The sequence below is a fragment of the Colwellia sp. MB02u-14 genome, from assembly GCF_014076915.1.
Lineage (GTDB): Bacteria > Pseudomonadota > Gammaproteobacteria > Enterobacterales > Alteromonadaceae > Colwellia_A.
The window spans coordinates 1-102,150 of record NZ_JACGUX010000071.1 but is presented as its reverse complement, the minus strand read 5'-3'; the positions used below and the strand labels follow the sequence as shown (position 1 = coordinate 102,150).

81 protein-coding genes, 7 tRNA genes and 2 pseudogenes are annotated in these 102,150 nt (G+C 37.7%); 44 read left to right on the top strand and 46 right to left on the bottom strand.

Going from position 1 to position 102,150, the window contains the following annotated elements; genetic code table 11:
- Positions 1 to 77: 77 nt before the first annotated feature.
- The 8 genes from H4J52_RS09575 to H4J52_RS09540 form a co-directional block, all read right to left on the bottom strand.
- Positions 78 to 154, bottom strand: a tRNA-Asp gene (locus tag H4J52_RS09575).
- 129 nt (positions 155 to 283) lie between these two features.
- A tRNA-Asp gene (locus H4J52_RS09570) sits at positions 284 to 360 on the bottom strand.
- A 147-nt stretch (positions 361 to 507) separates the two neighbouring features.
- A tRNA-Asp gene (locus H4J52_RS09565) sits at positions 508 to 584 on the bottom strand.
- A 52-nt stretch (positions 585 to 636) separates the two neighbouring features.
- Positions 637 to 713 (bottom strand) — tRNA-Asp (locus H4J52_RS09560).
- A gap of 170 nt (positions 714 to 883) precedes the next feature.
- Entirely contained in the window at positions 884 to 2,152 is a 1,269-nt protein-coding gene (locus H4J52_RS09555; protein ID WP_182181588.1) for a TIGR03503 family protein, read from the bottom strand.
- A 44-nt stretch (positions 2,153 to 2,196) separates the two neighbouring features.
- Positions 2,197 to 2,925, bottom strand: coding sequence for a DNA polymerase III subunit epsilon (gene dnaQ / locus H4J52_RS09550; RefSeq protein WP_182181587.1), 729 nt, complete (start codon positions 2,923 to 2,925; stop codon positions 2,197 to 2,199).
- The gene (locus H4J52_RS09545) at positions 2,922 to 3,437 is read right to left on the bottom strand and encodes a DUF2919 family protein (protein ID WP_182181586.1); all 516 of its coding nucleotides are present in this window, start codon (positions 3,435 to 3,437) and stop codon (positions 2,922 to 2,924) included. Before H4J52_RS09545 ends, dnaQ begins: the two co-directional genes overlap by 4 nt.
- Complete coding sequence (locus H4J52_RS09540) at positions 3,437 to 4,165, bottom strand: DUF599 domain-containing protein (protein WP_182181585.1); 729 nt, start codon at positions 4,163 to 4,165, stop codon at positions 3,437 to 3,439. The genes H4J52_RS09545 and H4J52_RS09540 overlap by 1 nt, the downstream gene beginning before the upstream one ends.
- Positions 4,166 to 4,418: 253 nt before the next feature.
- Between H4J52_RS09540 and H4J52_RS09535 the strand changes: the two genes are divergently transcribed.
- Positions 4,419 to 6,794: a carbohydrate binding family 9 domain-containing protein gene (locus tag H4J52_RS09535; RefSeq protein WP_182181584.1), complete on the top strand. Its 2,376-nt coding sequence runs from the start codon at positions 4,419 to 4,421 to the stop codon at positions 6,792 to 6,794.
- A gap of 111 nt (positions 6,795 to 6,905) precedes the next feature.
- Positions 6,906 to 9,254 carry a carbohydrate binding family 9 domain-containing protein gene (locus H4J52_RS09530; protein ID WP_182224571.1) on the top strand — a complete coding sequence of 783 codons (2,349 nt, stop codon included), beginning with the start codon at positions 6,906 to 6,908 and terminating at the stop codon, positions 9,252 to 9,254.
- A 173-nt stretch (positions 9,255 to 9,427) separates the two neighbouring features.
- Here the strand turns inward: H4J52_RS09530 and H4J52_RS09525 are convergent, their stop codons facing one another.
- Positions 9,428 to 10,483, bottom strand: a complete 1,056-nt coding sequence (locus H4J52_RS09525) for a hypothetical protein (protein ID WP_182181582.1) — start codon at positions 10,481 to 10,483, stop codon at positions 9,428 to 9,430.
- A 79-nt stretch (positions 10,484 to 10,562) separates the two neighbouring features.
- Positions 10,563 to 11,615: a hypothetical protein gene (locus tag H4J52_RS09520; RefSeq protein WP_182181581.1), complete on the bottom strand. Its 1,053-nt coding sequence runs from the start codon at positions 11,613 to 11,615 to the stop codon at positions 10,563 to 10,565.
- Positions 11,616 to 12,023: 408 nt separating this feature from the next.
- Here H4J52_RS09520 and cysK point away from each other — a divergent pair, with 408 nt between their 5' ends.
- Positions 12,024 to 12,992 carry a cysteine synthase A gene (gene cysK, locus H4J52_RS09515; RefSeq protein ID WP_182223205.1) on the top strand — a complete coding sequence of 323 codons (969 nt, stop codon included), beginning with the start codon at positions 12,024 to 12,026 and terminating at the stop codon, positions 12,990 to 12,992.
- A 59-nt stretch (positions 12,993 to 13,051) separates the two neighbouring features.
- On the opposite strand, the gene H4J52_RS09510 is transcribed toward cysK, so the two are convergent.
- Positions 13,052 to 13,837, bottom strand: coding sequence for an alpha/beta fold hydrolase (locus tag H4J52_RS09510; RefSeq protein ID WP_182181579.1), 786 nt, complete (start codon positions 13,835 to 13,837; stop codon positions 13,052 to 13,054).
- Between the two features lie 265 nt (positions 13,838 to 14,102).
- Here H4J52_RS09510 and H4J52_RS09505 point away from each other — a divergent pair, with 265 nt between their 5' ends.
- The 10 genes from H4J52_RS09505 (at position 14,103) to kynA (ending at position 23,413) form a co-directional block, all read left to right on the top strand.
- Positions 14,103 to 14,891 (top strand): SDR family oxidoreductase, encoded by a 789-nt coding sequence (locus H4J52_RS09505; protein WP_182181578.1) that lies wholly within the window; start codon positions 14,103 to 14,105, stop codon positions 14,889 to 14,891.
- A gap of 35 nt (positions 14,892 to 14,926) precedes the next feature.
- Positions 14,927 to 16,384 carry an aldehyde dehydrogenase gene (locus tag H4J52_RS09500; protein ID WP_182181577.1) on the top strand — a complete coding sequence of 486 codons (1,458 nt, stop codon included), beginning with the start codon at positions 14,927 to 14,929 and terminating at the stop codon, positions 16,382 to 16,384.
- Between the two features lie 15 nt (positions 16,385 to 16,399).
- Entirely contained in the window at positions 16,400 to 16,555 is a 156-nt protein-coding gene (locus tag H4J52_RS20465; protein ID WP_404851980.1) for an aldehyde dehydrogenase family protein, read from the top strand.
- Between the two features lie 263 nt (positions 16,556 to 16,818).
- Positions 16,819 to 17,301, top strand: a complete 483-nt coding sequence (locus H4J52_RS09490; protein WP_182181576.1) for a RidA family protein — start codon at positions 16,819 to 16,821, stop codon at positions 17,299 to 17,301.
- Positions 17,302 to 17,303: 2 nt separating this feature from the next.
- Positions 17,304 to 17,861: a 3-hydroxyanthranilate 3,4-dioxygenase gene (locus tag H4J52_RS09485; RefSeq protein ID WP_220461086.1), complete on the top strand. Its 558-nt coding sequence runs from the start codon at positions 17,304 to 17,306 to the stop codon at positions 17,859 to 17,861.
- 3 nt (positions 17,862 to 17,864) lie between these two features.
- Positions 17,865 to 18,872 (top strand): amidohydrolase family protein, encoded by a 1,008-nt coding sequence (locus tag H4J52_RS09480; RefSeq protein ID WP_182224570.1) that lies wholly within the window; start codon positions 17,865 to 17,867, stop codon positions 18,870 to 18,872.
- The gene (locus H4J52_RS09475) at positions 18,869 to 19,807 is read left to right on the top strand and encodes a cyclase family protein (RefSeq protein WP_182181574.1); all 939 of its coding nucleotides are present in this window, start codon (positions 18,869 to 18,871) and stop codon (positions 19,805 to 19,807) included. Before H4J52_RS09480 ends, H4J52_RS09475 begins: the two co-directional genes overlap by 4 nt.
- A gap of 3 nt (positions 19,808 to 19,810) precedes the next feature.
- Entirely contained in the window at positions 19,811 to 21,124 is a 1,314-nt protein-coding gene (gene kynU, locus H4J52_RS09470) for a kynureninase (RefSeq protein ID WP_182224569.1), read from the top strand.
- A complete protein-coding gene (locus H4J52_RS09465; RefSeq protein WP_259366719.1) occupies positions 21,121 to 22,557 on the top strand; it encodes an NAD(P)/FAD-dependent oxidoreductase in 1,437 nt (478 codons plus the stop codon). The genes kynU and H4J52_RS09465 overlap by 4 nt, the downstream gene beginning before the upstream one ends.
- Entirely contained in the window at positions 22,550 to 23,413 is an 864-nt protein-coding gene (gene kynA / locus H4J52_RS09460; protein WP_182181572.1) for a tryptophan 2,3-dioxygenase, read from the top strand. The genes H4J52_RS09465 and kynA overlap by 8 nt, the downstream gene beginning before the upstream one ends.
- An 81-nt stretch (positions 23,414 to 23,494) precedes the next feature.
- Here kynA and H4J52_RS09455 read toward each other — a convergent pair whose 3' ends face one another.
- Positions 23,495 to 25,180: a M20/M25/M40 family metallo-hydrolase gene (locus H4J52_RS09455; RefSeq protein WP_182181571.1), complete on the bottom strand. Its 1,686-nt coding sequence runs from the start codon at positions 25,178 to 25,180 to the stop codon at positions 23,495 to 23,497.
- 383 nt (positions 25,181 to 25,563) lie between these two features.
- Here H4J52_RS09455 and H4J52_RS09450 point away from each other — a divergent pair, with 383 nt between their 5' ends.
- Positions 25,564 to 27,867, top strand: coding sequence for a TonB-dependent receptor (locus H4J52_RS09450; protein ID WP_182181570.1), 2,304 nt, complete (start codon positions 25,564 to 25,566; stop codon positions 27,865 to 27,867).
- Between the two features lie 139 nt (positions 27,868 to 28,006).
- Here the strand turns inward: H4J52_RS09450 and H4J52_RS09445 are convergent, their stop codons facing one another.
- A complete protein-coding gene (locus H4J52_RS09445; protein ID WP_182223204.1) occupies positions 28,007 to 28,378 on the bottom strand; it encodes an MGMT family protein in 372 nt (123 codons plus the stop codon).
- A 349-nt stretch (positions 28,379 to 28,727) separates the two neighbouring features.
- Here H4J52_RS09445 and H4J52_RS09440 point away from each other — a divergent pair, with 349 nt between their 5' ends.
- From H4J52_RS09440 to H4J52_RS09430, 3 genes are all read left to right on the top strand, one after another.
- Positions 28,728 to 30,320, top strand: a complete 1,593-nt coding sequence (locus H4J52_RS09440; protein WP_182181596.1) for an ABC-F family ATPase — start codon at positions 28,728 to 28,730, stop codon at positions 30,318 to 30,320.
- A gap of 95 nt (positions 30,321 to 30,415) precedes the next feature.
- Positions 30,416 to 31,267, top strand: a complete 852-nt coding sequence (locus tag H4J52_RS09435; protein ID WP_182223203.1) for a 23S rRNA (adenine(2030)-N(6))-methyltransferase RlmJ — start codon at positions 30,416 to 30,418, stop codon at positions 31,265 to 31,267.
- A 76-nt stretch (positions 31,268 to 31,343) separates the two neighbouring features.
- Positions 31,344 to 32,075 carry an SDR family oxidoreductase gene (locus H4J52_RS09430; RefSeq protein WP_182223202.1) on the top strand — a complete coding sequence of 244 codons (732 nt, stop codon included), beginning with the start codon at positions 31,344 to 31,346 and terminating at the stop codon, positions 32,073 to 32,075.
- 3 nt (positions 32,076 to 32,078) lie between these two features.
- Here the strand turns inward: H4J52_RS09430 and H4J52_RS09425 are convergent, their stop codons facing one another.
- The 4 genes from H4J52_RS09425 to gltX all read right to left on the bottom strand — a co-directional run bounded on the left by H4J52_RS09425 (position 32,079) and on the right by gltX (position 36,729).
- Positions 32,079 to 33,074 (bottom strand): fatty acid desaturase, encoded by a 996-nt coding sequence (locus H4J52_RS09425; RefSeq protein WP_182181567.1) that lies wholly within the window; start codon positions 33,072 to 33,074, stop codon positions 32,079 to 32,081.
- Between the two features lie 155 nt (positions 33,075 to 33,229).
- On the bottom strand, positions 33,230 to 34,573 hold the full coding sequence (locus H4J52_RS09420; protein ID WP_182181566.1) for a DEAD/DEAH box helicase: 1,344 nt from the start codon (positions 34,571 to 34,573) through the stop codon (positions 33,230 to 33,232).
- Between the two features lie 133 nt (positions 34,574 to 34,706).
- Positions 34,707 to 35,228 (bottom strand): hypothetical protein, encoded by a 522-nt coding sequence (locus tag H4J52_RS09415; protein WP_182181565.1) that lies wholly within the window; start codon positions 35,226 to 35,228, stop codon positions 34,707 to 34,709.
- An 88-nt stretch (positions 35,229 to 35,316) separates the two neighbouring features.
- The gene (gltX, locus tag H4J52_RS09410; protein WP_182181564.1) at positions 35,317 to 36,729 is read right to left on the bottom strand and encodes a glutamate--tRNA ligase; all 1,413 of its coding nucleotides are present in this window, start codon (positions 36,727 to 36,729) and stop codon (positions 35,317 to 35,319) included.
- Between the two features lie 331 nt (positions 36,730 to 37,060).
- Between gltX and H4J52_RS09405 the strand changes: the two genes are divergently transcribed.
- The 3 genes from H4J52_RS09405 (at position 37,061) to H4J52_RS09395 (ending at position 37,346) form a co-directional block, all read left to right on the top strand.
- Positions 37,061 to 37,136 (top strand) — tRNA-Val (locus tag H4J52_RS09405).
- A 28-nt stretch (positions 37,137 to 37,164) separates the two neighbouring features.
- Positions 37,165 to 37,240, top strand: a tRNA-Val gene (locus H4J52_RS09400).
- 30 nt (positions 37,241 to 37,270) lie between these two features.
- Positions 37,271 to 37,346, top strand: a tRNA-Val gene (locus H4J52_RS09395).
- Positions 37,347 to 37,533: 187 nt separating this feature from the next.
- Here H4J52_RS09395 and H4J52_RS09390 read toward each other — a convergent pair.
- Positions 37,534 to 38,397, bottom strand: coding sequence for a S9 family peptidase (locus H4J52_RS09390; protein ID WP_182181563.1), 864 nt, complete (start codon positions 38,395 to 38,397; stop codon positions 37,534 to 37,536).
- A 348-nt stretch (positions 38,398 to 38,745) separates the two neighbouring features.
- On the opposite strand from H4J52_RS09390, the gene H4J52_RS09385 reads away from it, so the two are divergent.
- The 5 genes from H4J52_RS09385 to H4J52_RS09365 all read left to right on the top strand — a co-directional run bounded on the left by H4J52_RS09385 (position 38,746) and on the right by H4J52_RS09365 (position 45,479).
- Complete coding sequence (locus tag H4J52_RS09385) at positions 38,746 to 39,399, top strand: ABC transporter ATP-binding protein (protein ID WP_182181562.1); 654 nt, start codon at positions 38,746 to 38,748, stop codon at positions 39,397 to 39,399.
- A 58-nt stretch (positions 39,400 to 39,457) separates the two neighbouring features.
- On the top strand, positions 39,458 to 41,785 hold the full coding sequence (locus H4J52_RS09380; protein ID WP_259367847.1) for an ABC transporter permease: 2,328 nt from the start codon (positions 39,458 to 39,460) through the stop codon (positions 41,783 to 41,785).
- Positions 41,786 to 41,789: 4 nt separating this feature from the next.
- Positions 41,790 to 42,881 carry a lipocalin-like domain-containing protein gene (locus tag H4J52_RS09375; RefSeq protein WP_310649665.1) on the top strand — a complete coding sequence of 364 codons (1,092 nt, stop codon included), beginning with the start codon at positions 41,790 to 41,792 and terminating at the stop codon, positions 42,879 to 42,881.
- Positions 42,882 to 43,086: 205 nt separating this feature from the next.
- A complete protein-coding gene (locus H4J52_RS09370; protein WP_182181561.1) occupies positions 43,087 to 43,458 on the top strand; it encodes an RNA-binding S4 domain-containing protein in 372 nt (123 codons plus the stop codon).
- Between the two features lie 323 nt (positions 43,459 to 43,781).
- Positions 43,782 to 45,479, top strand: a complete 1,698-nt coding sequence (locus H4J52_RS09365; RefSeq protein WP_182181560.1) for a proline--tRNA ligase — start codon at positions 43,782 to 43,784, stop codon at positions 45,477 to 45,479.
- Positions 45,480 to 45,598: 119 nt separating this feature from the next.
- Here the strand turns inward: H4J52_RS09365 and H4J52_RS09360 are convergent, their stop codons facing one another.
- From H4J52_RS09360 to H4J52_RS09350, 3 genes are all read right to left on the bottom strand, one after another.
- Complete coding sequence (locus H4J52_RS09360; protein ID WP_182181559.1) at positions 45,599 to 46,861, bottom strand: hypothetical protein; 1,263 nt, start codon at positions 46,859 to 46,861, stop codon at positions 45,599 to 45,601.
- A gap of 415 nt (positions 46,862 to 47,276) precedes the next feature.
- Entirely contained in the window at positions 47,277 to 47,420 is a 144-nt protein-coding gene (locus tag H4J52_RS09355; protein ID WP_182223201.1) for a hypothetical protein, read from the bottom strand.
- 33 nt (positions 47,421 to 47,453) lie between these two features.
- Positions 47,454 to 47,612: a hypothetical protein gene (locus H4J52_RS09350; RefSeq protein WP_182181557.1), complete on the bottom strand. Its 159-nt coding sequence runs from the start codon at positions 47,610 to 47,612 to the stop codon at positions 47,454 to 47,456.
- A gap of 166 nt (positions 47,613 to 47,778) precedes the next feature.
- Between H4J52_RS09350 and H4J52_RS09345 the strand changes: the two genes are divergently transcribed.
- Entirely contained in the window at positions 47,779 to 48,993 is a 1,215-nt protein-coding gene (locus H4J52_RS09345; protein ID WP_182224568.1) for a pyridoxal phosphate-dependent aminotransferase, read from the top strand.
- Positions 48,994 to 49,018: 25 nt separating this feature from the next.
- Positions 49,019 to 49,612, top strand: a complete 594-nt coding sequence (gene yfbR / locus H4J52_RS09340) for a 5'-deoxynucleotidase (RefSeq protein WP_182181555.1) — start codon at positions 49,019 to 49,021, stop codon at positions 49,610 to 49,612.
- An 80-nt stretch (positions 49,613 to 49,692) separates the two neighbouring features.
- On the opposite strand, the gene H4J52_RS09335 is transcribed toward yfbR, so the two are convergent.
- Positions 49,693 to 51,243, bottom strand: a complete 1,551-nt coding sequence (locus H4J52_RS09335) for an HD domain-containing phosphohydrolase (RefSeq protein WP_182181554.1) — start codon at positions 51,241 to 51,243, stop codon at positions 49,693 to 49,695.
- A 627-nt stretch (positions 51,244 to 51,870) separates the two neighbouring features.
- Here H4J52_RS09335 and H4J52_RS09330 point away from each other — a divergent pair.
- From H4J52_RS09330 to H4J52_RS09320, 3 genes are all read left to right on the top strand, one after another.
- Entirely contained in the window at positions 51,871 to 53,595 is a 1,725-nt protein-coding gene (locus H4J52_RS09330) for an acetolactate synthase 3 large subunit (protein ID WP_182224567.1), read from the top strand.
- The gene (gene ilvN / locus H4J52_RS09325; protein WP_182181552.1) at positions 53,595 to 54,092 is read left to right on the top strand and encodes an acetolactate synthase small subunit; all 498 of its coding nucleotides are present in this window, start codon (positions 53,595 to 53,597) and stop codon (positions 54,090 to 54,092) included. Before H4J52_RS09330 ends, ilvN begins: the two co-directional genes overlap by 1 nt.
- Positions 54,093 to 54,166: 74 nt before the next feature.
- Complete coding sequence (locus tag H4J52_RS09320) at positions 54,167 to 54,619, top strand: GNAT family N-acetyltransferase (RefSeq protein ID WP_182181551.1); 453 nt, start codon at positions 54,167 to 54,169, stop codon at positions 54,617 to 54,619.
- Between the two features lie 12 nt (positions 54,620 to 54,631).
- Here the strand turns inward: H4J52_RS09320 and folD are convergent, their stop codons facing one another.
- The 11 genes from folD to H4J52_RS09265 all read right to left on the bottom strand — a co-directional run bounded on the left by folD (position 54,632) and on the right by H4J52_RS09265 (position 63,262).
- The gene (gene folD / locus H4J52_RS09315) at positions 54,632 to 55,492 is read right to left on the bottom strand and encodes a bifunctional methylenetetrahydrofolate dehydrogenase/methenyltetrahydrofolate cyclohydrolase FolD (protein ID WP_182181550.1); all 861 of its coding nucleotides are present in this window, start codon (positions 55,490 to 55,492) and stop codon (positions 54,632 to 54,634) included.
- A 149-nt stretch (positions 55,493 to 55,641) separates the two neighbouring features.
- On the bottom strand, positions 55,642 to 55,890 hold the full coding sequence (locus H4J52_RS09310) for a hypothetical protein (RefSeq protein WP_182181549.1): 249 nt from the start codon (positions 55,888 to 55,890) through the stop codon (positions 55,642 to 55,644).
- A 101-nt stretch (positions 55,891 to 55,991) separates the two neighbouring features.
- Positions 55,992 to 56,501: a YcgN family cysteine cluster protein gene (locus H4J52_RS09305; RefSeq protein WP_182181548.1), complete on the bottom strand. Its 510-nt coding sequence runs from the start codon at positions 56,499 to 56,501 to the stop codon at positions 55,992 to 55,994.
- 254 nt (positions 56,502 to 56,755) lie between these two features.
- Complete coding sequence (locus tag H4J52_RS09300) at positions 56,756 to 57,811, bottom strand: lytic transglycosylase domain-containing protein (RefSeq protein WP_182223198.1); 1,056 nt, start codon at positions 57,809 to 57,811, stop codon at positions 56,756 to 56,758.
- Between the two features lies 1 nt (position 57,812).
- A complete protein-coding gene (locus H4J52_RS09295) occupies positions 57,813 to 58,112 on the bottom strand; it encodes a YcgL domain-containing protein (RefSeq protein ID WP_182223197.1) in 300 nt (99 codons plus the stop codon).
- A gap of 52 nt (positions 58,113 to 58,164) precedes the next feature.
- Complete coding sequence (gene rnd / locus H4J52_RS09290) at positions 58,165 to 59,304, bottom strand: ribonuclease D (RefSeq protein WP_182223196.1); 1,140 nt, start codon at positions 59,302 to 59,304, stop codon at positions 58,165 to 58,167.
- Between the two features lie 18 nt (positions 59,305 to 59,322).
- Positions 59,323 to 60,183, bottom strand: coding sequence for a 23S rRNA pseudouridine(2605) synthase RluB (gene rluB / locus H4J52_RS09285; protein WP_182181544.1), 861 nt, complete (start codon positions 60,181 to 60,183; stop codon positions 59,323 to 59,325).
- A 110-nt stretch (positions 60,184 to 60,293) separates the two neighbouring features.
- Positions 60,294 to 60,875, bottom strand: coding sequence for an SMC-Scp complex subunit ScpB (gene scpB, locus H4J52_RS09280; RefSeq protein ID WP_182181543.1), 582 nt, complete (start codon positions 60,873 to 60,875; stop codon positions 60,294 to 60,296).
- Positions 60,872 to 61,669 carry a ScpA family protein gene (locus tag H4J52_RS09275; RefSeq protein ID WP_182181592.1) on the bottom strand — a complete coding sequence of 266 codons (798 nt, stop codon included), beginning with the start codon at positions 61,667 to 61,669 and terminating at the stop codon, positions 60,872 to 60,874. Before H4J52_RS09275 ends, scpB begins: the two co-directional genes overlap by 4 nt.
- Before the next feature lie 72 nt (positions 61,670 to 61,741).
- Complete coding sequence (locus H4J52_RS09270) at positions 61,742 to 62,362, bottom strand: L-threonylcarbamoyladenylate synthase (RefSeq protein ID WP_182181542.1); 621 nt, start codon at positions 62,360 to 62,362, stop codon at positions 61,742 to 61,744.
- A gap of 27 nt (positions 62,363 to 62,389) precedes the next feature.
- Positions 62,390 to 63,262: an RNase RNM gene (locus tag H4J52_RS09265; protein WP_182181541.1), complete on the bottom strand. Its 873-nt coding sequence runs from the start codon at positions 63,260 to 63,262 to the stop codon at positions 62,390 to 62,392.
- Between the two features lie 330 nt (positions 63,263 to 63,592).
- Here H4J52_RS09265 and H4J52_RS09260 point away from each other — a divergent pair, with 330 nt between their 5' ends.
- The 6 genes from H4J52_RS09260 (at position 63,593) to trpA (ending at position 70,518) form a co-directional block, all read left to right on the top strand.
- Positions 63,593 to 65,257, top strand: a complete 1,665-nt coding sequence (locus H4J52_RS09260; protein ID WP_182181540.1) for an anthranilate synthase component 1 — start codon at positions 63,593 to 63,595, stop codon at positions 65,255 to 65,257.
- Positions 65,250 to 65,912 (top strand): aminodeoxychorismate/anthranilate synthase component II, encoded by a 663-nt coding sequence (locus H4J52_RS09255; protein ID WP_182181539.1) that lies wholly within the window; start codon positions 65,250 to 65,252, stop codon positions 65,910 to 65,912. The genes H4J52_RS09260 and H4J52_RS09255 overlap by 8 nt, the downstream gene beginning before the upstream one ends.
- Positions 65,905 to 66,936, top strand: coding sequence for an anthranilate phosphoribosyltransferase (gene trpD, locus H4J52_RS09250; RefSeq protein ID WP_182181538.1), 1,032 nt, complete (start codon positions 65,905 to 65,907; stop codon positions 66,934 to 66,936). The genes H4J52_RS09255 and trpD overlap by 8 nt, the downstream gene beginning before the upstream one ends.
- Before the next feature lies 1 nt (position 66,937).
- Positions 66,938 to 68,326: a bifunctional indole-3-glycerol-phosphate synthase TrpC/phosphoribosylanthranilate isomerase TrpF gene (trpCF, locus tag H4J52_RS09245; protein ID WP_182224566.1), complete on the top strand. Its 1,389-nt coding sequence runs from the start codon at positions 66,938 to 66,940 to the stop codon at positions 68,324 to 68,326.
- Between the two features lie 93 nt (positions 68,327 to 68,419).
- A complete protein-coding gene (gene trpB, locus H4J52_RS09240) occupies positions 68,420 to 69,664 on the top strand; it encodes a tryptophan synthase subunit beta (RefSeq protein WP_182181536.1) in 1,245 nt (414 codons plus the stop codon).
- Positions 69,664 to 70,518 carry a tryptophan synthase subunit alpha gene (gene trpA, locus H4J52_RS09235; protein ID WP_182224565.1) on the top strand — a complete coding sequence of 285 codons (855 nt, stop codon included), beginning with the start codon at positions 69,664 to 69,666 and terminating at the stop codon, positions 70,516 to 70,518. The genes trpB and trpA overlap by 1 nt, the downstream gene beginning before the upstream one ends.
- A 158-nt stretch (positions 70,519 to 70,676) precedes the next feature.
- Here trpA and glnS read toward each other — a convergent pair whose 3' ends face one another.
- The 3 genes from glnS to H4J52_RS09220 form a co-directional block, all read right to left on the bottom strand.
- Positions 70,677 to 72,347, bottom strand: coding sequence for a glutamine--tRNA ligase (gene glnS, locus H4J52_RS09230; protein WP_182224564.1), 1,671 nt, complete (start codon positions 72,345 to 72,347; stop codon positions 70,677 to 70,679).
- A gap of 274 nt (positions 72,348 to 72,621) precedes the next feature.
- Positions 72,622 to 74,475 carry a DUF885 family protein gene (locus H4J52_RS09225; RefSeq protein ID WP_182181533.1) on the bottom strand — a complete coding sequence of 618 codons (1,854 nt, stop codon included), beginning with the start codon at positions 74,473 to 74,475 and terminating at the stop codon, positions 72,622 to 72,624.
- Between the two features lie 309 nt (positions 74,476 to 74,784).
- Entirely contained in the window at positions 74,785 to 75,441 is a 657-nt protein-coding gene (locus H4J52_RS09220; protein ID WP_182181532.1) for a DUF1456 family protein, read from the bottom strand.
- Positions 75,442 to 75,620: 179 nt separating this feature from the next.
- On the opposite strand from H4J52_RS09220, the gene mfd reads away from it, so the two are divergent.
- The 3 genes from mfd (at position 75,621) to H4J52_RS09205 (ending at position 81,145) form a co-directional block, all read left to right on the top strand.
- The gene (mfd, locus tag H4J52_RS09215; RefSeq protein ID WP_182181531.1) at positions 75,621 to 79,160 is read left to right on the top strand and encodes a transcription-repair coupling factor; all 3,540 of its coding nucleotides are present in this window, start codon (positions 75,621 to 75,623) and stop codon (positions 79,158 to 79,160) included.
- A 111-nt stretch (positions 79,161 to 79,271) separates the two neighbouring features.
- The gene (locus tag H4J52_RS09210) at positions 79,272 to 80,843 is read left to right on the top strand and encodes a CsiV family protein (protein ID WP_182224563.1); all 1,572 of its coding nucleotides are present in this window, start codon (positions 79,272 to 79,274) and stop codon (positions 80,841 to 80,843) included.
- 14 nt (positions 80,844 to 80,857) lie between these two features.
- Positions 80,858 to 81,145, top strand: coding sequence for a DUF1244 domain-containing protein (locus tag H4J52_RS09205; RefSeq protein ID WP_182181529.1), 288 nt, complete (start codon positions 80,858 to 80,860; stop codon positions 81,143 to 81,145).
- Positions 81,146 to 81,158: 13 nt separating this feature from the next.
- Here H4J52_RS09205 and H4J52_RS09200 read toward each other — a convergent pair whose 3' ends face one another.
- Positions 81,159 to 81,455, bottom strand: coding sequence for a hypothetical protein (locus H4J52_RS09200; RefSeq protein WP_182181528.1), 297 nt, complete (start codon positions 81,453 to 81,455; stop codon positions 81,159 to 81,161).
- 160 nt (positions 81,456 to 81,615) lie between these two features.
- Complete coding sequence (locus H4J52_RS09195; RefSeq protein ID WP_182181527.1) at positions 81,616 to 82,311, bottom strand: pseudouridine synthase; 696 nt, start codon at positions 82,309 to 82,311, stop codon at positions 81,616 to 81,618.
- A 345-nt stretch (positions 82,312 to 82,656) separates the two neighbouring features.
- On the opposite strand from H4J52_RS09195, the gene H4J52_RS09190 reads away from it, so the two are divergent.
- From H4J52_RS09190 to H4J52_RS09180, 3 genes are read left to right on the top strand one after another with little or no spacing between them, the layout of a single operon-like run.
- Positions 82,657 to 86,361 carry a hybrid sensor histidine kinase/response regulator gene (locus tag H4J52_RS09190; RefSeq protein WP_182224562.1) on the top strand — a complete coding sequence of 1,235 codons (3,705 nt, stop codon included), beginning with the start codon at positions 82,657 to 82,659 and terminating at the stop codon, positions 86,359 to 86,361.
- Between the two features lie 31 nt (positions 86,362 to 86,392).
- The gene (locus H4J52_RS09185) at positions 86,393 to 87,028 is read left to right on the top strand and encodes a LysE family translocator (protein ID WP_182181525.1); all 636 of its coding nucleotides are present in this window, start codon (positions 86,393 to 86,395) and stop codon (positions 87,026 to 87,028) included.
- Positions 87,029 to 87,052: 24 nt separating this feature from the next.
- A complete protein-coding gene (locus H4J52_RS09180; RefSeq protein ID WP_310649676.1) occupies positions 87,053 to 87,361 on the top strand; it encodes a DUF962 domain-containing protein in 309 nt (102 codons plus the stop codon).
- A 455-nt stretch (positions 87,362 to 87,816) separates the two neighbouring features.
- Here H4J52_RS09180 and H4J52_RS09175 read toward each other — a convergent pair whose 3' ends face one another.
- From H4J52_RS09175 to H4J52_RS20265, 3 genes and pseudogenes are all read right to left on the bottom strand, one after another.
- The gene (locus H4J52_RS09175; RefSeq protein ID WP_182181524.1) at positions 87,817 to 90,684 is read right to left on the bottom strand and encodes an ATP-binding protein; all 2,868 of its coding nucleotides are present in this window, start codon (positions 90,682 to 90,684) and stop codon (positions 87,817 to 87,819) included.
- Between the two features lie 101 nt (positions 90,685 to 90,785).
- Positions 90,786 to 90,935, bottom strand: coding sequence for a hypothetical protein (locus H4J52_RS09170; RefSeq protein WP_182181523.1), 150 nt, complete (start codon positions 90,933 to 90,935; stop codon positions 90,786 to 90,788).
- Between the two features lie 15 nt (positions 90,936 to 90,950).
- Positions 90,951 to 91,046, bottom strand: a pseudogene (locus H4J52_RS20265) (ion transporter); the annotation flags it as partial.
- Positions 91,047 to 91,981: 935 nt separating this feature from the next.
- On the opposite strand from H4J52_RS20265, the gene H4J52_RS09165 reads away from it, so the two are divergent.
- Positions 91,982 to 92,776, top strand: coding sequence for an ion transporter (locus tag H4J52_RS09165; protein ID WP_182181522.1), 795 nt, complete (start codon positions 91,982 to 91,984; stop codon positions 92,774 to 92,776).
- A gap of 1,557 nt (positions 92,777 to 94,333) precedes the next feature.
- Here the strand turns inward: H4J52_RS09165 and H4J52_RS09160 are convergent.
- The 3 genes and pseudogenes from H4J52_RS09160 to H4J52_RS19985 all read right to left on the bottom strand — a co-directional run.
- Entirely contained in the window at positions 94,334 to 95,005 is a 672-nt protein-coding gene (locus H4J52_RS09160) for a hypothetical protein (RefSeq protein WP_182181521.1), read from the bottom strand.
- 1,390 nt (positions 95,006 to 96,395) lie between these two features.
- Positions 96,396 to 96,599: a hypothetical protein gene (locus H4J52_RS19990; RefSeq protein WP_259367846.1), complete on the bottom strand. Its 204-nt coding sequence runs from the start codon at positions 96,597 to 96,599 to the stop codon at positions 96,396 to 96,398.
- Positions 96,600 to 97,597: 998 nt separating this feature from the next.
- Positions 97,598 to 97,902, bottom strand: a pseudogene (locus H4J52_RS19985) (ion transporter); the annotation flags it as partial.
- A 211-nt stretch (positions 97,903 to 98,113) separates the two neighbouring features.
- Between H4J52_RS19985 and H4J52_RS09145 the strand changes: the two are divergent.
- Positions 98,114 to 99,451, top strand: coding sequence for a sodium-dependent transporter (locus tag H4J52_RS09145; RefSeq protein ID WP_182224560.1), 1,338 nt, complete (start codon positions 98,114 to 98,116; stop codon positions 99,449 to 99,451).
- Between the two features lie 81 nt (positions 99,452 to 99,532).
- Here the strand turns inward: H4J52_RS09145 and H4J52_RS09140 are convergent, their stop codons facing one another.
- The gene (locus H4J52_RS09140; RefSeq protein ID WP_259366723.1) at positions 99,533 to 100,732 is read right to left on the bottom strand and encodes a GGDEF domain-containing protein; all 1,200 of its coding nucleotides are present in this window, start codon (positions 100,730 to 100,732) and stop codon (positions 99,533 to 99,535) included.
- Positions 100,733 to 100,775: 43 nt separating this feature from the next.
- Positions 100,776 to 102,150 (bottom strand): DNA recombination protein RmuC (locus H4J52_RS09135; protein ID WP_310649982.1); only part of this gene is annotated, 1,375 nt, incomplete at its 5' end.

Sequence of the window (102,150 nt, the reverse complement as noted above, 5' to 3'; positions counted from 1 at the left end):
GTTTTGAAGTTTTGAAGTTTTGAAGTTTTGAAGTTTTTTCCGCATATAAGAAATATACAGAATGTGAAAAACAATGTTGGCGGAGTGGACGGGACTCGAACCCGCGACCCCCGGCGTGACAGGCCGGTATTCTAACCAACTGAACTACCACTCCGCTGTATTGTTTTCTTTAAGTTTACTACTGTAAGTAGACAGGACTCAAAACCCGCGATAACAACTGAACCACAACTGGGTTATATTGCCACCTAAATTTTTATACGGAACTTTAACCGTTAAACAATGTTGGCGGAGTGGACGGGACTCGAACCCGCGACCCCCGGCGTGACAGGCCGGTATTCTAACCAACTGAACTACCACTCCGCTATATTGCTTACTTTGAGATTAACTGCCGTGCCATAAAGACTAAGCATACGGGACTCAAACCGCCTTACTATTTTTGATACTTATTAATAAAAGATGTCACGCCTTTTAAAAATAATACAATCAAAATATAACTTAAAACAATGTTGGCGGAGTGGACGGGACTCGAACCCGCGACCCCCGGCGTGACAGGCCGGTATTCTAACCAACTGAACTACCACTCCGCTATATTGTTTTTAAACGTTTAGTAAAACTAGGTGCTTAACCTTGATTAGTTGGCGGAGTGGACGGGACTCGAACCCGCGACCCCCGGCGTGACAGGCCGGTATTCTAACCAACTGAACTACCACTCCGCTGCATAATCACTGCATTCGTCAACAAGTCGTTGAATGCGGCGGAGATAATACGGTTAAGATGGAGAGCAGTCAACCACTTTTTTAATATAATTAACCGTATGCACGTTTGATGAACAATACGCGGGAATTACATTCAAAAACCACTGTATTTATTTAACTATCCACCGTTATTTCTGCTTTTTACGACGAGATACAAAATAAAATAACAACGCAATTAAGACAATTCCTACGTTTGCAACGCCAATTATTATATAAGTTTGCTGTTCTTTTTCTTTTGCTGCCATTTTTTGCGCTTTTTTTGCATCGGCTAATTCAATCGCTAATATTTTTGCATTCTCTTCTGCCTGTTTAATGTTGTCGGTGATAACACCGTCAACGTTTTTTAAGCTAACGGAGGTAACTTCACCATTAATATCGAGCGTTGGCATTAACAAACCACTCTTACTTTCTGCATTAAACGTAAACTCAGGCAACACCAAACGAAATTCACGTCCATTAATAGTTTTACCAAAAACATTCACCGCTATACGGTGAACACCCGATTCTGTATAAGCAATTTGATAAAGACGAGAGGTGCCTTTACCATCCGTTAGAGAAAACGGATCGACTTGGCGGTCAGGAAAAGTAACTTTCCCTTGAAACAACACACTGTCAGGGTCAACAAAAGTTGGGTCAATCGTAAAAGTAACGTTATGTGACTTCCCTACTTCACCGGCGGTGTCGACAGATATTTTAATGGGGATCTTTTGTAATATAATCGGTTTTTGTCGTAATTCTCTTGTTGCCATCGGCATTTCAACATAATAGATGGGTAGCCATTCACCGGGAGCAAAATCAAGTTCAAATTCCCCAGTAAACACACCATCATTAGCATATTCATCTAAGTCACGACCGTCATCACGAAATTGGGCTATTTTAATGGGCTCAGCGCCAAAATTATCAAACGCCGAATTATTGGTACTAAAAAAATCGACATTTAAATTAAGTACATCACGAAATAAGGGGTCATCAATAGCCAGTTCGCCATTATAAAGATGTCCTTCAACTTTCAACGTTTCCCCTGAAAGTATCACTTCAGGTAAAGGGTCAACTTTAATGGTGACCTCAGTAACGACCATAATATGACTACCCGGTAAAATATCGCCAATAGCTTGCCAAGGACCCGGCATAGGATTTTTAATCGTTATTAAATCAAAGGTACGATCGTCAAACCAAGTGATCTTATCTTTAGGTAAATTATTAATTTTAATTTTTGTACCGTCAGGTCGCACAAGAATAATCGGTGGCGAACCACTTCGTCGATAAAAAAGAAGTGTTACTTCCTCAAGCAACGCATCTATTTTAAAACGATTGTCAAAATAAGGGATTTGATTAGTAATGTTATCTGATTTGTAATAATCCACCTTAGTTTGTTGTCCGTTACTTTTTACAGACATGAAAATACAAATGATGGATATGAATATGAAAAGTTTATTTTGACCTATTTGGGCCATATCGGCTCGCTCCCTTTATTAGCAACTACCGCTAATCTTTCATCATGCTTAATGAGTTCATCGGCAGAAGCTTGAATAACCTTTAATTTTGTTCTCTGTGAAGATAAACGCCGAATAGCATTACTATCCTCACCCGATTCACTCCCTGCTGATAAATTTAAGACAGACTGCTTACGCGTCATCTCTATATAAACAAAAGCTAAAAGCTGAGCATCAACTAATGCTCCGTGATAGGTGCGGTCAACTAATTTATCAACACGATAAAAACGCGCTAAATAATCAAGTGTTTTCGGTGAGCCAAATTCATCTTTAGAGACATGTAAAGTATCTATGACCGTACACATGTCGCGTGTATTAGGAATATTACGCTTAAGTAAAGAAAATTCATTATCCATAAAACCAATATCGAATTTAGCATTATGAATAACAAGACGAGCACCTTTAATAAATTCAATAAACTCATCAGCAACTTGCGTAAACAAAGGTTTATCACGAAGAAAATCATTGGTTAGCCCGTGAATATTAATAACTTCCTGTTCCATTTCAAACAAGGGGTTAATATAAACATGAAAGCTGCGACCAGTTAACTGACGGTTGATCATTTCAACACAGCCTACCTCAACAATTCGGTGCCCTTCCCTAGGGTTAATACCAGTGGTTTCGGTATCAAGAATGATTAATCGTTCATCGGGTTGTACGTCTTGTGCAATACTCATGGTAATTTAATAACCTTTTTTTTCTTTTCGGGAAGTGGCTCAGGAAATTCAGCGACATTAATCATAAATTTTTTACTACTATTTAATATGATTATAAGTCCTCCAACAATAATAGCTTGAGTAATTAACCAGGTTAGCGACAATAAATGCCAATAAAAGAAAGCTACTAAGCAGATAATCAAATCAAACAGTAAGGCTAGAGTGAGAATACCTTTAACGTGCAACCAAGAACACTTAACCCAGTTTTTCGCTTTAGGTCTACGTAAGCTCAATACAATAACAATAAAGATCCCTAAAGCACCAGAGCCTAAACTTAAGTAAAATAATGACGTCTCGGGGTATATCCATTGGATAATACCCACACGGTCTTTCATATTGGTTACCGACATCAACCAAACGACATAACCGCGTAGAATAAAAATCAAAGAGAGATACACCCACTTCGATATTTTTAAACAATCAAAATGGTCAAAATCTTGTACCGAATAAGCAGAGTAATTATGTCTATTCATTAATACTTTGACCGAGACTTTTTAGTTTGCTCTATCCTTAAATATTCTTGACCTGAGGTGATAGCCTTGACCGCTCTAGATCTAAATTCACGGTCATATAATGTAAAGACAACAAATAAACTGGCGAAAATAAATAAAATGGGATGAAAAAACCAACACATCGCTGCAATAGAAAAATAATAAGAGCGCAAACCATAATTATAGGAGTGTGCCGCTTGATCTTGAACAATCGCCATTTCTTTGGCATAGGCACGTAGGTTGTCATCCATACCCGACGTATCATAAGGCGCAGCGCCAATCATGACATTTAAAAAGCCATACTGACGCATCGACCAGGTAAATTGGAAAAATGACATAATAAAGATAAAAGCTAAAACACCTAATTTTAATTGAATCGCCGCATGGTTTGGAAAGTCAGCAAATGGAATTGAGCCTATAACCGCTTCTAATCGTTCAACTTGTGCAAATAAGGTTAACACCCCCGCCAAAACAAGTAAGGTCGTTGAGGCAAAGAAAGCAATATTTCGCTCTAAGTTCGCTAGCAGTGCTGCGTCCCCAACACGAATATCACGAGTCATTAACTCATTCATCCAATGAATTCTATGTTGATGTAAACATCGAGCGATGCAATTAGTCTTTTTTGCTTTTATACGAGCGAACCAAGTGTAACCAATCCAACAGGTTACGAAGCATAGAAAAGCAAAAATATCGAGTAGAGTAAATGGCATAATAGTTAGAATATAAATAACGGTATTGCTATTATGCAGCAGAATTTTTATAGATTCGAGCTAAATTTACGTGCAGTTAACTATACAAAAGATGTTAGCAAAAACCATTAATCTTATTCATTACCCCAGTTATCGTAATTCCTTTGACACAAAGTGTAACTTTCTTCACCATCGCCGATAAATCTATAGTCTATAGTTTACGTTCAAAATTGCGAAATAAGCTAAAGGCAAACACTTTCACTTTGGAGTACCAATGTTTACTGTCAAATTCAGCCATATTTTGACTATTTCCGCTTTACTATTCTCTTTTCCTTTTAAAGCTGATGCACAACAGCCAAGTGAGATCCCACGCATTTCAGGAAAAATAACGATAGATGCTAAATTGGATGAAGAACAATGGCGTCATGCAAAAAAAATATTAATCAATAATATCACGCGTCCTTTCGACAATATTCCCAGTCATATACATACAGAAGCACTACTGATGGAAGATGGTGGTACATTTTATATTGCCTTTATTGCTAAAGACCCTGACCCAAGCCAAATTAGAGCGTTTTACCGTGATAGAGATAAATCATGGGGTGATGATATTGTCGGTATAAAAATTGATACTTATAACGACCAACGTTCAGCTTATCGTTTTTTAGTTAACCCATTGGGTTCGCAAATAGACGGTATTGAAAATGAAATAACAAAAAATGAAAGTGACTCATGGGATGGCATTTGGGACAGTGCCGGAAAAATTAATGACAAGGGCTACATTGTAGAGATGGCTTTGCCCCTTCGAATGCTCAACTTTACTGAGAAATCATCGCTTCAAGATTGGGGCATTGAATTAATGCGCTTTTACCCCAGAAACGAATTTTTTCGTTTATCCAATATCAGACTCGAGCGAGATAATGATTGTGAATTATGTCAGCTTCATACCGTTGAAGGTTTTACTGGCGCAAAACAAGGGGATAATTTAACGGTCATACCATCATTAGTCACCGGCATTAATGAAGACAGAGATGACAATGACGATTGGCAGCGCGAAAACAATACTGAGGCGAGCTTAGATATTCGTTGGGGCATAACCCCTGACTGGTTGTTAAATGCCACCATCAACCCAGATTTCTCAACAGTTGAAACTGACAATGCTCAGTTAAACATTAATAACAATTTTGCACTTTTCACCCAAGAAAAAAGACCCTTCTTTTTAGATAATGCTGATTACTTTGACTCTAATTATAATTTGATTTATACACGAAATATTAATGCACCTAACTATGGTGCAAAATTAACAGGTCGAGAAAACAATCATTCCTTTGGTTTATTTATTACCGATGACGACAGTACCAACATTTTGATCCCAGGTAACCGAGGGTCTTCTATTGCAAGTATTGACGGAGAATCAAAGGCCAGTGCATTTCGCTATCGCTATAGCTTCAATGAAGATATTACCATGGGAACAGTAAGCACCATACGTACCGCTGAAGATTACCAGAATATTGTTCACAGTGTAGGGACGCGTATAAGAGTTTCAACGGCTGATGTATTTGAGTTTCAAACACTTTATTCAACAACTGAATACCCGGACGATTTATTTGAACAATTTTGTAATGCTGATGATTCAGATGACTCAAGCGAGTCAAACAATTGCCATGCACCACCAGAAAACATTGACTGCGGCTATGGCCATTGTGATTACAATGAGCAAGTTTTACGAACCTTAAAAAAAGATAAGTTTAGCGGTAATGCCTTTAAAACCAGTTATTCTCACAATGACCAAGATTGGTATTACCGAGTGAAATACGATAAACAAAATGCAGGTTTTCGTGGTGATTTAGGTTTTATTCCTAATGTTGACTACAACCGCTTCTCTGTTGGCGGTGACCGAAAATGGTACGCAAAACCAGGGAATTGGTGGACAAAATTTAAAATATATTCTGATTGGGATATCATTCACAATGACAACAACGAGTTAATAGAAAAAGAATTTGATATCAATGCTCAACTCAATGCAACGATGAACTCATACTTCCGATTTTCCTATTCAAACCGTGACTTAGTGGGTTTAAGAGAAGATAAAAGTATTTTAGCGATTGATGGCAACACCACGCTATTTACAGAAAATCAATTTTCGCTTTTTGGGGAATTTAAGCCAGTGCTAGGTTTGTATGTTAACAGTAACTTTAAATACGGCGACGCAATTGATTATAGAAACAATCGTCTTGGCCGAACCAAGCAGTGGAGATCAAAAGTAAGTTGGAACGTTGATAAGCATTTAGAATTAAATATCAAACATACGTTTAACCAACTAAATGCTGAAGGTGCTAATGTTTTTAATGCACGATTAACTGACTTTAGAGCGACTTATCAATTTGATGTCTTAAGTTTTATACGTTTCAGTTTTATTTATAATAATACCAACAGAAATATTAATAATTATACTTACACTGACCCTGAAGACATCACGGAAAGTCGAAAAAACGTCTCTACTGAATTGTTGTACGCATACAAACTGAACCCACAAACAGTATTTTATTTAGGCTACGCTGATAGACATTATACAGAAGAAAGTTTTGGCGACTTAAATCAGAATAAACGTAATTTATTTATGAAATTTAGCTATGCTTGGATAAAGTAATATAAACCAAAAATAAATTATCTAATTTAACGTAAAGTCGCCTTCTGGCGACTTTTTTTGTTAACTGTTCATTAAACTAAAGTAACTAATGATTGTTTTAATGGGGATTTTTTGACACAATTTGCCCAGAATGACTATATAAAAATAATAAAAAATATTTCTGGAGAAAAAATGTTGTTGTTAAGAAGTAGCTACAAAGCCGTAGTAGCTAGTGTATTCTTACTGTTTTCACAAAATAGTTTTGCTGAACAAAACACCAAAGAACAGAGTACAAAAGAACAAACAATCAATAAAATCGCTCATTTATCGATACCTCATGCTAAAAAAGAAGTCATTATTGATGGCGAAATCAGCGATGAAGAATGGTCACAAGCATTATCTATTGAGCTAAATATTGTTAACGACCCTTGGAATAACAAGCCCAGCCCAGTAAAAACAACCGCAAAAATTTTTGAAGATGGTGACACCATCTATATCTCTTTTGTTGCCCAAGATCCCAACCCAGAAGAAATTATTGCCTATTTAGGTGACCGAGATACCCGACTTGAAGACGATGTTGTGGGTATAAAACTCGATACCTATAATAACAGACGCTTAAGTTATGAATTATTTGTCAACCCTTACGGCGCACAAATTGACAGAATAAAGAATGAACTAACCGGAGATGTAAATTCAGCCTGGGATGGCATGTGGCAATCGTTTGGCAAACGAACACCTACAGGCTATCAAGTAGAGATGGCTGTGCCCTACCACACGCTAAACTTTGCCGACACCGGTGAAGAAAAAACATGGGCCATTGAATTTATTCGTCTCTACCCTCGAGATTCTCGACTGCGTATATCTCATATTCCGCTTGACCGAGACAACGATTGTTGGTTGTGCCAAATTCCAGAGGCAAAAGGCTTCAAGGATGCAAAAACCGGTAATAACGTTATGATCACACCCGCTGTCGTAGCAAGTAAAAATGATACCCGTGATATTTACGACGCACAAGATGAATGGCATAGCGATAACGACACCGAAGCTGGGGTAGATTTACGCTGGGGTATTAATGCTAATACTCTGTTAAACGTAACAGTAAACCCTGATTTTTCTACCGTTGAGTCTGATGTTGGTCAACTTAGCGTCAATAAAACCTATTCTTTATTTTATCAAGAAGCTCGCCCTTTCTTTGTTGAAAACTCAGATTATTTTTCTTCAAATTTCAATTTAGTTTATACCCGTAATATTGCTGACCCTGATTATGGTGCAAAACTAACGGGCACTAATGATAATCACACCTATGGTGCATTTATCAGTCATGACACTGAAACTAATTTTATTGTGCCAGGTAATACGGGTTCAAGTTTAAAATCGTTAAATGAAGAAAGTCACTCGGGTGCTTTTAAATACCGTTACGACTTTTCAGAAGACTTCTCTTTAGGTGCAATAAGTACACTGCGAAAGTCAGATAATTATCAAAATACGGTTGCGGGTATCAATACTAAATATAGGATGGATGATTCAAACGCTGTTCTTGCACAAGTTGTTCATTCAAACAGTGATGATTCAATAAAACAGTCTGATGATCTCTCTGATCAAGCGATGAAAGTAAGTTTTGAACATGACTCTGAATATTGGTCGGTAAATGCTGAGCATCAACAAATAGGTAAAGATTTTCGTGCCGATTTAGGTTTTATGACAAAAGCTGATTATCAAGATGAAAGAGTCTTAGTTGACCGATACTTTTATGGTGATGCTGATAGCCTTTGGCAAGATGCAAAATTGTCGGGACAATGGCAAATTAAACACAATGAGAATGGTGAATTGCTAGAAAAAAGCCTAGCCTCAAGTTTTACTATTTATGGTCCTAAACTTTCAGCATTCGATATTATGTTTACCTATGCTGATAAAATAGGGTTACGAAAAAATGAATTAGATGATGCTATTGATGGTAATACCGACCGTTTCACCGAAAAGCTTGTCACTATGTTTGGTTATATAAAACCAACACGATACTTATATGGTGAACTCGGTTTCTCTTTTGGTGAAAGAATAGATTACCAAAATAACCGTCTAGCCGACTATAGAGAGTTTTATGCCAATACTCGTCTTAACCCGACGAGTCATTTGGAAGTCGACTTTTCATATACCTATGAAACCCTCGATGCTGACGGTGGTAAAGTCTATGATGCCAGTTTAGTTGAGCTAAGAGTCTCGTATCAATTTGACGTAAACAGCTACCTTAAATTAAATGTTGTCTACTCAGATGTTGATCAAAACCTTGCTAATAATGTTTCTGCTTATTCTAGAATCAATAGCGACTTATCAACACAGTTAATTTATAGCTATAAGCTCAATCCACAAACGGTATTTTTCTTAGGGTACTCTGATAACAGTTATCAAGACGATGATTTAACTGACTTAGGACGTGGCGAACGTACTTTGTTTACAAAAGTTAGCTACGCCTGGATGCCTTAGACGTTTTAATAATGGGATAAGACTCAGTTAGATACTCGATTATCCAACTGAGTTTCACCCAGGAACGTTTGTCGACGCCCTCCTATAAGTTTGTAAAAACTAAAAATGTTTTTGCTAACCTTTCATTAAAAACGCTATAACGTTGAAAAGTTGCTCAAAAAGCTTTTAGCCCTTTATCTTCCGTCAGCCATATTTTGCAATAATAACAAGCGTTGCTGTTCCTGCTTAGAAGGTTGATAAGGTCTATGGCTTAAACTAGCAACTGCAAAATCTTTTATTACATACTCTTTAAGTAAACTATCTCCATATTTTGCTGGTGTACCCGGCGCAGGCGACATTAACTCAATAGAAAAAGTAGATAAGTAAAAGGGCGCTTTCCGCCCTTGCAATACTGATTGGTGAGCTTTTAAATAAAGACTCGTATTGCCTTTATCGAGTTTTTCTTTACTCACCATGTGTGCAATGGGTTGGTCATTAGCATCAAATAAATTTGCTCGTATTCGATAAAGCCCCTGCTCTCTGGTTTTTAGGTGAGCTTTTAACACCATATCAGCCTCGTCATGAAAGGCTGAATCAAAACTTTCTAATGTGGCAACAGAGTCAACATATTTAAGCGCCAGCGTAATATTGATGTTCTTACCGTTAATGTGTGCTCTTATTGATGCTTGCAATTGGCTAGGAAGATTCCTTTGGCCTTTAAATTTGGTCTGCCAGTTTGCTTCACTCTGTTCAAATTTACGGGTCAATAATAATTCACCGGTTTCAATATCAACAAGCTGAAGCTCCGCATAAGTAATATTTTCTCCCGTTAGCGTCGCAAAAACAGCTTCAGGATAAGTGTAACGATACTTTGATAGTGCAGCAGACACCTTGGTACCATCGTCGTCAACGAGCATCGATTGAGGGTTAAAAAAGTTAGGGTTCAAACGATCAAAATCTTTATCTGTTAACGGTTGAGAGTATGGTGGAAAGACTAATTCGCCAGCATACGCTTTAGCAACTAAAAGAGCAGAGTCATTTGAAGTAATTTTTTTGGGCTTACCCGTCACTGAAACAGGCTGAACCACTTTTTTTTGTGGTGGGTTTATTGTTTTTATGGTGGTTTTTTTTGTTAACCTTTCGTTAGCTGTCGATAATTGTTTAGGTGCGATTGATGGCCAAAAAAGCCAAACAACTATTGCAGTAATGCTAATAGCCACCATTTTCTTTAAAAAGGAATGTTTTTTCATCACTCGTTTATTTTCCTGCTTAGGTGCTATTGATTTTTCTCAGTTAATTTAGAAAAATCAACAGCCCTTTCTCTATTATTTAATTAGGAATCGCGTCATAAATTAGCGTTGACATACTGTCATCATTTGAGTTTTGTACGTAAAGGTAATTACTTTTCCAAAGCCACCAACCCTTAGTTTTCGTGTAAGTATCAAAATGGATACTTTCTCCTGACAACATATTATTCTGGTTACTTGCTGCCGTCACTTTCCCTTCCTGACTTGGCTCAAGTAATGAACCATGGCTATAAGCTTCTCCCATAAGCATTGGATAATGGTATGGCATAAAACCTGAAACAGCATTGCCTTGATTTTCAATTTTACCGTTAAACGCGACGCTGCCACTACAGCTGCCATATCTTCCTTGGCGATTACCGCCGCACGATGAATGCGTACCAACAACGCCATCATCATGACCTTGAATAAAGGGGCTAGTAACGCCTAAATATTCACTTGCATCGCCAACAAAACGTAGACGAGGGATCCTCGCATCCGGTAACGGTGCAAGTTGCCTCGCATTATTGACTTTTAAATCATTGAGCACACCCATTTCATCGCCAAGATCTCCGCCAAGCCATGCTTCTAATGCCGCTTCGATTATAAAAGACCAGCTTTCTGTTGCTTGTGCAACACTTACCGCTAGATCCGCAAGCTCACTGCCACCACCAGCGCCAGCAATATCGAATGTTGCCACGATATTTAGAGGTGCTAAACCCGCATTTTCCAACCAAGTTTCTTGGTTATCTATAATATACCGCGCAACTAAATCGCCGGTAGAGTGAGTCACAAAGATACAACCTGGGGAGCAGAAGTTACTTTCAGAAAATGACTTTAACTTTGGCCAAACATAGTCCGTTGCTATTTTCCCCTCTATTCGCTCGTAAGAAGGCCAATCAATACGAGCATCGCTGAGGTTATCCCAATAACCTTGCCAATATTGTTGACCACTCTCGGTAACATCTCCATCAACGATAAGTTGTTGTGGTTGAAACCCATGGATAAGCACTATTTTATATTCCTTACTATATGATGCTGATGAGCTGAGTGCTAAGTAGACACCTGCAACAGCTGTTATACTTTTGATTGTATTCATTATTTCCCCAATATCTTTTATAATTATTTTGTTACGTCTTATTTTTATAGTTGAACGTTAACTGATCGGACGTTCGACCAGTTAAAAATATAATAGAGGAGTGACTATTTATTATCCAATCACCTTTTATTTATAATGGTGATAATCAAAATAAATCAAAACTATAATCTTATTACTTATACTGTTAAAGCAATCTTAATAGTCATTTTTCTTTTTATAAGATAAAGAAAATAAACAAATTTGTCTTTAATGAGATGATAATCAGATCAATATAAAACCTAATTAAACTAAATAAGCATTTATATATTCTTTTTTGGTATATAAGTTAACAAAATATCACTTCTTTTATTTCTATAAAGCGCTAACCTTGTCCTGTTAAAGTAAATAAAGCTTACTCAAGGATATAAAATGACCACAATATTTGAAGATAACTCAACCTCTATTGGCAATACGCCCCTCGTAAGACTAAACCGTGTCACTAAAGGTAATGTTTTTGCTAAAATAGAATCAAGAAATCCTAGTGCGAGTATTAAGTGTCGCATTGGCGCAAATATGATCTGGGATGCCGAGAAAAAAGGATTATTAACCCCCGGTAAAGAAATTGTTGAGCCTACCAGTGGTAACACTGGCATAGCACTTGCTTTTGTGGCCGCTGCTCGTGGCTACGCCATCACATTAACTATGCCACATACCATGAGTTTAGAGCGTAGAAAATTATTAGCCGCTTTAGGGGCAAAGCTTGAATTGACTGATGGTGCTAAAGGCATGAATGGTGCTATTGCTAAAGCTCAAGCAATTAAAGACTCAGATCCTGAGAAGTACGTTTTATTGGGGCAATTCGAAAACCCTGCTAACCCAGAAATTCACGAAAAAACAACGGGTCCAGAAATCTGGGAAGCGACAGACGGTAACATCGACATATTTGTTGCTGGTGTTGGCACCGGTGGCACAATTACGGGTGTTAGTCGTTACATTAAAAATACCGCAGGAAAAAACATCATGTCTGTTGCGGTAGAGCCAACTGACTCTCCTGTTATTAGTCAAAAAATGGCCGGTGAAGAACTAACGCCAGGACCACACAAGATTCAAGGAATCGGTGCAGGTTTTATCCCAGGAAACCTAGACTTAAGCATGATTGATGCTGTTGAAAAAGTAACGAATGACGAAGCAATGGCAATGTGTCACCGCCTGATGAAAGAAGAAGGTATTCTTGCGGGTATCTCTTCTGGTGCTGGCGTTGTTGCTGCGAAACGTTTAGCTGAAAAACCAGAAAACGAAGGAAAAAATATTGTTGTTATTTTAGCAAGCTCTGCAGAGCGTTACCTGTCAAGCGCACTTTTTAGCGATGAATTCACTGATAAAGAACTTTTACAATAGCGTTAAAATTTAACGATAAAAAAAGACGCTTAGGCGTCTTTTTTTAAATGATTTTTATTTCAGATTTTGTTAATAAAATCAGCAATGCTAGGATGAATTAACTCACTGTGACTTACCGGCCCCATGTGTCCTGTTGGAAAGCTTTTATGCATCACATTAGGTAAACTAGCCGTAATTTTATTTGCCAATAATAAGCTTAATTCTGGGCTTTTTTCACCTGTCATCATTAGCGATTTGCATGTAATACGGTTTAGGGCTTTTAATGAGTATTTTTCTGAGGTTAATCCTTTAAAGTCTAAGCTTACTTTAGGCATATCTCTTGCCATTAAATCTTGCATCTTTTGTGGTAAAGCCCTAAAAAATCCAGCTTTGTTCCAAAAATTAGTAAATATCTCTGCCGCTTGATAAGCGTCGCCAATAGCAACCTTACGAGCAAAGTTATCAGCTAACAATCTAGCTTCACTTCCTTGTTCTAGTAAATGAAAAGCGACCGGCTCATATAAAGATAGGCTCAATATTTTTTCTGGATTTTCAACAGCCAATTTTAACGCAATAGCGCCTCCGCAAGAATGGCCAACTAAATGAAAGGATTGATTTGGAGCGACACTCGCCAGAATTTTTTCAATACGATCAATTTCAATATCAAAATTATAATGTAGTTCATCTGCAACTTTATCTGCCTTCCCGTAACCGAGAATATCGATGTTAATCACTAAATAGTTAACATCAAGTAGCTTAACCAAAGGCTGCCATTGTCTGGCTGAACTTAGCGAACTGTGAAGAAGTACAACAGGTGTTCCCTGCCCTGAAATATAGACGCCTGTCGGCAAGTTATTTATCGTCATTACTGCTATTTTCTTTGGAATAATAAAGCATTATCAGCCTAATCTGACAAATGTCAAAATAAAGTGACGATTCGCCCTCCTCACTAAGACTTCAATATGCACGGCTATAAATGTTTACAAAGTAAATCAATAAATGTTAACAATTTTGCTGACATTAAATTATTTAATGTGATAAAAAAAGGTCAACTCAAAATTTCACTGTTACTAATGAAACTCAGTTTTCAAAAAATAGTGTGATAAAACAATTAAAATAAAAAGAGTCTTCATGGATATAAATCTTCAAGGTAAAAGCGCATTAGTCTGTGGTTCAAGTCAAGGTATTGGCAAGGCTTGTGCTATAGAGCTTGCTAATCTAGGCGCAAATGTCACGCTATTTTCACGTAATCAAACAGCACTTGAACACGTAAAAGCTGAACTCAATACTGAACAGGGTCAAAAGCATCAAGTGTTAGTGGCTGACTTCTCGAACACAGAACAAGTCAAAGAAGTGATTAATGATCATGTAAACTCTTTAGGTGGTTATGAAATATTAATCAATAATACCGGAGGCCCTGCACCTGGGCCCGCGAATGTAGCCGGTGTTGATGAATTTATTAACGCCTTTAATTTACACTTGGTATCGAACCATCATTTAGTGCAAGCGCTTATCCCTCACATGAAAGAAAAGCAATATGGCCGTATCATCAATGTTATTTCAACCTCAGTTAAACAACCCCTTAATGGCTTAGGTGTTTCTAATACGATTCGTGGCGCCGTTGCAAGTTGGGCAAAAACCTTAGCGAACGAATTAGGCGAGTTTGGTATTACCGTTAATAACGTATTACCCGGTGCAACAGCAACCGCACGTTTAGACGCGATAATTTCGGGTAAAGCGAAGAAGCAAAATATTTCTATCGAACAAGCCACACTTAATGAGAAAGCAATAATTCCTATGCGCCGTTTTGCTAAGCCAGAAGAGTTTGCAGCGGCCGCTGCTTTTCTAGCCTCTCCTGCAGCAGGTTACATCACCGGTATTAATTTACCCGTTGATGGCGGTAGAACCGCTTGTTTATAAACGTCCTTTAAATAAACAGTCTAGAGGAATAAACAATGACGGCTGCAAATAATATCATTGATAATTTCATTGATGGCGAATATCAAGCGCCCATCAATAATCATTATTTAGATAATTATGAACCTGCAACAGGCTTGGTGTATGGCAAAATTCCCAGCAGTGATAGTGAGGATGTTGAACAAGCCATTGCCGCAGCTGAACGAGCACTTCCTGCCTGGCGCGCGTTAGATTTAGAACAACGTGCCGACTACTTAATGGCTATTGCACAAGAGATTGAAAATCAACTTGAACTACTAGCGCTTGCTGAGGCGACGGACAATGGCAAACCGGTTGCTTTAGCGAGAATGGTTGATATTCCACGTGCGGCAAGTAATTTTAAATTCTTTGCTCATGCCTGCTCACAATTTTCAAGTGAATCTCATGCACTTGCTAACACAGCAATTAATTACACCTTGCGCCAACCGGTGGGTATTGTCGGCTGTATTTCTCCTTGGAATTTACCGCTGTATTTATTTACTTGGAAAATAGCACCCGCACTTGCAGCAGGTAATTGTGTCATTGCCAAACCCTCTGAAATCACCCCAAAAACGGCAGCAATGCTCGGCGCTATTTGTCAAAAAGTTGGTTTGCCTAAAGGTGTTTTAAATATATTACATGGAACAGGTACAAGTGTTGGCGCTGCAATATGTAACCATCCAAAAGTGAACGCTATTTCATTTACGGGCGGCTCTGCAACAGGTGCGGCAATAGCGACACAGCTTGCACCAAAATTTAAAAAGCTATCTTTAGAGCTCGGTGGGAAAAATCCGGCATTAATTTTTGATGACTGTCATTTTGAAAATACCATTGAAGAAGTTTTCCGCGCCAGCTTTGCCAACCAAGGTCAAATTTGCTTATGTGCTTCACGCCTATATATTCAGCGCGGCATATATGAAAAATTCAAAGCGGCATTAGTCGCAAAAGCACAAACGCTTGTGCCACAAGACCCTTTGGTTAATGAAACAAAAATGGGCGCGATTGTCTCCAAAGACCATTTAGAAAAAGTACTCGGCTATATTGATTTAGCAAAACAAGAAGGGGGTACTATTTTAGCGGGCGGTAAGCAAGTGCTATTACCTGGTCGCTGTAAACAAGGTTATTTTTTACAACCGACTATCATCGAAGGCTTAAGTAATGATGCGAGGTGCAACCAGCAAGAAATTTTTGGTCCTGTTATTACCTTACAACTGTTTGATACTGACGAACAAGCACTGGCACTTGCCAACGAAAGCCAATATGGCTTAGCAGCGACTATTTGGACGCAAAACATTAATAGAGCACATCAACTCGCTGAACAAATAAATACCGGTATTGTGTGGATAAATTGTTGGTTACTGCGTGATTTACGAACACCTTTTGGTGGTATGAATCATTCAGGTGTTGGCCGAGAAGGTGGTTTAGAAGCCATGCGATTTTTTACTGAACCCAAAAATGTATGCATAAAATACTCATAGGCTCAAATTAAATAAATAAATACCGGTATTGTGTGGATCAATTGTTGGTTACTGCGTGATTTACGAACGCCTTTTGGTGGTATGAATCATTCAGGTGTTGGCCGAGAAGGTGGTTTAGAAGCCATGCGATATTTTACTGAACCCAAAAATGTATGTATAAAATACTCATAGGCTCAAACGAAACAATGAACCAAATTTGTCATAAATTTAAATCTTCAGGTGCAATATTTGCCAGCGTATTAGGCTGCAAATGGACGCTTATTTAACCGGCTTTCTTATGGAGTACGTTAGTTTTTTTTCGAGAATTTCGAAATCCCCTACTCAGTCGTACTCAAGTCTACATGCAATTGAAATAAATGAAGAACAAAGGTCTTTGATTGATTTTTGTCTACACTTATAACCATAAAAATATATTAATTACATCAGGATCCCTTATGAGCGATGTTAAAATTAAAGCGTCTTTTAACCCAAAAATAATCAACGCAGAACAAGCGCCAAAACCGGTAGGCTTATACCCTCACGCACGACAAGTCGGCGACTTACTCTTTCTTTCCGGTGTTGGCCCAAGAAAAGCGGGTTGCAAAGATATCCCAGGGGTTGTACTTGACGAGCAAGGAAAAATTAAAAGTTACGATATTGAAGCGCAGTGCCATAGTGTTTTCACCAACATTCGACTAATTCTTGAAGCGTCAAATGCAAGCTGGATGGATGTGGTTGATGTCACGGTATTTTTAACCAATATGGATGACGACTTCGCTACCTATAATCGTATTTACGCAGAATACTTTGCTGATAATCAACCTTGTCGCACCACGGTTGAAATTAACAAATTACCGACGCCCATAGCCATTGAACTTAAATGTATCGCTGCGTTGAATCAACATAAAAAGCCTCATACTAAAACGACGGGGGAATAGTCATGTCAACGTTGAAAAATAGCATCGCCATGCCCTTTAATTTACATGCTTGGATTGATGAGCATCGACATTTACTCAAACCTCCTGTTTGTAATAAACAAATTTTTGAACAGGACAACTTTATTGTCATGATCGTCGGCGGTCCTAATAATCGTAACGATTATCACTATAACGAAACCCCTGAATTTTTTTATCAAATCGAAGGCGAAATGGTGCTTTCAGTTATTAATGATTCGGTTGAAAACAATGATCATCATGATCCCAAAAATTTTCAGGATATAAAAATTAACGCTGGTGAGATATTCTTACTGCCACCAAAAATGTTGCATTCCCCACAACGCTTTGAAAACAGCGTAGGTTTGGTGGTTGAACAAAAGCGAGCAAATAATCAAAAAGATGCACTTTATTGGTTTTGTCCTGACTGCAAAAAGCAACTCTACACAGAAGCTTTTTGTCTCGACAATATAGAAACAGACTTACCTAAAGTATTCACCCGTTTTTATGACACACCTGACAATTGCACTTGTCAGCAATGTGGCACAACAGTGACGAAGGGGTAAGTTATGTTAAAGATAGATATTCACACGCATATATTACCGAAGACCTGGCCTAATTTACGTGAAAAATACGGTTACGGGGGGTTTGTCAGTTTAGATCATCATAAATGTGGCTGTGCTCGCATGATGGTTGATGAACAGTTTTTTCGTGAAATAGACCATAATTGTTGGGACCCTAAAGTTCGACTTGACGACTGTAAAAAGCACCATGTAGACGTACAAGTGCTTTCAACGGTTCCTGTGATGTTTAACTACTGGGCAAAGCCTAAAGATACATTAGATTTATCGATGTATTTGAATGATCACATTGCCGGCATTGTTAACGACCACCCTAAGCGTTTTATCGGTTTAGGGACTTTACCCATGCAATCACCAGACCTTGCCATAAAAGAGCTGGAACGTTGCATGAAAATTGGTTTAGCGGGCATTCAAATTGGTTCTCATATTAATGAATGGAATTTAGACCAAAAAGAGTTATTCCCTATTTTTGAAGCCGCACAAGACTTAGCTGCAGCTGTTTTCGTTCATCCATGGGACATGATGGCGAAGGAAAAAATGCCTAAATATTGGTTACCCTGGCTCGTTGGTATGCCTGCAGAGTCAAGCTTAGCGATATGCTCGATGATCTTTGGCGGCGTACTACAACGTTTACCTAAACTAAAAATAGCCTTTGCGCATGGCGGTGGTTCATTTCCATCAACTATTGGTCGTATAGAACATGGTTTTAATGTTCGTCCTGATTTATGTGCGGTTGACTGTTCTATTAACCCACGAGATTTTCTTCCGCAAATTTATCTAGATTCATTAGTACATGATGAATTAGCACTGAAATATTTAGTCGATTTGATGGGGCCAGACAATATTGCCTTGGGTACTGATTACCCCTTTCCATTGGGTGAATTAGCACCTGGAAAGCTTATCGAGAATAGTCAGTTTTCTGATGATATTAAAGAAAAGTTACTGCATGGTTCAGCGCTTAAATGGTTAGGGTTATCCAAAGAGCAGTTCTTATGAGCTTGAATAACACTAAAGCTAACGTTAGCAGTAACGCGATAAAAATAACCATAGAGCTTCAACGTGCTAGTTATCAAGTCAATATAGCAAACTCATGGGCATTGGCTATTCCTGTTAACTTTAATCAACCAACGCAACAGCCCAATCACTTTTATGCCAATGCAGCGTTAGCCACCCCAATGCAAGTAGATGGTTTTATTGGTGATACCAAACAAGGTGGCAGCTGTAATGTAAATGAATTAACGATTAATCCGCATTGTAATGGCACTCATACCGAATCTATCGCACATATTTGTGATTTTTCGATGAACACTCATGCTGTCAGTAACCGTATCAATAATGAAACGCAGGTAAAGACATTAGCAGAACTTAACTTACCCGCGTTAATGCCCTGCGCTGTAATATCATTAACACCTGAATTAGCGATAGAAAGTAAGGAGAATTACAGCCCTGACTTTTCTAAGCATGATGTCATCATCAGCAAATCTGCACTTAAGAAAGCACTTGTTGATTATCACAATGAGCAATTACAAGCGTTGGTTATTCGAAGTTTGCCAAATAACAGTAGCAAAAAAAAACAAGCTTATAACAGTGAAAATCAACCTGCATTTTTCAGTCGTGAAGCCATCTCATATTTAAATGAACGAGGTATTGAACACCTAATAGTAGATCTGCCATCAATTGACCGCTTACATGATGAGGGATTAATGACTTGTCATCATCTATTTTGGCACGTTGAGGAAGGTAGTCAGCAAGTAAACGAAAATAGCTTAGTGAATAAAACAATTACCGAAATGGCGTTTATTGATAATGAGATCCCTGATGACTTTTATTTTATCAATATTCAAACACCTGCTTTTCATAATGATGCAGCACCAAGTCGCCCTGTCCTATTTTCAGCAAAAGAATTTAATGCTAAAGAAATGAGTAAATAACTTATGCCTATTACCAATAAAACAATAAAAAATAATAAAAAGACATTAGCATACGCCCAAGCACTTGACCTTAATGATCCGTTAGCGAAAATACGCGACCAGTTCGCCATTCCTAAACAAGCCAATGGTGACGATGAATACTATTTCACCGGAAATTCCCTTGGTTTACAACCCAAACTTGCTCGAGAATATGTTATTGAGTTACTTGACTCTTGGGGACAACGAGGCGTAAAAGGTCATTTTGAAGGTGACTATCCTTGGATGCCTTATCATGAATTTTTAACCGAACAATCAGCATTATTAGTGGGTGGAAATAATAACGAAGTCATCATGATGAATTCGTTAACCGCTAATTTGCATTTCATGATGGTGAGCTTTTATCAACCCCAAGGTAAACGCACTAAAATACTGATTGAAGATCATGCATTCCCTTCTGATCATTACGCCGTAGAATCTCAACTTAAACATCATAAACAAGATGTTAATGAGAATATGCTGCTGTGGACACCAAGAGCAGGCGAAGAGCTTTTAAATCATGATGATTTGTATCAAATAATTGAACAACAAGGCGATGAAATTGCCCTGATATTATTACCCGGCGTTCAGTACTATACGGGCCAAGTGCTTGATATGAAAACCATCACAGAAAAAGCCCATGCTAAAGGTATTATAGTCGGTTTTGACCTTGCTCATGCCGTGGGTAATATCGAAATGGAATTGCATAATTGGCAAGTCGACTTTGCATGTTGGTGTAGCTATAAATATTTGAACAGTGGTGCCGGCTCTGTTGCTGGTTGTTTTATTCATGAAATCCATAGCACTAATTCAAACAGTGAAACAAAAGTGAACCGCTTTGCGGGTTGGTGGGGACACGACAAGTCAACCCGATTTAAAATGGAAAACAATTTTAAGCCTATTGCTAGTGCTGAAGGCTGGCAATTATCGAACCCTCCCGTATTATCATTAGCGGCTATTCGCGGGTCACTTGATACCATAAAAATGGCAGGCGGGATCAGTGAGCTTCGCAAAAAATCAGTCAAGCTTACCCAATATATGACCGAGTTAATCGCCAGTGAACTTGGCGATAAAATTCGTATTATCACCCCCAGTAATCAAGCTGAACGCGGTTGCCAGTTATCGTTAATGATTAATGTTAAAGGCCTTGATGGCAAAGCTATGTTTAACGCATTAGAAGAAAATGGTGTAACCACCGATTGGCGTGAACCCAATGTTATTCGTGTTGCTCCCGTCCCACTTTACAACCAATTTCAAGATATCTATCACTTTGTCCGACTTTTAAAGGAGTGTTTACAATGAGCATAAATGTTATGTCTAAACCTGCCAATGAAACTAACATCACAGTAGCTGGAGCAGGTCCTATTGGTGCATTGCTGGCGATAATACTCGCTCGAAAAGGCTATAATATTAATTTATTTGAATCGCGCCCAGATTCTCGCCAGCATGACATATACCAAGGAAAATCGATAAACATTGCCCTCTCAGACCGTGGTTGGTTAGCACTTGAAGCCGTTGGCATTGCTGAACAAGTGCGTAAAGAAGCGCTGCCTATGAAAAAACGTGTTATGCATGGCGTTGATGGCACGATAACAGAGCAAGCTTATGGAAAAGACGAGCAAGCTATTTGGTCGGTATCGCGCGCGGGCATTAATGAACAATTACTTAATTTGGCAGAAAAAGAAGCAAACGTAGCGTTGCACTTTGAAAAAAGACTTACCCATGTTGACTTTACTACGGGGTGTTCATCTTTCAGCTTTGATGTCGCACAAAGTAAAGGTCATATTGAAATTGACGCTGATTATATTTTTGGCGCCGACGGTGCTTTTTCAAAAGTGCGCCGCCTTGCCCAAGAAACGCCACGTTTTAGCTATAGTCAATCTTTCATGCCTCAGTCTTATATCGAATTAACGATCCCAGCAAACGAAAACGAAACAGGCGATGCGCGCTTTAAAATGGAAAAAGAAGCTCTGCATATTTGGCCAAGAAAAGACTTTATGCTTATCGCTCTGCCCAATCCTGATGGTTCGTTCACTTGTACATTGTTTATGAATTATGAAAGTAAACATGAAGGGGAACATTCATTTTGCAACTTAACAGAAAGAAGTCATGTCATTAAATTTTTCAACGAAAATTTTGCTGATGCAATGCCGATATTAGCAGACCCCATCGACGACTTTATGTCCAAGAAAGCTAGCCCACTCTTTTTAGTTAAAGTCGACCCTTGGGTGATCAACAATAAAGTCGCATTAATTGGTGATGCTGCTCATGCAATGGTGCCTTATTACGGTCAAGGCATGAACTGTGGTTTTGAAGATTGCCGAGAGCTTGGTGAAATTATTGATCAATATAAAGGTCAATGGTCCGATATTTTTCCTGCTTATCAAAAACAGCGAAAAATAAATGCGGATGCTATTACTGAATTAGCTCAGCGTAATTTTGTTGAAATGAGTGAGCTCTCTGGTGACAGTAATTTTCTATTGCAGAAAAAAATTGAAGCTAAATTTCATCAGCTTCATCCTGAACTTTGGGTGCCACTTTATTCTATGGTAACCTTTTGCCCACACTTGCCTTATTCGCAAGCATTAGCAATCGGTGATCAGCAAAAATTAATTATGGCTGAAATAATGCAAATTCCCAACATAAATACATGCTGGGAAGACGACTTTATTTACCAAAAACTTCGACAACTTGTCTGTGCACAAGATAAAAACAAGGGAAATCACCATGTCTAATTCAGGCTGTCCTTTTAGTGGTGATGCAAATAAACGTGAACTAGAGCAAGATATTCATACCGATTTTAAGGATGATATGTCTTATAGCGATTACTTGCAGCTTGATCAGATATTATCAGCTCAGCAACCGTTATCGAACGAGCATGATGAAATGTTGTTTATTGTTATCCACCAAAGTAGCGAACTATGGCTAAAACTTGCTGGGCATGAATTAGCCAAAGCACTGGAATGTTTACGCGCGAATGATTTTGGTCCTGCATTTAAAGTTATCGCCCGCGTAAAACAAATATTCATCCAGCTGACCCAGTCATGGAATATTCTGTCAACGCTTACCCCCGTTGATTATTTGAAGTTTCGTGATGATTTAGGTCGTTCATCAGGCTTTCAATCGCACGGTTATCGAAAGCTAGAATTCCTTCTTGGTAATAAAAACAGTGACATACTCAAAGTACATAAACAAAATAATGAAGCTTATCAAGAACTAAAATTATTACTCAATAGTCCAAGTCTATATGACGAAGTCATTGTTACATTGGTGAAAGCAGGCTTTAACATTGACGATTGCGTGCTCAATAGAGATGTGACTCAAGCTTACCAAAGTAATGAAAGTGTCGTAAGAGCATGGTTAGCGGTCTATCAACAACCTGAGAAGTATTTTGAATTATACGAACTGGCCGAGAAATTGGTTGATATCGAAGATTCTTTTCAACAATGGCGTTTTAAACACATGTACACCGTACAACGCATTATTGGCTATAAAGCAGGAACTGGAGGTTCTTCTGGGGTAGGTTTTTTAAAAAAAGCGTTAGAGGTTAGCTTTTTTCCTGAGTTATTTGAAGTGCGAACACATTTATAGAGCGGCTTAGCTTCAAATTAGGAACAGATATAAAAATGCAATCATCAACTGAGTGCATTTTTTATTGGCTAAAATTAACGATTAATTTTTTACAGCATTAATCTCTAAATTTTTATTACCGTCTTTTTCGCGTTTTTTACGGGCTTTCTCAGACTTCAATTGCATCTGTTGTTTTTGCAACGATGAAATATCTTGTGGTATAGGTTTACGAGGCATACGCTCGTCAGCCATTGCCGCTTTATATAAGAATCCCGCAAGGATAACTGAGGCTTGTTTTAAATCAGCTTCTACGACATGGTCAATCGAGTCAATGTGGGTATGATGTAAACGAGAGCCATAATCTAACTTGTCTTGAATAAACTGGAAACCGGGTAAGCCAACATCATCAAAAGACTCATGGTCGGTACCACCGGTACTTTTATTCGTAACCGTACCTGTGCTTAGATCACTATAAGGACTAAACCAATTGCTAAATATTGATTTTGCCGCAACATTACCCTCAGTATAGATACCTCTGAAACGGCCACTGCCGTTATCCATATTGAAATACACCGAGAATTTTTCATGATCGGCTTTAGTTTCAATAGGCCAACCTTGGTCTTTCCATAGGTAACTTGGCAGTGCTTGTTCATTCTTATCACTCGGTTTAGGACGAGTCGCAAAGTGTTCCTCAACATAAGTTGATGAACCAAAAAGACCTTGCTCTTCACCAGACCACAACGCTATTCGTATAGTACGTTTAGGTTTAAAATCTAGTGCTTGAAGAATACGAACTGCTTCCATAGACACGGCAACGCCAGCACCATTATCTACAGCACCATCACTGGCATGCCAAGAGTCTAAGTGGCCACCGACCATAACAATTTCAGGATTTTCATCACTGCCTGGGATCTCTGCAATGGTATTATAAGCGTTACGGTCTTCATCATAAAAACGTGCATCAATATTGAGTGACAATTTTGGTGTTTTGCCATTATCAATCATACGAGACAATGAGTTGTAATGCTCAGCTTCAATAATCATCGCAGGTACCGGAAATGTTTTCCCTACACGATGGTCACTACCAAAAACGTTAATTAAACCACCTTGTCGCCAACTACGATATATAACACCCGCAACTTTTTCATCTTTTAAAAATGTATTTAATGACTTACGGAAATTATAACGCTGCATCGCGCTATCTCGTCGGTCAGCCGAAACCCAAGGAGAATGACTTGGCGAGCTCATCACATCAAAATCTTTTAGTTTGGAAAGCTCTCCAGAGTCATAACGTTTGAAGACACTATTTTCAGGCGCATCAATATTTTTTCCTGCGCCCATCATGATAATTTTACCTTTAAGCTTACCTTTATATTGTGCTAAGTCTGCAACTGAACTGGCATCAAAAATAACAACATCGCCTTTTACTTCTCCTTTGGTTCCCGGTGTCCAAGCAACAGGGATACCATGTAAAGAAACTTCACGAGGACTTAAAACATCGATTGAAGCAGAGTCATGTGACCAACCTCTACCAAACTCAAAAGGGTCTAAGTAAGCATTTTTTAGTCCCCAACCTTTCAGTTTTTCTAAGGTCCAGTCATTCGCTTTTTTCATTTGAGGTGAGCCTGATAAACGTGGCCCTATTTGGTCAGTAAGTTGTTCTAAGGTGTGCATAACTTCAGAATTATAAAAGCCTTCTGCTCTTATTTTATTGGCCATATCTAAATCATCACTTGCGTAAGCAGTCGATAAAGAAAGACATAATAAAGATAACCCGAATTTTTTCATTATTGTTCCCTAATTATTATATTTTTTGTCATCGTTAATTTAGTACAAAAAAATAGAATAAAAAAGACGGATAAGACGAAATCCATTGAATTAGAGACCATTGGTTTTAGAAGATAAAATATCCTGACACTATAAAAATATCAGCATATTTGCTTATTTGTTGCAAACCGACAACAACCCACATAAAACCAATAAAAATCAACAAATTAAATTAATCATATAAAAATAAAATATCGAATTTATTGAAATTAGACTATGGTACAATTTATAAAAATAAATACTTTCTATTTAGAAGTTTGTATAATTTCGGCTAACCTAATAAGTATCAAAATAACAATAAAACTCAGTTTACATAAAAAACATCGCACTCTTGGAGAAAATTAATGAATTTGTTCAAAAATTCCGCTTTAGCTACAGCCGTTAAACTTGCTGTATTAACATCATCAGTTGGATATTCTGCAGCGACTTTAGCTGAAGAAGTAAAAGAAAAAGTTGTTGGCTTAGAAGTCATTCAAGTGACGGCTCGTAAAAGAGTAGAAAACGTTCAAGAAGTCCCTATTTCTGTATCAGCATTGCAAGGGGAAAACCTTGATGCGTATAGTTCTGCAGGTATGGACATTCGTTTCATGAGTGCACGTATCCCAAGTTTAGCAGTAGAGTCTTCATTTGGTCGCACATTTCCAAGATTTTATGTACGTGGTTTAGGTAATACTGATTTTGATTTAAATGCTTCTCAACCTGTGTCTTACATCGTTGATGATATTGTTCAAGAAAACCCAATTTTAAAAGGATTTCCAGTATTTGATGTTGGTCGTGTTGAAGTACTAAGAGGTCCACAAGGTACGTTGTTTGGGCGAAATACCCCCGCTGGTCTTGTTAAGTTTGATTCTACAAAACCTTCGCAAACATTCGACGCTTATGTTTCTGTTGCTTTAGGTGATTACGGCACTGTTGATTCAGAAGGTGCAGTAGGCGGTTCTATTAATGACCAATGGTCATTTAGACTATCAGGACTTCATCAAGAAAAAGATGATTACATTGACAATAAAGCTGTTGGCTATGAGCAAGATGACCAATTAGGTGGCTATGAGGAAAACGCATTTCGTGCTCAATTCTTATATGAAGGCGACAGCTACTCTGCTTTATTCAACTACCATTATCGTGACTTAGATGGGTCCCCAATAGCTTTTCACCCCAATATCGCTATAAGTGGCACCAATAATATAAGAGAAGGGTTTGATGGAGAAACGGTTTATCAAGACGCTGGTGAATTTGCAACTCAGCAAGTAACCACACAAGGTGCAAGTGCAAAAGTTGATTGGGAACTTAACGATGATTATACACTAACCTCAATTACGGGCTGGGAAAGTGCTGAAATATATTCTCGTGCAGATGTTGACGGTGGCTATATTGGATTCCCTCCTGCTGGTGATGCAAATGCTGTTTGGTGGGGAGCACAGACTGCCGATGAAATTCCAGAACATGATCAATACAGTCAAGAACTTCGTTTAGCATCAAGTTTTTCAGGTGAAATCAATTATCAAGTGGGTGTTTTTTACTTTAGTGAAGAATTAATCATTAATACTTATGATTTTTATACTCAAGACCCAACAAATGAAACCGATGACGCACGCCACGGAGCGCAAAACGGCTTAGCTACACAAGAGCAAGAAACAACTGCTTGGGCTGTATTCGGCTCTGTAGATTATGATATTAATGAGAAATGGCAGGTCACTGTTGGTGCACGCTACTCAGATGACGAAAAAGAATTCACAGCGGAATTACTTGATCATCCTTTTATTCCAGGTGCTGACGGTGGTAACTATTTAGAATCCGCAAATCCAAGTGATGAGCACATAAGCTGGGATATAAGTTCAACATATAAATTAACGGATGATGTTAATTTATATGGACGTATTGCGAATAGTTTTAGAGCACCAAGTATTCAGGGTCGTGTTTTATATGATCAAAACGTAAGTGTTGGGGATTCAGAAACAATTACATCAATCGAAACAGGTATTAAATCTGACATCTTAGATGGCAATGGACGAATTAATGCATCTGTTTATTATTTTGAAATGAAAGATCAGCAACTAACCGCTGTTGGTGGTGTAAATAATGCCAACTTCCTACTCAATGCTGATAAAACGACAGGTTATGGTTTTGAAGTTGATTCTGAGTTTGTTGTTACTGACAATTTACTGATGAGTTTTAATATTAGCTATAACAATACTGAAATTTCACAAAATAATTTATCTGTAGCTACATGTGGTTCAGGTACTTGTACAGTAACCGACCCAACGTTTGATTCAGCTGGTACAAAGATGGCTATTATCGACGGTAATTCATTACCTAACGCGCCAGAATGGATATCAAATGTAACCTTTAGTTATTCTCGCGAAATGGGTGATGGTGAATTCTTTATATTTAATGATTGGTCATACCGTAGTGATGTGCATTTTTTCTTATATGAAGCGAAAGAATTTAAAGGTGATGCTTTATTAGAAGGTGGCATAAGAACAGGTTATAACTGGACGAGCGGAGATAATGAATATCAAGTTTCGGCGTTCATGAGAAATATTACTGATGAGCAAGTAATTATTGGTGGTGTCGATTTTAATAATAACTCTGGTATGATTAACGAAGGACGTTTTACTGGTGTAGAATTTAAAGTATCATTCTTTTAAATCATATTATCACTGTATAAAAATTCATTAAAAATAAAGGCTGTATTGCAATAATGCAGCCTTTATTTTTTAACGAATAATCAGTGAATTAAATGCCCATCCCAAGGTTACTCCGGCACTTTTACGCCAGTTCAATAGATTAGTAACTAAGCTCAAAAAGTAATTCTCCTAAGTCGGGTTGCCACTGAAAATCTTTTAATTTAATTCTGCATCCAATAATCACAACTTGTTCGTCTTGAAGTAGATTTCTTTGTTTGGCAAAAAGTTCACTATCAACGGGGAATGAAATTTTTCCCTGAGAATTAATCACTCTATGCCAAGGGACATTTTTCCCTTTCCAACCATTATCAGGTATTTTTCCTAACGCTTTTCCAACGAGCCTTGCTTTACCAGGTAAGCCGGCTAAATCAGCTATTTGACCATAACAAGCCACCTTTGAATACGGGATCGCTTGTACCGTTTGCCAAATACGTTGGTAATTAGCGTTAGGTGGTGGTTGATTTTTTAACATTGCCTACATCCATATAATTTAAACGGTTTAATTGCTTCGGTAACATCCATAAAAAAATGATCTTTAGATGATAATAATTGATGAAAAGTAGCCGTTATATTTTTATTAACAACAGATGTTAATTCATTCATTAAGGCTCTATATTTTCCAAAGTTAAACTATTATAACCGCCTGCTGGTATATTAAAAAATAAGTCAGTTTTATTTTTAAGTCGTAAATAGCCTGTCAGTTAATCTATAGGCAGACATAGCCTAACAACCAAATTTTACCCCTATTGAAAGACATCTTTTTTGTGTATAATCGCGCGCAATTGACACACCAGCTTAAATGCACGACCAAGGATTATCCTATACTTACAGCAAATAATATCACCCAACAATTTGGCGCAAAACCGCTTTTTGAAAATATTTCACAAAAATTTGGTGGCGGTAACCGTTACGGTTTAATTGGTGCAAATGGTTGTGGTAAATCAACACTAATAAAAATATTAGGTGGTGATTTAGAGCAAACCTCTGGAAATGTTAGTTTAGACACTAACGAACGTTTAGGTAAATTGAGCCAAGACCAGTTCGCTTTTGAACACTTCAGCGTTATCGATACGGTTATCATGGGTCACACCGAATTATGGGCGGTAAAAGAAGAGCGTGACCGCATCTATGCTTTGCCTGAAATGAGCGAAGCAGACGGCATGAAAGTTGGCGATTTAGAATCTGAATATGCTGAGATGGACGGTTACAGTGCTGAAGCGCGCGCTGGCGAATTATTAATGGGTGTTGGCATTCCTATTGATCAACACTATGGTTTAATGAGCGAAATAGCGCCTGGCTTCAAACTACGTATTTTATTAGCACAAGCGTTATTCTCAGATCCAGATATATTATTACTGGATGAACCAACCAACAACCTTGATATTCATACTATTCAATGGTTAGAAGAAACATTGAATGCACGTGATTCAACCATGATCATTATTTCGCATGATAGACATTTCTTGAATAGTGTTTGTACGCATATGGCTGATTTAGATTACGGTGAACTTAGAGTTTTCCCAGGTAACTACGACGAATATATGCTTGCTGCCACTCAAGCCCGCGCTAATTTACTTGCTGACAATGCTAAGAAAAAAGCACAGATTGGTGAGCTTCAAGCATTCGTTGCACGCTTTTCAGCGAATGCTTCAAAAGCGAAACAAGCCACTTCTCGCGCTAAACGCATAGATAAAATTCAGCTTGAAGACGTAAAACCTTCAAGCCGTACCAATCCATTTATTCGTTTTGAGCAAGAAAAGAAGCTATTTCGTAATGCTTTAGTCATTGAGAAATTAAACAAGCACTTTGATGATGCGCATATTTTAAAAGATATTTCTATGCTGGCTGAGGTCGGTGAACGTATTGCCGTAATTGGTGAGAATGGCATAGGGAAAACAACCTTTTTACGAACGTTATTAAGCGAAGTCGGCTACGAGTCAACGTCGGGAGAATTTACTTGGTCTGAAAATGCTAATATTGGTTATTACGCACAAGATCATGAGTTTGAATTTGAAAATGACATGACATTATTCGAATGGATGAGCCAATGGCGCCAACCTACTGACGACGAACAAGCTGTACGTGGTTATTTAGGACGATTATTATTTTCTGCCGATGATATTCTAAAATCAGTTAAAATATTATCCGGTGGTGAGAAAGGTAGAATGCTTTTTGGCAAACTGATGATGCAGTTACCTAATATCCTTGTAATGGACGAACCAACCAACCACATGGATATGGAGTCTATTGAATCGCTTAATATGGCTTTGGAAAATTACGAAGGCACCTTGGTATTTGTTAGCCATGACCGTGAATTTGTTTCAAGCTTAGCAACACGTATTATCGAATTAACCAAAGACGGTTATATAGACTTTGCCGGTACTTATGATGAGTACTTAGCAAGTCAAGCGTAGACGCAAATAACACCGTCTATACCAATAGATAAAACACTGATCAAAGAGTGTTTTATCTATAACTTCCCCTCCCCATTTTAGATTAAGGAATTCCTTTGCTCAGTTATCGTCATGCTTTTCACGCAGGAAACTTCGCTGATGTTTTAAAACATTCAGTGTTAACACTCGTACTTGAATATATGGTGCGAAAAGATAAAGGCTTTACTTATATTGATAGCCATTCTGGTGCAGGTATGTATTCGCTCAACGATGAATATGCACAAAAAACAGGTGAATACAAAGACGGCATTGCTAAAATTCTTAATGCGGTAAGTGATGAAAATTTCCCTGAGGCATTAACGCCTTATGTTGAATTATTGCAACAATTAAACGCTGAAAATAGCGAGTTGGAAATTTACCCAGGGTCGCCAGGTATTGCCAAAAAACTGATGCGCCGCCAAGACAGTGCTCACTTATTTGAGTTACATCCTACCGACATTCAACATTTGACTGAATTCTGTACGCGTTGGAATAAGTCACATGTAAAACAGTCTGATGGTTATCAAGGTATATTAGGCTTAGTGCCACCGCCAAGCCGTCGAGGCGTTGTACTTATCGACCCACCTTATGAATTAAAAGAAGATTACGCTAAAGCGGTTAAGACTATCGTAAAAGCGTATAAAAAATTCAATTCTGGTACCTATATCCTCTGGTATCCGGTGGTTACCCGTGAACGAATTAACGCCATGGAAACAGATTTTTCACGCAGCGAAGTAAAAAATTTACTGCAAGTTGAGTTTTGTTTACATGCCGACAGTGATAAATATGGGATGACTGGTACGGGGTTATTTATTGTTAATCCTCCTTGGCAGTTAAAAAAACAACTAGAAGAAATACTTCCTTTTATGAAAGCAAAGCTAGGTGAAGCTAGCACAAGCTTTACTTTACAACAGCTTATTGCTGAATAATACACTGCTGAACTACACTTTATATAACGATATAACGCAATACCTTGCACTGTAAAGCACCCACTTAAGGAAAATGATGAAGCCAATAGTCTTAATAACAGGGGGTAGTCGAGGCATTGGCGCTGCAACAGCAAAAAACCTTGCTCAGCAAGGATATCGTGTTTGTATTAATTATCGTTCAAATGAAGATGCTGCCAATAAGCTTGTCGCTGATATAAAAAAAGACGGTGGTGAAGCCATCGCAATACAAGCCGACGTAAGTGATGAACAAGCTGTGATAATGCTTTTCAAAATTATTGATGAAAAAGTGGGTGCACTAACGCATTTAGTCAATAATGCGGGTATTTTATTGCCGCAAATGAAAGTAACAGAGATGTCGGCACAGCGTATTAATAAAATGCTCGCGACCAATGTGACCAGTTACTTTCTCTGCGCAAAAGAAGCGATAAAACGTATGAAAGACGGTGGCGCTATTGTCAATGTATCTTCAGCCGCGGCAAGGCTAGGAGCCCCTAATGAATATGTAGATTATGCTGCATCTAAAGGTGCCATCGATACCTTTACAACGGGATTATCGTTGGAAGTGGCAAGTCTAAATATACGTGTTAACGGGGTGCGCCCTGGGTTTATTCATACCGATATGCATGCTGACGGTGGAGAGCCAAACAGAATAGAACGCGTTAAAGGCCTTATTCCTCTGCAACGAGGTGGTAAACCAGAAGAAGTTGCTAGTGCTATTGCTTTTTTGTTGTCTGAACAAGCGTCCTATATTACAGGGTCTTTTATCGAACTTGCCGGCGGTAAATAAGTTTTACAAAGCTCTATATCTATTGGCACCACTGAACGTGCTCAAGTCGTTAAACCTCACACCATTTTCTCTCATCACTTTATGCGCTGTACTCGCTAACATTTGGCGCAAATAAAAAGGTTGCTGCACGACAAAGTGATGAATCGCATGTGTGCCAGCAAAATTAAAAGTAAAAAGGTTCAGTGGCCAAATAACGATCCCTTTAAATATTTGCGTTTGCTGTAATACACTCTTAACGCCACCGTAGTAATGCAAATAAGACGTCACTAGGTTTAAGCAGCCAGACCGTAAAAAATTAGGCGCGATAATAATGACCATCATAAAGTGACTTAATTCAATAAATGTCAGCAACCATTGAGGATAGACATACGCACTCGGCATGAAAAAATGGATACTGTGAAATAAAAGGAAACTATAACCGAAAATATAATAAAAAATTGTCAGTGGGAAGCCAGCATTAAAAACCGTTAAAAAGCTAAAAACTTTCACCTCTTTATTCAGTTTATCTCTTTGCAAAACCAAACCGAGTAAACCATCAAACATAACGATAAAACGTACCAATAGATTCGCAATACCATTACCAACAAGTCGCTCCTCTAAATCTTGCGCTGTGCCAGAAGTCTTATGATGTTGTAAATGAATTTTTCGACGATACCATGGGTTAATCGTACTGGGACGCATTAACCAAACGACAGTCATCATAAAATTATGCATAAAGGGGTTATGGCGAAAATACAGTTTATGAATTAAGTCATGCTCTAATTCATGTGATATGGAGGCAAAAATGGCAGCCAAGATAATACAAAGCCATGCAGGAATAAAGGCACAATAATAGAGGGCTGCACTTGAAGCCATTCCACAAAATGAAACAATAAGTATGATTAATCCGATACTGTCTTGTTTATTGAGTAAGGAATATTTTTGTCGTAAACGGTCTTCTTCCGCTTTAACACTCGACACTATGTTTCTAATTTTTTGAGCGTCTGTTTGTACTTTCATTTTTAAACAACCGATGTTTATATTCAGACGATCATGATAAACCGAGTCAGTAACCGTCTTTATTTTTCATCAATACATTCATAGTATGAAGAGACAACATTTTTAAAATAACATTTAAAAACCTCATACTATCAACACCTTACAATACGATACAATTAATTTTCTTCAGAACTACTCTCTATGTCACTGGCGGGTAAAATAGCTTTCTTACGGAGTACAGGTAACTCACCAACATCTTGTGCAACAAAAACTCTCTTTATCACTTTTTTAGTTTGAGTGTTTTTACTTTGCTCACGCGGTTTCACTGCTGATTTTGTTTTAACCGCTACTTTAGCTTTTTTAGGTTTGATACCTTTAAACTTAGCTTTTAAACCATCAATAACATCAAAGTTAAAGGTTTGCTGTAAAAAACCTTCAACATTTTTGAAACTGATCCAGTCTTTAGGGCCAACAAATGAGATAGCATCACCCGTACTACCCGCTCGCCCTGTACGACCAATGCGGTGAACAAATTCTTCGGTGTGTTTTGGCATATCAAAATTGAATACATGTGAGACATTCACCAAGTCTAAGCCGCGAGAAGCTAAATCGGTGGTGATCAATATTTTTTGTTGTCCCTTACTAAAACCGTCCATTATTTGATTACGCTGACCTTGATTAAGCTCGCCACTTAAGGCAACCGTACTTAACCCTTGCTCGGTGAGCAACTTTGATAATCGGTCAGTGTCACTGCGCGTGGCAGTAAAAATAATAACTTGTTGATAGGTTTCCGTTTTCAAAAAGTGTTCGAGTAAGTCTTGCTTATGGTCTAAGTTGTCGCATAAATAAAAGCGCTTAGTAATATCTTTATGCTCGGTATGCGCGGAACCTATGGCAATGCGTTTCGGTTTTTTTAATAATGCCAGTGCGAATTCGTTCACTTGTGCGTGATCTAATGTCGCTGAAAACATCAATGTTTGGCGTTTTCGATGATCGGCTGCGCTATTAATTTGTTTTAATTGTTTTGAAAAGCCAAGATCTAACATTCGATCAGCTTCATCGAGAATAAGAAGCTCTAAGCCCTTTAAATAAAAATGACCTTGCGATAGGTGATCCGCTAATCTGCCTGGTGTAGCGACAATAAAATGAGGGTCTTTCTCTAGCGTTTTCACTTGATCATTAAAGTTTTCACCCCCTAATATAAGCACCGCTTTAAATTGCGACCCGGTGGTAAATAAGCGTAACTGAGTAAAAACTTGCTTTGCTAACTCGCGCGTTGGCATGAGAATAAGCACACGAGGATCACGTTTAGATAATGCCCTATTTCGAATTAAACGTTGCATAGCAGGAATGATAAACGCTAAGGTTTTTCCTGAACCTGTTTTTGACGAAGCAATTAAATCATGCCCAGCCATTGCAGCAGGAATAGCTTGCTGCTGAATTTCTGTCGGCTCTAAAAAACCTAAATGCTCAACCGATGACATTAAACGACTGTCTAAACCAAAATCTGAAAACTGCAAACTACACTCCAAAACAAGACCAATAAAAACATCACTATTATACCCTGCTATCAACAAGAATGGCGTATAGTATTTCTATCCGTCAGATAAAAAATCTAAAAAAGAGCCAAAATCTGTGCAACTTAACACCATATTAAACATGTTCGTCGCGTAACCAATCAACATAACCAACAAAAAAGTGTTGCCAAAAGTCGTTGGTTTGCGAAAATTCAACCAGTTGTTTACCAAAAGATTCTAATACCTGGAGATCAAAAATACAGTTATCGTCAGGAAGATACATTGCTGACTTTTGTTCGCATTGCTGGTAAATCGCCGTTAAACATTTTTCAAAGCCATCCAAGGAAGCACTAACGAGTGTGGTTTGCCACTGGTTTTCTTCTTCGGCAACTGCGGTATAAACGGCTAAGTGTGCATCATTAAAATCAATAAAATACGGGTCGCCTAATTCGGTATCTGTTGCGATAACAAACCATGAGCTTTGCCAATTACCAACATCACTATTAACTAAAATCGCTCCCTTTTTATCAATAGTGTAGCCAATTTGTGCTTTTTTCAGTACGGCGGTTTTAGTGATAACACTAAAACCTTGTGGACCAAAAAAAACCTCTTTATGTTCAAAAGCTTTTAATCTATTTAATAGTTCACTTTGGTTCATATTTTATCTCGTCCTTTTCAATACAATAAGGCCGTTGATAGTTAACCACCAACGACCTTATATTTTGTTAACATAAAACTTTATTTAATTAGCTGTTTGCTATTCTTGCTTCAACCACTTCAATAGCGTGGTCAATACGGGCAAGTACTTTATCTTTATCCAATAAAGCCAAAGTAATATCTAAAGACGGTGAATTTCCACCACCAGTCGCCGCAACACGCAATGGCATACCCACTTTACCCATACCGACTTCAAGCTCTGTGGCTGTATCGTTAATTGCGGCATGAATGAGTTCAGGTGACCATACGCTCAAAGCGGCAAGTTTAGCTTTCACGAGAATAAGTGGCTCTTTAACAACAGGGCGTAAATGCTTTTTAACTGCAGAAGCGTCTAGTTCGCTAAAGTCTTCATAAAAGTAGCGAGATATTTGCGCCATTTCTTTAAGCGTTTTAACACGGTCAGCTTGAATTTTAACAATTTCTTCAAGCGTAGGGCCGTTCTCAGTATTAATACCTTGATCATTCATATGCCAAGCTAAGTGTTTTGCAACATCGCTTGGGTCCATGGTTTTCATGTAATGCTGGTTTACCCAAATTAATTTATCGGTATTAAAACCAGAAGCTGCACGGTTACAATCTTTTAAATCAAATAATTCGATCATTTCTTCACGAGAAAAAATTTCTTTATCGCCATGAGACCAACCTAAACGTACTAAATAGTTCAGTAACGCTTCAGGTAAATAACCGTCATCACGATATTGCATAACACCAACAGCACCATGACGTTTTGATAACCGCTTACCGTCATCACCTAAGATCATCGGGATGTGGGCATACTCAGGGAGTGTTGCCCCTAAGGCGAGTAAAATATTAATTTGTTTTGGCGTATTACTAATATGGTCATCGCCGCGAACAACATGCGTTATCTTCATATCCCAGTCATCAACAACAACGGTTAAGTTATAAGTCGGTGTACCATCACTGCGCGCAAGAATTAAATCATCGAGCTCTTCATTAGCAATAGTAATATCGCCTTTAACCATATCTTTGATTACAACTTCGCCATCAAGTGGGTTTTTAAAGCGAATAACATAAGGCTTATCTGCAGGATAGTCCGTGCGGTCACGCCACATGCCGTTATACTTTTCTTTTGCGCCTGTTTCACGTGCTTGTTCACGCATTGCTTCAACTTCTTCACTGGTACTGTAACAACGATAAGCATTGCCAGATTCGAGTAATTGGTTAATAACTTCTTTATAGCGGTCAAAGCGTTGAGTTTGAAAATATGGGCCGTGTGTCCATTCAAGATTTAACCAGTTCATACCGTCCATAATTGCATCAACAGATGCTTGGCTTGAACGTTCTAAATCAGTGTCTTCTATACGTAAGACGAAGTCACCGCCATTTTTCTTGGCATATAACCAACTATAAAGGGCAGTACGTGCCCCACCAACATGTAAGTAACCGGTAGGACTTGGCGCAAATCGAGTTGTTAAGCTCATAAAAATCTCACTATAAATTTTAAAACTTAAAAGAAAACTCTTTAAAGTCTATAATTGGTACGATAAAAACTGCTGATATTTTATCAGGCATAGCTAAGGAAAACATCATTTGGAATAAGAAACAAAGAAAAGAAATAAAGAAAAGAGGATAAAACAATCAAGGTGTTGTATTTTACAGCAAGTAAATTAAATATATGAAAAAAATTGAAAAAAAAGCAGAAAAACCTTTCTTTTAGGTTGACAGCTTTTTTCATCTCCCTATAATACGCCCCACTGAAACGCAGACAGTCTTTAATTAATTAGACAGTTACCGATTCAGAGAATTAAGATTGGGCGATTAGCTCAGTTGGGAGAGCACCGCCCTTACAAGGCGGGGGTCACTGGTTCAAGCCCAGTATCGCCCACCAATCTTAATTTAGATATAAAAGTAATTATGGGCGATTAGCTCAGTTGGGAGAGCACCGCCCTTACAAGGCGGGGGTCACTGGTTCAAGCCCAGTATCGCCCACCATAATTACTACCTATAGACATAAATCTATATGGACGATTAGCTCAGTTGGGAGAGCACCGCCCTTACAAGGCGGGGGTCACTGGTTCAAGCCCAGTATCGTCCACCATCTTTATTTAATTCATACTCTATATTCAAATAATAAAACACATACTTTTGATTTATTAATTATTTCGCTAAATATAATTTAACATTTCCTATAATATTACTGGTTATATAGGTTTTTAAAGCAACAACTGCAAATATCCCCTGGCTTTACTTCACACACCAACAATAAAATAACTCATTTTTCTTTATTATCGACAATTTGCATTTAAAAACGCTTTTGTTACTTGAAGAAGCTTTACACGGTTATTATTAAAACTGTGGTCATCTTTGATTAAGGTATAATTTACATTATTATCTTTCACTTTGCGCATTGCGTTAGCCAGCGTATTTATTTCGGTAATAGGAATAACGTCACTGTCTGCGGGAATAAATAAGATGGGACGAACGCCAATTTCATCGGCTCTAGATATTAAGTTTAATTGCTCTCCCTTCTCTGCTAACTCTCTAGAGAATACTTCACCAGACCAGCCACGCAGCATAAACAAGGAATCAGCATACGAAGTCCAGAAATTCTGAGTTTTTACATCATCGCTTTTGAATGTCACGCCAATATTGGCTCCGTCGTAAACAACACCACAGGTCACTTCAGGGTTATCAAACAAACCTGAAACAGCCATGTGTCCGCCCATGCTGTGCCCAACATAAGATATTTTCTTCGTATTAATTTTGAATTTTTCAGCATTAATGGGTATTTGAAAGAATTGGGTTACCGCTGTTACATCTTGCTCCGAACCTGTAAATGAAAAGTTCCCCTCGGCTCCCCAAGCCCCTCTATAGTGAAAAAATATCACATTCCAACCCGCGTCACGCATTCCTTGTGCGACATCCAAGTTTTTCTCATTTCCGGGATATCCATGCAATAATATAATGGTAGGGTGAGGCCCTTTGCCCTGCGCACCATAATAAATAGCGGGTAAACGTTTACCATGAGATAACACGGTAATTTCAGCAGAGTGCTTCGGGTAAACCTCTCCTTGCGGCAGATCGAGCTTGGCGTGAACGCTACAAGAAAAACTCAACAGTAGACTGACTAAAATATACCGATAACTCATAGTAATTTCCATGAACAAGACTCCAAACAATAAAATACAAAAGGTGGCACACGATAGATAAAACTATATATAAGTAATAGCTTTAGCGCAAAGCTAACTTTTAAGCAGTAAAAGCTTTTATACAAGCAGCAGTAAGTAGCCATTCGCTTGTTCAATGTTAAAGTGCTCAAATGTTTATATAAACTTTAGCTATGAAGTACAGTCATTTTCGAGCCATGTGGCTTATAGTTATGGTGTGATGTCAACTGGTGGCTGATAAAACTGTATTTTAAGACTAAATTTGTGCTCTATTTTTCTAGTTTTGCAAGATTTGTTACGCTAGAGTGCATAGACTAACAAGGAGTTAATGTGATTGAAGTCAAAAACTTGTGTTTTAGCCGCAGTGATGGCGAAAACAAAGAAAATATTTTAAACCAGCTTAATTTATCGGTACCTGCAGGGCAACACCTAGCTTTACTGGGTGATAGTGGCTCAGGTAAAACTACTTTGTTGCATGTTTTAGCAGGACTACTGCAAGCTGATAGCGGTTCGGTTAGCGTTAATGATCAAGAGCTATCTTCGCTTGATGAAAAACAACTCACACTTTATCGTCGTAAAATTGGACTAATATTCCAACATTACCAATTACTTGATTGCTTAACCGTCAAACAAAATATTTTATTTCAACACAAACTAAACTTTCCAAAACAAGATGCTAATGAGTTTGACCATCTTGTCGCTGAATTAGGTCTACAAGACAAGCTTAATGCATTACCTCACCAGTTATCAGGTGGCGAACAACAAAGAGTTGGCATCGCAAGAGCCCTACTTAATAAGCCTCAGATAATTTTTGCCGATGAACCCACCGGTAACTTAGACAGAAAACGCTCACACCAAGTTGTTAAGCTACTTACCCAATTGTGTAGTGCGCGAAAAATCAATTTAGTGATGGTGACGCACAGCCACCAATTAACTGATTATTTTGATCACGTAAAAGTGCTGAGAGACGGTCGTTTTGATTAATGAAATCAAGCTGATCCTAGCCACCCATTTAGCGTTTTATCGAAGGCATCCTTGGTTAATGGCGTTATTCTTTTTAGGATTTAGTCTAGGTAGTGCACTCTTAACTGCAATATCGGGTCTTAATCAAGAGGCTAATACCCGCTATCAACATTCGTCCGCGTTAATCAATAACCCCGTTACGCACTTAATTAAACCATTAACAGGAAAGTACTATATTGATGGCAACTTATGGCTTGCTCTACGACAACATGGCTTTATCAATACACAACCTGTTTTACGTGGTCGATTAAAAACCAATAATGGGCAAACACTTGCCATTCAGGGTGTGGATACTTTGTTGTGGTTAAACCGCACACAATACCAACAGAGCGATGCAAATGCAGATAAAACACCTCAGCGCTTTTCCCTTTCTACTTTATTAGTTGACTCGCAATTTACCAAGCGCCTGTTGACAAAAGCAGATAACCCAGTAAGTTTTTCACTGCAAAATGGCCAACAGCAACCTGAAATTGTATTAGCTGATGATATTGGACTTTGGGCGATTACCGATATTGCCAATGCTGACTATTTATTAGAGGCTAAAGGGCAGCTCAGTTTTATTGAACTCTCACATGTTACCGAGCAGCAATTAACAAAAATAGAACAACTAATTGTGGGGCAAGCACAACTGATTGAGGCAGAGCAGCAATCGTTTGATGTTTTATCTAAAGCCTTTTTTTTTAATCTCACTGCACTTGCTATGCTTGGTTATATTGTTGCCGCATTTTTGAGTTTTAACGCGATAAAACTGACACTGACCGCACGACAAAAATTACTCGAACAAATGCAGTTATTAGGCTGTATTAAACTAAGCATTCAACTAAGTCTTGTTATTGAGCTTATTATTGTCAGTATTTGTACAGCGTTATTAGGGACATTAGGTGGCTACGTAATTGCCAATGCATTAGTGCTTGATGTTAATAGTACCTTGGTTGGCTTATATCAACTCGATAAAGCCCTTGTTATTAACTGGCAATGGTCTAATGTTTTATTGGGTTTTACCCTTAATATTTCTGCTTTAGCGGTAATATTGCTAGCACAAGCCAAGCAAGTTGCTCAAAAAAGTCAACTGATGTTCTACACTTTGTTGGTCAGTACATTAGTCGCCGTCGCTGGGTTACTCTGTTATGCGACTAACGAGTACCAAGCATTACTGTTATGTTTTGCCCTGTTAATGTTATTTATTTTAATAGTGCCCAAAGCGCTATCTGGTTTGGTTTCATTACCTTTCGTAATTTCGAATCCATTAACGCAATGGCTTCATGCCGATACACGTCATCATATAAAAGACCTCCATATTGCTATTATTGCAATTTTAGTCGCTCTTGGTAGTGCTATCGGAATGCAAATAATGGTGAAAAGTTTTAGTCATACCTTAAATGCCCATCTTGAAAAACAATTGAGTGCAGATATATATTTGCGCTCAGATAAACTCGATAACAGCTTAAGGCAAACACTCAGTAACTTGCCTGAAGTTGAGAAGTTAAGTGTTTATATAGAAAGCGATGGTTCTGTAAATAATATTCCTACAAACCTTGCAAGCTTTGGTGAAACATCCGCGCATTATCAACATATTTCTCTAACCTCTGGCTTAGCTATTAGTGAGGATAATTTCACAAACAAAGGCTGTTTGGCTAATGAGCAAAGCAAAATTAAATTTGGTTTTTCGCTAAATGATATTACGGTGTTTGACCAAAACTCAAACACATATACTTGTCGTATAACGGGATTTTTTTATGATTATGGTAACCCCAGAATTTTGCTACTTACATTAGAGGAGCGGCAAAAAACGTCAAGGCTAAATCGAGATTTTTTTGGTTATTCAATTCGACTAAAAAACAGTACCTCCGTTGCTATCTTTAGTGAGCGCTTAATCAACGAATTTCAACAAGACAGTACAAAAATTTTACCTAATAAAAGGTTTAAAGAAATAGCTAATGCTTTGTTTGAAGATACTTTTGTAGTCACCAAAGCACTGAATGGTTTTATTCTCGCCATTGCATTGTTAAGTTTGTGTACCAGCCTATTAAGTTTAAGTGTTAATCAGTTAAAACAATTAACCATATTACGTAATCTCGGCGTAACCCAGCAGCAATTATTATTCATGAAACTACTACAAACAATAGGCGTGGTGTTGTTTACTGCATTATTTGCTATTCCGCTTGGTTTTGCATTGGGCTTTGCGTTATTGAAATTTGTCATGCCAATTGCCTTTGGCTGGACTATTCACTTTAGTTTAGATTTAAGTAGTTTATTAGTAACCTGTTTAACGCTAATGGGTGTCTCTGTTTTATGTGCGTATTTACCGATTCGAAAATTAACCAACTTAGCTGCCAAGGGGGAATGATCGCGTGATAGAAAAACGAATTTTGAAAGGGTTATCACTTACACCCTTTGTTGTTGTGCTATTAATTTTTGTGCTGTCTGCGTGTCAGCCGACCGAACAAAAAAACACATCATCTACCTTGCAAGTGGCTATTGGTAAACCGGTAATACCGGGCACGGCACTAAAGTTTCCCGCTGATCATGGCATTCATGCTGAACAAGGCATTGAGTGGTGGTATGTAACCGCTAATTTAAAAAGTGACACGGGCGAAACTTTTGGAGTTCAATGGACGTTATTTCGCACATTAATGCCAAGTCATGTTGAATCAAAGTGGTGGGATAACAATCTTTATTTTGCCCATTTTGCAATGCAACACGAACAAGATCATGTTGCGTTTGAACGATTTTCACGAGCGAGCCAAGCCAAGGTTATTAGCTCGCCATTTTCTGCCCGTATTGATGATTGGCAATTAAGCAGTACGAATACTGAATTTTTGCCACTCAAGTTAGTAGCAACACATCAAGATTACGACATTGGATTAACTCTAAGCGACAGCCCAATAACATTGCACGGTAACAAAGGTTATAGTCAAAAAACACAAAGTGGCCATGCTTCTTATTACTTTAGTTATCCTTTTTTAAAGGTTAAAGGCCGCCTAGCTTTTGCGGGAAAAACCTATAATGTTACTGGTAATGCATGGTATGACCGAGAATGGTCGGCGAGTTTACTCGACAAAAATCAACTGGGTTGGGACTGGTTCAGTCTCATCGACGCTCAATCAGGTACTCAATCAGACAAACAAGGGCTAATGCTTTTTTGCATTCGAGGTAATGATAATAATTATGATTATTGTAGCGGTACTCAGATAGCCCCTAATGGTGAAGCAACGCAACTTTCAAAAAAAGACATTTCACTGTCGGTTATTGAAACTGTGACATTAAATAACCACGATTATCCAAGCAAATGGCAGGTTGAATTGACCAATAGCCCCACCATTATTATTGAAAGCATTACCAAAGATTCGCGTAATCAATTAACGATCCCCTATTGGGAAGGTCGAATAAAAGCTACAGGTGGCTTTAATGGAATTGGCTATGCAGAAATAACAGGAGACTAATTAAGCAGACTAAATTACCGCCATCGTTGTGAAGCTTATGCAACAAACCAATATGAGTCGGTATAATTTAACGTGCTAATCGCTTTACTGTTTATGTAAAGCGCCATGAATAAAATGACATTAAATAATATATGCCTTATCCATGTAACTATTCTTTATGTTATAATTATTGTTACTAAACTTACTATTATTTGGCTAACTTTTCATGTCTGAACACCCTATTATTAATATCTCGATTGAACCTATCGAGCTTTGTAAATTACTAAAAATTGCCAATATGGTTGGCGGTGGCGGTGAAGCAAAAGTTGTGATCAGTGAAGGTTATGTGCTCGTTAATAATGAAGTGGAATTTCAAAAACGCAAAAAAATTCGCCATGGTGATACGGTTGAATTTGATGGCGAAATTTTTGAAGTCGCCTATAATCCAAAACTAAAGTCCTCTGGCCCTGCTAAACCTGTTGCTGGTGTTAAAAACAACGCCGTTAAGAAGAGCAAAGCTAAAGCATCGGTTAATTCAATAGAGCAATCTATTGACCCCTCTCCTTTACCAGCGAAAAGAAGACCAATTTCATTTTAAAAATCAGCGACGTTTAACACCCTCTTCTTAACGTTCGCCTTTATGGTGTGGGGAATGATTATCCCCTCGCGATACTCTTCCTAAAGCAGAATTTATTCATTGTGCCCCATCAATCGATGTTCAGCATTATTTTTTGAAAAAGGTAATAAGGAAATGCCGAAATAAAACTCAAAGACTCATTTCGCCCTCTTCGTAGCTATTATGGCGAATAAAATCACGCTCATTTTTATTCACCTCACTCTATATTTTTCTTTTGCCTATCGCCTAGCCCTGCTAGAATAACCGACAATTATTTACTCGATATTTTACGGAACCTTTAGTCAATGCGTACTACTCAATACCTACTTTCAACCTTAAAAGAAACGCCAGCGAGCGCCGAAGTTATAAGCCATCAATTAATGTTACGTGCTGGACTTGTTCGAAATGTTGCTTCAGGTTTATATACTTGGTTACCCACTGGACTTAAAGTATTAAGAAAAGTTGAAAATATCGTTCGTGAAGAAATGGAACGAGCGGGTGCAATTGAAGTGCTAATGCCGATGGTTCAACCTGCAGATTTATGGGAAGAATCTGGTCGTTTAAACGATTATGGCCCTGAATTACTCCGTATAAATGACCGTCATAATCGTGCTTTTGTTTTAGGCCCAACTCACGAAGAAGTTATCACGAAACTCATCGCTAATGAAATAAATAGCTATAAGCAATTACCGCTTAACGTTTTTCAAATTCAAAATAAATTCCGTGACGAAATACGCCCTCGTTTCGGTGTGATGCGCGGTCGTGAATTTTTGATGAAAGACGCTTACTCATTTCACTTAGGTGAAGAATGTTTAAAGAAAACCTATCAAAAAATGTTTGACGCTTATTGTCATATATTTGATCGCTTAGGCTTAGATTATCGTCCCGTTATTGCAGACACAGGCTCAATCGGTGGCGAAGCGTCACATGAATTTCATGTACTAGCAGACTCTGGCGAAGATGATATCGCTTTTAGTGACAACAGCGATTTTGCTGCCAACGTTGAAAAAGCAGAAGCCTTAGCACCCAAAGGTGAACGAGCAGAGCCAACGCAAGAAATTAAAACGGTAGAATTAAAACTTGAACGTTTAATAAAAACCTCAGACATAGATTTAAAAACGACCGTTAAAACGCTATTAGTGCTGGGTTCTACTATTGAAGGTGAGCCAGAAAAAATTATTGCACTAGTACTGCGTGGAGATCATCAGCTAAATGAAGTTAAAGTTGAAAACTTAGCAGGTGTAGCCTCACCTTTAACATTTGCAACTGATGAACAAGTGTCTGCCGTTGCTAATTGCCATATCACCTCACTAGGGCCTAAAGGCTTAACTGTTGACGTTATTGTCGATCATAGTGCCGCTCATCTAAGCAACTTTGTCTGTGGCGCTAACGTAAATGGTCAATCTTATACTGGGGTTAACTGGCAACGAGATTGTGGTGAAATCAATATTCAGGATATCCGTAATGTAGTTGAAGGCGATCCTAGCCCATGTGGTAGTGGAAATATCGTTATTAAGCGCGGTATTGAAGTTGGTCATATTTTCCAGTTAGGTGATAAATATGCCCAAGCCATGAACTGTGGTGTTTTAACGGAGAATGGTAAGAATCAAACGTTAACTATGGGTTGTTACGGCATTGGTGTATCACGTATTGTTGCAGCAGCTATTGAACAAAACCATGATCAATACGGGATTAAATGGCCTTCGGCTATTGCGCCATTCCAAGTCGCAATTGTGCCAATGAACATGGCAAAGTCTGCCCGTGTGAAAGAAACGGCTGAAGCCTTATACGAACAGTTACAACAAGCGGGCATTGAAGTTATATTTGACGACCGTAAAGAGCGTCCTGGAGTCATGTTTGCCGACCATGAATTAATTGGTACACCAATATTATTAATTGTCGGCGAACGTAATCTTGATGAACAAAACATTGAAGTGAAAAACCGTATTACCGGTGAGAAGTCGTTAATGGCAATCAGTGATGTAATGTCTTTATTTAGCTAAAAATCATAACCCCTTTCATAAATGTGCAAAAGTGCATTCATGTGTTGAAAGACAGAGTGCCTATCTTGAACATAAAACGCGACCTTACGTCGCGTTTTTATTGCCTGAAATAAGTACTGTTAATCTCGATAAACGGCTATTTTACGTAAACGCTCATCGATATTGCTCAGCATAGTTTGATAAACTAACGAATTGATGTCGTAATAATACTGTTCAAATTTTTGCTGAGAAATACCTTCTGGTAATCCGGTCAATTCAGGTAATAGTAAATCTTCCTCAATGATATCAGCTAAGTGCTCTTGCACTTTTAATGCGCTTTCATCAGAGTCTGTCGCAAGCATTGCCAAACGAGTCCCTGCTCGGTCAGCCATCAAGTCGGCAAAACTAAAACCACTTCCGCCACTGTTTGAATCTAAAAATTCTTTTAATTCACCAATAGCATTACTTGCGGTACTTGTTCCAAATAACTGTAAAGCAACAGAGTAAATAAAGTGTTTTTGAATATCGACTCGTTCGCGTAACATCACCCTCGAGCGACGTTTAGTTCGTTGTTGTAATTGCTTAGTGGACAATTTAGAGATATCGCCAACAAGTAACTCAAACTTATCTGTGCCAAAATAAACGACTAAGGCCATTAAAGCCGCTCGGTTTTCCTTGGCAGGCGAATTCGTTATTCTCGCTAAATTACGTTGTTTTACTAAACCAAAAGTAAAACCAATATATTCTGCCAACGAAAGTTTCATCGTGCCTGACTGCTCTATCGTATCAACGAGGCTTTGGTGATAAAAGCGAATGACTTCAACATCACCATATAAAGCAAGTTTATCGCGTAACGCAAAGAGACTATCTTTATGACTTAATGGTTTATCTTTCAATTTTTCAGAAAGTACAATCTCCATAGATATTCGATTTGAAGTAATATCAACACTTTTAATCATGCTTAATAAGGCCGTGCCAAAGTCTTTTTTAACATATGAATTAGTTAGCCATTCAGCCAATTTAACTAACCCATTCCCTGGTAGAGGGAGACCTCCAACATAAACGGTGCCTAAATCAATACCCTCTTTTGAAGAAACAAGCATCAGCTCAACATTTAGGTACCTAATAATTTTAGGAAACGGTAACGCCAAAGAAAAACTAATCAGGGCGCTGTCTTGAAACAGAATAACATCAGAAGTTAGTTGAGGAATTGCCCTATGGCCAAAAGCACTCAGTCCATGAAGTTCAGCTTGAGTGGCCTGCAAACGTATCGGTTGTTGATCACTTTTTAATGACTTTATTAAGCGTTGTGCTATACGTTGATTTTCAGCTGCAAAATTAGCATCAATTTGATGTATACGTTGCAAGTTTGGAGATGATTGCAATGCTATAAAAATAACCATAATAACGACGCAAAACAATAAGACGAACAAGCATAAAATTCTTTTTAACCAAACCTTCAAAAGTAAACCTTAATTAACCCAATATTATTGGGTCATATTCTGATTGCCTTACCGATAAAAGTATAGCGTTAAATTACACTAATTTAGATGATTAGGTGATGAAACATCACAAAGGTCCCAATACACTTTTCGGTTAAATAATTTTGCTAATCGAACATTCAGCGCTTTAAAGGTTGTTAATGGATCATTATGGAGTTTAAAACATTGCCAAATAAATTGGTGACAGTTATTTTCTATTAAATGATAATCTCGGTTTTGAAAGATTTATTGCTGAGCTCGTTGCGCGGCCAGTTCACTGGCAATAGGTTTAGCTTTTGAGTCACAGGCAATAAAAATATATTTACCTGAACGCTATTTAGTAAAGCGTTGCACAGAAATAAGCTTTAATAAAACCATTACCATCAAGTTCAACAATCGTATTATCGCCCACCCAAAGAGGCGTATGATCGAGTATACCGCCAACGCCACAACAAAAAATTGCGCCGATTTCTGGCTTCACTTTTTCTGTTGTACTAAAAAAGTCAGATGGATACTAAACAATAGGTGACTCATGCTGCTTAAGCATTTGCAGACTTTGCGCATGTTGAGAATAATAGCGTTGTATTTGTTTCTTTTTACGGTCGTGCGCTAACTCTTTAACCGCAAATGCAGATACCGCTGCCGCGCCTAACCGTAATAAAGGTATTGGCATACACCACCTCTTGCTTAAATTTCACTCGATTAATAACAAGATGACGCTTTTATTTCATTAATGCTATAAAAAACTTGCAAGTAACTGTTTCAAAACCGCTAGTTATTAGTAACAATGAGGGTACACCGTCGACTACTATTTGAAAACATTCTATGAGAAGCCTGTAATGAAAAACATCAAAAAATCATCAAAGTTGAATAATGTTTGTTATGAAATTAGAGGACAAATCGCTGCAGAAGCCAGACGATTAGAAGACGAGGGTCATAAAATATTAAAACTCAACATTGGTAACCCTGCCCCATTTGGTTTTGCGGCACCTGATGATATTTTAAAAGATGTTATTCGCAACCTCCCTACTGCACAAGGATATTGTGAGTCTAAAGGTATCTATTCTGCACGTGTGGCTGTTATGCAGTATTTTCAGCAGCAAGGTATTCTAGATGTTAACGTTGAAGATATTTTTATTGGTAATGGCGTGAGCGAATTAATTGTTATGGCGATGCAAGCATTGTTAAATAATGACGATGAAGTTTTAATACCTGCACCTGATTACCCATTATGGACAGCATCTGTGGCACTTTCAGGTGGTAAGGCTATCCATTATCGCTGTGATGAAGAAAACCAATGGTTTCCTGATTTAGTCGACATAGCAAATAAAATTACCGATAAAACCAAAGCCATTGTCCTGATCAACCCAAACAACCCAACCGGCGCTGTATACAGTGAAGCACTATTGAATGGCATTATTGAGCTAGCACGTAAGCACGATTTGATTATTTTTAGTGACGAAATTTATGATAAAATTTTGTATGATCAAGCAACACATATTCCTACCGCGAGTTTGGCGCAAGATGTCTTAATTATCACTATGGGTGGCTTATCGAAGAATTACCGTATTGCTGGTTTTCGCGCCGGGTGGATGGTCATTAGTGGCCCTAAATATCATGCCCAAGATTACCTAGAAGGTTTGAACATCCTTGCTTCAATGCGTTTATGCGCCAACGTACCTTGCCAACATGCTATTCAAACAGCGCTTGGTGGTTATCAAAGTATTAATGAATTAATAAAAGACGGTGGCCGCTTAATAAAGCAACGAAACCTAGCACATAAAATGATCAATGAAATTGATGGTTTATCCTGTAACCCAGCAATGGGTGCGTTATATTTATTTGTTAAAGTTGATCAAGAAAAATTCAATATTGTTGATGATGAAAAAATGATTTTAGATTTACTCAGACAGGAGAAGATTCTGTTAGTACATGGCAGGGCGTTTAATATTACTGAAAAAAATTATTTCCGTTTAGTTTTCCTACCCCATGTTGATGAATTAGTGCCTGCGATGGCTAAACTTAGCCATTTTTTTAGTACATACCGCCAGTAAACCACACTTATATTAGGGAAAAACAATGCAAAGTACTTTCTTAGCTTGGATGTTCAGAATGCCATTAATCAAGCGTTGGGCATTAATGTTTTGTGTAAAACCTGAAAACGTTGCTGAACACTCACATCAAGTGGCTATTGTCGCTCATTTGTTAGCTGTCATTAAAAATAAAAAATTTGGCGGAAACATCAATGCAGACCGTGTAGCAACTATTGCTTTATATCATGAGGCAAGTGAGACTCGATATGGCGATATTGTTAGCCCAACTAAATATGCGAATAAGGAAATTGCAAGAGAATTCAAAAAGATAGAGTATTTAGCAGAAAAAGAATGTTTAGCGTCTTTACCAGAAGAATTCCAAGAGCTTTTTTCAGATATTATTGTGCAAGATAACGTTGAAATACATTATAAAGCAATAGTAAAAGCGGCGGACATTTTAGTCGCTTATATTAAAGCCCTTGATGAGCTCAATCACCACAACCCTGAGTTTTCTCATGTCAAAGAGCGATTAGAAATAAAATTAGACGGACTAAAAAAAGAAATGCCAGAAGTTGAATACTTCATGGAAATGTTTTTACAGGCTTGTTCTGCAACCGTTGATAAAATAAGTCAAAACTAAGTTTAATTATCAAGTAGAACATCACTAAAATGTTCTACTTATTTTCCCAAAGAATAATAGCTTCCAATGATAATAAGGGCTTAAAGTGCCCCATGATCGGGATTCAGCACTCTGATTTGGCAAAACTCATCATAATGTTCGATGAAAGTGTCAATCATTTTCGCTTGAAACTTTTTACCGCGCTGTTCAATTAAGAACGTTTTTATCTCGGTATCAGACCATTTTTCTTTATAACAACGATTAGAACCTAGGACATCAAAAACGTCTGCAATGGCCATAATTCGTGCTTCAAGTGGTATTTCTTCACCACTTAAGCCATCAGGATAACCGCTACCATCCCAGTTCTCATGGTGGTAATGCGCCAGCCTTGCTCCTAACTTTGAAACACTGGTTTGAGATTTTGACAATAATTGAAAGCCTGCCTTAGCATGCGTCTTCATTATTTCCCATTCGTCATCATCAAGCTTTCCTGGTTTGTGAAGTAAGTTAACGGGAACAATCACTTTTCCAATATCATGTAATGGCGCAGCTAAGCGAATAGCATTTATAAAAGCTTCACTTAATCCTAATTTTTCCGCTAACAATTCACAGATAAGTGCAACACGATGCACGTGAGATCCTGTTTCTTTACTTCGCGCTTCAATCGCCTCACCCACAATATACAATAGTTCTTTTTGTGTCTTTTCTATTTCGTGCTGTTTAGATAAACTATCAAGGATAAGCGCGACATTTGTCGCAAAAAGTTCGGCTAGGTTAGCTTTAAAGTGTTCAGAGTCATCTTCAAATTCGATGTAAAGTACTGATGTTGAATTACCTGTTGTTTCATAATAACCGACAAATAATTCGTCTGTTGAATAATGGCTTTTATTATCAAACGCTTTTTTTATCAAGTTTTTAACGTCACTGGATATATCAGAAGCCTCAAGACTGTCTGACTCACTGACATATTTTCCTGTGCAAGCAATAATAAGATTTGAACTAGTTTCATCAAACTCTAATTGGCTTCGCGCAATATAAAGTGCCGAACTATCAACATCCATTAATGCCAGTAAGTGCTTTAATGCTGCAGAACCAAAAGGTTTAAATTGTTTGATTTTCAAAAGGTCGTGGGTTGCTTTTATCAACTGTTTAAATGCATCTAAACTGCGCTGAATGGTCATTATATCGCGGTATGCCCGAATACTTGCATAGACCGTAGTTGTCATTTTACCTGCGGTAAAATCAGTCTTTTCTTTATAATCATTAATATCAAATTCTTTAATCACTTTAGCTTCTGGTGCGGTGCCCGCCTGGCCTGTTCTTAAGATAAGACGTATTGCTTGGTTTTTTAAAGTATTACGGATCCATTCAACAAGCTCCAAACCCGCATGATCTGTTTCCATAACGACATCAACAAAAGCCATACAAAAGGTATCGTCTTTGATTAAGATCTCTTTTGCTTCTTTAGAGGAATAAGCTGAAACAATGTCTAAATTTCGATGCTCTATATAAGCTTCCGCTAAGACAAGCCGGGTGACTTGATGTACAGACTCATCATCATCAATGACCAGTATTCGCCAGGCCTTATTTTTTTTAGGTTTAGATGCTAAAGAGTCGTTTGTGGCTTCTTCTTTAAAGAGAAAATTTGACATTTTTAATTCATATAGTGTGTATGATTAATCATAAATTTAATAGATATATAGAAAACTTCTTACTATTCATATATATAATTAATCAATGTAAAAATTAAAGTTTTTGAAAAACAAATAATAAATTCAAACGGATTGTTTTATTCTAAAACCAAGTGATGGGTTCTCATTACATAAACTTTACAATGACTTGAATAACAGTGTCTACCATTATTTATGTAAAAAAACATTTTAACATCAAAAAATTAACCTTTAATTAACCTATTAACTACTGCACCCAACGATAACATTGCGATAACGAACGTTGCTTATACTAAAACAATCAAAATTAAATTAAAATATTATCAGATTATTAAACTTTATTGTGATTTTTTATTGACACCTCTAGCAAAATATTTTATTAATGTAAGCATAAATAAACTTCTTTTCGGATTTAATTCAAATGAATTTCATGATTGCACTCAATGTCCTCCTCTCTGTCGTCTTGGTGATTAAGCCATTATGGCGTTGGTGTTGTGTGTAAGAAAAGTTAGTCAATAACAAATACAATAAACCCTCGCTCTGTATAAGACCGGGGGTTTTTTTATTCTTGTAACTTTACTTTAATTCTACTTTATAAAAGGCAAGCTCATGACAAAGAAACAATTCACTGGAGCACAGATGGTGGTAAAGGCATTAGCTGCACTAGATGTGAAGTATATTTTTGGCTACCCAGGAGGTACCGTATTAGATATTTATGATGCATTATTTCAACAAACTGAAGTTGAGCATATTCTTGTACGTCATGAACAAGCCGCAACGCATATGGCTGATGGCTTCGCTCGAGCCACTGGCGAAGTGGGTGTAGTGTTAGCAACATCGGGGCCGGGAGCTACAAACTGTATAACAGGAATTGCCACCGCTTACATGGATTCAATTCCAATGGTCGTACTTTCAGGGCAAGTTCCTTCAACACTTATTGGTGATGATGCTTTTCAAGAAACCGATATTGTTGGCTGTTCTCGCCCAATCGTTAAACATAGCTTCAACTGCAGAGTCGTAGAAGAAATCCCTAATATTATTGCTAAAGCTTTTTATATTGCGAGTACAGGAAGACCTGGACCTGTGGTCATTGAGCTACCTAAAGACTTATTAATGCCTACGAGTATGGGTGAATTTCATATTGAGACTGATGTGAAAATGCGATCGTACAATCCTAGTATTAAAGGTCACCATAAACAAATTAAAAAAGCGGTAAAAGCTATCTATGAAGCTAAGAAGTTAGTTGTCTATGCAGGCGGTGGTATTATTATCGCTAATGCATCAGAGTTGTTAACAGAGCTTGTTGAGAAGTTAGATGCTCCTATCACGAATACCTTAATGGGTTTAGGTGGGATTTCAGGGACGCATAAAAACTACATTGGCATGTTAGGAATGCACGGATCTGTTGAAGCGAATAAAACGATGGCAAATGCTGATCTCATCCTTGCCCTTGGCGCTCGATTTGATGACCGTGTGACAAATAACGTGAAGAAATTTTGCCCTGATGCAAAGATTATTCATGTAGACATTGACCCAACCTCTATTTCAAAAACGATAAACGCTCATATTCCAGTTGTTGGGCTGCTTGATGTAGTATTACAACAATTATTAGATGAGTTAACCGCAACAGACTTTAAGCCCAACAAAGAAGAAAGAGCCAACTGGTGGCAGGAGGTTAATCAGTGGCGTGAAATTAACCGCGTAAGTTATGTACAAGAGGGCGATCAAATAAAACCACAGCGGGTTATTGAAGCCATGTATAAGATTACCCAAGGCGAGGCCTATGTTTGCTCTGATGTTGGTCAACATCAGATGTTTGCTGCCCAATATTACCCATTTGCTAAACCTCGCCAATGGATAAACTCCGGTGGTTTAGGCACTATGGGCTTTGGTTTACCGGCAGCTATGGGCGTTAAATTAGCTTTTCCTGAAAGTCATGTTATTTGCATAACAGGTGATGGCTCCATTCAAATGAATATTCAAGAGCTTTCAACTTGTTTACAGTACAACTTACCCGTGGTTATTATTTCATTAAACAATCGTTCTTTAGGTATGGTTCGCCAGTGGCAAGATATGGTTTATGGAGGTCGCCATTCTTCGTCGTATATGGAATCTCTTCCTGACTTTGTAAAACTTGCTGAATCTTATGGGCATGTGGGCATGCAAATAAACCATTTAGATGAATTAGAGGACAAACTTAACGAGGCATTTACGATTAAAAACCGCTTAGTTTTTATCGATGTATTAGTTGACGAAAAAGAACACGTTTACCCAATGCAGATACGATTGGGCGCTATTGATGATATGTGGATAAAAAAAGGAGTGAAAGCATAATGCGCAGAATTTTAGCTGTTCTATTAGAAAACGAACCCGGTTCTTTATCACGTATTGTTGGCTTATTTTCACAACGAGCATTCAATATTGAAAGTTTAACGGTTGCCCCTACTGAGGATCAAAGTTTATCGCGTATCACTATAGCAACAAGAGGTGATGATAAAGTACTCGAACAAATCGTCAAACAAGTGAATAAGCTTATTGACGTTATTAAAATTACCGACTTAACTGAACGTAGCCATGTTGAACGTGAACTGCTGCTGATCAAGGTTTTGGCAATGAATGATAAGTCGCGCACTGAAGTTAAGCGTATAACCGACATTTTCAGGGGCTCTATTGTTGATATTGGCAAGCAAGTTTATACCATAGAGTTAACGGGTGATGCTGAAAAACTTAATGCCTTTGTCAATACGCTCGCCAATGAAACTGAAATCATTGAATCAGTCCGTTCAGGGTGTGTCGGGATTGCACGTGGTGAAAAAGCCCTTAGACTATAAAAAATTAAAGAAAAAACCAAGCAAATGCTTGGTTTTTCATTTTATAATAATAAAAAGAGTTATAAGTAGCACTTATGCACATAACTATTATTACGGCCACTAAAAGTGATAAAAAATCATTGATGCGCTTTTATAAACAACAACACTATAGCGCAGGGTTACTCGGCTTTGATCACACTTATTTGATAAAGTCTTCATCAGAAATTATTGGTGCGGTTATCGTTTCGGCTATAGTTAAAAATAACCCACAATTATTTTTACATGCCTTAGTAATAAAACAAGCACACCGACAGAAAAAATTAGCCACACAACTTATCCAACATGTCCTACTGCAACATTATTGCCAGAATATTTTTTGTTTTGCTGATGAAGCCCTTTGCTACTTTTATCATCTAAATGGCTTTGACCAAATAGCGCCGAGTCAGTTAGAGCAGCGATTATTAAAACGATATTTAGGGATAAAAAAAACCAACAGCACATTATTGGTTTTTCAACGTAAGCTGCTACCCCACAAAAACGAGCAATGATATGAAGTTAAGTTAACCGTTAAGTCTTGCCGCTTCAACGGTGTTTTTCAATAAACAAGCAATTGTCATCGGTCCAACGCCACCTGGAACAGGCGTAATTGCACCACATACAGGCTCAACACTCGTAAAGTCAACATCACCAACAAGCTTACTTTTCCCCTTTTCGTCTTCGATAGGGTTAATACCCACATCAATAACTGTTGCACCTGGCTTTATCCAGTTCGCTTGAACAAAGTTAGGGCGGCCTACCGCAGCAATTAAAATATCAGCTTGCTGACAAATACCAGCTAAATTTTGAGTTCGAGAATGGGCGATGGTCACAGTACAATTTTCTTGAAGGAGTAATAAAGCGACGGGTTTACCAACAATATTCGAGCGGCCAATAACCACCGCATGTAACCCTGATAAATCTGCGCCTAAATGCTTTTTAGCTAGCATGATACAGCCTTGCGGTGTGCAAGGAACTAATCCACCTTGCTCGCCATTTAACAAACGACCACCGTTCATCGCATGAAAACCATCAACATCCTTATGAGGCGTAATAGCGGCAATGATGACACTCTCGTCAATATGTTTAGGTAAAGGTAATTGTACTAATATTCCGTGCACCGCATCATCATTATTTAACACTTGCAGTTGCTCTAATAATTGTGATTGTGTTGTCTCGCTAGGTAACTTAATTTCATTCGAAATCATACCTACTTCACGTGTTTGCTTTACTTTATTACGGACATAAACTTCGCTTGCCGGATCCTCTCCAACAAGCACAACCGTTAAGCCAGGTACAATACCCTTATCTTTTTTTAGTTCTGCAACTTCAATAGCTAATATTTTTCGTAAATCAGCCGCTGCCTGCTTACCGTCAATGATCATGTATATTTCACTTTACTGAGAATGAGAAGAATTATTGGCTATTCACTACTTTCGTATTTTTACAAGGTGTGAATATTTATTGAAGGTATGCTATTGAATTTTTTTAAATTAAGCAAAAGATTTTAATTGATTATCTATTTTAAATAAAATTAAAAGACTGTATTGATTTCAGCGCCATTAAATACTTTTTCTCGTTGTTGCTCTAATTGTGTGATTAAACGTTTTATATCGCCATGATCAATAAAATCAGCATAAGCCTGCTTGGCAAATCTAGCCATCACTTCATCTGTTTCACGATCAAAGTATTGACTTAAATGATCCGCTTTGTCTAACTGACATTTACAGTTTTTTACCCGTACATCAGAATATTTATTCCATAAAAAGCCCGGTGTTAGCACATCTTTTTTTGCATTACAAAGAGACTAGATTTCAGGTAAAGAGAAGTAACAAGAGCGCCAAAATTACTTGGCGTCTTTAAATAAGAGGAAAAAGAATTAACTTAATCAATATCATTTAGGGGCCATGAGACAATATAATCTTCAAAATATTCTATTGCTACATCATCATCTTTAACGATTTTTCCTCGCACCGACATACCCGCTTTATGCATTGCGGACTTTTTACCGTTATTAAGTAATGGATGCCAAGAAGGCATTCCTCGACCTTCTTTTAAACGACGGTAAGTACAACTGGGCGGCATAAAAAAAACACCGTCTAAGTTTTCTTGTGTTAAACGCACACAATCGGGTACTAATGTCGTGCGTTGTTCATACTTTGAACATTGACAACTTTTCTCATTCAATAAATGGCAAGCAATATTCGTGTAATGAATCTGCTCACCTTCGTTGATATAAGTTGTAGGTAATAACTCTGTATCCTGCGTTGTTTCATCGTCGTCAATAAATTTGTTTAGACAGCATTTAGCACAACCATCGCAAAGAGATTCCCACTCAGGTCGACTCATTTCTTCTAATTTTTTGGTTTGCCAAAAAGGAGCTTGTTCGCTCATAAATATTTTCTCTTTTACTTATACCAATGGTACGAATTAAGTTAACATTTTCATAGGGGTCTAAATACCCAAGAACTTCGTTACTTTCAATCCCAATAGCCAGCTATTGCTCGGCAAGTTACTCCTGCATTGCTCTATTTACCAACATCCGTGTCGGGATCAATCAAGCGCTTTATTCTTGAAATTTTTTCTCATTGCACTCTGTAACCTTAATTGATCAAAATAGCATTATATTGAATATAGACCCGTTCTACTTATTGAATAGGTGGAAATTTTATTCGATCTGATAAATGTCCCACAGAACTCACAAAGTAATATGACAAATTCCAGTGCATTAAACTCTTGTAATTATTATAAGCTAAATAAACTCGGCCATTTTCATCATCAGGAAATACCAGCGCTGCTTTCACATCAACTTTAGGCAAATGAGTACCGTCTGCACGCCTGATACCGAGACTTTGCCATTGTGCTAAGGTTTTTTCTGTTCTTGTCCAAGCTTTTAACCAGTTTTTTCGGCTGCCCGTATTTTTAGGGATCGCCAACGATGTATCAAAATCTAGTGGTAATTTAACCTGCCTACCCCAGGTTAATTCGTCGTTCCAACCTTCTTTTTTAAGATAGTTTGCCATTGATGAAAATACATCCACCGGATTTCTCCAAATATCTTTTTTACCATCACCGTTTCCATCGACAGCATAAGCTAAAAACGACGTTGGCATAAACTGATTTTGCCCCATGGCCCCCGCCCAAGAACCTTTCATATTTTCAACACTAACATGTCCTTGTTGAACAATAGTTAACGCGGCCCACAGTTGTTTTTTAAAAAAGACTTCGCGACGACCTTCATACGCTAACGTTGTAAGCGCAGAAATAACATTATAGTTACCCATGATTTTACCAAAATTAGTTTCTAGTCCCCATAAAGCAACAATAAAGCGGGGCTGAACACGATATTTCTTAGCTATTTCAGTTAACAAAGGTAAATGTTTTTTGTACATTACACGCGCTTTTTTTATTTTCCAATCGGGTACACGTTTTGGTAAATAGGTATCTAAGGTTTCAACTTTTTCAGGTTGAGAGCGATCGGCCTTTACCGCACGTTGATGAAATTTAACTTTTGAAAAGGCACGGTTAATGAACGCTGTATTATAACCCTTGGTTAACGCTTCTTTTTTGAGAGCTACAACATATTTTTCAAAACCTGCTTCCGTCAATTCTTTAGTTGAGGCCTGCGCAGGATTGATTAAACTAAGTAATAAAGAAAACACAATGAATGTGCTGTATTTATTGATTTCAAACAATAGAGTCATGCTACGCTCCTTCATCTTTTTTGTTGTTTTCTAAATTCATTTCTTCTTTGTGTTGATCAAGTAAGTTCTCCACAGGCGGAGGCAGTTGCAGATAGAACCCTTGTTCATTTAAATTTGCTTTAACTTTTTCAATGTCTGCTAAAGCAAGTTTTTCTTTATTGGCTAAATTCATCACAGTAACAAGTGTAGGTTTACCAAAAATCAACATTAAGGGTGCTGGCACAGCAGAAAAGTCATTACGTTGTTTAACAAAAAGATATGTTTGGGCTTTTTTAGTACTTTTATAAATGGTACACAGCATAAAGGAGACCTATGTTTATAGTTCAAGGGTTAAAAGTGTCTTATAGATATTTTTATTTAAAATCATTATTGGCGAATTCTGTTAATTGGTCACCAAACAGTACTTTACGCCAGCCCGATAATATATCAATGGATTGGCTATATTCAGGCGCATTCGTTAAAGCAAAGTGCGTTGACAAAAATTGATTGATTTGTTTTTTAGACGCTAAATTCTCGGGTGAAACGTCAATCTTTTGAGCTTGTTCAGCAACGAAATTTTTTACTTTTTTAAATATTTGTTTGTAACCTGGGTATTCATCAAGCCGTAGGATCTTCTCTGGATATTCTCCACAATCTTCTTGTTCTGCTCTTTTCAACACCATCAGCATTGATTTACCTTTATGTCGAACATCTAACATTTCAACACCTTCAAGGTTTGCCATACTGCCCACGTTACTTGGGTTATGTACGGCTAACGCGAACAAGGTATGGTCTTTGGCAATAAACCCTATCGGCATATCACGACTTTTGGCTTGCTGAAAACGCCAGCTGGCTAAATACTGCAATATATAGAGTTGCTTAGGGCTAAGCTTCCAGCTTAACTTGATATTACGATATAGTTTACTTTCATCAATGGGGGTGAACTTTTTCTCAATCAGCAGCTCACTTTCTTCTTTAGCCGCATCAAGCCAACCGGCTTGTTCGAGCTCATGGTGAATACGCGGGTAAAGTTGAAATAAATACTCAACATCAGCTTGTGCATAATCAAGTTGCTTAGCACTTAAAGGACGCTTCATCCAATCAGTTCTTGATTCTGATTTATCAACTTCAATGTCTAAATAATGATTCACCATAGCCGCGTACCCCATCGACAAACCATGTCCGAGGAACGACATCATTATTTGGCTGTCAATTAAGTTAACAGGACGACAATTGGCAGCGGTTAGAAAAACCTCTAAATCTTCTGAACAGGCATGTAAAACCTTACAAATATTTTCATCGGTTAATAACTGCCAAAAAGGTGATAAGTCATCTATAGCAACGGGGTCAATTAGCGCTAAATTTTCCCCGTCATTCACTTGAATAAGACCTAATTTAGGATACAAGGTACGCGTACGAACAAATTCGGTATCTATTGCCAAAAAGTCTGCTTTTGCAAGCTTCTGACAAAGCGTTACCAATGAGGCATGATCTTCTATGTATGTTTTATTCAAGTTATTGATCCCTTACAACTAACGACGACGACGTGTTGCTTGTTGACTTCTTTGTTGATGTTTTTTGACTGAGCGGCGAATACGACGACTTTTAGCGTTATCCATCACTTTTTCATCCACTTTTACTTTACTTTGCGTTTCTACCGGCAGATTCACTAATTTACGATAATAGTTCACTTCAGGTAACGCTAACTCTGTCCAACCACCATTAGGTAATTGGCGCTTCATTTCCATGTCACCATAGCGAACACGAATTAAACGACTGACTTGAACTTCTTGACTTTCCCATAAACGACGAACTTCACGGTTTCGTCCTTCAGAGAGCACAACATGAAACCAATGATTACGGCCTTCGCCACCTTTATAAGTGATTTTTTGAAACTTAGCCGGCCCATCTTCTAATTTAACACCCGCACGCAATGTTTGCAGCATGGCTTCATTAACGTCGCCAAAAACACGTACGGCATACTCACGTTCAACTTTTTGTGAAGGATGCATTAAACGATTAGCAAGTTCACCGTCTGTAGTGAATAACAACATACCCGAGGTATTGATGTCTAAACGACCAACGGCAACCCAGCGACTATTTTCTAAAGGAGGTAAACGATCAAAAACCGTTGGGCGGCCTTCAGGATCTTTACGGGTACACATTTCACCTTCAGGCTTGTTGTACATAATGACACGACATAAGTCGTCTTCTTTAGGTTTTAACTTGACGATATGACCATCGAGACGTATTTGCTCGGTTCCTTCGATGCGGTCACCCAAAAAAGCGGTTTTTCCATCAATACTGATACGACCAGCACTAATAAAGGTTTCCATTTCACGGCGTGAGCCTTTACCGGCACGGGCAAGGACTTTTTGTAATTTTTCAGACATGGGGTTTAACTCTCTTTACGTCAGTAACTTCACGGTATTTACCGCTACGTTGCTGGCTCTATAATAAATAGTGTTTATATATTTCTATCAATACGGTGCTGTTGCTATAACTAAACCACTTCTTGAGTAGGTCTATCTATAACGCCTAAATCAGCCATAGGCAATAAATCGGGTAACTGGCTTAATGATGTTAATGAAAAATAATCTAAAAACACTTTGGTGGTTGCATATAATGAAGGCCTACCGGGCACTTCTTTGTTACCAACCACTTTTACCCAGTTTCGTTCTAACAATGTTTTCATTATATAACTACTTACCGCGACTCCGCGAATATCTTCTATTTCGCCGCGTGTTATTGGCTGTTTATACGCAATAAGTGCAAGTGTTTCTAAAAGTGCCCGAGAATACTTAGGCGCTTTTTCTTTAGTGAGCTTAGCGACAAATAAAGCTAGATCTTCATTAAGTTCATTAATTGTTTCAAACCGGTAACCTGAAGCCACCTGCACCAAATTAATGCCTGAATGTTTATATTTTATCACCAATTGGTTGATCACATCACGAATTTGCTGGTGAGTGACTTGATAATTAACTAACAACTCTACTTTAATTTGCTTAACGCTCAGAGGCCCATCACTAACAAAAAAAGCCGCTTCAATAAGTTTCGATAATATGGCTTGTTCACTTGTTGTCATGCGGGTAAACGCACTCTTAATTGACCAAAGATGGTTGTTTGCATGCATTCTATCAAACTTTCTTTGATCAGCTCTAAAATAGCTAAAAAAGTGACCACGACACCTTGTCGACCTTCTTGCACGGAAAATAGCGCGCTAAATTCAACAAAAGCGTTAGCTGTTGTCGCTGCACGTTTTAAGTGCGCGAGTATCGCAGACATTCGTTCTCTGGTTGACAAAAATTCCTTTTCAATACGATGGTGTTCAAGCGCTTTGGTTCGTTTAAGTATGCCTTGAAGCGCACTCACCAACTCATTTAACTCAACATCCGCTTGAAAAACAGCCGTTTGAAAGTCTTCAGACAATTCAACACTCGCTTGAAAAGTATTACGTTCGAGTCGAGGAATTCCATCAAGTTGCTGCGCCGCATTTTTAATCACTTCATATTCTTGCAAGCGACGCACTAATTCGGCGCGAGGGTCTTCGTCTTCTTCAACTACCGCTTGTTTAGGTAATAATAAGCGTGATTTAATTTCCATCAAAATGGCGGCCATGACTAAGTATTCGGCCGCTAATTCCATTTTAATTTCTTTCATTAATTCAATATATTGCATGTATTGTGTGGTAATGGGCGCAATAGGCATATCGAGAATATCAAATTTTTGTTTTCTAATAAGGTATAGCAATAAATCAAGCGGCCCTTCAAACGACTCTAAAATAACTTCTAAGGCATCGGGCGGAATAAATAAGTCTTGTGGCTTGTTTACCACAACTTCACCACGGATCAATGCTAAGGGTAAAACCTGCTGCACCATATCACGAGGTAGGTTGGCTTTATGTTGACTAGCGGGCTGACTCACTGTTTATTTACCACTGACAAGGTCATGTTATTCAAAAGGTGTTGGGTCTCCTTCACCCACCCGAATAATATTCACTTCATCTTCAGAAAAATCAATCACGGTTGTTGGGTGCTCACCTAAATGCCCGCCATTAATAATTAAATCAACTTGGTGCTCTAAAATATCACGGATATGCTCAGGGTCATATTCAGCTCGTTCTTCACCCGGCATTATTAGCGTTGTCGACATAATAGGTTCTTGTAGCTCAGCCAATAAAGCTTGCACAATGGCATTATCAGGTACACGAATACCGATGGTCTTCTTTTTAGGGTTTAATAAGCGCTTTGGCACTTCTTTTGAACCTTTAAAAATAAAAGTATATGGGCCTGGGGTATTACTTTTTAATAACCGATAAGCGCTGTTATCCACACGGGTATATTCAGATAATTCAGATAAATCACGACACACCAGTGTAAAATTGTGATCTTTGCCGATATTTCGGATATTACAAATACGCTCAAGCGCTTTTTTGTCACCGATATGGCAACCTAAAGCATATCCTGAATCGGTAGGATAAACGATAACACCACCTTGTTGGATAATTGCCGCCGCTTGCTTCATCAAACGACCTTGCGGATTATCTGGGTGTACATAAAAAAACTGACTCATAAGTTTACTCCAGTGCAGGTGTTAATGTTAATGCCAAAGATCCCAAATAGGCTTTACTGTATCTGGCATGCGTAAATTACGGCCTAAATCACTCCATCGGGTTGGATAATGAAAGTCGGAGCCCATAGACGCATGTAAATCATATTCTAAACAAAAGCTTAGCATTAATTTTCGTTGTTCGTTAGCCATTTGCGGTAATACTATTTCTAAACCATCACCCTTTGCGGCTTTAAACTGCACCACTAAACGACGTAACCATTTGGTTGATAAGTCATATCTAACTGGATGCGCAATAACAGCATTACCGCCAGCATGATGAATAGCCGCAACCGCCTCTTCAATAGAACACCACGTTGGCTTTACAAAAGCACGTTGCCCTTTGCCAATATATTTATCAAAGGCTTTTTGCATATGATCAACATGCCCTTCTTGTAATAATATTTTAGCAAAGTGTGCGCGGGTAATAGAGCCTTCGCCCGCTAAATCTTTCGCTTGTTGATAAATACCTGGGAAACCACACTTTGTCAGTTTTTCACCCATGCTGGTTGCTCGTAACTCTCTTGCTGCTTGTTGGCGACTAATTAAGGTTTGTAACTCAATATTGTTAACATCAATATTAAGACCAACAATATGAATTTCAAAACCATGCCAACTGGTTGATATTTCAATACCGCTTACTAATGTTAATGGATGATTTTTTTCTAAAATATAATCTTTAGCTATAGATAAACCTTTTACCGTGTCATGGTCAGTAATGGCTAAAACATTCAATTGGAAGTTTACCGCCCGTTCAACAAGCTCTTGCGGCGTTAAGGTTCCGTCAGAACATTTTGTATGGCTGTGTAAATCAACCCGCAGGCTATAATAATCAGCTAAATCAGAGGTTGACAATACAGTCATAATCGGTTCTTCTATAGGGGAATTAATTGCTCATGCAATTTTACTGAGATGAAGACAATAATGATACAAGTAAAACAAACTATTTTGATGATTTTTTGGTGGCATAACTCTACATAAGTGGGTTGTGATGTTTACTTGTACGTAAAAATTCAAAAAGCCTGCTTATTTTAGAGATAAGTGGGCTTTTTACTTTTTAGCATATCGCTAAAGAACTTTGAGAGAAAAATAATGATTACAACCCGTGTTAAAAGTTGGTTTATATGGTGGCTACTGCCTATCTATGCAGGTTGACCATTAATTAAAATTAGACGTTAAAAGCTAGGAAAGAATATGAACCCTCAGAATATGCTTACAATAGATAAGCAAACTGGCAGTGTTAGCACCCTGTCAGAAACCGTAAAATATCAGACCGATCCCTTGGCGATATTTCACCAGTTAAGCCAAAACAGCGACAATAACTTATTATTAGAATCTGCTGAAATTGATAAAAAACATCAATTAAAAAGCTTATTACTCACCGATGCGGCATTAAAAATTACCTGTCATGGTAATATTGTCACTTTTGAAGCATTAACTAACAATGGACAAGCTGCCCTTGAGTTTGCGCAGCAGCAACTCGCTGCACACGCGACGTTAACCGTTAAAGATAAAATACTTAACGCTGTTTTCCCCGAATTAACTCAACAACTTGATGAAAATTCACGCTTACTCGCTATTAATCCTTTTCAAAGTTTGCGTTTATTCAACAAACTAGATAATAGCAACCGTCACCCTTTTGCCATATTTTTAGGTGGCGTATTCGCGTTTGATATGATGTCGATGACTGAGCAGTTACCGACGGTAAGTAATGGCGACAATACCTGTCCAGACTTTGTCTACTATTTAGCTGAAACCGTTGTAGTTATTGATCATGAAGCGCAATCAACTGAAGTTATCGGTAATATTTTCTCAGGAGAAGATGCCAATAATAATCTTGTGACTATTCGTCAACGGTTAGCTGATATAAAAAATATCTTGGCCCAGCAATATATTGCTCAAGAAGTACCTCACGACAAACAGATTGAAAAAAATGAGGTTATTAGCGATATCTCAGATCAACAATTCTGTGACACGGTTAATCAATTAAAAGAAAATATTCGCGCTGGTGATATTTTTCAAGTGGTACCCTCACGTACCTTTTCGCTAAAGTGCTCAAATACCTTAAATGCTTATAAAGCGTTAAAACAAAGTAACCCTAGCCCTTATATGTTTTACCTGAAAGATAGCGACTTTTGTATTTTTGGCGCCTCTCCAGAATCTGCCTTAAAATATCAACATAAAAATCGTCAAGTAGAAATTTACCCAATAGCAGGAACACGTCCACGCGGACTCAATAAAGATGGTTCAATTTCGCTTGATTTAGACAGTCGAATTGAACTCGAACTACGTTTAGATAAAAAAGAGTTAGCCGAGCACACTATGCTGGTTGATTTAGCCCGCAACGATATTGCCCGCGTTAGTCAAGCAGGTACTCGCTATGTTGCTGACTTACTTAAAGTTGACCGTTACTCTCATGTAATGCATTTAGTGTCTAGAGTTTGCGGTACTTTAGCGCTTGACCTTGATGCCCTGCACGCTTATCAAGCTTGTATGAATATGGGCACTTTATCGGGTGCGCCAAAAGTAAAAGCGACACAATTAATTCGAGAAGTAGAAGGCCAACGTCGCGGTAGTTATGGCGGCGCGGTTGGTTATTTAACTGGTGACGGTGAAATGGATACCTGTATTGTTATACGTTCTGCTTTTGTAAAACACGGTATAGCGCATGTTCAAGCGGGTGCCGGTGTTGTTTACGACTCAGATCCACAGTCAGAAGCCAATGAAACCAAACAAAAAGCGCAAGCAGTCATTAATGCCATCCAACATGCAGAACTGTTCACGGTTAAGATTAGTGCAGCCCAGAATAACGACGACGCTAACCTAAACAACAAGTGCAAGGAGAACAATCATGCCTAGTCATCAAGAAAGCCGTGTTAATGGCAAGGTTAAAATCTTCATGCTCGACAACCTTGATTCTTTTACTTACAACTTGGTCGATGAATTTCAATGTTTAGGGTTTGAACCAACCATATATCGAAATACCCTATCAGCAGATTTTATCTTTGAACAAATGCAAAAATCGACTGGCCAGGTATTATTGGTATTATCGCCTGGCCCAGGTGAACCCAGTAAGGCAGGCTGTTTAATGGCATTAATTGCCAAATGCGCCGGTAAATATCCCATATTAGGTATTTGTTTAGGTCATCAAGCTTTAGTTGAACACTACGGCGGTAAAGTTGTCCGTGCACCTGAAATTGTCCATGGTAAAGCCTCTAGCATTACCCATCGTCAAACGGGTGTTTTTGATAAGATAAATTATCCTCTACCTGTGGCTCGCTACCATTCACTAATCGCAAGTGAGGTCCCTAATACCATTGATATTATTGCTGAATATATAACACCTGAACAAATCAACTTACCGATGGCCATTGAGCATAAAGCGGATGTCGCTTTAGGATTTCAATTTCATCCAGAGTCAATTCTAACGACTTATGGCGGCACGTTATTAGCACAAACCATTGACTATTTACTGGCCTCATCACAGAAAGCAGCGGAAGGTTCTTATGAGTAAAATTTTACAAAAACTCGTTGACGGAAATGATATAAGCCAGACTGAAGCTGAAGATTTTTTTAAAAATATGATCAAAGGTGAAGTTGAGCCCGTACTGTTAGCGAGCGTATTAACTGCCTTAAAAATAAAGGGTGAAACGGCTAACGAAATTTCAGGTGCGGCCTTAGCGGTAAGAGGCTCAGCAACACCATTTCCGCAGCAAGAAAATAACGTCGCTGACTGTGTAGGTACCGGTGGCGATGGCGCGAATACCATTAATATATCAACTACCGCGGCAATATTAGCTGCGGCATGTGGTTTAAAAATGGCAAAACACGGTAACCGAAGTGTTTCTAGCATGTCTGGCTCCGCAGATTTACTTGAAGCATTTGGCGTAAATCTGATGATGTCGCCAGCAACAGCAAGTGCGTGTTTAGCGCAAACAAATTTATGTTTCTTATATGCGCCGGCTTATCACCCGGGTTTTAAACATGCAGCTCCAGTTAGAAAATCTATGGGGGTGCGCACTTTATTTAATATATTAGGGCCATTAGTAAATCCCGCTTCACCTAGCACTATGCTACTCGGTGTTTACACACCAGCGCTTATCGATGTTATGGCAAAAAGTTTACTGTTAACGGGGGTTAAACGTGGCTGGGTCGTTCACGGGAGTGGTTTAGATGAAATTGCCCTACACGGCAATACACAAATTAGCGAGATAGCAAAGGGAGAGTGTACAACGCGGACAATTTCTCCTGCTGATTTTGGTTTAGCAAGTTACACGTTAGAAGATATTAAAGGTGGTACGCCACAAGAAAATGCCGAATATATTCGCGCCATTCTTAGCGGTAATGGCAATCCTGCTCATAATGCCGCCGTCATTATTAATTGCGCCGCATTATTATATCTACATGATAAAGCGAGTGATTTAAAAGTAGCCGCTAAGATGGCAAGTGAAGTATTAGCTTCAGGTAAAGCATTAACGACTTTAGAAAACATGGTCGTGATTTCAAACTCAAATTCAGACTCAAAGGCAATGGCATAACATGGCAAATGTATTAGAAAAAATTGTTGCTGATAAACGTATCGAAATAGCGCAACGTAAAATTGATTTTCCATTGAGTGAATTTATTGACACCTTAATTCCGACTCAAAAAGATATGTATGCCGCACTTGATAGAAAACAAGGCCACGCGCATGCTGGGTTTATTTTAGAGTGTAAAAAGGCTTCTCCGTCAAAAGGTTTAATACGCAAAGATTTTGACCCTAAAGCTATTTGCCAAATTTATGACAAGTATGCCGCCGCTATTTCTGTCTTAACCGATGAAAAATACTTTCAAGGTACTTTTGAGTATTTAAAAATCGTGACTGACTCGGTAAATTGTCCGGTACTTAATAAAGATTTCTTCGTTGATGCTTACCAAGTCTATTTAGCACGATATTACGGTGCTGATGCAATATTATTAATGCTCAGTGTTTTATCTGACCAAGAATATAAAGACTTATCGGTTATTGCTGAACAATATAATTTAGCGGTCTTAACTGAAATATCCAACGATGAAGAGCGCGACCGAGCCATTGATTTAGGCGCGAAACTCATTGGTATTAACAACCGAGATTTACGCGATTTATCCACCGATATCGCTCGAACCTTTGATTATGCCCCCACATTGCCCGCTGATCGCATCATAATTTCTGAATCGGGTATTTATACTAACGAGCAAGTTCGTGAGTTAGCGCCTGCGGTTGATGGCTTCTTAGTGGGGAGTTCAATCATGGCAGAAGATGATATTGATTTAGCTTGTCGTAAACTCATTTATGGCAATAATAAAGTCTGCGGCTTAACACACGTTGACTATGCCCAAAGTGCTGTTGATGCCGGCGCACAATTTGGGGGGGTAATTTTCGCTGAAAAGTCGCCAAGGTATGTTAACGAACAACAAGCAAAAATAATTGTCGAGCAGGTTCCCTCTTTACGTTACGTTGGCGTGTTTGTTAATCATGCCATTGAAGAAGTGGCGAAACTTGCACACAAGCTAAACTTATTTGCGGTGCAACTTCATGGCAATGAAACTCAACAATATATCGCTTCTTTGCAACCATTACTTCCAAAAGGCTGCCAAAGTTGGAAAGCTTTGCCGGTCGAAGACGAAGTACCTGAGTTGATGAGTAATGCGCAGTTTTATGTCTTAGACGGCAAAAATGCCGGCAGTGGTGAAACCTTTAATTGGCGAGCGTTAGCCGATTCTGGGCAAGACTTAAGCCATTGTTTTCTAGCGGGCGGGTTGTCTATCGATAATATAGCGCAGGCGGTTAGCCAGAAAACAACACTAGATTTATTCGGTTTAGATCTCAACTCAGGCGTTGAAACAAGCCCAGGCGTTAAAAGCCGCGAAAAACTTCAACAGGTTTTCGCCGCCATTAGACACTATTAATAAGACCGAACACACAAATTAAGTGAATATTTATAAGCTATAAATAACTCACTTAATTCATGTAACTCGTATAAAGCATTAGGAATAAAGAAAATGACAGACCAAACAATTAAACAAGCGACGCCCCAAGTAAAAGCAACTTTACCAGCCTATTTTGGCGAATTTGGTGGCATGTTTGTTGGAGAATTATTAGTACCTGCCCTTGAACAATTAGAACAGGCATTTATTGACTCACAACAAGACGAAAGTTTCTTAACCGAGTTTAATGATCTTTTAACAAATTACGCGGGTCGTCCAACACCACTGACCTTAACCCGTAATTTATGTAAAAACCCACTCGCTAAAATATATTTAAAACGCGAAGACTTATTGCATGGCGGCGCACATAAAACCAATCAAGTACTTGGCCAAGCATTACTCGCCAAACGTATGGGTAAAACAGAAGTTATTGCCGAAACAGGTGCTGGGCAACACGGCGTTGCTTCAGCTATCGCTTGTTCATTATTAGGTTTAAAATGTCGGGTTTACATGGGCGCATTAGACTGTGAACGTCAACAACCTAATGTATTTCGCATGAAATTAATGGGAGCAGAAGTTATTCCTGTTACTGCAGGCTCAGGTACCTTAAAAGATGCCGTTAATGAAGCGTTGCGTGACTGGTCTGCAAACTATGAAAATGCTCATTACCTACTAGGCACAGCTGCGGGGCCTCACCCGTTTCCAACTATCGTTCGTGAATTTCAAAAAATGATTGGCGAGGAAGCCAAACAGCAAATCCTTAAACAAGAAGGTCGCTTACCTGATTATGTCATTGCTTGTGTCGGTGGTGGTTCGAATGCCATTGGTATTTTCCATGATTTTATTAAAGAAAGCAGCGTTAAATTAATTGGTGTTGAAGCGGGTGGCAAAGGTGTAGACACCAGCCAGCATGGCGCTACATTAGTTGCGGGAACAAAAGGCATGTTACATGGAAATTATACTTATATTATGCAAGACAAGTCAGGGCAAATTGAGGAATCATACTCGGTTTCAGCAGGTCTAGACTACCCAGCGGTGGGTCCTCAGCATGCATTTTTAAAAGATACGGGGCGTGCTCAATATGTGCCCATTAATGACGATGAAGCGTTAGCAGCTTTTAAACTGTTAGCAATGAATGAAGGTATTATTCCAGCGCTTGAGCCGTCTCATGCCCTTGCCCACACCATTAAAATGGCAGAAGCAGTTACCGAGGAAACGGTATTCCTTGTTAATTTATCAGGGCGAGGTGACAAAGATTTAGCGCATGTGCAAACAGTGTTACAAGCTGAAGAAGACAAAAAAAATCAAGGAGAAGCATAATGAGCTTAGACGCAACGTCAAACCAGCAGATCACCACACGTTATCAGCAAACTTTTGATCAATTAGCAAAAAAAAATCAAGGCGCTTTTATTCCATTTGTGACAATAGGCGATCCAAACCTTGAGCAATCATTTGAAATAATCAAAGCATTAATCGATGCTGGCGCCGATGCGTTAGAGTTAGGTATCCCATTTTCAGACCCAAGTGCCGACGGTATTACCATTCAAAAAGCAGCACTGCGCGCACTGAACGCAGGAGTAGACACAGATGCTTGCTTAACTATTTTAGCAAAAGTTCGCGCTTACGCGCCTCAAATCCCTATCGGTTTATTACTTTATGGGAATTTAGTTTTTGCTCGTGGTATTGATATTTTTTATAAAGATATAGCTGCTGCTGGTGTTGATTCGGTGTTAATTGCCGATTTACCTTTGCGTGAAAGTGCTCCCTTTCGTGAGGCCGCCTTAAAATATGGTGTTGCGCCAATATTTATAGCGCCGCCTAACGGCAGTGAAGAAACATTAAAACAGGTTGCACAGTACAGCTACGGCTACACTTACGTATTAAGTCGTGCGGGTGTAACGGGTATGGATACTTCTAACAGTACATCGATAGGTGAGGCTAATCCTGCGATTCATTTAATTGAAAAGCTAAAAGCAAATAATGCCTCACCAGGGGTGATAGGATTTGGTATTTCTAACCCAGAACAAGTTAAAGCGGCCTTAGCTACAGGTGCCGCTGGCGCGATAAGCGGTTCAGCCGTAGTTAAAATTATTGAAAATAATCTTGATGATAGCCAAGCCATGTTAGCGGCATTAACAAGTTTTGTTCAACAAATGAAAGCGGCAACGCGCTAGTCAGACACTATGACAAGGTGAAGCATGATTATTAGTATTAACGGCTTTACCCTGTAACAACGTGTTAATTTTTAGCAAAAATCAACTGAAAAAAAACCTTTATATCCCAGTAAGTTTCCTACGGTATATAAAGGTTTTTACTATAACCAAGTGGCTAATTAGTTATCCATTTTAGCCCAAGTATCGCGTAAACCTACCGTACGGTTAAACACAAGCTTGTCACCTTGTGAGTCTTTATTGTCGCGACAAAAATATCCTTGACGTTCAAATTGAAAGGCTTGTTCAGGTTTCGCATTGACCAGTGAAGGTTCTACTTTAGCGTGACTAATAGTAATTAATGAATCTTCATTCATCACACGATGAAAGTCTTCTTCAGCTGCAGGGTTTGGCACGTTAAATAAACGGTCGTATAAACGAATTTCAGCATCAATTGATTGCTCAGCAGCAACCCAATGAATAACCCCTTTAGGCTTAGTACCATCTTCAGGATTTTTACCTAAAGTATCAGCATTATAGTTACCGTAAACTGTGGTTACATTACCTTCGCTGTCTTTATCACAACGTGTCGCAGTAACAACATAAGCACCACGTAAACGAACGGCTTTATCAAGCACTAAACGCTTATATTTCTTATTGGCTTCTTCACGAAAATCTTCCGCTTCAATGTAAAGTTCTGCAGCAAAAGGCACAATGCGAGTACCTTGTTCATCATCACTTGGATGATTTTTGACGTTTAATTCTTCTACTTGTCCCGCTGGGTAGTTTTCGATGACCAACTTAATCGGGTCAAGTACCGCCATTGCACGTGGCGCATTATCGTTTAAGTCTTCACGAATACAAGCTTCTAACACCCCCATTTCAACGGTATTGTCCATTTTAGTCACACCGATGCGTTTGGTAAATTCACGCAATGATCCTGGCGTATAACCACGACGGCGAAATGCAGCAATGGTTGGCATACGGGGATCGTCCCAACCATTAACTAATTTTTCTTCAACTAATGTATGAAGTTTACGTTTACTCATTACTGTGTATTCAAGGTTCAAACGCGAAGATTCATACTGATGTGGAATAACATCAATAGATACGTTTTCAAGCACCCAATCGTATAGCCGACGGTTATCTTGAAACTCTAGCGTACAAAGTGAATGGGTAACACCTTCAATGGCATCAGATAAACAATGAGTAAAATCATACATCGGATAAATGCACCATTTATCGCCCGTTTGATGATGATGCGCGAAACGCACGCGATAAAGAATCGGATCACGCAAACACATAAAACTTGATGTCATATCAATTTTCGCACGCAGAACACATTCGCCTTCTTTGAACTCACCATTTTTCATTTTATCAAACAGCGCTAGGTTATCTTCAACACTGCTATCACGGTGTGGACTATTCTTTCCCGGTGCTTTTAATGAACCACGGTATTCACGTGCTTCATCACCCGTTAAGAAGCAAACATACGCCAAACCTTTTTCGATTAATTCAACAGCAAAGCCGTGCAATTTATCAAAATATTGAGAGGAATAACGAGTCTCTCCAGACCATTCAAAGCCTAACCATTTTACGTCAGCTTCAATAGAGTGTACGTAATCGATGTCTTCCTTTTCAGGGTTTGTATCGTCAAAGCGTAAATTACATAAACCTTGGTAATCTTGAGCAATACCAAAATTCAAACAAATTGCTTTCGCATGGCCAATATGTAAAAAACCATTGGGCTCAGGTGGGAAACGAGTTTGCACACTCGAATGTTTACCACTTTCAAGATCCGCATCGATAATTTGACGAATAAAATTTGTTGGGCGTTTTTCAGCTTCCGACATCCACAAAACCTCTAAAAAGAATTTAAACTACGTTATTTTTTGGCATTATAACAACTGTTAATCAAAGGGAATAGCGCTTATCTCGGCAAATTATAAATTTTACGCATTAAGGGTAAAAGTTGCTTACAAATTAAATAAAGATCGGGTTATTCCTAGAAAAATAAATTAACGTCTGATTATTATCAATAGGTATTTACCTAATCCCCATAAAAAAGAGAAGTACCAAACGGCACTTCTCTTTTATAAAGATTTTTTACTGCAATAACACTTTAACTTAAGCTTTTTTATTTGCTATATAGGTATCAACCAATTGGGCTAAAACATTTAAAGGTACTGGACCATTACGAAGTACCACATCATGAAACTCACGAATATCAAATTTCTCAGCAAGTTCGACTTTAGCCTTCTCTCGTAATTCAATAATTTTTAACATGCCAATTTTATATGCGGTTGCTTGTGACGGCATAACAACATGGCGCTCTACCATTTTTACAGCGTCAGACTTAGCATTTGGCGTATTTGCTACATAATATTCAATACCTTGAGCTCGCGTCCATTTCTGTGTATGAATACCGGTATCAACGACTAAACGACAAGCTCTCCATAACTCCATAGCTAAACGACCAAAATCAGAATAAGGGTCTTGGTATAAACCAATTTCCTTCGGGATCATTTCTGAGTACAAACCCCAACCTTCTGTGTGAGCCGTGTAACCACCAAACTTACGAAATTTTGGAATATTTGTAAGCTCTTGCTTAATGGCTATTTGCATATGATGACCTGGTATTCCTTCATGATAAGCCAGTGCAGCCATCTGATATGTTGGCATCGCTTGCATGTCGTAAAGGTTGGCATAATAAACCCCTGGACGAGAGCCATCAGGTGCAGGCTGTTGATAAAAAGCTTTACCTGAAGATTGTTCTCTAAAAGCTTCAACCGCTTTAACCTTTAGCTTAGCTTTAGGTTTGGTTAAAAATAAACTGTCTAAACGTCCTTCCATATCATCAATTAAAGCAACAGCTTCATCTAAGTAACGTTGTTTACCCGCTTCATCAGCAGCGTAATAAAATTGTTTATCATTACGCATGAATTCAAAAAACTCACCAAGTTCGCCTTTAAAGCCAACCTTTTCCATAATTACGCGCATTTCACCATGAATTCGAGCCACCTCAATTAGCCCAGTTTGGTGAATTTGGTTAGCGGTTAACTCTGTTGTGGTGGTGCGTTGTAATGCATTATTAAAGAATGCTTCACCTTCTGGAAATTTCCATGCGCCATCTCTATTGTCTGCTTTTTTTTCTAGCGTTTCTAAATAACTGACTAATTGCTGATAACCAGGTTTTATGTTGGTTATTAATGCGGTATTAACCTCTGTTAAGAGCGTGCTTTTTTCAGCGGTACTGATCTCAAGTTTATTCACCTTTTTAGTGAAGTCAGCTAAAATCGTACTGTCTTTTCCGTCTTCAAATGGAGCACCTGCAAGAATATTTTGTGAGTCACGAATAACATGAGGAAAAACAAACTTAGGAGCGATAATACCTAGGTCTTCACGCAATTTTAGTTGTGTCGTTAATTGTTCTAAAAGTACTTTAGCCCCCTGCACTCGAGCAATATAATCTTGTGCTTCTTTGACATTGCTAATGGAATGCTGATTAATTAAAAATGCAGGTAAACTCGAATGCAAGCCACGCATTTGATTTACAGGATAGTTATGAAAACGCCACTTATGGTCAGCAATTTTATTTTCTAATTTTTGTACCAATAAGTGATAGCTGATCATTGTCTGCTCATCGAGTTTGCGACTATCGATAGCTTTAACACGCTGAAGGTTTTCATGAGTAATCGCTAATTCTTTTAGCGTGTTTTCTTCTGAAATATCATCCCATTTATCATAATCAGTTTTTATACCTAAATAAGTTTGCATCATCGGGCTTCGTGCAACACCTTCATCAAAAATAGCATCAAATATTTGGTTAGCTTTTTCTGATTCAGACAATGCGTTAATTACACTTTTTTTCTCAGCTTCTTTTGAGCTTGTTTGTGGTGTATCAATACCTTTTTGTTCTGTGCAAGCTGCCAGTAATGAGCTAGAAATAGCCACTACCAGTAATGTACTTTTGAAAGTCATAAATATCTCTTTTATATAGGAATATATAGGAATATATAGTTACATTGGAATAACTGTAAATGTGCTGAATTAAAAATTCTTTGATCTAGTCTTGATCAAAAATGATAGTGTTGGCAATAGCTGTTCGACAAATCGCGTTGTAATTACGGTAAAAGGAACTTTACCTCGGCTATTTTTATCAGACATAAAAAAAGAGCTTATACCGAGGTAAAAGCTCTTTTCAATTAAAGTAAAATTTATACTTTTATGATTTAACATAGGAAAATTTATTATCGAGTCTTACAGAATATAAATAACCACGCGTAAAACCTAATTTTTATAAATATCTGAAGGCTTAAGTTTTAACACTTTTCTTTTAGGTTTATCATCGTTGTCTGTTGCTTTAGTGGCATTGGGGTTTATGTATATTTTACTCACTTTAGGCTTAGCGGCTTGATAGTCTTTTTTAGGTAACTCAGGTTTTTTTACCGCTTCGACTGCACGTTTTGGGGTGAATTTTTCAGGGCGGTTAACATGATATTTGGTATCAATAGCTTGGATAAAGTTTCTTAAGAACTGATCTTTACACTCGCGGTAATGTTTATGATCGGGCTTACGGAAAAACGCACTTAATTCTGGCTTAGTCATACGTATACCTGACGTAGACATCATATCGAGAACATCTTCTGCGCGCAGCGCTAATGCTATTTTTAATTTGTTGAGCACAAGATTGTTATTCATTCGTTTTTCAGCTGGCGGTGTTTCACCATCACGGGCGCCACGTTTATCAATAATTAAACCATTCAAAAAAGTGGCTAGTTGAACATCACTGCAGTTAATAACTTGTGGATCATCTTCTTTTTTTAACCAATAACTGATTTGTTCACGACTTACCGTTAACTTTGCTAAATTAAATAGGTCGATCATCTTTTGATCATTAAAATTAAAGGTATATCTTAAACGACGTAAAACATCATTATTGGTCACAAAACTCTCCAAAAAAAACAGCAGGCCCTACCCAATGTAAAGCTGGGCGTTATTATATCACTATAGTTTTTTAAACAAAAAAGTATTTACTCGTTCTTAAAATTTACCGTTAAGTCATGCTAAGATAATGCGCTGTTTTAGCGCGCCTTATTAACAACAAAATATTTAATAGAGAAATCATGAGTAAAACTGCTAACTTATTTGAACCGGTATTAACTAAACGTCGCGGCAAACATGCTGATAAAAAGCATTGGACTAACTTATTAGGCAGTAGTGATACGTTAGCGATTTACCATGGTGCCCTCAATGCCGATGCCCCAGTGTTGTTATTAACCAACGATACCCAGTCGGCATTGCGTTTTGAGCAAGAGCTAAAAAGTTTAAATAAAAAGCGGCAACTGCCTATTTGCTTATTTCCCGATTGGGAAACACTCCCCTATGATAGTTTTTCGCCACACCAAGACATTATTTCCCAGCGATTAGCAACGCTTTATCAATTATCGAACATGAAAAACGGCATCATTATTGTGCCTGTTTCGACATTATTACAACGCCTAGCGCCAACTCAGTATTTACGCACGAATAGCTTGGTCGTAAAAGTAGGTGACAAAAAAGATTTACATCTAATGCGCCAAAACCTTGAAGCCAGCGGCTATCGCAGTGTTGAACAAGTGATGGAGCATGGCGAGTTTTCAGCACGTGGTGCCATTCTTGATATATTTCCGATGGGTTGTAAAACGCCTTTTCGCTTAGATTTTTTTGATGATGAAATTGATGATATTCGCTTATTTGACCCTGAAAACCAGCGTTCAAGTGATAAAATAAATGAAATCAATTTATTACCCGCACACGAATTTCCTACCGACGAAACAGCAATTAATTTATTTCGCCGCCAATATCGGGAAGCGTTTCCAAAGACCATCCACAAAGAATCAATATATCATCAAGTCAGTGATGGCATTTTACCGGCAGGTATTGAATATTACTTACCCCTGTTTTTCGATGAAACAAGCACCTTATGTGATTATTTAAGTGATGATACCCGAATAATGCTCAGTGGTGATATTGATAAAGCGATTGAACAATATTGGCTTGATATTGATTACCGCTTTGAAGAGCGCCGCTATGATTTAACACGACCGTTATTAGTGCCCAAAAAACTATTTTTAAATAACGACGAATTTTATAGTGCGTTAAAACCTTTTGACCGAATTTCAATAGAGAAAACACCGGTAATATCCACATTACAACTAACGGATACTAACGATGAGGCGAAATCGAAAGCTGGGCATATCCGTTTTGATGTAACGCCCTTACCTGATATTACGGTTAATCATCAACTAAAACACCCTTTTGAATTAATTAATAACTTTATTAGCCACAAAGAAACACCTGATAAAATTTTATTTGTGGCTGAAAGTGAAGGCCGCCGAGAAAGTGTTTTAGAGCTATTAGAACGTAACCATATTAAGCCACAATATTTTGATGATATTGAAAGCTTTGTAGCAAGCTCAGAAAAACTGGGCATCACCGTTAATACCCTTAACAGTGGTTTTATTTTTCAAAGTAAAGGCTCTGCCAAGAAAAATGCTATTGCCTTAATCACCGAAGATGAACTTTTGGGTGAGCGCGTAAAGCAAAGTCGCCGCCGCACTAAACAGCAAAATATTCAAGCAGACGCTATTTTCAAAAACTTAGCCGAGCTTTCAATCGGTCAACCTGTGGTACATTTTGAACACGGTATTGGCCGTTACATGGGTTTACAAACCATCGAAAATAGTGGCATAACCACTGAGTTTTTGGTTTTAATTTACGCCGGTGAATCAAAGCTTTATGTCCCTGTTGGCTCATTACACTTAATTAGCCGATATTCTGGTACTGACGCAGAAAGTGCGCCTCTACATAAGTTAGGCAATGATACTTGGAGCAAAGCAAAGCAAAAAGCCGCTGAAAAAGTACGGGATGTTGCTGCTGAACTTCTCGATATATATGCCAGTAGAGCAAATAACAAAGGTTATCAATTTAAACGTGACAAAGCCGAGTACCAAGCCTTTTCAGACAGTTTTCCCTTTGAAGAAACCTTCGATCAAGAGCAAGCCATTAAAGCCGTTGTTTCTGATATGCTCAGTGATAAGGCCATGGACAGACTTGTTTGTGGTGATGTGGGTTTTGGTAAAACCGAAGTCGCGATGCGTGCCGCCTTTGTTGCGGTTAATGATGGTAAACAGGTTGCTATTTTAGTCCCAACAACCTTGCTCGCCCAACAACATTATGAAAACTTTCGCGATCGTTTTGCTAACTTACCCGTTGTTATTGAAGTATTGTCACGCTTTAAAACAGCTAAAGAGCAAAACGTTGTTATTGCTGATGTTGAATCAGGTAAAATAGATATTCTTATCGGCACGCACAAACTATTACAAAACAGCATAAAATATAAAGATTTAGGATTATTAGTTGTTGATGAAGAACATCGATTTGGCGTAAAACAAAAAGAAAAAATCAAACAATTACGCAGTAATGTCGATATATTAACGCTAACCGCAACCCCTATTCCGCGTACCTTAAACATGGCTATGGGTGGAATGCGCGACTTATCAATTATTGCCACACCGCCAGCAAAACGTTTAGCGGTAAAAACATTTGTTCGTGAACGTGACGATGCCCTTATTCGCGAGTCTATTTTACGTGAAATTCTGCGTGGTGGTCAGGTTTACTTTTTACATAACAATGTAGACACTATAGATAAAACCGCCGCAGATATTCAAAAATTGCTGCCCGAAGCCAAAGTAACCACAGCTCATGGGCAAATGCGTGAACGAGAACTTGAACGTATTATGGGTGACTTCTATCATCAACGTTACAATGTATTAGTTTGTACAACAATTATAGAAACGGGTATTGATGTACCCACCGCCAATACAATAATTATGGACAGAGCCGACCACTTGGGTTTAGCTCAGCTCCATCAATTACGTGGTCGTGTCGGTCGTTCACATCATCAAGCTTATGCTTATTTATTAACGCCTCATGTTAAGCGTATCACTAAAGATGCGAAAAAACGTCTTGACGCAATTGCCTCACTTGAAGATTTAGGTGCTGGCTTTACCTTAGCCACTCACGATTTAGAAATTCGTGGTGCAGGTGAATTATTAGGTGAAGGACAAAGTGGCTCGATGAGTCAGATTGGTTTTACCCTCTATATGGAAATGCTTGACCAAGCCGTTGCGGCCTTAAAACAAGGTAAACAGTTATCGCTTGAAAATATGACGGCTAAGCAAACTGAAATTGAATTGCGTGTACCGGCACTGCTACCCGATGATTATATTTTTGACGTAAGTTTACGATTAAGCATTTATAAGCGTATTGCCAGTTGCGGCAATAAAAATGAACTTGACGAAATTCAGGTTGAGCTCATCGACCGTTTTGGTTTGTTACCGCAAGCCGCTAAAAATTTAGTCCACATTGCTAAATTACGTTTAAAAGCTCAAAAAATAGGGGTTTCTCGAATTGAAGCAGGCCCTACTGGTGGCTCAATTGAATTTAGTAACGAGACAAAAGTAGACCCCATGCTTATTATTGGCTTAATTCAGCAACAACCGCTCGTTTATAAATTAGTTGGTGCCAATAAACTCCAATTTAAAATTGCGACTGAAGACAGCAAGTCGCGTTTTATTTTAGTGACTTCTATGTTAAATGATTTAGTAAAAACGAAAAAATAACCGTAAGATAGGACAATGAACATTGCACTTGAATTTGCCTTTTCAATAAATGGCTTCAAGTCATAACGTTATGTGATAAGTCAGTGTGAAACATTACCGAATGGATGATTAATGAAATTAAAACATTTAATGCTGTTATCAACAGCATTCATATTTTCACAGCAAGCGAGTGCAGTGGGTGAAGATAATACCGACCGTTGGTTTGAAGTGGAAGTGATCCTCTTTAGTCAGTTAGGTGACAAAGCCCTGTTAAAAGAGAATTTTCCAGATAATACTGCTTTACCCGAATATCGAAATTTCATCGACTTATTAGGCCCTTACCTTAATCCTGATATTACTAGTTTAAAACAGCTATTGCCTAGTTGTGATACGCCTGTTTACGCGGAATCATTTATTGATCAAGCGATAACGACAATAAAAGCACAGCCTTACTTCGCCGTAAAAAGCTTGGCTGATTTTACAGCAATAACAGCTCAATCGATTAATAATACAAGTTCAAGCACGCCAATATCACATTCTAGCGATGGCAACGATAAAGCTAACGAAGCACAAAACAGCAAGCTTGTTGCGAATACTGAAGATGATTTTTACGCAAAAAACAGCCTGTTGATTGAACAAAAAATATCAAGCGAAGCGGATCCTCTGATTAGCCATAATGCCCTAGAGGTAATAGATCAGCCACCGATAGTAAGTGCAAAAGAATTAGCGGAACGTACAGAGTTACTCGAAAAATCCGCGACTGAATTTTCGGCTATTCAATTGAATTATGCAGATGAAATCGCTTCATTTTCTCAAGCTATGTGTACCATTACTCCTGAGCAGTTTAACCAATTCAACCAATCTAGAAACCGAAACGTTTACGAAAGTTATACGGCTTTTACTCTTAGCAACGTACCGTCAACTATTGATAACAATGAAAACATCTACCTTGATCAAGACTATTTACTCAGTGAAGCATCGTTACAACTTGACGATATCGTTCAAGAAATAGCGCGTAGTAGGAACTTCAAACCGTTAATGCATTTTGGCTGGCGTCAAAAAACAAAAACAAAACAATTAGCAATACCACTGAAAGTATTTGCCGGTGAAAATTTTAATGTTCATTATCAACAAGAGTTACAGCAATTTCAGCATCAACTTAAACAAGCGCAGACACAAGAAGCGCTTCTACACAAAGCCATTTATAAGCAAAGCTCTCCTTTAATAGGCCTTTCAGAAGAAGCATTGCAACAAAAATTAGTAAAAGAACGTTTGCAAGAACTTATCGTGAAGTTACCCAGTTTGCCTGTAGAAAAAAGCAATTTATTAACCGAAATAGACAAAGATATAAACAATACGCACAGCATATTAAATTCAACTAATATGCAAATAGCGCCCATTGAACCCCCTCAGGACTGGACTATTGAAGGTTTATTGAAAGTGGAGGTTGATTTTTATTTACACATTACTGCTGATTTTAATGTCATGAATATGTCGTTAGCCGAACAAGCAACACAAAAATTATTACCTGGCAGTAAAAAACAGCAATCTGCACAGTTAAAAACCATAAACTTTAAACAAGACCGACGCGTAAGAAGTACCGAAATACACTATTTTGATCACCCTTATATGGGCATGATAATTCGGATTTTACCTTATCAGAAACCCACTAAGGAAGTTGAAGAGTCCGCTTCACTTCATTAAATATAGAGATAATTATGGATAAAGAAATTGAAATACAAGCCGCTGTTTTTCGCCGTTTACTTGCTCATTTAGACAACCGAAAAGATGTGCAAAATATTGAATTAATGAATTTAGCGAGTTTTTGTCGTAACTGCTTTTCTAAATGGACGGTTGCAGAGGCTGAAAAGTTAGGCGTTGAAGTAGATATCGATACTGCTCGTCAACAGATTTACGGTATGCCTTACAGCGAATGGAAAGAAAAGCACCAATTACCAGCAACACCTGAACAAATGGAAAAGTTTAATCAGTTACAGAAAAAATAGAGACTTTTTCCTTCTAAATTTTTACTGAAATGCCATGTTTAGTCGCTCGACGATCACTTCTGTCGCGCGACTCTAGCCAACGGCCCCGTTTATCTTTTAACTTACGCCGATTAACCGATGAACGACGTTCGTACCCTTTCCAAAAAACGTGTTTTATCGCCGCACTGTTTTCAACACCACTAGACACACCCGCATGGTTTACGGCTGAGTTCATTTGACGGCTGTATTTATTACGTTGTCGCTTATCTTTCTTTGAACGCTCTGTTTGAACTTGATTGACAGAAGGTAATAAATCTATAAGTACATCCACTTTACTTGTCCAATCGTTAGTATTTTTTTATTGAACATTTAATCGGCAGATTAAAATAAAAGTTTAATTTTTAGTAAAATTTAAGCCTAAAATAATACCATCAAACAATTATTTTCTTTTTCTATCGTGTCTTCTGTGTATTATTAACCCTAATGTTTTACTAAAAACTATTAACTTCATCATTAGTGAGGTAGCGCCAAGTACCTAGTTCAACATCTAAGTTGATCTTGCCAATTTGCTGGCGATGTAAACCAACCACTTTGTTACCAACCGCGGCAAACATACGCTTAACTTGGTGGTATTTACCTTCAGTGATAGTGAGTAGCACTTCTTTTTCATTGATGATGTCTAATATAGCGGGTAGCGTTAGTTGGTCTTCACCTTGTAATTGTAATCCAGATTTGAACCGTTCGATTAACTCTACTGACTTTTCTGACAATATTGCATTGCGTAAATTAACGCGATAAACCTTAGCACACTCTTTTTTGGGTGAAATAATATTATGTGACCAGCGGCCATCGTCAGTAACGAGTACCAACCCCGTTGTATCTGCATCAAGACGACCTGCGATATGAAGATCAAACGCTTTATCTACTTCAATATAATGGAGTAATGACGGGTAAACTTCATCAACATTAGAACAAATGGTATCCAGGGGTTTATGCATCATAATATAACGAGAACTGCGCGCAGTAAGCTCAGCACCATCAACGGTGACGCTGTTATTTTCATGTACTTGTGTTGCCGCATTTTTAATAACGTCACCATTGACGCGCACTTCACCCATTTTTAGTAATTTTTTAGCTTCACTTCTGGTGAGTTCGGTACTTTTACATATAAATTTATCAATGCGCATAGTTAATTGGATTCTGTAGTTAGTTATGACTAGGCCGGCTATTATCCTTAATAGCTCGCCAGAATCAACTAAGAAAAAGAAAAAGAGAATAAGATTCCCATACCTTTATAAGTGTTATTGTTAAAAATCAATTCAATTTTGCTTTTAGCTAGCATTAAAAGTAGCGATTAATGTCTAGAACGTGTCCTAAAATGACTTGGCTGTTATTTTTAATACACAACATAGCCGTTAACGATTAACCTATAAATATGGGGATAACTTAAAAAAATTTAAGTCTTGATTATGAAAGACTTAAAATTGTGTCTATACTTTGTTAGACATAAATTAACAGCGCGGTAAAATAACTTGAGTCTCGTATCAAACAGTGAACATCGTCAAAATAATATTGTCATTATTCTTATACTATTAGCTGTTGCCATTGGTTTTACTGAGTTTTTAATCATGCAGTTTTTACCTTGGCTACAAGCCATATTTCCCTATTTACCAGAAGCACTGTTAGATTCGCTATTATTAAGCCTATCTATCACTCCTATCGTTTACTTACTCATTAGAAAACATATTGTTAATATTTCATCAGATGGCTCTAATATTCGCAAAAAACTGATAGTTTCTTCTGGTTTACCCCTTATTATTGCTATTGCATTGATGTTAAATATCGTCAATAAAAATCAAGATGACATAGCCATTTTAAACCATACCGAAAGCATCATTAAACTCGATATAAAGATTGCTCAACTGATCGATGCAACTAACCAAGAATTAGAGTTTAGCGCCCTTTTATTGAATGAATACTCTGCTACGCCAGAAAAAAAACAGTCAAATAATGAGCCACTAAGTCAACTAAAAGCCCTTCGCTTAACTGTTGATACGTTAATTCAGTCATTGAAAGAAGGGATCACCACTAAGCACATAGAGGTAGGTGAGTTTAATCAACAATATATAGCCCGCTTTAAAAGCGACTTACTAGATATCAGACATGCGATTGATGAACAGAATGTATCTTGGCTGCAAGTCATTAGTTATTATATTGATTGGAAAGATCAGTTTTTAAGTCGATTACAAACATTTTCAGACCAAATTAGCCATAAAGACATCGGGAGAATGCACAGTAATTTTATTACGTTATTAAAACTAAAATCTTTAAACCTACTGAGTAACTCTATTTGGCTTATCGCTTTTGAAAATGAAAAAAAAAATATTAACACGCTCGATATTCGGCCCCTTAAGCTCAGAATCCACCAGCAAAATAATCAGGAAAAACTCTACAATGATATATTTATTTCATCACTCTTTAAACGTGATGAAAAACATGTCATGCAATTACTTGATAACACCACAATAAAAGAAGCTTCCCGACTTCAAAACGTGTTATTCGAAAAAAACACCGAACAGCTTGTCGCTCAACTAAAAGCATCAATCGGTTATAATGGCCTTATTCACCAATTTAAGAATTATGTACTACGTGATAATGAAAAATACCGAGTCAATTATTTAACGCTATACCATGATGTAGAAAAAATTATAGACAACTTACGAGATATCAATCAGTACAATAAAAAAGCACTTTTCCACCTTGATGAATTTTCAGCGGTAATCAACCAGTATCAACAAAAACTCTCTAGTATTAGTCAATATAGAAAACAAGGTAAGTCTGTTTTTGAAATTGATCAGCTTGTTATGATAGACGACGCTCCCGCGAATAAAGCTTTAGAGTATTTACAAAACAGCTTATGGGAAACGGATCCGCAATATACTTTAGGTGTGCTTAAGGATAAAAGTGTAATTCTGCAGAATATTGAAAACTTCCTTAGTCAACAAATACAAAATAAGCTGAATAATTTACTGACAGAAAAGCAAAATGAGTCATATATTACCGCGGCCATCGCTCTGTTTCTCAGCCTCTTTGTTAGTGCTCTTTTACTCGTTACCAGCCGAAATATTAATGATTCATATCAAGAAAGGATCGCAGCACTTAAAAAAGCGGAAGAAGCCGCAAAACTAAAATCAGAGTTTTTAGCAAATATGAGCCATGAAATACGCACCCCCATGAACGGCGTATTAGGAATGCTCGGATTATTACTCAATAGTAATTTAGATGAAGAGCAAAAACACAGAGTTAATATCGCTAAATCAAGTGCAGACTCTTTGTTAACTTTAATTAATGATATTTTAGACTTTTCAAAAGTTGATGCTGGAAAACTAGAATTAGAACACTTAGACTTTAATTTAAGAAACTTATTTGGTTATTTTGCTGAATCGATGGCCTTACCTGCACAAGAAAAAGGGTTAGAAATAGTACTTGATTTAGCCGGTATAGAAGACTCGATGATCAAATCTGACCCGGGCAGAATTAGGCAAATACTGACGAACCTTTTAGGTAATGCTATAAAATTCACTCATTACGGCGAAATAGTGATTAAGGCGAAACTGATCACAGAAAATATGAATAATGACAAGAAATTAATCTTACAATGTAGTATTTCAGATACCGGCATTGGTATACCCGAAGAGAAAAAAATGTCTCTTTTTTCTGCATTTAATCAAGTAGATTCTTCAACGACTCGAAAATATGGCGGTACCGGTCTTGGACTAACCATTACAAAAAAACTGTGTAATTTAATGGATGGCGATATAAAAGTTGTTGATAAAAAGGGAGAAGGTAGTTGTTTTGAATTTACCTTATTAGTTGAAAAGAGTGACCGTTCAACACTTGTTATACCCACAGTCGATATTTCAACCCTGCACATTTTAATTGTTGATGATAATGAAACTAATCGAGATGCACTGCGCTCTCAATTACAACGGTGGGGCGCAAATATTAAGGAAGCGAGCAGTGGCGCAGAAGCATTAGCGCTATGTAAAGAAAGAGAAGAAGATAAGAATCTGCCATTTTTTGATATTGCTTTGCTTGATATGCAAATGCCTAATATGTCAGGTGAATCGTTAGCTAGAATATTTCAAGGTGAACCTGCCTTTAAAGCAATGAAGCTGGTCATGATGACATCTATGGGTAAAAGAGGTGATGCAAAATATTTTGCAGATATTGGCTTTAGTGCTTATTTTCCGAAACCGACAACAACATCAGATCTCTTTAAAACACTGTCTGTTGTTGCCCACGGTGGTGAAATTCTAAAACAAGCCTCTCCTTTGCTTACTCATCATTATTTAAACGCGATGAATACTGTAGAAACCAATAATACAAAAACACTAACCAGTAGCTGGCCTAAAAACACCAGGATATTGGTTGTTGAAGATAACCGTATAAACCAAATGGTTGCTTTGGGTGTTTTACAAGGATTGGGATTACTTGCTGATGCCGTAGCAAATGGCATAGAGGCGTTAACAAGCTTAAAAGAGGCATTAAAAAGCCATCCCTACTCGTTAGTTATTATGGATTGCCAAATGCCTGAGATGGATGGCTATGAAGCAACGCGACGTATACGTCTTGGTGAAGCAGGAGAAGAAAATAAATTAGTACCGATTATTGCAATGACCGCTAATGCAATGCAAGGTGATAAAGAAAAGTGCTTAATCGCTGGCATGCATGACTATCTAACCAAACCTATAGAGCCAAGCAACGTCAATAATAAATTGAAGTTATGGTTAGGTGTTAAAGCAGAGCAAACAACTATTTTAGATACCCATACATTAAATGCAGACCACTTAACGCTGAGCCTGGGCTCTAGAGAAAAGTCAGCAAGCGAAGATGACTCTCTTTGGCAGCAATCGGCACTATTAAGAAGGCTCGGAGGTAACCCTAAAAAAATGACACTATTAGTAAAATGTTACTTAGATGATTGTGAAGAGAAAATACTCGATTTAAAAAATGCCATCAAGGAAGAGCGCTGGCAGCAAATAAATTATAACCTGCACTCAATAAAAGGGGCTGTAGGTAATTTAGGGGGGTCTCAAGTACAAAGCTTAGTGAGTTCAATAGAAACGTTATCTAAAGAAGAAGATATAACGTTACTGAACAAAAGTATTCCTGAACTTTATCTGGCTTTAGATACTTTTAATTCATTACTTGCTAATCACCTAAAAGAACATTAAATTTTCATAAATAATATCAACGAGAAATATCATGGAACTCTTACAAGGTTTACTGTTAATTAGTTCAATTCACCTGTTAGCCGCTGCCTCGCCAGGTCCTGACTTTATTTTAGTTTCTCAGCAAACATTAAGCCAAGGGAAAAAAGCGGGCTTAATGTGCAGTATTGGTATTGCGTTGGGCTTATCTATACACATTATTTATTCTGCCTTAGGTTTAGCGGCAATTATTGCCAATTCATCAGCGACTTTATGGATCATTAAAATACTAGGTGGAAGTTACTTATTATATTTAGGAGTTCAGGGGATCCGTGCAAAAGCCTCGTCGACAACAGCCACAAAAGTTAAGTTACAAGCGACGGTTAAACGTTCATCTTTAAAAAACATTGGTGTTGGATTTTTATGTAATGCCTTAAACCCCAAAGCACCTATTTATTTCGTTGCACTTTTTACTGTCGTACTTTCTCCCAATTTACCCTTATTACATTTAGTTATTTATGGACTTTGGATGATGGCAATACAGCTTGCATGGTTCTCATCCGTAGTGATGTTGTTATCCCAACCCAAAATAAATGAGAAATTTCAGCGTTTAGGTCATTGGATAGACCGTATTTTAGGCGGTGCAATGATACTGATTGGTTTTAAAATATTGACCAGTAAAATTAATTAGTACTATAAAGTTGAGGCGTAAACAGTGACTATAAAAAAATATCAATCTTTTGCAGAATTTTACCCCTTCTATTTAAGCCAACACCAGAACCGAACATGCCGGCGGTTACATTTTATCGGTTCATCACTCATATTATTGCTCATCTTTTATTGTATTAATTATAGTCACTGGCAAGGTTTATGGTTCATTCCTTTTATTGGCTATGGGTTTGCTTGGCTTGGTCACTTTATATTCGAAAAAAACAAACCTGCAACATTTACCTATCCTATCTATAGCCTTGTAGGCGACTGGGTGATGTTTACGGATATATTGACCAGAAAAATTAAGTTTTAGTTAAGCGATTGAGTCTTCTTACTTATTAAAATCGTGCCTATAAATGTTTAGCCTTAGGTGTTTTTTGCATCTTATTTTTACGAGTGTTTCAATTTACATTTTCAATGCTTGGTTTACCTAAAAAATATGAGATTCTGCATTTGGTTATTACTTTATTAGTAGAGATTATTAGCGCGTTTGTAAATTTAATATCTTATCGTCGGGGTTATGAATACCGCAAAAATAATTACCAATAATATTAAATATTAGGGTTTTCGCATCAATAAGTGGCTCAGCAGAAACTTGCAGATGCCGTTTCGGTCTCTAGGTAAACAATCGCAGCGATTGAAAAAGGAAAATACTCTCTTCATTAGAAGTCGCTTTCAAAATTGCCAACCTATTTGAACAACCGATGAAGCAAGTGTTCTTTATGAAAGAAGAAAGCTAAGCCCCATAAAGCCAGGTGCTATAAATAACTACCAAAGCACTTGGTCTATTTCATTAAGTAAGCTTTGCGCTGCTTCACTAATGAGATGAGAAGAGCCCGCTTTAATATGCTTCTCTAATTTTATCGCACTGACTGAAACAAGTGAAAAACCAAACATTTGTGCGGCTCCAGCAATGCGATGCGCAAGCTCAGCAAGCTTTATTAATTCATTATTTTTAATATGGAGGATCAAGTCTTGCTGCTCTAGTACTAGGTTAGATTTAAATTCAATCACCAAATCAGACATGTCAACTGAAGCAATAGCCTTTACGGCTGTATTTTCATCAACATGTTCACCAAAGTATCTTGCAATGGTGGCAATAAATAATTTTCGTTCAATAGGCTTTTTTAAATGTCCGTCAAAGCCTAGTGCTAAATATTTGTCCACTTCATGGGACATCGCATTAGCTGTTAATGCAACAATAGGCTGAACGCAACCTTGCTGACGCAAGACTTTAAAAGCTTCAATGCCATCCATTTCTGGCATTTGAATATCCATAAGAATAAGCTTAGGCTTACTTTCCAAGTAAAGTTTGACTGCTTCTCGACCGTTACTCGCACACAAAACATCTAAACCTAATGATGTTAATAACCGAGCGATTAAACGTCTATTATCATCATGATCATCAGCAAGTAACACTTGTCCATCAAATTTAGTCTCATGGGTGACTGGCACTAAAGTAGTAGCAACAATTTTTGTTGGGGAAATATCCGATAATTGTATCGACTCAAGTTGTTTACAGGGTAAAACTAACGTAAATGTACTCCCTTTATTTAAGGTACTTGTTACTGATATTTTTCCTAACATTAATTTTGCTAATTGTTCAGACAAACATAAACCTAAGCCTGAACCGCCAAAGCGTCGGCTAATGCTACTATCACCCTGAGTAAAACTTGTGAATACTTCCTGTAACTGCGTTTCACTCATTCCAATACCCGTATCGCTGACAGCAATGGTGAGTGCCGCGTCTTTTATCGATACATTTAACGTAACAGATCCCTTGTGGGTAAACTTAATCGCATTTGAACATAAATTAATTAAAATTTGTTTTAAACGAAAGCCGTCAATGCTGAGGAGAAGGGAGCTAGGTAAGGTATGAATAATCTCAAAATGTAGCCCTTTAGCTTTTGCTGATTTGATAAACAGATTAGCCAGGTCATGTAAGATAATCTGCAAGTCTTGCTCGACTAATTCCAACTCTAACTTATTGGCTTCAACTTTACTTAAGTCCAAAATGTTATTAATAAGCTCTAATAAATGTAAACTATTTCCATGAATGATTTCGACTTCTTTATGTAAATATTTTTCATCCATATCACCATTAGTGATCGCCTCAGCTTGGCCGATAATTGAGGTTAAAGGAGTCCTGATTTCGTGGCTCATATTGGCTAAAAATTGGCTTTTAATCGCATTAGCCTTCACTAATTCACTGGTTAGTAGCTCTAATTCTTGTGTGCGATTTTTTACTCGCGCAGATAACTTTAATTTTGAGCGACGTTCAATATTACGATTCAAGATAAATAAAACGAGTACAATAATAAAAGTAGCAGCCGCTAAACTAAAATTACGTTTTTGATCAGCCTGCTCTATTTGTAATTGCTGAAGTTTTTCGTTTTGTTTGAGTTGACTATTTTCTTGTTTTAATTTCTCAGATTCAAAGTCTGCTAACTGAATATTAAGCTTATTATTCGCAATTTCTCTTGTTTTTTTGATATATTCTTGATGGGTTTTAAATGCGGCACTTTGTTTGTTTTGTGCGGAATAAATTAAAGCGAGTAACGCCATATTGTTAATCATTTGCTCTTCATGACCTATTTTATGAGCGAGTTGATCAGAAATAAGTATATTTACATAAGCTTTTTCGACATAACCTAATGAAAACTGCGCTTGGGCTAAACTGTGAAGCCCACCAGCATAAGCAATACTATTACCCGAATTTTTGCCCATACTCACGGCTTGAGTTGCATATTTCATGGCATTGATTGGCTGGTTCATTATATTATAAAGACCGGCAATGTTATGACTAAAGGCTGATAAGTAATATTGATTATTTGAATGTTCGAAATATTCAATCGCTTGTAAAAGTAATTCCAGACCTTTTTGATACTCTCCAGAATACTTATATGCCGTGCCTAATTCCCCTCTAGCTTTCGCTAACGTGAGTTTGTCATCGACATCGGCTAGTTTTTCAATAACATCTACATACAGCTCTGCCGCGGCATCGTATCGCTTTATACGCAAATACATACCCGCAATATTATAACGAATATCAATTTGATCTGCTTTGCTACCGAAGGTTTGATAAATAGTTTCAGCTGCTTGAAAATTTTCTAAAGTGCTACTTATATTGCCCATATCAATATAAGCCAAACCAATATTATTATATAAATTAGCGAGTATTAAGGGCTTGCCTGAATTTAAATAGAAGGCTAATGAGGCTTTTGAAGCTTCAACTGACTGCGGTAACTCCCCCTTTAAATAATGATAAATACCCATACTTTTATTAGCGTCTGCTTCAATTTTTTTAAAGTTATTTTTAGCCGCGATTAATCGCACATGTTTAGCAGCGGCTAATGCAAGTCTAAGTTCACTTAGTTGATAATAATGACTTTCTTGTATTTTTAAAATGGCGATAGTTTGCAGGGGAGTTAAGTCAGCGCGATTTAATAGTGAGATTGAATAGTCAACCGCTGCCTGTTTGTCTTCTATAGTACTAAGAGTTTCAATTTTTTGTGATATGTTTTTATCGCTACTGAGCACCTCACGCTTATCAACTGCGTAAGTTACAGACGAAAAGAATAACGTTTGAACGATAAAAACGACAAAAAAATAAACAATTCGCTTAAAAGCAATCATTAAGAACAACCAAAACACTTGAATTAAATATGATTTTTACTTTTATAACATCTTATTTCATTAAATCCCACAAGTGTTATTTAAACTTTAAATAATTAACGCTAGTGGCTGAGTTTTTCTTTCAATAAAACTTTAATTTCTACTAACTCATTTTCAACGTTTTCAATTTCGGCGCGATTAGCGCGTTTTCCACCATCCCCCATTTCACTATGTTGCTCTGCTCTATAGTTTTCGTTTTCTTGTCCTATCACTTCTAAGAGAGTTCACACCATCATGTCCAAAAATATAAACGCAGTTAAAAAGATAAAGGTCAAATAATAAACCCAGTGAAGAAGATAAACCGCCATCGTTTCGTACATTACATATCCATTACCTCACTATAAAATGTTGACATGAGTGAGTGGCGAGATCTATTAACAATAGACTCATACAAAAAAGTGCTCACAATAATCCTTTGTAAACATATGATTTTTGACAAAGTTATATTATATAAAATAATAATAGCCACAAAATACTTTTGTTAACAAAATATAGTTAACGTCTGCATTTATTCCTAGCCTCAAGCCACTTGCGGGAAGTCTTTTTCTCACTCTATCTAAATCAAGGGAGCCACCTTTAAGTGAAAAAAGTTGTGCTCGATAATTAAGATTCTTAATAGAGGTTTCACTAGAGTTTGTTATCTTAGAATCTGACATCGATAGTATATGAATCAATTTTGAATCACCATTAACAACAAAATTAGCATCATATATCGCAAAAATCAGTTGTCGATTTTTTTGACTCTCTTTACCAACTTAACAAGATATTTAGCCAGTAAGTTGCTATTCAAGTGCACTGAAGGTTCATCGATAATTATTATAGTGTTCCCTAATATTATCAATGCAAGAATGGTGGCAGCTCTGATCAAAAGAAGTATTTTGAATGGATTTTCCATCGTAAAAGACATTTATCTTTCTATAATGTTTAAGAGTAAAGAGCGCTAACTCAATGTCGATTAATAATGTTTAAAAGTTGCTTTCTCATTCAAAGGAAGTTCTCAGCGTAGAAGTTGTTACTCCATTACCTACAACCTTTTTCAATAAAGCCTCCCATGATTGGATTGCAGTAAAGTAAAAACCTTCAAATGCTATAGCAACATTATGACTCATGAAATTGTAACCTTGGGTATTATTGTTTATTTCTTGGCAAATGTGTTTAGACTTTCTTAAAAATAATTATAAGGTAATAATACGCTAATTGCGTATAATCCCCACCCAATATTTAAGAGCACTCGATAGAGACGTTAACAGAATAAACTATGTATAAATCCCTAAAAATGAAGTTGAATACACTCAAAAACAACAAGATTTTTGAGCTTGTCGTTGTCTCCGTTATTATTCTTTCCGCACTAGAAATAGGTGCAAAAACATTTCAATTAACAGATAGTGCAGTTTCGCTTGCTGAAATATTAGACGTTTTTATAACCATATTCTTTCTTTTCGAGTTAACTGTTCGCTTTATTGGAGATGATGATAAACGTTCATTCTTGAAAAAAGGTTGGAATGTCTTTGATACTCTTGTCGTAATGATAAGTCTTATACCCATAGATAATAGTGAAATGGCTCTTCTTGCTCGCCTTGTCCGTATATTTCGTGTACTAAGAATGATATCTGTTGTACCAGAGTTGCGAATTCTCATTAACTCTCTCATAAAAGCCTTGCCACAATTAGGTTATGTAGTTCTATTGATGTTTATAATTTTCTATATATATGCGGCATTTGGCAGCTTCATGTTTAGTCAGATCAATCCAAAACTCTGGGGTGATATAGCAATATCAATGTTAACACTATTTAGAGTTATGACATTCGAGGATTGGACTGACATTCAATACGAAACAATGGAAGTCTATCCTTATAGTTGGATATTTTATCTAACATTTATCTTCTTTACCGCCTTTGCATTCTTAAATATGGTGATTGGTATTGTTGTTAATGTCATGGAAGAAGAACACCAAGCAGCCAGAGATGAAAAAGCTGAAAAACAACCTACTCTTATTGAACTGCAACAAGAATTGAAAGAAATAAAAGCCTTGCTTATTGCACAAAAAAAGTAATAAAAAATTGCTTCTAAGCGGCTATTCATACAACTGTTTTGAATTGTTTGAACAAAAATCAAGCATAGAAAAAAGGTCCAGCAGAGTGTGAGGTTTAGGGTTTGCTACATAACTGACTGAGGTCATTATAGCTTTTTTTTGCTAAGGCCGAAGAACAAATTTATTTAGCTTAAAGGCGTCAATACAGGCCTTATTCTCTACTTCATTAAAGACCTAACCCTCTGTGTGTAGAGACACTAGTCGCTTAACAACTAGGTTTTACATTATTATATAGGTAAGTGTAAATTAATAAATGCCTGATGTAGGGTAGATGATGAAGTTTCTTTTATCACCCCCTCCAGCTAATTTTTTGGTTACTAAATTTTTATCAACCAATAGCTCCTTCAACCCCTTAGCTATTTTCTTATGCATTGCTACGTATTCCTATTCTTTCCTACTTTTTTAAGGCATTGAGTGATCGCCGCAGTAAAACGCCGTGGATCGTTTTATTGTATATCAAAGCAACCCATTGCGATTATGTCGTTATCTTCAAATGTGATGCCGAAGGTGCTTAATGCATAGTGGGTTTGGATTGATCATGCTCACAGGGTTGGTGTCGTATTTAATTCCGCCTTTATTTCCTTTGTTAAGTTTGTAAATTCTATTTTGGATTGGGACCGGGGTCTTCTTTTCGGTAAAATGTTGAATATTTTACATAAGAGAATTTATCGTAACCAGAGATCAAACTTTCAGCAGACGCTTACCACATAACTTTGATCGTAAGTAATTTCTCAATATCCTTATACTTTAGGGTATTGTAGATATCGCTATTAAAAGCCCTCCACATCTTGTCGTCTAATGAATATCCAACGTCTAAAAATGAGACTTCTTAGCGAGAAAAGACATAAAATCCACAAGATTTTTAGACGATATCTATTCTGCTGTATCAACAACATATTTATAAGATAACGTCCACAAAAGCTTTCTAGACGTTCAACTGTTGCATTCCCTTTTAGCCCTATACTTTTTCTACACATGGCTCTGGTGAAAAAGTGTTAGGGGTTTTATGGTATAAAAGTCAATCTTGCTAGTGACGATGTGAGTGATGGAATCGACTAACTACTCTACTAAAATGGATAGATTTGTCACTTTTTTATAATTATGAAATGTTTTTGTTATGCGAACAGTTGTTTCTATTTCATAAACTGTATTCATTCAATTTTTTTCAGTTTTTCATAAACGCTAATAAGCTCTGAGAAGCACCCTATTTTACTTTTTTAAATGCTAGCTTAGCCTTGAGTTCAACTATTTTTTACACTAGGGCCAGTACTCTCGATTGACCCCTCGCTGCCTTTTTACGATCACGGTCAAGTGGTTGTGGTTTTTTTCTGTTTTGCTACTAACAGTCAGTTTATGTAATATTTTTTGATCACGCTGACTTTGTTCAATTTTACTGAGAGCCTCTTTATTTATGAAGAGAGAGTAAAAGCAAACGGCTCCCAAAAGAGCCGTTGTACTTGATGTACTATATTACCCGTTGGTTACGATGGGTACTTGCAGGGATGGATGACAAGCCAATTAAGATTGTCTTCTGTATCGAGTAAATGACAAGCCAGCTAAGCCCATTGATAACAAAATAATTGTTCCTGGTGAGGGTACATTAACGATTGGCTTCGTGATCTCATTTGATATGCCGTAAAGACTCCATGGATATAATTGATGAAACCTATAAGTTGAGCTCCAAACGTGATGATCCTCACCAGAATCGCCACTCATTGGGTATAGTGAACCAAGTTCGTAATCAGACATAAAAGCACCAATGCTGTTAATGCCCGTCCAAACGTATGTACCTCGTCCTCGAATCGCTGCCTCGTTGTAAATAATCGGGTTCATTAAAGTACCGTTCCATAAATCCTGACCCGATGTCGCAATTATGTCTCCAAAAGTGCTAAATATCGTAACAGCTCTATTATCCAAACTACTAATGCCGGTGTTTACCTGTGCGTTTATAGTCGATGTACTCGCTAACGCTGCCCACTCTAAACCTAAGGTACTCGTGACCGAGCCATTTCGAGCTACATTACTCACAAAATTGTTGTAAACGTTGATGTCGGTCGAAGTGGCAGTTCGACCGGTGCTCGTAACAAACACCACCCTGTAATTGTCACCCTCATTTAGGTTCGCTATTGCCTCTATTAGTGTGGCCGATGCTGTGCCAGAAACACTCAGTACACCGAAGATTATGAACATTGCGTATCTGAAAGTTGTTAAAACCCTTTTTAAAAATTTAAATGTCATGCGTTATTCCTTTTACCCACTCCCAAAATTGAAAATGGTAACTCAAAAGTTAAATATCACCTTTTGAATGGTCTTATACAATAATTGAGCCAAATAGTTATATACAATAATATCAGTAAGTTAAAAAAACTATTTTCTTAACTTATAAAAAATGACATTAATATTTTTAAATTTAGCTATTAATCACTTAAATATCAGTGTTGTACAACACTGAAGCATGAAAATAGCCATCGACATTGAAGGAGATAATGTAAGTAAAGCGTTACATAAGACTGAATCCACTTTGACGTACAAAAACATCATTGCAACCCTGCAAGGCTTGCATTGTGGTGCTTACAAGCCTATTGGGCAAAGGCCTTGACAGTGATGGCGATATATTTGACTTTGCTATTACCAAGGGCAAATCATTTTAAAAAGCCAAGTTCACTCTGTGCTAGGTGTAAAAAATCCTGACACTGCACCCTATCCCTCCGAACAAGTTAATAAGTGAAGGAAAGTCGATGTTACTTATCAATTTTCTTCTGCGTCTTCGCCCCTGAGAGAGAAACAAGCCTACTGAGTCTACTGTTTATATAGCGTTGGCGCATGGACAAGAATAGATGACCAACCCAGTGGCCTCTATAAGTCAGGACCGGTGACTAAAAGACTAAAATGCTTGAATATTCTCATACTCGCCATGGCGGCAATAACGACAATATAAATCGCTACCCAGTATCTAAAAAATTTATAAATTATGCGATAACCCTGACTCCCTACTTTGTGAGTAGTGCAGACCATCGAACGAGCTTTATTTGTTGTTTCCCTTTACGTTCGACTAACTCAGTCAACGTTTTGCTGTGAACGATCGCAAAGAGCGCAATGAGCGAAGCAATGTCATTAACTTAAGAAATTAACACATACGTTTATAACTCATAGGAGACTTGTTTGACGTGAACCTGACAACATTATCTTTAAACTGATTTATCACAAAGGTGAAATTTATTTTATATTCATAGACTCTATTATTTTTAGGATCCTTTATTGTTTGCATCATGGATCGCTCAAGCGGCAGATTTTTAGTCAATAGTTTAGCGTGTAAGTCTTGTAAAACACCTTCGACACAAACACTTGAATAATTCTCAATATTGAGACGATTTTACAATACGTTATAATCCTCTTTAACTCCCCAGTGTTGATGATATAAATCAGCCAAAATAGAAGTAGGATAAGCTTTCAAATCTGTTAATGATGCAACTAAAATCTCTGATTCACCAGATGGTAGGTCAACTAGCACTAATCTTAAATGTAGTGTTCCAATCGATATTTTATCTTTTCTCCATCAACGAAGAGACTTCTCAATACATCAAAAATTAACGATATCAGTATATTTCCCACTTTCTAAGAAAGCTTTAACAATGCGCATGCAGAAATCAACATTCTTTAGCCCATGATATTTATAAAACCAAACGGCAGGATAACCTCTGTCATAAACGGCTAAATCGCCTATTTGGGTTTTATTTAAATGCTTTAGCGCCATTTCACGCTCTTTTATTGAATAGCTTTTCACCAGTAAATCTATCGTAAGATTATTTTTAACATCATAAAATTATGAAAAAAAACGGCAGGCATACCAGCATATGAGTGAGCTTCACCAAAATGCTAAGTAATTCGTTAGATATAGGTCATTTGCGTTGTTTACTTAGCCGAGTAAGCGTGGCGTCTATTAATGCGGGGGGTAATAGCTCATTTAGTATTGATGACCCTCGCTACGCGTAGAATATGGTTGATTTATTACCCCCCTTTAAATGACGTAATTGGTCCCTAAATACGTTTGACTTCAACACTGCCTTAATAACCGATTTTGGGGGCTATACGGTTGTAATTCAAATAGCTCGAACGACTGTTTCTCAGCAAAGCGGTAATAGGTATAAAAATCCTGTAACTTAAAAAATTAGCTTTTTGAATGTGCACTTGTCAGACCAAAGTTTATGCTTATTGTCGCTAAACATAAAAGATAAAGTGCTCAGTCTGCTTAATATCCCATAGCAGACTATAAAAAAACTGACACTATCAAATAAGGAGTTCCACTGAGCGCATGCAAAAAACATTACACCGTCATTTCATGATATGTTTCGAATAATGATGAAGGTTCACTTATACCCGTTGAAGTCAGGTTCCAACTTTATTTGAAGTGTTTGGATCCTTTTTTAATAAATAAGACTTACTGCCACATTTATTTCTATTTTTATTCACAAAGGTCCATTTTTTCTCAACGGCATTAAGTAGGCTTGCATAGAATTTTGCTTTGATCTTTATTTTACTTCTACAGCATTTTTGCAGAAGAAAATAGTAAACATTCTCTCCACATAACTACATCTATAAATTGAAAATTTTTATTCTTTTGTCACAAAACAAATAAGCGACCACTCAAAATCGAAAGTCACTTAACAATGCGTTTACACCTCAAAAAACTGATAACGCCATGAAATACATTGATATTTCAGAGTCATAAAATACAATGATATTTATAAGTGTTATCAACAAAAAATACTAAAAAGAACAAGGGAGATAATCTGTCCAATCTTCAAACATCGCGAAACGAAACAATGTCAGCATGGAGATTGAAACATCCCCCAAAGCTCTTTATTAATAGTATTAAAAACCATACTGCCTAATGCAACATAAAGATAATAAATAACAAACATGAGCTACGCAAAAGATCCCATGCGTGTGATAGCGCTTAGGAGAGAGTTAATCAGCAAGCCTAACTCTGTTAACAGAGAAACTAAACGTAAAACCCTACATACTTTTAATAAACGTGCTAATAATACCCCTGAGCTGCCATTAGGTATTAAACTACCAATGACAATTCGAGCATTTTTAGAAAAACTTATCATTACAAATAATTTAACTTCAACATATATCGGGATGATATTGTTGAAAGCAAATTTATTAGGTTATTAGTTGTGCGGTTTACACAGTTTATATTTTCTTAAAAACAATTTTTTAAAAAATCGTTGCTATATGATCTGAACTCGGTAAGCTCTTGTGCAAATAAAAACAATATGCATTCAATAATATATGACACACACTAGAGATTCCTTTCATTCCCGTATCGGTTTTGTATTAGCCGCCGCAGGCTCAGCAATTGGTTTAGGGAATATTTGGGGATTCCCTACACAGGCAGCTAATAATGGGGGCGGTGCATTTTTGTTTGTCTATTTGTTAGTCACCCTACTTCTCGCACTTCCTGCATTGTACGCAGAAATATATATTGGCAACCAAGCACAAAAAAATCCGGTTGCCGCTTTAAAAGACGCTTGCCAAAACAGCCTGCCAAATGTAGGGAAATACGCAGGGATAATCGGTTTATGCGGCGCGATTATGATGCTCAGCTTTTACACTATCGTTGCGGGATGGATGTTAGCGCATGCACTTTCTGCATTTACAGAACTCTTAGGCTTAAGCAGTATCTCGCAATGGTTAGCGACATCAAGTACCGAGCGTAATTTATTATTCACTCCACTTTTTATTTTACTCGGTGCAGCTATTATTCATCAGGGTGTTAATGCAGGTATCGAAAAGTGGTCAGCACGTTTAATGCCTTTATTATTAGTGATGCTTATTGGCTTAATTATTTATATTTTACGTCAACCTGGGGCTGAGAAAGGTTTAGCGCTATATTTAATTCCTGATTTTTCACAAGTCACCAACCCCAAACTCATTATATCAGCCATGGGACAGGCCTTCTTTTCATTGTCTATTGGCGTAGGCGGCATGATGGTTTATGGCTCGTATATGCAAAAAGGTAAAGATATAGGTAAATTAGCACTGTCAATCACCGCACTAGATACCTTTATCGCTTTTATGGCGGGTCTTTTAATTATTCCTGCGCTTTTTGTTGCTCAAGAAGCAGGTGTTAAAGTTTTTAGTAATAATGAATTAATTGGAGAGGGGCAGTTAATTTTCAAAATTTTGCCTGAATTATTTAATTCTATGGGTGATGTTGGCTTGATTGTTTCAAGTTGTTTTTTCTTATTATTGTCAATTGCCGCATTAACATCAACCATATCCTCAACGGAAGTCCCCGTCTCTTATTTAATGGAAGATAAAAGCTTTACTCGTTCAAAAGCGACTTGGTTAGTCTCATTCGTTGTGCTTTGTGCCAGCATGTTGTTAATTGCTTTTTTCGATGAATTGTTTGGCTTAGTTATTCGGTTATTAACGACTATTTTACAACCATTAAGTTGTTTATTTTACTTTATCGTTGTTGGTTGGTTATGGAATCGTGGTAATAAGCTGCGTGATAAGTCGTTACAAGAAGGAAGGAAGTGGTTGCCAATTTGGGGAAATTACCTCCGTTTTGTTTGCCCTTTGTTACTAACCGTTGTGTTTGTTAATGTGGCAATTTTAAATTAAGACTGTTATTAACATAATACTAATATTGGCTTTCGTCATACTACGTTTCTGTGTGTATGACCAAAGCCAATGCACCTCACCTTAATAGCTCACGTTATTCCGACCTTTCTTCTTCGCTTTATATAACGCTTGATCTGAGCATTTTAACGCTTGATCAAAGCTTTGCTTGTTCTCTCTAGCCGCCACACCTATTGATATAGTGACATTCACCGTTTTAAAATCACTCTGCTTGTTGCCTTTTTTTACCTTTCGCGCTTGCTTTGTTTTACGCTGAGGGTGTCGAATAACAATTTTATATTTTTCAATAGCTTCACGGACAGCTTCTAATTCAGGCAATGCTTGGTCAATATTTTTACGGGGGAATACTACCGTAAACTCTTCTCCCCCATAACGAAACGCTTTACCTCCCCCTTTAACACCGCCAATTTTTTTCGCGACTAATTTTAATACTTGGTCGCCTATATCATGGCCATAAGTGTCATTAAATTTCTTAAAGTGATCAATATCTAACATGGCGACAGTATACTTTCGCCCAAGTGACAGCGCTAATTGGTTTAGTGCGCGCCGTGATGGTAGTCCGGTTAAATCATCGCGATAAGCAAGGAAATAAGCATCGATAGTAATCACTAACACATAGTACAAGCTGAGTAATATCAGCATTAACATTATTGGTAGCGGGGTTAATTGGTATTGATTACAAAGCCAAAAAAGCAAGGAAATACAAATAGCTGAGGTCACTAAATCTGCTTTAATCATTGCCCGCAGAACAATCACTACACTGCACACAAGAAGAGGTAATTCTAAACGGATCGTTTTTTTAAGCAGTTCGGTATTAGCAAAGCCTTCAATAAAAGCGATAACTGATCCGCTAATCTCCAGCCAAAACAATGCAACCACGCCTGCTAAAAAAATAGAGAACAAGCGATAAACACCATGAATTGAAATCACACCACGGTCTTTTGTTAATGAAAAGAGCAGTAAAGTAAAACAGCCAAATATTGTTAGCCAATCATTTTGTTTTGCTAACCAATTCGCCCAAGGGGGAGAAAAAGTGATACTGCCATAGTAAAGCAACCACAATAACGATAAATAAGCTAAACGGCTTCGATTAAAATAACTCGCAAAAACAGTAACCACTACCAGTAATACAATCAGCAAGGGGGCGATAATAGCGATTTGCTTTAGCCAAAATACTTGGCTTTGCACCACCAAAAAATAAACGAAAGTAAAAGTGACAACACTAAAAAACAATGTTTTTAGCGTCTTAATTCTTTGATACAACGTTAGCTCCTTAAATTAGATGATATTTGAGCAATTAAATAATTTACGCAACAGGTAATGCTTCATTGTTTTCTTTTTGATTTTCAATTTCACTTGGCACAGCATCGTCTTCTTTTTTCAACTCAACTTGTTCAATTTTGTCAAAGCGTGATGATATTTTATCCGCCGAAGTATGAATTTTTTTAACATCAGTCGCAGCTTGATCAATATGTTTTGCCAAATTCGCAAATCGAGATTTAAAACGGCCAAAGTCTTGAGATAAATGTGACAAATGTGCTTGAATAACATGAACTTGCTTTCGAGTAGCCTCGTCTTTTAGCACAGATCTTGAGGTTGTTAATATCGCCATTAATGTCGTAGGAGACGCCAACCAAACACGTTTTTTATTCGCGTAGTCAACAAGATCACCTTGATGGGCGTGAATTTCAGCAAAGATAGCTTCTGCAGGAATAAACATGATTGCGCCATCAGCCGTTTCTTTTTCAATTAAGTACTTATCACTAATGTCATTAATGTGTTTTTTTATGTCAACTTTAAACTGGCGTTCAGCAGCTTTTCGGTCATGATCGCCCAGTTGGTTATCTAACATTTTTTTATAATTCTCTAACGGGAACTTAGAATCGATGACGACATTACCCGTTGGCTCAGGTAAAAATAAAATACAATCAGCTATTTTTCCGTTTGACAACGTATGCTGTAAGGAAAAATTTTGCTCTGGAATAACATTACGAATGAGACTATTTAGCTGCACTTCACCAAAAGCACCACGCGAACGTTTATCACTTAATACTTCTTGTAAGCTCACTACGTTGGATGAAAGTTCGGTAATTTTCTTTTGCGCGTCGTCAATCAATGCTAAACGCTGTAATATGTCATTAAAGGTTTTTGTTGTTTTATCAAAACCTTCCGCCAATCGTTTTTCAACTTGTCCACTAATTTCTTTCAGACGATTGTCTGTTGACACCGTTAATTCATCAATGCGTTTAGCCATTTGCTCACTCGATGCCTGCAATGACTTCGTTAAGTCTTCTCGGCTTACTTGAGTCACTCTATTTAGATGCTCTACAAGTTGATCAACCGATTTTAGTTGGTTTTGATTAAAAACCACTTGGTGTTCATGTAGCGCTTTATTTAACTTCTCACTACTCGCATGCAAACTCGATGTTTGTTTTTCACCCTGCTCTGCATGCTGGTACAAGAGTTTAATTTTAAAATCAGATATTTGTTGTTCAAAATAAGTTTTTAGCTCGGCTTGCTGATTTGCTAGCTGTTGGTGATTAAAACTTAATTGTTGTTGTTGTTGTTGTTGATAGTTCTTTGAAACTTCACTATCGACCGATAATTTTTCAAATAAGAGTTGGGATTTTTCATTTTGAGCGGTCAGTCGCAATGACATTTTTTTTATTTTAAAAAATAAG

Coding starts and splice junctions, on each gene's coding strand:
- H4J52_RS09300 (WP_182223198.1), bottom strand. CDS start 57,811: ATGACTCTATTGTTTGAAATCAATAAATACAGCACATTCATTGTGTTT.
- H4J52_RS09425 (WP_182181567.1), bottom strand. CDS start 33,074: ATGAAAGTACAAACAGACGCTCAAAAAATTAGAAACATAGTGTCGAGT.
- trpB (WP_182181536.1), top strand. CDS start 68,420: ATGACAGACCAAACAATTAAACAAGCGACGCCCCAAGTAAAAGCAACT.
- H4J52_RS09390 (WP_182181563.1), bottom strand. CDS start 38,397: ATGAGTTATCGGTATATTTTAGTCAGTCTACTGTTGAGTTTTTCTTGT.
- H4J52_RS09545 (WP_182181586.1), bottom strand. CDS start 3,437: ATGAATAGACATAATTACTCTGCTTATTCGGTACAAGATTTTGACCAT.
- H4J52_RS09260 (WP_182181540.1), top strand. CDS start 63,593: ATGAACCCTCAGAATATGCTTACAATAGATAAGCAAACTGGCAGTGTT.
- H4J52_RS09225 (WP_182181533.1), bottom strand. CDS start 74,475: ATGACTTTCAAAAGTACATTACTGGTAGTGGCTATTTCTAGCTCATTA.
- H4J52_RS09485 (WP_220461086.1), top strand. CDS start 17,304: ATGTCAACGTTGAAAAATAGCATCGCCATGCCCTTTAATTTACATGCT.
- trpCF (WP_182224566.1), top strand. CDS start 66,938: ATGGCAAATGTATTAGAAAAAATTGTTGCTGATAAACGTATCGAAATA.
- H4J52_RS09535 (WP_182181584.1), top strand. CDS start 4,419: ATGTTTACTGTCAAATTCAGCCATATTTTGACTATTTCCGCTTTACTA.
- trpA (WP_182224565.1), top strand. CDS start 69,664: ATGAGCTTAGACGCAACGTCAAACCAGCAGATCACCACACGTTATCAG.
- H4J52_RS09450 (WP_182181570.1), top strand. CDS start 25,564: ATGAATTTGTTCAAAAATTCCGCTTTAGCTACAGCCGTTAAACTTGCT.
- H4J52_RS09490 (WP_182181576.1), top strand. CDS start 16,819: ATGAGCGATGTTAAAATTAAAGCGTCTTTTAACCCAAAAATAATCAAC.
- trpD (WP_182181538.1), top strand. CDS start 65,905: ATGAGTAAAATTTTACAAAAACTCGTTGACGGAAATGATATAAGCCAG.
- ilvN (WP_182181552.1), top strand. CDS start 53,595: ATGCGCAGAATTTTAGCTGTTCTATTAGAAAACGAACCCGGTTCTTTA.
- gltX (WP_182181564.1), bottom strand. CDS start 36,729: ATGAGCTTAACAACTCGATTTGCGCCAAGTCCTACCGGTTACTTACAT.
- yfbR (WP_182181555.1), top strand. CDS start 49,019: ATGCAAAGTACTTTCTTAGCTTGGATGTTCAGAATGCCATTAATCAAG.
- H4J52_RS09520 (WP_182181581.1), bottom strand. CDS start 11,615: ATGAATACAATCAAAAGTATAACAGCTGTTGCAGGTGTCTACTTAGCA.
- H4J52_RS09275 (WP_182181592.1), bottom strand. CDS start 61,669: ATGGTGCAGCAGGTTTTACCCTTAGCATTGATCCGTGGTGAAGTTGTG.
- kynU (WP_182224569.1), top strand. CDS start 19,811: ATGCCTATTACCAATAAAACAATAAAAAATAATAAAAAGACATTAGCA.
- H4J52_RS09145 (WP_182224560.1), top strand. CDS start 98,114: ATGACACACACTAGAGATTCCTTTCATTCCCGTATCGGTTTTGTATTA.
- H4J52_RS09195 (WP_182181527.1), bottom strand. CDS start 82,311: ATGCGCATTGATAAATTTATATGTAAAAGTACCGAACTCACCAGAAGT.
- H4J52_RS09465 (WP_259366719.1), top strand. CDS start 21,121: ATGAGCATAAATGTTATGTCTAAACCTGCCAATGAAACTAACATCACA.
- H4J52_RS09185 (WP_182181525.1), top strand. CDS start 86,393: ATGGAACTCTTACAAGGTTTACTGTTAATTAGTTCAATTCACCTGTTA.
- scpB (WP_182181543.1), bottom strand. CDS start 60,875: ATGACAACAAGTGAACAAGCCATATTATCGAAACTTATTGAAGCGGCT.
- H4J52_RS09165 (WP_182181522.1), top strand. CDS start 91,982: ATGTATAAATCCCTAAAAATGAAGTTGAATACACTCAAAAACAACAAG.
- H4J52_RS09295 (WP_182223197.1), bottom strand. CDS start 58,112: ATGCTGTGTACCATTTATAAAAGTACTAAAAAAGCCCAAACATATCTT.
- H4J52_RS09500 (WP_182181577.1), top strand. CDS start 14,927: ATGACGGCTGCAAATAATATCATTGATAATTTCATTGATGGCGAATAT.
- H4J52_RS09255 (WP_182181539.1), top strand. CDS start 65,250: ATGCCTAGTCATCAAGAAAGCCGTGTTAATGGCAAGGTTAAAATCTTC.
- H4J52_RS09305 (WP_182181548.1), bottom strand. CDS start 56,501: ATGAGCGAACAAGCTCCTTTTTGGCAAACCAAAAAATTAGAAGAAATG.
- H4J52_RS09320 (WP_182181551.1), top strand. CDS start 54,167: ATGCACATAACTATTATTACGGCCACTAAAAGTGATAAAAAATCATTG.
- H4J52_RS09540 (WP_182181585.1), bottom strand. CDS start 4,165: ATGCCATTTACTCTACTCGATATTTTTGCTTTTCTATGCTTCGTAACC.
- H4J52_RS09510 (WP_182181579.1), bottom strand. CDS start 13,837: ATGACGATAAATAACTTGCCGACAGGCGTCTATATTTCAGGGCAGGGA.
- H4J52_RS09360 (WP_182181559.1), bottom strand. CDS start 46,861: ATGGTTATTTTTATAGCATTGCAATCATCTCCAAACTTGCAACGTATA.
- H4J52_RS09555 (WP_182181588.1), bottom strand. CDS start 2,152: ATGTCTGTAAAAAGTAACGGACAACAAACTAAGGTGGATTATTACAAA.
- H4J52_RS09330 (WP_182224567.1), top strand. CDS start 51,871: ATGACAAAGAAACAATTCACTGGAGCACAGATGGTGGTAAAGGCATTA.
- H4J52_RS09350 (WP_182181557.1), bottom strand. CDS start 47,612: ATGCCAATACCTTTATTACGGTTAGGCGCGGCAGCGGTATCTGCATTT.
- H4J52_RS09525 (WP_182181582.1), bottom strand. CDS start 10,483: ATGAAAAAACATTCCTTTTTAAAGAAAATGGTGGCTATTAGCATTACT.
- H4J52_RS09445 (WP_182223204.1), bottom strand. CDS start 28,378: ATGTTAAAAAATCAACCACCACCTAACGCTAATTACCAACGTATTTGG.
- dnaQ (WP_182181587.1), bottom strand. CDS start 2,925: ATGAGTATTGCACAAGACGTACAACCCGATGAACGATTAATCATTCTT.
- H4J52_RS09475 (WP_182181574.1), top strand. CDS start 18,869: ATGAGCTTGAATAACACTAAAGCTAACGTTAGCAGTAACGCGATAAAA.
- H4J52_RS09365 (WP_182181560.1), top strand. CDS start 43,782: ATGCGTACTACTCAATACCTACTTTCAACCTTAAAAGAAACGCCAGCG.
- kynA (WP_182181572.1), top strand. CDS start 22,550: ATGTCTAATTCAGGCTGTCCTTTTAGTGGTGATGCAAATAAACGTGAA.
- H4J52_RS09160 (WP_182181521.1), bottom strand. CDS start 95,005: ATGTTCATAATCTTCGGTGTACTGAGTGTTTCTGGCACAGCATCGGCC.
- glnS (WP_182224564.1), bottom strand. CDS start 72,347: ATGTCGGAAGCTGAAAAACGCCCAACAAATTTTATTCGTCAAATTATC.
- H4J52_RS09205 (WP_182181529.1), top strand. CDS start 80,858: ATGGATAAAGAAATTGAAATACAAGCCGCTGTTTTTCGCCGTTTACTT.
- H4J52_RS09265 (WP_182181541.1), bottom strand. CDS start 63,262: ATGACTGTATTGTCAACCTCTGATTTAGCTGATTATTATAGCCTGCGG.
- H4J52_RS09455 (WP_182181571.1), bottom strand. CDS start 25,180: ATGAAAAAATTCGGGTTATCTTTATTATGTCTTTCTTTATCGACTGCT.
- H4J52_RS09505 (WP_182181578.1), top strand. CDS start 14,103: ATGGATATAAATCTTCAAGGTAAAAGCGCATTAGTCTGTGGTTCAAGT.
- H4J52_RS09415 (WP_182181565.1), bottom strand. CDS start 35,228: ATGAACCAAAGTGAACTATTAAATAGATTAAAAGCTTTTGAACATAAA.
- H4J52_RS09210 (WP_182224563.1), top strand. CDS start 79,272: ATGAAATTAAAACATTTAATGCTGTTATCAACAGCATTCATATTTTCA.
- H4J52_RS09345 (WP_182224568.1), top strand. CDS start 47,779: ATGAAAAACATCAAAAAATCATCAAAGTTGAATAATGTTTGTTATGAA.
- H4J52_RS09175 (WP_182181524.1), bottom strand. CDS start 90,684: ATGATTGCTTTTAAGCGAATTGTTTATTTTTTTGTCGTTTTTATCGTT.
- H4J52_RS09380 (WP_259367847.1), top strand. CDS start 39,458: ATGGCGTTATTCTTTTTAGGATTTAGTCTAGGTAGTGCACTCTTAACT.
- H4J52_RS09480 (WP_182224570.1), top strand. CDS start 17,865: ATGTTAAAGATAGATATTCACACGCATATATTACCGAAGACCTGGCCT.
- H4J52_RS09430 (WP_182223202.1), top strand. CDS start 31,344: ATGAAGCCAATAGTCTTAATAACAGGGGGTAGTCGAGGCATTGGCGCT.
- H4J52_RS09335 (WP_182181554.1), bottom strand. CDS start 51,243: ATGTCAAATTTTCTCTTTAAAGAAGAAGCCACAAACGACTCTTTAGCA.
- rluB (WP_182181544.1), bottom strand. CDS start 60,183: ATGTCTGAAAAATTACAAAAAGTCCTTGCCCGTGCCGGTAAAGGCTCA.
- H4J52_RS09370 (WP_182181561.1), top strand. CDS start 43,087: ATGTCTGAACACCCTATTATTAATATCTCGATTGAACCTATCGAGCTT.
- cysK (WP_182223205.1), top strand. CDS start 12,024: ATGACCACAATATTTGAAGATAACTCAACCTCTATTGGCAATACGCCC.
- mfd (WP_182181531.1), top strand. CDS start 75,621: ATGAGTAAAACTGCTAACTTATTTGAACCGGTATTAACTAAACGTCGC.
- H4J52_RS09270 (WP_182181542.1), bottom strand. CDS start 62,362: ATGAGTCAGTTTTTTTATGTACACCCAGATAATCCGCAAGGTCGTTTG.
- folD (WP_182181550.1), bottom strand. CDS start 55,492: ATGATCATTGACGGTAAGCAGGCAGCGGCTGATTTACGAAAAATATTA.